The sequence below is a fragment of the Bordetella ansorpii genome (assembly GCF_900078315.1).
In the GTDB taxonomy this organism is placed as follows: Bacteria; Pseudomonadota; Gammaproteobacteria; order Burkholderiales; family Burkholderiaceae_B; genus Bordetella; species Bordetella ansorpii.
In genome coordinates this window covers 251100-364970 of record NZ_FKBS01000029.1, presented here as the reverse complement: position 1 = coordinate 364970, position 113871 = coordinate 251100, and the positions used below count along the sequence as shown (strand labels likewise).

At 66.4% G+C, this 113871-nt stretch carries 102 protein-coding genes, 1 tRNA gene and 1 pseudogene (2 of these 104 running past the window's edge); 68 read left to right on the top strand and 36 right to left on the bottom strand.

Annotated elements, in window-relative coordinates:
* The 3 genes and pseudogenes from A7W11_RS23370 to A7W11_RS29200 all read left to right on the top strand — a co-directional run.
* Positions 1 to 489, top strand: the 3' portion of a protein-coding gene (locus A7W11_RS23370) for a Dyp-type peroxidase (RefSeq protein WP_373421741.1). The gene continues 102 nt to the left of window position 1, outside the view; 489 of the gene's 591 nt are visible here — the last part of the coding sequence; its start codon lies beyond the left edge, outside the window; it ends in the stop codon at positions 487 to 489.
* Between the two features lie 180 nt (positions 490 to 669).
* Positions 670 to 972 (top strand): putative quinol monooxygenase, encoded by a 303-nt coding sequence (locus A7W11_RS23365; RefSeq protein ID WP_066419950.1) that lies wholly within the window; start codon positions 670 to 672, stop codon positions 970 to 972.
* 247 nt (positions 973 to 1219) lie between these two features.
* A pseudogene (locus A7W11_RS29200) lies at positions 1220 to 1824 on the top strand (hypothetical protein).
* Here A7W11_RS29200 and A7W11_RS23355 read toward each other — a convergent pair.
* The 3 genes from A7W11_RS23355 to A7W11_RS23345 form a co-directional block, all read right to left on the bottom strand.
* Positions 1762 to 2733, bottom strand: a complete 972-nt coding sequence (locus A7W11_RS23355) for an LLM class oxidoreductase (protein ID WP_007182536.1) — start codon at positions 2731 to 2733, stop codon at positions 1762 to 1764. The pseudogene A7W11_RS29200 and the gene A7W11_RS23355 sit on opposite strands and share 63 nt — an antisense overlap.
* A gap of 89 nt (positions 2734 to 2822) precedes the next feature.
* Positions 2823 to 3947, bottom strand: a complete 1125-nt coding sequence (locus A7W11_RS23350) for an alkene reductase (RefSeq protein WP_066419949.1) — start codon at positions 3945 to 3947, stop codon at positions 2823 to 2825.
* Positions 3948 to 4011: 64 nt separating this feature from the next.
* Positions 4012 to 5505, bottom strand: coding sequence for an aldehyde dehydrogenase family protein (locus tag A7W11_RS23345; protein WP_066419948.1), 1494 nt, complete (start codon positions 5503 to 5505; stop codon positions 4012 to 4014).
* 164 nt (positions 5506 to 5669) lie between these two features.
* Here A7W11_RS23345 and acuI point away from each other — a divergent pair, with 164 nt between their 5' ends.
* Genes acuI through A7W11_RS23330 form a run of 3 tightly spaced genes read left to right on the top strand, consistent with a single transcriptional unit; the run spans position 5670 to position 7907 of the window.
* Positions 5670 to 6656, top strand: coding sequence for an acrylyl-CoA reductase (NADPH) (gene acuI / locus A7W11_RS23340; RefSeq protein ID WP_066419943.1), 987 nt, complete (start codon positions 5670 to 5672; stop codon positions 6654 to 6656).
* Between the two features lie 37 nt (positions 6657 to 6693).
* The gene (locus A7W11_RS23335; protein WP_066419941.1) at positions 6694 to 7638 is read left to right on the top strand and encodes a LysR family transcriptional regulator; all 945 of its coding nucleotides are present in this window, start codon (positions 6694 to 6696) and stop codon (positions 7636 to 7638) included.
* A gap of 2 nt (positions 7639 to 7640) precedes the next feature.
* On the top strand, positions 7641 to 7907 hold the full coding sequence (locus tag A7W11_RS23330; RefSeq protein ID WP_173678843.1) for an EexN family lipoprotein: 267 nt from the start codon (positions 7641 to 7643) through the stop codon (positions 7905 to 7907).
* On the opposite strand, the gene A7W11_RS28170 is transcribed toward A7W11_RS23330, so the two are convergent.
* On the bottom strand, positions 7874 to 8107 hold the full coding sequence (locus A7W11_RS28170; RefSeq protein WP_156523214.1) for a hypothetical protein: 234 nt from the start codon (positions 8105 to 8107) through the stop codon (positions 7874 to 7876). The genes A7W11_RS23330 and A7W11_RS28170 overlap by 34 nt on opposite strands.
* A gap of 35 nt (positions 8108 to 8142) precedes the next feature.
* Here A7W11_RS28170 and A7W11_RS23325 point away from each other — a divergent pair, with 35 nt between their 5' ends.
* From A7W11_RS23325 to A7W11_RS23265, 13 genes are read left to right on the top strand one after another with little or no spacing between them, the layout of a single operon-like run.
* A complete protein-coding gene (locus A7W11_RS23325; protein WP_066419938.1) occupies positions 8143 to 10149 on the top strand; it encodes a conjugal transfer protein TraG in 2007 nt (668 codons plus the stop codon).
* On the top strand, positions 10146 to 10622 hold the full coding sequence (locus A7W11_RS23320) for a CopG family transcriptional regulator (RefSeq protein WP_066419937.1): 477 nt from the start codon (positions 10146 to 10148) through the stop codon (positions 10620 to 10622). The genes A7W11_RS23325 and A7W11_RS23320 overlap by 4 nt, the downstream gene beginning before the upstream one ends.
* Positions 10619 to 11668 (top strand): P-type conjugative transfer ATPase TrbB, encoded by a 1050-nt coding sequence (gene trbB / locus A7W11_RS23315; protein WP_066419936.1) that lies wholly within the window; start codon positions 10619 to 10621, stop codon positions 11666 to 11668. Before A7W11_RS23320 ends, trbB begins: the two co-directional genes overlap by 4 nt.
* Positions 11665 to 12051, top strand: a complete 387-nt coding sequence (locus tag A7W11_RS23310) for a TrbC/VirB2 family type IV secretion system protein (protein ID WP_066419935.1) — start codon at positions 11665 to 11667, stop codon at positions 12049 to 12051. Before trbB ends, A7W11_RS23310 begins: the two co-directional genes overlap by 4 nt.
* On the top strand, positions 12048 to 12317 hold the full coding sequence (locus tag A7W11_RS23305) for a VirB3 family type IV secretion system protein (RefSeq protein ID WP_066419934.1): 270 nt from the start codon (positions 12048 to 12050) through the stop codon (positions 12315 to 12317). The genes A7W11_RS23310 and A7W11_RS23305 overlap by 4 nt, the downstream gene beginning before the upstream one ends.
* A gap of 12 nt (positions 12318 to 12329) precedes the next feature.
* Positions 12330 to 14780 carry a conjugal transfer protein TrbE gene (trbE, locus tag A7W11_RS23300; protein ID WP_066419933.1) on the top strand — a complete coding sequence of 817 codons (2451 nt, stop codon included), beginning with the start codon at positions 12330 to 12332 and terminating at the stop codon, positions 14778 to 14780.
* Positions 14777 to 15520 carry a P-type conjugative transfer protein TrbJ gene (trbJ, locus tag A7W11_RS23295; RefSeq protein ID WP_066419931.1) on the top strand — a complete coding sequence of 248 codons (744 nt, stop codon included), beginning with the start codon at positions 14777 to 14779 and terminating at the stop codon, positions 15518 to 15520. The genes trbE and trbJ overlap by 4 nt, the downstream gene beginning before the upstream one ends.
* Positions 15521 to 15532: 12 nt before the next feature.
* A complete protein-coding gene (locus tag A7W11_RS23290; protein ID WP_066419930.1) occupies positions 15533 to 15847 on the top strand; it encodes a hypothetical protein in 315 nt (104 codons plus the stop codon).
* The gene (trbL, locus tag A7W11_RS23285) at positions 15844 to 17238 is read left to right on the top strand and encodes a P-type conjugative transfer protein TrbL (protein ID WP_066419928.1); all 1395 of its coding nucleotides are present in this window, start codon (positions 15844 to 15846) and stop codon (positions 17236 to 17238) included. The genes A7W11_RS23290 and trbL overlap by 4 nt, the downstream gene beginning before the upstream one ends.
* Before the next feature lie 17 nt (positions 17239 to 17255).
* Positions 17256 to 17960, top strand: a complete 705-nt coding sequence (trbF, locus tag A7W11_RS23280) for a conjugal transfer protein TrbF (RefSeq protein WP_066419918.1) — start codon at positions 17256 to 17258, stop codon at positions 17958 to 17960.
* Positions 17957 to 18961: a P-type conjugative transfer protein TrbG gene (gene trbG / locus A7W11_RS23275; RefSeq protein WP_066419912.1), complete on the top strand. Its 1005-nt coding sequence runs from the start codon at positions 17957 to 17959 to the stop codon at positions 18959 to 18961. Before trbF ends, trbG begins: the two co-directional genes overlap by 4 nt.
* A 2-nt stretch (positions 18962 to 18963) precedes the next feature.
* Entirely contained in the window at positions 18964 to 20241 is a 1278-nt protein-coding gene (locus A7W11_RS23270) for a TraB/TrbI/VirB10 family type IV secretion system protein (protein WP_066419904.1), read from the top strand.
* The gene (locus tag A7W11_RS23265) at positions 20238 to 20456 is read left to right on the top strand and encodes a DUF2274 domain-containing protein (RefSeq protein ID WP_066419903.1); all 219 of its coding nucleotides are present in this window, start codon (positions 20238 to 20240) and stop codon (positions 20454 to 20456) included. The genes A7W11_RS23270 and A7W11_RS23265 overlap by 4 nt, the downstream gene beginning before the upstream one ends.
* Positions 20457 to 20471: 15 nt before the next feature.
* On the opposite strand, the gene A7W11_RS27655 is transcribed toward A7W11_RS23265, so the two are convergent.
* From A7W11_RS27655 to A7W11_RS23220, 10 genes are all read right to left on the bottom strand, one after another.
* A complete protein-coding gene (locus tag A7W11_RS27655) occupies positions 20472 to 22187 on the bottom strand; it encodes a helicase HerA-like domain-containing protein (RefSeq protein ID WP_082887447.1) in 1716 nt (571 codons plus the stop codon).
* A complete protein-coding gene (locus A7W11_RS23260) occupies positions 22184 to 23191 on the bottom strand; it encodes an SIR2 family protein (RefSeq protein WP_235816952.1) in 1008 nt (335 codons plus the stop codon). Before A7W11_RS23260 ends, A7W11_RS27655 begins: the two co-directional genes overlap by 4 nt.
* A gap of 674 nt (positions 23192 to 23865) precedes the next feature.
* On the bottom strand, positions 23866 to 25422 hold the full coding sequence (gene murJ / locus A7W11_RS23255) for a murein biosynthesis integral membrane protein MurJ (RefSeq protein ID WP_066419901.1): 1557 nt from the start codon (positions 25420 to 25422) through the stop codon (positions 23866 to 23868).
* Positions 25423 to 25476: 54 nt separating this feature from the next.
* Positions 25477 to 26235 (bottom strand): 3-hydroxyacyl-CoA dehydrogenase, encoded by a 759-nt coding sequence (locus tag A7W11_RS23250; protein ID WP_066419898.1) that lies wholly within the window; start codon positions 26233 to 26235, stop codon positions 25477 to 25479.
* A gap of 82 nt (positions 26236 to 26317) precedes the next feature.
* Positions 26318 to 26974, bottom strand: coding sequence for an adenylate kinase (adk, locus tag A7W11_RS23245; protein WP_066419894.1), 657 nt, complete (start codon positions 26972 to 26974; stop codon positions 26318 to 26320).
* 89 nt (positions 26975 to 27063) lie between these two features.
* Positions 27064 to 27831, bottom strand: a complete 768-nt coding sequence (gene kdsB, locus A7W11_RS23240; protein ID WP_066419893.1) for a 3-deoxy-manno-octulosonate cytidylyltransferase — start codon at positions 27829 to 27831, stop codon at positions 27064 to 27066.
* Between the two features lie 3 nt (positions 27832 to 27834).
* Positions 27835 to 28020 carry a Trm112 family protein gene (locus A7W11_RS23235; protein WP_066419889.1) on the bottom strand — a complete coding sequence of 62 codons (186 nt, stop codon included), beginning with the start codon at positions 28018 to 28020 and terminating at the stop codon, positions 27835 to 27837.
* Positions 28021 to 28165: 145 nt separating this feature from the next.
* Entirely contained in the window at positions 28166 to 29221 is a 1056-nt protein-coding gene (gene lpxK / locus A7W11_RS23230) for a tetraacyldisaccharide 4'-kinase (RefSeq protein ID WP_066419882.1), read from the bottom strand.
* Positions 29218 to 29634, bottom strand: coding sequence for an ExbD/TolR family protein (locus A7W11_RS23225; RefSeq protein WP_066419881.1), 417 nt, complete (start codon positions 29632 to 29634; stop codon positions 29218 to 29220). Before A7W11_RS23225 ends, lpxK begins: the two co-directional genes overlap by 4 nt.
* Positions 29631 to 30260, bottom strand: coding sequence for a MotA/TolQ/ExbB proton channel family protein (locus A7W11_RS23220; protein ID WP_066419880.1), 630 nt, complete (start codon positions 30258 to 30260; stop codon positions 29631 to 29633). The genes A7W11_RS23225 and A7W11_RS23220 overlap by 4 nt, the downstream gene beginning before the upstream one ends.
* A 329-nt stretch (positions 30261 to 30589) precedes the next feature.
* Here A7W11_RS23220 and xseA point away from each other — a divergent pair, with 329 nt between their 5' ends.
* The 4 genes from xseA (at position 30590) to pcaF (ending at position 35589) form a co-directional block, all read left to right on the top strand.
* On the top strand, positions 30590 to 31951 hold the full coding sequence (gene xseA, locus A7W11_RS23215; protein WP_066419877.1) for an exodeoxyribonuclease VII large subunit: 1362 nt from the start codon (positions 30590 to 30592) through the stop codon (positions 31949 to 31951).
* 154 nt (positions 31952 to 32105) lie between these two features.
* The gene (gene sodB, locus A7W11_RS23210) at positions 32106 to 32684 is read left to right on the top strand and encodes a superoxide dismutase [Fe] (protein ID WP_066419871.1); all 579 of its coding nucleotides are present in this window, start codon (positions 32106 to 32108) and stop codon (positions 32682 to 32684) included.
* Between the two features lie 155 nt (positions 32685 to 32839).
* Positions 32840 to 34249, top strand: a complete 1410-nt coding sequence (locus A7W11_RS23205) for a chloride channel protein (protein WP_066419869.1) — start codon at positions 32840 to 32842, stop codon at positions 34247 to 34249.
* A gap of 134 nt (positions 34250 to 34383) precedes the next feature.
* Positions 34384 to 35589, top strand: a complete 1206-nt coding sequence (gene pcaF / locus A7W11_RS23200) for a 3-oxoadipyl-CoA thiolase (RefSeq protein WP_066133672.1) — start codon at positions 34384 to 34386, stop codon at positions 35587 to 35589.
* Between the two features lie 67 nt (positions 35590 to 35656).
* Here the strand turns inward: pcaF and A7W11_RS23195 are convergent, their stop codons facing one another.
* The 13 genes from A7W11_RS23195 to A7W11_RS23135 form a co-directional block, all read right to left on the bottom strand.
* On the bottom strand, positions 35657 to 37657 hold the full coding sequence (locus A7W11_RS23195) for a hydantoinase B/oxoprolinase family protein (protein ID WP_066419867.1): 2001 nt from the start codon (positions 37655 to 37657) through the stop codon (positions 35657 to 35659).
* A gap of 2 nt (positions 37658 to 37659) precedes the next feature.
* The gene (locus A7W11_RS23190; RefSeq protein ID WP_066419866.1) at positions 37660 to 39720 is read right to left on the bottom strand and encodes a hydantoinase/oxoprolinase family protein; all 2061 of its coding nucleotides are present in this window, start codon (positions 39718 to 39720) and stop codon (positions 37660 to 37662) included.
* A 27-nt stretch (positions 39721 to 39747) separates the two neighbouring features.
* Positions 39748 to 40776 carry an extracellular solute-binding protein gene (locus tag A7W11_RS23185; protein ID WP_066419864.1) on the bottom strand — a complete coding sequence of 343 codons (1029 nt, stop codon included), beginning with the start codon at positions 40774 to 40776 and terminating at the stop codon, positions 39748 to 39750.
* 58 nt (positions 40777 to 40834) lie between these two features.
* Complete coding sequence (locus A7W11_RS23180; protein WP_066419854.1) at positions 40835 to 41653, bottom strand: ABC transporter permease; 819 nt, start codon at positions 41651 to 41653, stop codon at positions 40835 to 40837.
* The gene (locus tag A7W11_RS23175; protein ID WP_066419851.1) at positions 41650 to 42522 is read right to left on the bottom strand and encodes an ABC transporter permease; all 873 of its coding nucleotides are present in this window, start codon (positions 42520 to 42522) and stop codon (positions 41650 to 41652) included. Before A7W11_RS23175 ends, A7W11_RS23180 begins: the two co-directional genes overlap by 4 nt.
* A 2-nt stretch (positions 42523 to 42524) precedes the next feature.
* Positions 42525 to 43751, bottom strand: a complete 1227-nt coding sequence (locus tag A7W11_RS23170) for an ABC transporter ATP-binding protein (RefSeq protein WP_082887446.1) — start codon at positions 43749 to 43751, stop codon at positions 42525 to 42527.
* A gap of 46 nt (positions 43752 to 43797) precedes the next feature.
* On the bottom strand, positions 43798 to 44427 hold the full coding sequence (locus A7W11_RS23165) for a TetR/AcrR family transcriptional regulator (RefSeq protein ID WP_066419848.1): 630 nt from the start codon (positions 44425 to 44427) through the stop codon (positions 43798 to 43800).
* A 96-nt stretch (positions 44428 to 44523) separates the two neighbouring features.
* Entirely contained in the window at positions 44524 to 46029 is a 1506-nt protein-coding gene (gene amaB, locus A7W11_RS23160; protein ID WP_066419846.1) for an L-piperidine-6-carboxylate dehydrogenase, read from the bottom strand.
* Positions 46030 to 46077: 48 nt separating this feature from the next.
* A complete protein-coding gene (locus tag A7W11_RS23155; RefSeq protein ID WP_066419845.1) occupies positions 46078 to 47001 on the bottom strand; it encodes a dihydrodipicolinate synthase family protein in 924 nt (307 codons plus the stop codon).
* 32 nt (positions 47002 to 47033) lie between these two features.
* A complete protein-coding gene (locus tag A7W11_RS23150) occupies positions 47034 to 48464 on the bottom strand; it encodes an FAD-binding oxidoreductase (protein ID WP_066419844.1) in 1431 nt (476 codons plus the stop codon).
* A gap of 13 nt (positions 48465 to 48477) precedes the next feature.
* Positions 48478 to 49635: an alpha-hydroxy acid oxidase gene (locus A7W11_RS23145; protein WP_066419842.1), complete on the bottom strand. Its 1158-nt coding sequence runs from the start codon at positions 49633 to 49635 to the stop codon at positions 48478 to 48480.
* A gap of 181 nt (positions 49636 to 49816) precedes the next feature.
* The gene (locus tag A7W11_RS23140; protein WP_066419840.1) at positions 49817 to 50299 is read right to left on the bottom strand and encodes a DUF192 domain-containing protein; all 483 of its coding nucleotides are present in this window, start codon (positions 50297 to 50299) and stop codon (positions 49817 to 49819) included.
* 202 nt (positions 50300 to 50501) lie between these two features.
* The gene (locus tag A7W11_RS23135) at positions 50502 to 50747 is read right to left on the bottom strand and encodes a cold-shock protein (protein WP_066133678.1); all 246 of its coding nucleotides are present in this window, start codon (positions 50745 to 50747) and stop codon (positions 50502 to 50504) included.
* Positions 50748 to 50967: 220 nt separating this feature from the next.
* Here A7W11_RS23135 and clpS point away from each other — a divergent pair, with 220 nt between their 5' ends.
* The 22 genes from clpS to A7W11_RS28165 all read left to right on the top strand — a co-directional run bounded on the left by clpS (position 50968) and on the right by A7W11_RS28165 (position 84238).
* A complete protein-coding gene (gene clpS / locus A7W11_RS23130) occupies positions 50968 to 51282 on the top strand; it encodes an ATP-dependent Clp protease adapter ClpS (RefSeq protein WP_066419839.1) in 315 nt (104 codons plus the stop codon).
* Positions 51283 to 51406: 124 nt separating this feature from the next.
* Positions 51407 to 56674: an alpha-2-macroglobulin family protein gene (locus tag A7W11_RS23125; protein WP_082887444.1), complete on the top strand. Its 5268-nt coding sequence runs from the start codon at positions 51407 to 51409 to the stop codon at positions 56672 to 56674.
* 77 nt (positions 56675 to 56751) lie between these two features.
* Positions 56752 to 58863: a penicillin-binding protein 1C gene (gene pbpC / locus A7W11_RS23120; RefSeq protein ID WP_066421648.1), complete on the top strand. Its 2112-nt coding sequence runs from the start codon at positions 56752 to 56754 to the stop codon at positions 58861 to 58863.
* A 55-nt stretch (positions 58864 to 58918) separates the two neighbouring features.
* Positions 58919 to 61222, top strand: a complete 2304-nt coding sequence (clpA, locus tag A7W11_RS23115) for an ATP-dependent Clp protease ATP-binding subunit ClpA (RefSeq protein ID WP_066421644.1) — start codon at positions 58919 to 58921, stop codon at positions 61220 to 61222.
* Between the two features lie 9 nt (positions 61223 to 61231).
* Positions 61232 to 62608, top strand: coding sequence for a paraquat-inducible protein A (locus A7W11_RS23110; RefSeq protein ID WP_082887443.1), 1377 nt, complete (start codon positions 61232 to 61234; stop codon positions 62606 to 62608).
* Between the two features lie 30 nt (positions 62609 to 62638).
* Positions 62639 to 64312, top strand: a complete 1674-nt coding sequence (locus tag A7W11_RS23105; protein WP_066419838.1) for a PqiB family protein — start codon at positions 62639 to 62641, stop codon at positions 64310 to 64312.
* Positions 64313 to 65014 (top strand): PqiC family protein, encoded by a 702-nt coding sequence (locus A7W11_RS23100; protein WP_066419834.1) that lies wholly within the window; start codon positions 64313 to 64315, stop codon positions 65012 to 65014.
* Positions 65015 to 65284: 270 nt separating this feature from the next.
* Entirely contained in the window at positions 65285 to 66043 is a 759-nt protein-coding gene (locus A7W11_RS23095; protein WP_082887520.1) for an ABC transporter permease, read from the top strand.
* A 5-nt stretch (positions 66044 to 66048) separates the two neighbouring features.
* On the top strand, positions 66049 to 67098 hold the full coding sequence (locus A7W11_RS23090; RefSeq protein ID WP_066419828.1) for an ABC transporter ATP-binding protein: 1050 nt from the start codon (positions 66049 to 66051) through the stop codon (positions 67096 to 67098).
* Positions 67099 to 67108: 10 nt separating this feature from the next.
* Positions 67109 to 67993, top strand: a complete 885-nt coding sequence (locus A7W11_RS23085; protein WP_066419827.1) for an ABC transporter permease — start codon at positions 67109 to 67111, stop codon at positions 67991 to 67993.
* Positions 67994 to 68563: 570 nt separating this feature from the next.
* Positions 68564 to 69811: a metal-dependent hydrolase family protein gene (locus tag A7W11_RS23080; protein WP_066419826.1), complete on the top strand. Its 1248-nt coding sequence runs from the start codon at positions 68564 to 68566 to the stop codon at positions 69809 to 69811.
* 7 nt (positions 69812 to 69818) lie between these two features.
* A complete protein-coding gene (gene putA / locus A7W11_RS23075; RefSeq protein ID WP_066419825.1) occupies positions 69819 to 73637 on the top strand; it encodes a trifunctional transcriptional regulator/proline dehydrogenase/L-glutamate gamma-semialdehyde dehydrogenase in 3819 nt (1272 codons plus the stop codon).
* 14 nt (positions 73638 to 73651) lie between these two features.
* On the top strand, positions 73652 to 75265 hold the full coding sequence (locus A7W11_RS23070; RefSeq protein ID WP_066419820.1) for an amidohydrolase family protein: 1614 nt from the start codon (positions 73652 to 73654) through the stop codon (positions 75263 to 75265).
* Entirely contained in the window at positions 75243 to 76241 is a 999-nt protein-coding gene (locus tag A7W11_RS23065; RefSeq protein WP_066419818.1) for a CobW family GTP-binding protein, read from the top strand. Before A7W11_RS23070 ends, A7W11_RS23065 begins: the two co-directional genes overlap by 23 nt.
* Before the next feature lie 165 nt (positions 76242 to 76406).
* Complete coding sequence (locus tag A7W11_RS23060; protein ID WP_412778754.1) at positions 76407 to 77456, top strand: extracellular solute-binding protein; 1050 nt, start codon at positions 76407 to 76409, stop codon at positions 77454 to 77456.
* A 780-nt stretch (positions 77457 to 78236) separates the two neighbouring features.
* Positions 78237 to 79385, top strand: coding sequence for a branched-chain amino acid ABC transporter substrate-binding protein (locus A7W11_RS23055; RefSeq protein WP_066419814.1), 1149 nt, complete (start codon positions 78237 to 78239; stop codon positions 79383 to 79385).
* A 232-nt stretch (positions 79386 to 79617) separates the two neighbouring features.
* A complete protein-coding gene (locus A7W11_RS23050; protein ID WP_066419812.1) occupies positions 79618 to 80547 on the top strand; it encodes a branched-chain amino acid ABC transporter permease in 930 nt (309 codons plus the stop codon).
* The gene (locus A7W11_RS23045; protein WP_066419811.1) at positions 80544 to 81623 is read left to right on the top strand and encodes an ABC transporter permease subunit; all 1080 of its coding nucleotides are present in this window, start codon (positions 80544 to 80546) and stop codon (positions 81621 to 81623) included. The genes A7W11_RS23050 and A7W11_RS23045 overlap by 4 nt, the downstream gene beginning before the upstream one ends.
* Positions 81624 to 81666: 43 nt before the next feature.
* Positions 81667 to 82509 (top strand): ABC transporter ATP-binding protein, encoded by an 843-nt coding sequence (locus A7W11_RS23040; protein WP_066419808.1) that lies wholly within the window; start codon positions 81667 to 81669, stop codon positions 82507 to 82509.
* An 83-nt stretch (positions 82510 to 82592) separates the two neighbouring features.
* Positions 82593 to 83297, top strand: a complete 705-nt coding sequence (locus A7W11_RS23035; protein WP_066421641.1) for an ABC transporter ATP-binding protein — start codon at positions 82593 to 82595, stop codon at positions 83295 to 83297.
* 172 nt (positions 83298 to 83469) lie between these two features.
* Positions 83470 to 83970, top strand: coding sequence for a P-loop nucleotide/nucleoside kinase family protein (locus A7W11_RS23030; protein ID WP_066419806.1), 501 nt, complete (start codon positions 83470 to 83472; stop codon positions 83968 to 83970).
* A gap of 112 nt (positions 83971 to 84082) precedes the next feature.
* Entirely contained in the window at positions 84083 to 84238 is a 156-nt protein-coding gene (locus tag A7W11_RS28165; RefSeq protein WP_156523211.1) for a hypothetical protein, read from the top strand.
* A 60-nt stretch (positions 84239 to 84298) separates the two neighbouring features.
* Here the strand turns inward: A7W11_RS28165 and A7W11_RS23025 are convergent, their stop codons facing one another.
* Both A7W11_RS23025 and A7W11_RS23020 read right to left on the bottom strand, forming a co-directional pair.
* A complete protein-coding gene (locus tag A7W11_RS23025; protein WP_066419804.1) occupies positions 84299 to 85897 on the bottom strand; it encodes a TerC family protein in 1599 nt (532 codons plus the stop codon).
* 457 nt (positions 85898 to 86354) lie between these two features.
* Positions 86355 to 87635 carry an MFS transporter gene (locus tag A7W11_RS23020; RefSeq protein ID WP_066419801.1) on the bottom strand — a complete coding sequence of 427 codons (1281 nt, stop codon included), beginning with the start codon at positions 87633 to 87635 and terminating at the stop codon, positions 86355 to 86357.
* A 159-nt stretch (positions 87636 to 87794) separates the two neighbouring features.
* On the opposite strand from A7W11_RS23020, the gene A7W11_RS23015 reads away from it, so the two are divergent.
* Both A7W11_RS23015 and A7W11_RS23010 read left to right on the top strand, forming a co-directional pair.
* The gene (locus A7W11_RS23015) at positions 87795 to 88394 is read left to right on the top strand and encodes a TetR/AcrR family transcriptional regulator (RefSeq protein ID WP_066419799.1); all 600 of its coding nucleotides are present in this window, start codon (positions 87795 to 87797) and stop codon (positions 88392 to 88394) included.
* 9 nt (positions 88395 to 88403) lie between these two features.
* Entirely contained in the window at positions 88404 to 88850 is a 447-nt protein-coding gene (locus tag A7W11_RS23010) for an acetyltransferase (protein WP_173678842.1), read from the top strand.
* Positions 88851 to 88978: 128 nt separating this feature from the next.
* Here A7W11_RS23010 and amt read toward each other — a convergent pair whose 3' ends face one another.
* Positions 88979 to 90217, bottom strand: a complete 1239-nt coding sequence (gene amt / locus A7W11_RS23005; RefSeq protein ID WP_066419794.1) for an ammonium transporter — start codon at positions 90215 to 90217, stop codon at positions 88979 to 88981.
* A gap of 36 nt (positions 90218 to 90253) precedes the next feature.
* Positions 90254 to 90592, bottom strand: coding sequence for a P-II family nitrogen regulator (locus tag A7W11_RS23000; protein ID WP_029579579.1), 339 nt, complete (start codon positions 90590 to 90592; stop codon positions 90254 to 90256).
* A gap of 647 nt (positions 90593 to 91239) precedes the next feature.
* Here A7W11_RS23000 and A7W11_RS22995 point away from each other — a divergent pair.
* On the top strand, positions 91240 to 91512 hold the full coding sequence (locus tag A7W11_RS22995) for an accessory factor UbiK family protein (RefSeq protein ID WP_066421635.1): 273 nt from the start codon (positions 91240 to 91242) through the stop codon (positions 91510 to 91512).
* A 20-nt stretch (positions 91513 to 91532) separates the two neighbouring features.
* On the opposite strand, the gene A7W11_RS22990 is transcribed toward A7W11_RS22995, so the two are convergent.
* Positions 91533 to 92723: an MFS transporter gene (locus A7W11_RS22990; RefSeq protein WP_156523210.1), complete on the bottom strand. Its 1191-nt coding sequence runs from the start codon at positions 92721 to 92723 to the stop codon at positions 91533 to 91535.
* Between the two features lie 126 nt (positions 92724 to 92849).
* Here A7W11_RS22990 and A7W11_RS22985 point away from each other — a divergent pair, with 126 nt between their 5' ends.
* On the top strand, positions 92850 to 93434 hold the full coding sequence (locus A7W11_RS22985; protein WP_066419792.1) for a TetR/AcrR family transcriptional regulator: 585 nt from the start codon (positions 92850 to 92852) through the stop codon (positions 93432 to 93434).
* Positions 93435 to 93515: 81 nt separating this feature from the next.
* Positions 93516 to 95021, top strand: coding sequence for a YifB family Mg chelatase-like AAA ATPase (locus A7W11_RS22980; protein ID WP_066419790.1), 1506 nt, complete (start codon positions 93516 to 93518; stop codon positions 95019 to 95021).
* Between the two features lie 40 nt (positions 95022 to 95061).
* Here the strand turns inward: A7W11_RS22980 and A7W11_RS22975 are convergent, their stop codons facing one another.
* Positions 95062 to 96084: a D-cysteine desulfhydrase family protein gene (locus A7W11_RS22975; protein ID WP_066419787.1), complete on the bottom strand. Its 1023-nt coding sequence runs from the start codon at positions 96082 to 96084 to the stop codon at positions 95062 to 95064.
* Positions 96085 to 96243: 159 nt separating this feature from the next.
* On the opposite strand from A7W11_RS22975, the gene A7W11_RS22970 reads away from it, so the two are divergent.
* The 4 genes from A7W11_RS22970 (at position 96244) to A7W11_RS22955 (ending at position 100152) form a co-directional block, all read left to right on the top strand.
* Positions 96244 to 96636, top strand: a complete 393-nt coding sequence (locus A7W11_RS22970) for a cupin domain-containing protein (RefSeq protein ID WP_066419780.1) — start codon at positions 96244 to 96246, stop codon at positions 96634 to 96636.
* A gap of 131 nt (positions 96637 to 96767) precedes the next feature.
* The gene (locus A7W11_RS22965) at positions 96768 to 97745 is read left to right on the top strand and encodes a Bug family tripartite tricarboxylate transporter substrate binding protein (RefSeq protein WP_066419774.1); all 978 of its coding nucleotides are present in this window, start codon (positions 96768 to 96770) and stop codon (positions 97743 to 97745) included.
* Complete coding sequence (locus A7W11_RS22960; protein WP_066419773.1) at positions 97742 to 98986, top strand: CaiB/BaiF CoA transferase family protein; 1245 nt, start codon at positions 97742 to 97744, stop codon at positions 98984 to 98986. The genes A7W11_RS22965 and A7W11_RS22960 overlap by 4 nt, the downstream gene beginning before the upstream one ends.
* Positions 98986 to 100152 (top strand): acyl-CoA dehydrogenase family protein, encoded by a 1167-nt coding sequence (locus A7W11_RS22955; RefSeq protein ID WP_066419771.1) that lies wholly within the window; start codon positions 98986 to 98988, stop codon positions 100150 to 100152. The genes A7W11_RS22960 and A7W11_RS22955 overlap by 1 nt, the downstream gene beginning before the upstream one ends.
* Before the next feature lie 144 nt (positions 100153 to 100296).
* Here the strand turns inward: A7W11_RS22955 and A7W11_RS22950 are convergent, their stop codons facing one another.
* Positions 100297 to 101037: an IclR family transcriptional regulator gene (locus A7W11_RS22950; RefSeq protein ID WP_066419769.1), complete on the bottom strand. Its 741-nt coding sequence runs from the start codon at positions 101035 to 101037 to the stop codon at positions 100297 to 100299.
* On the opposite strand from A7W11_RS22950, the gene A7W11_RS22945 reads away from it, so the two are divergent.
* The 8 genes from A7W11_RS22945 (at position 101036) to A7W11_RS22905 (ending at position 108726) form a co-directional block, all read left to right on the top strand.
* On the top strand, positions 101036 to 102277 hold the full coding sequence (locus tag A7W11_RS22945; RefSeq protein ID WP_235816985.1) for a DUF481 domain-containing protein: 1242 nt from the start codon (positions 101036 to 101038) through the stop codon (positions 102275 to 102277). The two genes, A7W11_RS22950 and A7W11_RS22945, sit on opposite strands and share 2 nt — an antisense overlap.
* A 337-nt stretch (positions 102278 to 102614) precedes the next feature.
* Positions 102615 to 102812 carry a 50S ribosomal protein L35 gene (gene rpmI / locus A7W11_RS22940; RefSeq protein ID WP_012249552.1) on the top strand — a complete coding sequence of 66 codons (198 nt, stop codon included), beginning with the start codon at positions 102615 to 102617 and terminating at the stop codon, positions 102810 to 102812.
* 13 nt (positions 102813 to 102825) lie between these two features.
* On the top strand, positions 102826 to 103185 hold the full coding sequence (gene rplT / locus A7W11_RS22935; RefSeq protein WP_066133896.1) for a 50S ribosomal protein L20: 360 nt from the start codon (positions 102826 to 102828) through the stop codon (positions 103183 to 103185).
* 77 nt (positions 103186 to 103262) lie between these two features.
* Positions 103263 to 104285, top strand: coding sequence for a phenylalanine--tRNA ligase subunit alpha (gene pheS / locus A7W11_RS22930; RefSeq protein ID WP_066419764.1), 1023 nt, complete (start codon positions 103263 to 103265; stop codon positions 104283 to 104285).
* Between the two features lie 171 nt (positions 104286 to 104456).
* Positions 104457 to 106877 (top strand): phenylalanine--tRNA ligase subunit beta, encoded by a 2421-nt coding sequence (pheT, locus tag A7W11_RS22925; RefSeq protein ID WP_066419763.1) that lies wholly within the window; start codon positions 104457 to 104459, stop codon positions 106875 to 106877.
* 2 nt (positions 106878 to 106879) lie between these two features.
* Positions 106880 to 107233, top strand: a complete 354-nt coding sequence (locus A7W11_RS22920; protein WP_066419762.1) for an integration host factor subunit alpha — start codon at positions 106880 to 106882, stop codon at positions 107231 to 107233.
* Between the two features lie 107 nt (positions 107234 to 107340).
* A complete protein-coding gene (locus tag A7W11_RS22915) occupies positions 107341 to 107757 on the top strand; it encodes a MerR family transcriptional regulator (RefSeq protein WP_066419761.1) in 417 nt (138 codons plus the stop codon).
* Positions 107758 to 108072: 315 nt separating this feature from the next.
* A complete protein-coding gene (locus A7W11_RS22905) occupies positions 108073 to 108726 on the top strand; it encodes a hypothetical protein (RefSeq protein ID WP_066419754.1) in 654 nt (217 codons plus the stop codon).
* Between the two features lie 242 nt (positions 108727 to 108968).
* On the opposite strand, the gene A7W11_RS22900 is transcribed toward A7W11_RS22905, so the two are convergent.
* A tRNA-Pro gene (locus A7W11_RS22900) sits at positions 108969 to 109045 on the bottom strand.
* Between the two features lie 426 nt (positions 109046 to 109471).
* Here A7W11_RS22900 and A7W11_RS28160 point away from each other — a divergent pair.
* From A7W11_RS28160 to A7W11_RS22875, 6 genes are all read left to right on the top strand, one after another.
* On the top strand, positions 109472 to 109711 hold the full coding sequence (locus A7W11_RS28160) for a hypothetical protein (RefSeq protein ID WP_156523209.1): 240 nt from the start codon (positions 109472 to 109474) through the stop codon (positions 109709 to 109711).
* A gap of 106 nt (positions 109712 to 109817) precedes the next feature.
* Positions 109818 to 110048, top strand: a complete 231-nt coding sequence (locus A7W11_RS22895; protein WP_066419752.1) for a hypothetical protein — start codon at positions 109818 to 109820, stop codon at positions 110046 to 110048.
* 199 nt (positions 110049 to 110247) lie between these two features.
* Entirely contained in the window at positions 110248 to 110460 is a 213-nt protein-coding gene (locus tag A7W11_RS22890; RefSeq protein ID WP_066133917.1) for a hypothetical protein, read from the top strand.
* 127 nt (positions 110461 to 110587) lie between these two features.
* Positions 110588 to 111694, top strand: coding sequence for an AGE family epimerase/isomerase (locus tag A7W11_RS22885; RefSeq protein ID WP_066419748.1), 1107 nt, complete (start codon positions 110588 to 110590; stop codon positions 111692 to 111694).
* 104 nt (positions 111695 to 111798) lie between these two features.
* Positions 111799 to 112014: a hypothetical protein gene (locus A7W11_RS22880; RefSeq protein WP_066133921.1), complete on the top strand. Its 216-nt coding sequence runs from the start codon at positions 111799 to 111801 to the stop codon at positions 112012 to 112014.
* A 116-nt stretch (positions 112015 to 112130) separates the two neighbouring features.
* On the top strand, positions 112131 to 112376 hold the full coding sequence (locus A7W11_RS22875) for a hypothetical protein (RefSeq protein ID WP_066419746.1): 246 nt from the start codon (positions 112131 to 112133) through the stop codon (positions 112374 to 112376).
* Positions 112377 to 112383: 7 nt separating this feature from the next.
* Here the strand turns inward: A7W11_RS22875 and A7W11_RS22870 are convergent, their stop codons facing one another.
* Positions 112384 to 113871, bottom strand: the 3' portion of a protein-coding gene (locus tag A7W11_RS22870) for an ABCB family ABC transporter ATP-binding protein/permease (protein ID WP_066419744.1). Its footprint extends 318 nt past the window's final position; 1488 of the gene's 1806 nt are visible here — the last part of the coding sequence; the start codon falls outside the window, past its right edge; the stop codon is at positions 112384 to 112386.

The following is a 113871-nucleotide window of genomic DNA, read 5'->3' as shown; positions in this document are numbered from 1 at the left end:
GACGGAAACGCCGGCAGGACGAATTCGGCGCTATGGGACCGTTTCCAGACCGGGAAGCGCCCGAAGGAACTACGGCCCTTCGTGCCCATCGAGGGTGCCAAGCACACCGCGCCTGCCACGCCCGGCGACCTGTTCTTTCACATCCGTGCCGAACGCGAGGACCTCTGTTTTGAATTCGAGCGCCTGCTGCTGGACCAACTGGGCAGCAGCGTGACGATGGCCGACGAGGTGGTCGGTTTTCGCTACTTCGACTCCCGCGACCTGCTTGGCTTTGTCGATGGCACGGCCAACCCGACCGGGCACGACATCGGCGCCTCGACGCTGGTCGGCAGTGAAAATCAGGCGTTCGCCGGCGGCAGCTACTTGGTGGTACTGTTGTGGCAGTCTGCACACCTGCGATCCAACTGCAAGCAACCGAAACGAACTGCTGCTGTCTCTACCAATATTTCTTGCTTGCCCTGTGAGCAACATCGCCAGGTACTATACTGAAACGCTCTTACCATCCGGTATTGGCTGCGCATTCAATCGGTATCGGTCCTTGCTAGCGAACTGCTTTCGGGCACGTGAAGAAAGCCGCTTCGCCGCAAGTGGTGGCGGTCCGGTCATCATTGCATTCGGCTCGATGGAAAATGCGTGAATTGCTGTCTGTTTAATAACAGGAGATATGTCATGGTCAAACTCGCGTTGTTCGTTCGTCTTGAAGCCAAGCCAGGTAAGGAGAAAGACGTAGAAAGCTTTCTGTTAAGTGGTCTTCCCCTCGTTCAGGCAGAGCCAGCTACTACAGCTTGGTTCGGCATCCGCCTGGGGCCGTCAACCTTTGGCATCTTTGACGCGTTTCCAGATGAGGCTGGGCGGCAAGCTCATCTTTCCGGCGAAGTCGCGGCCGCGCTCATGGAAAAAGCGGGTGAGTTATTCGCCCAGCCGCCGTCCATCGAAAAGGTTGACGTTCTTGCGGCAAAGCTGCCGGGCTGAGCAAGCCCGACAAGTCGCTCAAGTCGACGGCTCACTGGCGGCGCCAGCGAGTCGTAGCTTGGCGCGAGCGTTGAACGACCGCTTCATGGAATCGGCAAGAACTGCTTACGGGTCGATAGTGGTCGGCCGCAACACTTTTGATGAAAGGCGTCTTTGACGCGGTCATGCTCTCGAAGGAGCTGTTCAAAACGGTATCCGAGCAATCTAAGTTAAGTTTGCCAAGCCTCTTAACTTTGCAAAAGAACCGATGGGTGCCGTACCTGTTCGCCGCCTGCATGCGCAGCGCTGGCGCCCCCTCACCGCAGGCGAAATCGCCATGGCATCGCTGTTGTTCCGCGACGCCATCGATTACACGCACGTGCGCATCCACGGCCGGCGCTACCTGCCGTTCCAGCCGAAGAATTGCTGCATGACGCCGAACGGCAGCATGTATTTTCACGCTTCCTGCTTCCTCGACGACTACTCCCGGGCAAACCTCACCGGCCAGCACTGGTTCATTCATGAAATGGTGCAGAAGTATCTGCACCAAATGCAGCCGTGGGCTCGGCTCGCCAAGGACGAGCAAGAGCGGATCATCGGCCGAGAGATCGTCAGCAATGTCGAATTGCCCGACGCGACGAGCGGCCAGAAATCGCACAAGACCCTCGCCACGATCGTGGACGACGACGGCACCGAGCACGACATCTGCGCGACAACATGCCCTTCGGCCGCCCCGGCCAGGGCGAATATGGCACCTACTTCATCGGCTACTCCAGGCATCTGTGGGTGACGAGTTGGTCTCTTGCAAACTCATGGAGAGTGCGCGGTAAACCGGGGCACGATATAAGAGCCAAGTTCATCAATGACTTCTGATGCCGGACGATGGCCATACTTGAGATTGAGAATTACATGATCGACGCCAATCGACTCAAGTGACTCCAATAGCGTCAGCAGATGATTTCGCCCCAGCCGGTAGCCCAGATGGATTGGCACCGGCGGTGCGTCCGGACGCACATCCAGGTCGATGTAAAGCGACTGGAGGAAGGGTTTGTAAGTGTCCCCGGACTGGGCTCTGACGGCCTCCCGCCAGTTCGCCACCATTGTCTTCTGCAACTGCGGTGCCCGTGGATAGGTGATCCACCCGGAACTCTCCCGCGCGATCCACTCTATGGACTGGCGACTGTTGCCCGTCACGAAAAATGGAATCTCGTTCGTAGTCGGCTTCGGAATCAGGTCCGCACTCTCCAATCGGCCACTACTCCATTGCAGCGGCTCGAAGCTGGTGCGCTGAGCATTGCGGATCACTTCCAGGTGCTCCCGGAAAATGTCGCCCCGCTGATCCGGGTCGACATCAAATGCAGGGAACTCCACAGGTCTGTCACCCGAGGCGACACCCATAAGGAAGCGGCCGCCGCTCAACTGGTCCACGCTCGCAGCCGCCTTGGCCGTGTGCAGCGGATTGCGCAGCGGGATCGCTATCGACGCAGTCCCCAGTGCAATCGTCGACGTATGTGCTGCGATGAAGCCCAGATAGACCCAGGGATCAAAAACCTGGCCCACATCGCCGAAGCTGGGGTCGCGCAACGGTACGTCCCGGAACCAGAGTGCGGAGAAGCCCAGCGCTTCCGCACGACGGGCCAATTCGACCTGGTTGGACATCGTCGGCGTATCGCCCTGGAAGGCCTCGATGGGGAAAAACAGCCCCAGGCTCAGGTGGCCGGCCTTGAAGGTTCGACCGAACCCTTGGTGCTGTTGATAAGGGGTTGTACTTGGCTGATACATTGTCAGGCTCCTCTGGGTCTCAAGGTTTCCATCGCACGCGCGCAGCGCCACTGGCCGCGTCCGAAGCTGCGAACGCGGCCAGTACTGCCTTATGGCCGGTAAGAGGGGTAGTCGGTGTATCCCTTGTCAGTGCCGCCATACATCGTCGCTGGATCTACTGCGTTGAGCGGCCAGCCCTGGGCGATGCGCTCAGGCAGATCCGGGTTGGCGATGAAGGGACGGCCGAACGCGATCAGATCGCCCCAGCCCGCCTTGACCACGCGCACACCGCGCTCCACGGTGTATTTACCGGCATAAAGGATCTTGCCGCTGAAGTTGCTGCGCACATCATTTCGGAAGGTCTCGGGCAGCTCTGGCGCATTGTCCCAATCGGCCTCGGCAAGCGAGACATAGGCAATCCCGACCTGTTCGAGAACCTTGATGGCCTCGATATAGGTTTCATGGGGATCTTCCTCCACCAGCCCCAGATAGACGCGGTCTTCTTCGGTGCTGGCGAACAGCGGGGCAAATCGCACTCCGAGCCGTTCCTTGCCGACCACATCAGCAACGGCCTGTACCACCTCGCGCAGGAAGCGCAGACGGTTTTGCAGGGGGCCACCGTATTCATCGGTGCGCCGATTGGTGTGCGCGGAAATAAACTGGTTGACGAGGTAGCCGTTGGCGCAGTGGAGTTCGACACCATCGAAGCCCGCATCGAGTGCATTGCGGGCCGCCTGGGCGTAGAGCTGTACCAACTCTTTCACTTCGGCAGTTGTCAGCGCACGCGGCACCGAGGGTTCTGTGAGCGCGCCTTGGCCCGGACCGGTTTCAATGAAGACCTTGACGTTTTCAGCGGCAATCGCCGACGGCGCGACGGGTGCCTCACCACCCGGCTGCAGCGAGTGATGCGAAACCCGCCCCACGTGCCAGAGCTGCGCGAATATGATGCTGCCTTCGGCATGCACCGCTGCCGTGATCTTGCGCCAGCCTTCAACCTGTTCCGGGCTGTGCATACCGGGCGTCCAGGCATACCCCTGGCCACGCGGCTCGATCTGCGTGCCTTCGGTGACCATGAAGCCCGCCCCGGCCCGCTGACGGTAGTAGTCGGCCATCAGGTCGTTCGGAATGTTGCCCGGCTGGGAACTGCGCGAGCGGGTCAACGGCGGGAGCACGATCCGGTTTTTCAGGGTGTAAGGCCCCAGCTGCGTGCTTTCAAACAGTATCTCTCTATTCATTTAACACTCCCAAATATCCAGAAATCTCGATGTTATTTGGCAAAATTTTGGCGATGAATCGAACTCAAAACACGCCGAACGGTGCTTCGTTCAGGCTGATGTAGATGTTCTTCTTCTCGCTGTACGCGTCCAACATGGACTTGTGAGTCTCGCGGCCGAGACCGGACTTCTTGTAGCCGCCGAACGGGGCGTGGGCCGGAATGTCATGATAGGTGTTGAGCCACATACGGCCAGTTTCGATGGCCCGTGCCACACGGATTGCACGGTTGATGTCCTGAGTCCAGACAGCACCAGCCAGGCCGTAGTCGGAAGCATTGGCCAGCGCCACCACTTCGTCCTCGTCGTTGAACGGCAGCACGGTGACGACCGGCCCGAAGATCTCCTCTTGGGCGATGCGCATGTCGTTGCGCACATCGACGATGATCGTCGGCTTGATGAAGAAGCCAGCATCGTATTCACCGCCAGTCAGTCGCTCACCACCAGTGAGGATGCGAGCGCCTTCTTCTTTGGCCAGCTCGATGTAGCCCATGATGCGGTCGGTCTGGATCTGGCTGACCTGGGCACCCATCTGCGTGTTGGGGTCGAGCGGATTGCCAACGCGAACCTTTTCAAAGCGCTCCTTGAGTTCGCCGACGAAGCGCTCATAGATCGACTCGTGCACGAACAAGCGGGAACCGGACTCACATACTTCGCCCTGGTTCCACAGAATGCCAAGAGCAGCCGCCTCGACAGCCCGATCCCAATTGGCATCAGGAAAGATGATGTTGGCCGACTTGCCGCCCAGTTCCAGCGTAGCCGGAATGATCCTCTTGGCTGCCGCAGCAGCCACGACTTCACCGATACGCGTCGAGCCGGTGAAGGCGAGCTTGGCGACCTGGGGACGATCGAGAATCGCCTGGCCAACTTCCGTTCCCAGGCCAGTAACGACGTTGACCACGCCGGCTGGAAGCACCTTGGCGAAGATCTTTGCCAGTTCCAAAATCGTGACTGGCGTCATCTCTGATGGCTTGATCACCACCGTGTTGCCCATAGCAATCGCTGTGGCAATCTTCCAGGCAGCCATCAGCAGCGGGAAGTTCCAGGGGATGACTTGGCCGACCACGCCGAGTGGTTCGCTCAGCGTCAGACTCATCGTTTGGTGGTCAAGCATGGAAGCTTCATCCGAATGGCTGCGTATCGCACCGGCGAAGTAGCGGAAATGGTCGATAGCCAGCGGCACATCCACCCGGGCCTCACGGACCGGCTTGCCGACATCCATGCTCTCAAACGCCACGAAACGCTCAGCATCGGCTTCGAGCAGATCAGCAATCTTCAGCAGCGCGTTGGCACGCTCAGCCGGAGAAGTCTTGCCCCAGGACTTGAATGCGCGGGCAGCCGCCTGGACAGCACGATCTACGTCTCCAGCCGTGCCACGCGGGATCTTGGTGAGGAATGCACCGGTGGCCGGGTTGGTACTGTCGATGGTCTCGCCACTTTCACCGTCAACCCATTGGTTGTCGATGAAATGACCGTAGTGGCTGTCAGGGGCATGGTTTGAAGTGGTTTGGTTGTGTGTCAACGCGATGAACTCTTTTGACTTGGGTGGGTGACATGGCTATCATAGCTAAATATCGGGATATGTCAATATCTAAATTGATGGATTCCATGTGCCGTGCAGCGTGCACAACTGAGCTCGCAGTCTTGCCCCGCTAATCCGATTTCCCATCCGATAAGGAGCTACATATGTTCAACGCCATCCTCATTGATAAAGACGATTCCGGTTACCACGCCAACTTGAGTACGCTGGACGGGGCCGTATTGCCCTTAGGCAACGTAACGGTAGAAGTGCAATGGAGCACGCTCAACTACAAGGATGCTCTTGCCATCACCGGCCAGGGCGGAGCCGTGGTTCGTCATTTCCCGATGGTGCCAGGCATAGATCTGGCTGGTACCGTGCTGCACAGCGACGACCCCGATTTCAGTACCGGCGATGCAGTGTTACTCAATGGCTGGGGCGTGGGCGAAAAGCACTGGGGCGGCTTGGCTCAACGCGCCCGGCTGCAAGGCGAATGGTTGATCCCGCTGCCGCACGGATTGGACGCACGCCAGGCGATGGCCATCGGTACGGCCGGCTATACCGCGATGCTGTGCGTGCTTGCGCTTGAGCGTCACGGCCTGCGTCCGGAACACGGCGAGGTGCTGGTTACTGGTGCCAACGGCGGCGTCGGCAGTTTCGCCATTGCTTTGCTGGCTCGCCTTGGCTATCACGTCGTCGCCTCCACGGGGCGGCCACAGGAATCCGACTATCTGCGAGCCTTGGGCGCAGAGACCATCATCGACCGCGCCACCCTCTCGCAACCCAGCAAGCCGCTGCAGGCCGAGCGCTGGGCAGCAGCAATCGACTCAGTCGGCAGTCACACGCTGGCCAACGTCTGCGCTGGTCTGCGCGCCGATGGTGCCGTGGCTGCTTGCGGCCTGGCCCAAGGCATGGATCTGCCGGCCACAGTAGCACCCTTCATCCTACGCGGCGTCAGCCTGCTCGGGATCAACAGCGTGACGCGTCCGAAAGCCGACCGCATCCAGGCCTGGTCACGACTGGTCAAAGATCTGGATCTCGTCCAACTCGATGCGATTACTCAGGAAATTGGATTAGGCGAGGCCATCGCTGCCTCCGAGGATCTGCTCGCCGGCAAGGTGCGTGGACGTCTGGTGGTGGATGTGAATCGCTGAGCAGCGCTGCATAAACCAGCGAATAGAGAGGAACAATATGGAGTTTCGACACCTGCGCTGCTTCCTGGCGGTTGCCGAAGAACTGCACTTTGCCCGTGCTGCCGAGCGACTGCATATTGAACAGTCGCCGCTGTCGCGCACCATCAAGGAACTGGAGGAAGATCTGGGTGAGCAGTTGTTCGTCCGCACTAGCCGCAGCACGCGGCTGACTCGTGCTGGCAAACTGTTTCTGGAGCATGTGCCGCGTGTTGTCACCGCCTTGCAGCAGGCGCGAGACAGCGTGAAGGCAGCTACCAATGGTTTTCATAGCCAGCTACGCATTGCACTGTCCGACGGCATCATGCCGTCACGTCTGCCGTCCTTGCTGGCGCTGTGTCGGCAGGAGGAGCCCGAGGTCGAGATTCGGCTGTTCGAGGTGCCGCTGTCGCAGCAGATCAAGGGACTGCACGACGATCTGTACGACGTGGGCTTTGCGCAGTCCGATGACGTTGGTGATGGACTCGTGGCTGAGGCGGCGTGGAGTGATCCGTTGATGGTGGCAGTGCCTGCACGGCACCCGCTGCTGAGACACAAGCGTATCCCATTGGAAGAAGTGCTGCGCTATCCGCTGGTGCTCTGCGATCCGAATGTGTGTGAAGGACATGCCCGCCAGATTGAGCGTGTACTGCGCTGCTCAGACATGGAGCCGATGATTGCTGAGCGTGTGGCGTCTTACGACTTGATGATGGCGCTGGTATCAGCAGGCTTTGCTCTGGGAATTACTGGAGCGCCGCACATTGCGGCTCGCCGTGAATCTGGTGTGATTGCACGAGCGTTAACGGGGCGTTCTCCTTTGCTCACGACCTATGTACTACATCGAGTAGGTGAATCCTCCGATGTGCTGTTGCGCTTTATCGAACGAGTACTGGTACTCGAATCACCGGAAGGCGGCGGAGCCGTGCACCCCTTCGAACCCGACCCCCAAGAGGAAGTCGAGCCATGACCATGAAGCTGATTACCCCGTTCTTGTTGGTTACTGCACTGGCAGCCTGCGGCCCGTCGGAGCAGCCGAAGCAGGAAGCCAATGTGCCAACCGTCGAAGAACTGGCCGCCGATCCGGCACGCCTGAAGGAACTGCGCCGCCAATGCAAAACCGAGCGCCCGACGATGGGCGACGTACTCTGCAACCGGGTAGCGGAGGCGACGAACAAGCGCTTCTTCGGCGACGGCAAGGTGCCTTACACGCCATCGGAAACACCGCCGAAGTTCTGACCGTTGGCGGCTTTCCGCATATCCTGTTTTTCTTTCTCGATACGCCGCAGCGCGCTCATGCCTGCGGCGTTTTTATTGGCTTTGTCCCTGCATGAAACCATGCTTTTTGCATCACCTTGCTGCCGATAACAGTCTTTGACCGGCACTGAACCGGCACCGATCCTGACGCCTGCGGCACGCCTTTGTGCCGCGTTCTCCACGGGGAATCAGCGCAGGAGAAATCGGAGGCCAGGGTATGCAGGCTCAAGGTGTGTTGTTCGGGCAGATCGCCGCCGTCTTCGGCATCGTGATCGCTGGTGTGTGGGGTGCCACGCAATGGACAGCCGCCGCATTGGGCTATCAGCTACGCCTGGGCTCGCCCTGGTTCGACTTTCACGGTACCCCGGTCTATTACCCATGGAAGCTGTTCGAGTGGTGGTTCTTCTTCGACGCCTATGCGCCGCAGATCTTCGACACTGGCGGCATGATCGCGGCGGGCAGCGGTTTGCTGGCCGTAGCGGTCGCCATCGCCGTGTCGGTGTGGCGCTCGCGCCAGGCGCGCAAAGTGACGACCTACGGCTCTGCACGCTGGGCCGATGCTGCCGACATTCGCAAGGCCGGGCTGACGCAGCCTGCCGGCGTCTTTCTCGGTCAGCATGACGGCCACTACCTGCGGCACGAAGGGCCGGAACACGTCCTGACCTTTGCGCCCACGCGCTCGGGCAAGGGCGTGGGCCTGGTGGTGCCGACGCTGCTGTCCTGGCCGGCATCCGCCGTCATCCACGACATCAAGGGCGAGAACTGGCAGATCACCGCTGGCTGGCGCAGCCGATTCAGCCACTGCCTGCTGTTCAACCCGACCGATGCCAGTTCGGCGGCCTACAACCCGCTGCTGGAGGTAAGGCGCGGCGCGCATGAAGTGCGCGACGTGCAGAACATCGCCGACATCCTGGTCGATCCCGAAGGTGCGCTGGAGAAGCGCAACCATTGGGAGAAAACCAGTCACGCGCTGCTGGTCGGGGCAATCCTGCATGTGCTGTACGCGGGCGAAGACAAGACGCTGCGCGGCGTCGCCAACTTTCTCAGCGATCCGGCCAGCCCGTTCGAGCTGACGCTGCACCGGATGATGACTACGCGGCATCTTGGAGATGCGCAGCATCCGGTTGTCGCTTCGGCCGCGCGCGAAGTGCTCAACAAGTCGGACAACGAGCGCTCGGGCGTGCTGTCCACGGCCATGTCCTTCCTCGGCCTGTACCGCGATCCGACCGTGGCCGAAGTCACGTCGCGCTGCGACTGGCGCATCGCTGACCTGATTTCCGCCAAGCACCCGGTATCGCTCTATCTGGTGGTGCCGCCTTCCGACATTTCGCGCACCAAACCGCTCATCCGCCTGATCCTCAACCAGATCGGCCGGCGGCTCACCGAATCGCTGGATGGCAGTGATGGCATCGAACGCCGCCATAAGCTGCTGTTGATGCTCGATGAGTTCCCGGCGCTGGGCCGCCTGGACTTCTTCGAGACGGCGCTGGCGTTCATGGCGGGCTACGGCATCCGCAGCTTTCTGATCGCGCAGTCGCTCAACCAGATCGACAAAGCCTACGGCCAGAACCATTCGATTCTGGACAACTGCCATGTGCGTGTGACCTTCGCCACCAACGACGAACGCACGGCCAAACGCATTTCCGAAACCTTGGGCACGGCCACTGAGTTGCGCGCCCAGCGCAACTACGCAGGCCACCGGCTTGCACCGTGGCTCGGGCACCTTATGGTGTCGCGCCAGGAAACCGCGCGGCCACTGCTGACGCCCGGCGAAGTGATGCAGCTTCCGCCAGACGAAGCGGTGGTGATGGTGTCCAGCCTGCCGCCGATCAAGGCGAAGAAGCTGCGCTACTTCGCCGACGCCAATTTCAAGCAACGGGTGTTGCCGCCGCCTGCGGTGACGGCTGGCCGCTATGCCGATGTGCCGCCAGCACGAACTGACGACTGGAGCGGCCGGGCAATACCTGCGGTTCCTGCGGCACTGGCCACGGCATCCGCCGATGACCTGGAGGCCTTGGGTTCGACCGACGACGGCGGCCCACGCCGCCAGCCCGAACTGTCCGAAGCCATCGCCTACGCCCCCGAGATGGATGCCACGACCAGCGACCTGTCGCTGCTCGATGACGACGACATGCCCCCGGTGCTTCCCAGCCAGCTCGACCCCGCCGTGCAACGCACGGCGCGGCTGGCATCGCTGAACCCCAACGACGGAATCGACCTATGAGCCAATACCGATTGAACCTGTTCATCCAGCACGAGCACGCCAAAAGCCTGGACGAGCTGGCCGCGAAGAAAGGCGTCTCGAAGTCCAGCATCGTCGCCGCTGCTTTGGCGTCCTGGCTGTCGCCTGATGCGGGCGACCAGCGCGAGGCCGCCATCGCCAAACGACTGGATCGTCTGTCGCGGCAGGCCGAGCGCCTGGAGCGCGACCAGAACATCCTGATCGAAACGCTGGCGCTGTTCATCCGCTACTACCTGACCGTCAGCACGCCGGTGCCCGAAGCCCATCAGGATGCAGCTCGCGCCCAGGGCAAGGCGCGCTTCGAGCAGTTCGTCGAACAGTTGGGCCGCCACCTGCTGCGTGGCCGCAGCCTGGTGCGGGACGTGGTGGAAGAACTGCATCCAGACCCCATGCGGATGGACGACGCGGCGGTGCTGACCGAAGCCCATGAACGTGCTGCGGAGCGTGCCTCATGAGCGCCGTTCCGCAGATGCCGCCCGAACCGCGTTCGTCGGCCGCGACTTCGCTGGATCGCCGCATCCAGATGCTGCGCACGGCGATGGGGCCGGTGATCGCCGCAGCGCTGGAAGACCCGGACGTGGTGGAAGTGATGCTTAACCCCGACCGGACATTGTGGGTGGATCGGCTGTCTTCTGGACGTGCACCGCTCGGCGTCGAACTGCCCGAGGCCAATGGCGAACGCATCATCCGCCTGGTCGCTGCCCATGTCGGTGCGGAGGTGCATCGCGGTCAGCCGCTCTTGACTGCCGAACTGCCGGAGACCGGCGAGCGCTTCGAGGGCATCCTGCCGCCCGCCGCACCCGGCCCGGCCTTTGCGCTGCGCAAGCGGGCCGTGAGCATCATCGGTCTAGATCGCTATGTGGCCGATGGCATCCTGACCGCTGGGCAGGCCGAGTTTCTGCGTCATGCCGTGCGCGAGCGGCACAACATCCTGATCGCCGGAGGCACCAGCACCGGCAAAACCACGCTGGCCAATGCCTTGCTGGCCGAGATCGCCGCCACCGGCGACCGCGTGCTGGTGCTCGAAGACACCATCGAACTGCAATGCGCGGCCCGTGACCATGTGCCATTGCGCACCCGCGCAGGCGTGGTGTCGATGCAGGAACTGGTGCGCGCAACGATGCGGCTGCGCCCGGATCGCGTGATCGTCGGCGAAGTGCGCGGCGGCGAAGCGCTGGATCTGGTGAAGGTCTGGGGCACCGGCCACCCCGGTGGCATCGCCACCCTCCATGCCGGCTCCGCGTTGGGCGCGCTGCTGCGCCTGGAGCAACTGATCCTCGAAGTGGCGGTGAATCCGCCCCGCGCCCTGATCGCCGAGGCGGTCAACGTCGTCATCCACATCGCAGGCCGTGGCCGCAAGCGCCACGTCGAAACCATTTCCCGTGTCGTCGGTTTCGACGGCGCGGGCTACCGCCTGGCGGATGCGCTGGGAACGTCGTTTCCCGAGCTGCCGCCTGTTCCTTCCCAGTCCCTCGACCAATCCTCTGGAGAACTGCCATGACGCACGTTGATGCTTTCCATCTTTCTGTAAACCCGCTTTCTCGCCTGTCCAGCCTGGCACGGCTGCGCAGCCTGGCCCGCCCTGCGGGGCAAGGGCTGCTGCTGGCCGCGCTGCTGCCGTTCCTGGCCGGTACGGCCCAGGCCGCCGGTTCCTCAATGCCGTGGGAAGGCCCGCTGCAATCCATCCTCGAATCCATCCAGGGGCCGGTGGCGCGCATCGTCGCGGTGATCATCATTATTGCGACGGGCCTGGCGCTGGCCTTCGGTGATACCAGCGGTGGCTTCCGCAAGCTGATCCAGATCGTCTTCGGCCTGTCCATCGCCTTCGCGGCTTCGAGCTTCTTTCTGTCGTTCTTCAGCTTCTCCGGCGGAGCCGTCGTATGAGCATGGCCACTGATCTTCCGGGCTTTGAAGTGCCGCTGCATCGCTCGCTGACCGAGCCGATTCTGCTCGGCGGCGCGCCGCGCACTGTAGCGATAGCCAACGGTACGCTGGCCGCCGCCGTCGGGCTGGGCCTGCAACTGTGGATTCCCGGCGTGGTGCTGTGGATCGCCGGCCATTCGCTGGCGGTTTGGGGCGCGCGCGTCGATCCGCAGTTCATGCAGGTCTTCGCCCGGCACATCAAGCACAAGCCGCTGCTGGACGCATAGGGGGATGCCGACATGCTGAACCTTGCCGAATACCGCCAGCGGCCCGCGCTGCTGGCCGACTGGCTGCCCTGGGCCGGGCTGATCGGGCTGGGCGTGGTGCTGAACAAGGATGGCTCGTTCCAGCGCACGGCGCGCTTTCGTGGGCCGGATCTGGACAGCGCCACGCAAGGCGAGCTGATCGCCACGTCGGCACGGCTGAACAACGCGTTGCGCCGCCTGGGATCTGGCTGGGCCTTGTTCATCGAAGCCGAGCGCCGCGCAGCGGCGGGCTATCCACGTTCCGAGTTTCCCGAGCCGTTGTCCTGGCTGGTGGAGGAAGAACGCCGCGCGGCTTTCGAGGAATCCGGCCATCACTACGAGAGCGCCTATCACCTCACGCTGGCTTACTTGCCACCAGAAGAATCCCGCGCCCGCGCCGCCAAGATGCTCTATGAGAATGCGCCGGGCGACGGTGTGGACTGGCGGGGTCGGCTTGAAGCCTTCGTGGCAGAAACAGATCGCGTGTTCGACCTGCTCGACGGCGTGATGCCGGAAATTGCCTGGCTGGATGACAGCCAGACACTGACTTTCCTGCACACGACGGTGTCCACGCGGCGCTATCTCGTCGGTGTGCCCGACGTGCCGTTCCATATCGACGCACTGTTGGCCGACTCCGCCCTGGTCGGTGGTCTGGCACCCATGCTGGGCGATCAGCACCTGCGCGTGGTGTCGGTGCGGGGCTTTCCGACCTCGACCTGGCCGGGGATTCTGGACGACCTCAATCGCCTGGGCTTCGGCTACCGCTGGAGCACGCGCTTTCTGTGCATGGACAAGGCCGAGGCGGAAAAGGAACTGCGCCGCCTGCGCCGCCAGTGGTTCGCCAAGCGCAAGAACGTCGTCGCGCTACTGCGTGAAACCATATTCCAGCAGGAAAGCCCGCTGGTCGATACCGATGCCAACAACAAGGCCGCCGATGCTGATGCCGCCTTGCAGGAGCTGGGCAGCGATCAAGTTGCCTTCGGCTACCTGACAGCCACCGTGACGGTGCTTGACACCGATTCAGCCGTGGCCGACGAAAAGCTGCGCATGGTGGAGCGCGTCATTCAGGGCCGGGGCTTCGTCACCATCCCCGAGACCTTGAATGCGGTGGATGCCTGGCTGTCATCCATTCCCGGCAATGCCTACGCCAACGTGCGCCAGCCCATCGTCTCGACGCTGAACCTGGCGCACATGATGCCGCTGTCAGCGGTGTGGGCGGGGCCGGAGAGGAACGCGCATCTGGATGGCCCGCCGCTGATCGTCACGCGCACCGATGGCGCGACGCCGTTCCGGCTGGTGACGCACATTGGCGACGTGGGCCACACACTGGTCGCCGGGCCAACCGGCATGGGCAAGTCGGTCTTGCTCGCCACGCTGGCGATGCAGTTCCGCCGCTATCCCGGCTCGCGCATCTTCGCCTTCGACATGGGGTGCTCGATGCGCGCCACCATCCTGGGTCTCGGCGGCGAGCATTACGACCTGGCTAATGACGGGGCGATTGCGTTTCAGCCATTGGCCCGCATCGACCAGGAGGGCTACCGCACCTGGGCCGCCGAATGGGTGGAAGGCCGCTTGCTGCACGAAGGCGTGACCATCGGCCCGGACGAGAAGGCCGCGATCTGGTCGGCACTCGGGAGCCTCGCCGGTGCGCCTGTCGAACAGCGCACGCTGACGGGCCTGTCGGTGCTGCTGCAATCGAACGCACTGCGCCAGGCGCTCGCGCCCTATGTGCTGGGCGGTGCCCACGGCAAGCTGCTGGACGCCGATGCCGACCGCCTGGGTTCGGGCAACGTGCAAGGCTTCGAGATGGAAGAACTGATGCACAGCAAGGCGGCGGTGCTGGCCGTGCTGGGCTACCTGTTCGCCCGCTTCGATGAACGCTTCGACGGCGCGCCCACGCTGCTGATCCTTGATGAAGCCTGGCTGTTCCTTGATGACCCGGTGTTTGCCGCCCGCATCCGTCAGTGGCTCAAGACGCTCAGAAAAAAGAACGTCAGCGTCATTTTCGCCACCCAGTCGCTGGCCGACATCAAGGATTCGAGCATTGCCCCGGCGGTGATCGAAAGCTGCGCCAGTCGGGTTTTTCTCCCCAATCCGCAGGCCGCCGAGCCGCAGATTCGCACGATCTACGAGGGCTTCGGCCTCAACAGCCGGCAAATCGAAATCGTCGCCACCGCGCAGCCCAAGCGCGACTACTACTACCAATCGCGCCTCGGGAACCGCCTGTTCGACCTCGACCTGGGGCCAGCCACGCTGGCCTTCGCGGGGGCATCCACCCCGCAAGACCAGCGCGACATGGATCGGGTGCTGCTGGACGCAGGCACACCGGGCTTTGCCGGTGCCTGGCTGCGCCATCGCGGCCTCGATTGGGCCGCCGACCTGCTGCCGTCCTCACCGGCAGCAGCGTCCTTCCTCGCTTCTCAACGACCGGAGGTTTCACCGTGAAGACCCAACCCCGTTTGCTGTCCGCCTCGCTCGCCGCCGTGCTGTCGGTGTCGCTGCTGGCCGTTCAGCCCGCATCCGCGCTGACAGTGTTCGACCCGTCCAACTTCGTGCAGAACACGCTGACCGCCGTGCGCACGCTGGAGCAGATCAACAACCAGATCAACCAGCTTCAGAACGAAGCGCAGATGCTGATGAACCAGGCGCGCAATCTGGCGAATCTGGACTTCAACATCGTCAATCGCCTGCGTTCGACGCTGGCGACCACCGAGCGCCTGATCGCCGAGGCGCGCGGCCTGGCCTACGACGTGCAGAGCATGGATGCCACCTTCGCCCGCCTGTACCCGGAGCAGTACGCGGCCACCATCAGCGGCGACCAGATGCTGCGCGATGCGCAGGAACGCTGGAAGAACACCTTGAACGGCCTGCATACCGCGATGCGGATGCAGGCGCAGGTGTCGCAGAACCTGGCGCAAGACGAAAGCGCGCTGTCCGATCTGGTCAGTCAGAGTCAGTCCGCCACCGGCGCACTGCAAGCCATGCAGGCGACCAACCAGCTTCTGGCCTTGCAGGCCAAGCAGTCCATCCAGGCGCAGCAGCTCCAGATCACGCAGGAACGCGCCGCCGCGCTGGAACTGGCACGCCAGGCGGCGGCTGTCGAACGTGGCCGTGAAGTGACGCGCCGCTTTCTGGGGGATGGCACGCCGTACACGCCGCATCGCGTGGATTTCTACGGCAACTGACGGGAGACGGCCATGCGATGCGTTTACTTGCTGCTGCCCGTACTGCTGGTCGCTTGCAGCCAGCAGCCGACCGAAGACCTGGCCGCTGCTCTGGCCGTCGATCCCGTGCGGCTAAAGGCTTTGCGTGCGCAGTGTGCCGCCGACAGGACGACGGCAGGCGAAGACGCTTGCCTGGCCGCGGCCGACGCTTTCGGGCGGCGCTTCTTCGCCGGTGAAACCGGGCCTGACGAGTTCCGCACGCTGGCCGATCTGCCGCCGATCCCGCCGAGCTTCGACACACCCGCCAGGGACCAGGACGCCATGCCCTTCGAGGGGGACGTGCCATGAATGACGTGACAGTGATCGACCGCTTTCTTGCCACCTTCTCGCGCTACATCGACTCGGGCTTTGGGCTGCTGCAGGGCGAAGTCGCGTTCCTCACCGCCACGCTGATCGTCATCGACATGACGATTGCCGGGCTGTACTGGGCGATGAGCCACGCCACCGGCCAGGGCGAGGACGTGATCGCCAAGCTACTGCGCAAGGTGCTCTACGTCGGCGCCTTCGCCTACATCATCAACAACTTCAACTGGCTGGCCAGCATCGTCTTCCGCTCTTTCGCGGGCCTGGGTCTGACGGCCAGCGGCTCGACGATGAGCATGGGCGAGTTTCTGCAACCGGGCCGCCTGGCCAAGACCGGCATTGACGCGGCGGCCCCCATTCTTGAGCAGATCAGCGACATGGCGGGCTTCCCCGAGGTGTTCGTGAACCTGACGCCCATCGTGGTCATGTTCCTGGCCTGGGCGGTGGTGATCCTGTGCTTCTTCGTGCTGGCGATCCAGCTCTTCATCACGTTGATCGAGTTCAAGCTGACCACGCTGGCGGGCTTCGTGCTGGTGCCGTTCGCGCTGTGGAACAAGACCAGCTTCCTCGCCGAAAAGGTGCTGGGCAACGTGGTGTCCTCGGGCATCAAGGTGCTGGTGCTGGCCGTCATCGTCGGCATCGGCTCGGGCCTGTTCGCCGAGTTCCAGGTGCATCCGTCCGAGCCGTCCATCGACCATGCGGTGGTCATCATGCTGGCCTCGCTCACGCTGCTGGCGTTGGGAATATTCGGCCCAGGCATTGCCACCGGGCTGGTATCCGGCGCGCCGCAGTTGGGTGCCGGGGCGATGGCCGGTGCTGCGATTGGTGCCGCAGGCGCGGCGGTTGCCGTAGGTGCCGCAGCCACCGGCGTGGGCGGAGCCGTGATGGCCGGGGCGCGCATGGCACCGGCAGCCGCCAAGCTCGCCGGGGCTGGTGCGCGGGCCGCGACCTCGGCGGCGGGCAGCGCGAAGTCGGCCTTCCAGGCCGGTTCCGCCGCTGCGGGCGGCGGAGCCAAAGGCGCGATGGCTGGGCTGGGCAGTGTCGCCAAGGGCAGCGCACAGGCGGCAGGCCAACGCGCGGGTGCTGGCATCAAGGCAGCGGCAGTCAAGGCGGCCGCGCCATTCAAAGCAGGCTGGCAAGGCTCCGGCACCGATAGTGGTTCTGGCGGTGGCGCTGCCAGCTCCGGGCAGGCCACCACAGGCGATGCCGCTGGCGACACGGCCAATGCGCAAAAGCAGGAACAACCCGGCTGGGCCAAGCGCCTGCAACGCCGCCAACGACTCACCCAGGCCACCACCACGGCCGCGCACACGCTGCGCGGTGGCGACGGCGGCGGTTCGGGCCAAGGCCCGAACCTGCGCGATTCCGATAGCTGACTTTCAAGGAGAACTCCATGCGATTCAAACGACCGCAGGTGCGCTATGCCGATACGCCGCAACCTGCCACTCCCTATCAATCCGCAGCCCAGGTCTGGGACGAGCGCATCGGCTCGGCCCGCGTGCAGGCGAAGAACTGGCGGCTGATGGCCTTCGGCTGCCTGGTGCTCGCGCTGCTGATGGCCGGTGGCCTGGTGTGGCGCTCGGCCCAATCCATCGTCACGCCCTATGTCATCGAGGTCGATCAGTCCGGCCAGGTGCGCACCGTGGGCGAAGCTGCCACGCCGTACCGGCCCACCGATGCCCAGACCGCGCACCACATCGCGCGCTTCGTGACGCTGGTGCGCTCGCTGTCCATCGACCCCATCGTCGTGCGCCAGAACTGGCTCGATGCCTACGACTACACCACAGATCGGGGCGCCGCCGTGCTCAACGACTATGCACGCACCAACGACCCGTTCGCCCGCATCGGCAAGGAGTCGGTGACGGTGCAGATCACCAGTGTGGTTCGCGCCAGTGATGCGTCGTTCAACGTGCGCTGGACAGAACGCCGCTACGTCAATGGCGCGGCGGCCGGGCTGGAGCGATGGACGGCGGTGGTGTCCATCGTGCAGCAGACCCCGCGCACCGAAGAACGCCTGCGCCGCAACCCGCTGGGCATCTACGTCAATGGCTTGTCGTGGAGCCGTGAACTGGATTCTTCTGAAGGAGCCAAACCATGAATGCACATTTCCATAAAACCGCATTGCCGCCGATCCTGCTGGCATCGACTGTTCTGTTTGCGGGCTGCGCCACGCAGGGCAAACCGCCGCCGGTCATTTCGCTCGATGAGCCGGTGCAGGCGCAGCCATTGCCCGAGCCGCCCAAGCCCATCGAAGTTGTGGCTGTGCCCGAGCCGTTGGCATTGCCAGCGCAGTTGAAACCGCTGCCGGACGTCGATGCGGCCCCGGTGGCACCGGAGCCTGCCAATGAGAAGGTGCGCGTCTCGCGCGCCAACGCCGAAGCACGGATCGCGCCGACCCGTGAGGGCTACGTCAATGCGATTCAGGTTTGGCCCTTCACCGATGGCGCGCTGTACCAGGTCTATGCGTCCGTGGGGCGCGTGACGGTGATCGCGCTCCAGCCCGGCGAGGAGCTGGTGACGGTCGCTGCCGGCGACACGGTGCGCTGGATCGTGGGCGACACCTCCAGTGGCAGCGGGGCCGATCTGCGCGTCAATGTGCTGGTCAAACCAATCCGTTCCAGCTTGAAGACCAATCTGGTCATCACCACCAGTCGCCGCACCTACCTGCTGGAACTGACTTCGACCGACAAGGCATGGATGGCGTCGGTGTCCTGGGACTACCCCAAGGATCGAATGCTGGCCTTGCAGCGCCAGGCACAGGCTGCCAGCGCTGCCGCGCCGGTCGATGCAGGCTTGTCGCTGGAGAACATCCGCTTTCGCTATGCAATCAGCGGCAACAATCCGCCGTGGAAGCCGCTGCGTGCCTTCGATGATGGCGAGAAGGTTTATATCCAGTTCCCGGCAGGCATCGCCCAGGGTGAGCTGCCGCCGCTGTTCGTCATCGGCACACAGGGCGACGGGCAACTGGTGAACTATCGCTTCCGCTCGCCGTACTACATCGTAGATCGCCTGTTCGGTGCGGCAGAGCTGCGCCTGGGGGCCGACAAGGGCGATGTGGTGCGCATCGAGCGCACGGATGGCATCGCCGGGAGGAACTGAGCATGAGCCAGGACGACATTCCCGACCTTGCCACGTCGCAGGCGGACAAGGTGGCACCCGAGGCGGTGGCGCTGCGCGCCCAACCGCGCCCGGTCACGCGACTGAACCGGCGCACGCTGGCCATCCTCGCCGGCGGCCTATCGGTTGGCGTGATGGGCGCGCTGATCTGGTCGCTGCAACCGCAGCAACGCGGTGCAGGCGAATCCACCGAACTGTACAACGTGGATCGCGTGTCCAAGTCGGAAGGGCTGGATGCGCTGCCGACGGACTATTCCAAGCTGCCAGCGCTGCCGCCTGACGTGCCGGAGCTGGGGCCTCCTTTGCCCGGCGACCTGGGGCCGGCCATCGTCAATTCACAGCAGCCAGTTGCCGCCACCTATGCCGCGCCGGGCTACGATCCCAACGATGCGCTGCGCAAGGAAGCAGAAGCTGCGGCAGCCTCATCGGTGTTCTTCCGCACGGGTTCCCCGCAAGCAGCGCCCGTGGCGCAGTCGCAGGTCGCTGCCGCACCAGGCTTCGCCGCCAATGCCGCTTTCGATCCACTGGCCGCTGGCCCGGCCTCGACGGCGGCCCAGCCTGCTGATCCGACTGCCGTGCAGAACCGGCAAGACCAGAAAGAGGCGTTCCTGACAGGCGGCTCTGCGGAAACCCGTAACTCCGGCAACCTGCAAATGCCCACCTCGCCGTATCAGGTGATGGCCGGAACGGTCATTGCCGGGGCACTGGTTACGGGCATCAAGTCCGACCTGCCGGGCGACGTGATCGCCACGGTGACGGAGCCGATCTATGACACGGCCACTGGCAAGTTCCTACTCATCCCGCAGGGTTCGCGCATCCTGGGCAAGTACAACAGCCAGGTCAGCTACGGGCAGAGCCGCGTGCAGGTGGTGTGGAACCGTATCATCCTGCCGGACACGTCTTCGCTCACGCTCGATAACCTGATCGGCACCGACCCGGCGGGCTATGCCGGTCTGGAAGACGACGTGGACTGGCATTGGGATCGGATCTTTGCAGGAGCCGTGCTGACCACGCTGCTGGGTGTGGGAGCCGAACTGGCCGCGCCGGAGAACCGTCAGGATGGCGATCGCGTCATCATCGCTGGGCGCGACAGCCTGCAGGACACCGTGAACCAGGTCGGCCAGGAGGTGACCCGGCGCAACCTCAACATCCAGCCCACGCTGACCAGCCGCCCGGGCTTGCCGGTGCGCATCATCGTCAACCGCGATCTGGTGCTGCGGCCCTATCAGCCGCTGTTCTTCAACAAGGGGACTTCACGATGAGCACAACCAGGAAACTGCGGCTGGGGCCGCTGCCCAAGATCGAGAGCGTGAAGCTGACCTTCGCCTGCCCGGCCAGCTTGAAAGCCGATCTCGACCGCTACGCCGCGCTGCACGCGCAGGCGTATGGCGAGGCGGTCGATGCCACGACGCTGATCCCGCACATGCTGGAGGCGTTCATGGCGGGGGATCGGGGGTTCAAGAGAGGAAATCATTGATATGCGTCTGGCACTTCACGCTTGATCTGGCTGCGCTCCCCAGAGCCGTTCGTAATCCGCCCCCCTGGATTGCGGTGGAATTGTCGGCCGCCGGATCAAGACTGGCAAAGGCATCGGCGAATCAACACCGACAACAATGGCTTCGCCTTGCCCCAATGTCGGCAGGAAGGCAGCCGCGGGCGCATCCAAGTTGCCGCACGCTTTCTCGACCACATTTCTATCACGCTCGTTAATCAATCTATGTACGATAAACATCCCCATCTGGCTAAGAACATCATCTGGAATATCACGGGGACGTTGAGTTGCAAGGACACAGGTCAGACTGTACTTGCGACCTTCTTTAGCGATTAAGCCAAAAGCGTCCAGTGGCGTCTTTGAAAACTCGTCGCCTATGTTCTTATCCAAAAATTGATGGGCTTCATCGAGCAAAACAACCAGAGGGTTGCGACTGAAGCGGCCTTGCCTTGCCAAACGAAGTAGGTAGCGCCCAACAGCGTTAGCAACAAGTTCCCTTGTGCTGTGCTCAAACGGCAGGAACTCCATGCTTACCCGCAAAACCCGTTTGGTAGCATCTTGAAGAAACCTGTCAATCGAGGCAGTGAGCGACTCATCTAGTCGCTGGGGCTGGAAGACGCAAGCGAGGTGCGAAGAGCCCACGTCGGAAGAAATGCGTGATACCAAGGTGGTGCAGAAACCCAGTTCGTTCGCGTTCGCGCCACCCCACATACGTTGCCCTCGATTGCTTGTCGGCCAGACGCATTCCTCTTCGATTTGACGGGCAAGTAGTTGAATATCGAAGTCTGCCCCGATGTCTCCTAATGCGGCCCCATGTTGAAGCAGTGCATTCTCGAACGGCACTTTCGATTGATCCGCTTTCTTTACAAGCCCCTCAACTGAAATTCCAGGAACCAAGTGGGCCAGCTTCAAGCTGCGCATTGCCTCTCTTAGTTTTGGCACTTGAGCGCTGGCGCTCGGGCGAAACATCGCGAAAAGGTCAGTCTCCGAGAACTGACTGTATGGGAAGCTGACGAACCGACGAGGATCTCTTGCATCCTCGCGGAGTCCACCTAGATGGACATGCTCTATGCCGTCCCACTGGCCCTCATACTCACCCGTTGCATCGAAGAGTATGGCTTTCCCACCAAGGCGGGAAATCTCTTCGACTAGATGAGCCAACGTCCAACTTTTTCCACCACCAGTTGTTCCGAGCACAGCGCAGTGGCGCCCAAAGATGTGCGCAGGCGGAATCGAGATGTTCGTGTTCTGAGCATGTGGGAATACGGCGAGATGCACTTTTCTGACCTCGGCAAGGCTGGTGCCCTCAACTGCTTGCTTTACCAAAAGCGGGTGTGCTGAAAAAACGTGTTGCCCAATGCGGGGATGTGCGGGAACGCCTTTCAATGATTTTCCGGTTTCAAGATCAACCGCCGTGAGTAATTGAATCACTCCAAGAGGATGAGGGGATATGTCTTGTTCGGCGGTAGGTTCGACACTAAGGCGATCTCGCTCAGGAAGTCTGACTTCGATAATTCGGCCAAGAATGGCGTGATCTTCGCCCTCGATCACCACAAACTCGCCGACCTGACCGCCGGGAACCGGAAATCCAGCAAAATGCGAGCTGGTAGGTGCTGATGCTAAAGGCAGGTTCGCCTCTGCACTTGTGGGGCGCACATGACACACGGTTCCGACATAGCGACTTTGATCGAATGGCGCAATCGCTAGCAGACTCATAACTGCTCCGTACGGCGGAGGCGGTCAATGTGTTGTTCCATGTCGGACTCGGCCGCCAAGTCGGGGACGTAAGCGATAAAATCTTCGAAGCCACAGTTTACGAGCGCTAGCCGGGCATCTCCCGCGTTGACTAAATCTTTTATTCGCTTCAGATACTTGTTTGTCTCAGCTTCGCCAGGGCCGTTGTGTTCGCCCTGAGCCCAGGGGGCGAGCCAAGGCCCAACTGCTAAGGCCTTCAGGCTGAGGTTTGATCGCAGTGCTGACATGATCGGTTCGGCAAGATGGTTGTCGTTGAACCCAAAGCCCACTACAAGCAACCCCGTGTTTGGTTCACGAAGCGCGGCTTGAAATGCCGAAATCATTTCCAAGTATGGCTGTTCAAATGCAAGTTCATACTTTGAATTTCGTGGGTAGATAAGCAGCGGCTTATCCGTACCATGCCATTTGTATATTTCGCCGCTCGTTCCGTCGCGTACCCAGTCTATAGAGCCGTGCAGCTTGTAGAGATGAAACACGTTTGGAATGAAATCTTGCGTATCACTTTCTCTTGAGCGGCGAACGATGTCGTAAGTGAAGTGAACCGCGTCGAAAGTGGGAGGAGATGTGTGCGAAAACCCATCTATGACGACGTACCTACCTTGCCGACCAGCCTCCTCAAAGCAGCGATCGTAGTTCGTAGTAAATACTTTGGTGCGCGACTTGCGGTTGGTGCGCCGAGCCGCCCGGCGAAGAAACTCCGTATGTACGGGAAGGGCGTGGTTTGGCCAAACAAAGTTCGTGGCCTGTGCAATCTCTTGCTCGGCCAGCTTGATGAATGAACTGACCGATGTGCGCTGTGGGTCTGCCAAGAAGCTTTCGGCCAAGCGACAACGAGATAGCAACGCTTCAATGTCGTTGGGTCTGCCGGCATATCCCACAGATGCGAGCACTTGTTCAAAATTGGCCACACCCGCAATCGCTGCGCCGTTCACACGGGCAGCGACACGTTCCCAGAGATCCTTCATGGTCGGTGGTGCCCCGCCACCTGGATGCGGTGCAACACACATGGATGTGCCAAGCCCCGAGAGCACGATCAGATTGTTGCATCGGAACAAGTCCGAAACTATCCGTCGAGCTTCTTGTGTTGCTGCGTCAGGTCTTAGCCCCTCGCCTGGAACTTGCGGCAGGGGAGCTTGGGGTTCCAGCCAGTTGCCCCCGGTGTTTGCACTCAATACCTTCACGTAGCCCCCTAGGTTGACAATTTTTCAATCAATTACACCATCTAATCCATGCAGTGTGCGATGCGGCGACGCGGTTCCCGCACATGCTCGAAGCCGTCATAGCGGGGCGGGCGTTAATTGAGGAAGGGATACGCGGGCAAGGCCGCGCCGTTAAAACCAAGCTGATGATGACGGCTTCCGCAGGCGGCCATCCCTCACGCAGCCCAAGGCTGCGCGTTCTTCGTTCGGGAGGGCGGCGACCGCTTGAACTATGATGGTGAAGTTCGGCCGCGGTCTGCTGGCAATCGTCTTTGATGCAGCACGCTCCGGCTTTCAACCGCGACGCTCTTATGTGGCTCCTAGCCCACAACGCCGCAGGCCCGTAAAGCGGCCAGGAATAGAGCGAAACCCGCGCCCCGTATAGACTTCCGACCATCATGCTGATTTCAAACATCGCTTGACACCGGCCCTTTTTTGATTCAGGGCTGGGCTGCGCGCCGGCCGAAGTCGCGCGGACGGAATCCGCACACGAACAAGGCGCCGAAATAGGCGACGCCGCAGGCCGCCAATACGCCGGCCAGATAGGCGCCGCGCAACCCCGAGTGGGCTTGCATGGCGATCCAGTCGATGTGGGCGTCGGCATAGAGCAGCACCGCGGCCAGGGCGGCCAGGGCGGGCAGCAGGCGCAGCAGGAAACGGCCCCAGCCCGGCGCGGGGTGGTAGACGCCGCGGCGGCGCAGGCCCGCCAGCAGTGAACCGGCGTTGATGCAGGCGCCCAGGCCGATGGCCAGCGCCAATCCGGCATGGGCGAAGACCGGTACCAGCAATGCGTTCATCAGTTGGGTCAGCACCAGCACCATGATGGCGATCTTGACCGGGGTGCGGATATCCTGCCGGGCATAGAAGCCGGGCGCCAGGATCTTCACGGCCAGCAGGCCGATCAGGCCCACGGAATAGGCCACGACCGCCAGGCGGGTCTGCTGCACGTCGTGCGCCTGGAAAGCGCCGTAGTGGAACAGGGTGGCCACCAGCCCGTCTGACAGCAGCATCATGCCCAGGCTGGACGGCAGGCCCAGCAGAAGCACCAGGCGCAGGCCCCAGTCCAGCAGGCCGCTGTAGGCGGCCTGATCGGCGCGCGCGTGCGCCGCCGACAGGCTGGGCAGCAGCACGGTGCCCAGGGCCACGCCCAGCAAGGCCGTGGGAAATTCCATCAGGCGGTCGGCGAACGACAGCCAGGTGACACTGCCGGGCGTCAGCCAGGTCGCGATGTTGGTGTTGATCAGTAGCGAAATCTGCGCCACCGACACGCCCAGCGTGGCGGGCGCCATCTGCTTCAGGACGCGCTTGACCGTGGGATCGCTCCACGCGGTGCGCGGGCTGGCCGAGGCGCGTGGGGCCATGCCCAGGCGGATCAGGGCGATCCACTGTACTGCCAGTTGCGCCACGCCGCCGATCATGACGCCGATGGCCAGGCCGTAGACCGGGGTGTCCAGGCGCGGCGACAGCCAGAGGCAGGCGCCGATCATGCTCAGGTTCAGCAGCACCGGCGTGAAGGCGGGCACGGCGAAGCGGCGCCAAGTGTTCAGGACGCCGGATGCGAAGGCGATCAGCGACATGCAGACGATGTACGGGAACATGATCCGCGTCATCGTCACCGCGCTGTCGAACTCGCCGCCGCTGTCTTTTAGGCCGCTGGCCATCAGGGTGACGATGACCGGGGCGGCGAGGATGCCGATCACGGTCAGCAGCATCAGCACGACGGTCAGCAGGACGGCCACGCGGTCGAGCAACTGGCGGACTTCCTCTTCGCCGCGGTCGTTGCGCACGGCGCCCAGGATGGGCACGAACGCCTGCGCGAAAGCGCCCTCGGCGAACAGCCGGCGCAGCAGATTGGGAATGCGGAACGCGATCCAGAACGCGTCCGTCAGGGGACCGGCGCCGAACGCGCGCGCGACCAGGATGTCCCGGACCAGGCCGGTGATGCGCGACAGCAGCGTGAAGCCGCTGATGGTGGCGGCCGATCGGAACAATGCCATGTGGAATTCTTGGAAGACGCGGCGGCGAGCGCCGCCACGCCTGGAGCGGTGTGCTTACTTCGGCGGCATGCGGATCGCGCCGTCCAGGCGGATCGTTTCGCCGTTGAGCATCTCGTTGGTGACGATGCTGTGGACCAGCTTGGCGTAGTCCTCGGGGCGGCCCAGGCGGGCGGGGAAGGGGATGCTGGCGGCCAGCGAATCCTGCACTTCCTGCGGCATGCCGAAGATCATGGGGGTGCCGAAGATACCCGGGGCAATGGTCATGCAGCGGATGCCGACCTTGGACAGGTCGCGCGCGATGGGCAGCGTCATGCCGACCACGCCCGCCTTGGACGCCGCGTAGGCGGCCTGGCCGATCTGGCCGTCGTACGCGGCCACCGAAGCCGTGTTGATCAGCACGCCGCGCTCGCCGGTGGGCTCGGGCTCGTTGGCGCTCATGGCTTCGGCGGCCAGGCGCATCATGTTGAAGCTGCCGATCAGGTTGATCGTGACGACCTTCTGGAACAGGTCCAGCGCGTGCGCGCCGTTCTTGCCCACGATCTTGGCGGCCGGGGCGACACCGGCGCAATTCACCAGGCCGAACAGCGCGCCCAACGACTTGGCTTCAGCCACCACGCGCTGGCCGTCGGCCTCTTGCGTGACGTCGCAGTGCACGTAGCGCTGGCCGAGTTCCTTGGCCAGCGCCTGGCCGGGCTCGTCCTGCAGATCGGCGATGACAACCTTGGCGCCGTGCTCGGTCAGCATGCGCGCGGTGCCCGCGCCCAGGCCCGACGCGCCGCCGGTCACGATAAATACCTTGTTCGCGATTTCCATGTCTACTCTCCCGCTCTCGCGGCTTGGGGATTCAGGGGGTGCCCGGGCCGCGGGCGGCTGGCGCGCGCGGCCCGTGTCGTCGTCAGTTCTGCAGGGCTTGCGCCAGGCGCGACTTGATCTCTTCGACCGAGCCCACGCCCGAAATCTTGCGGTACTGGGGGGCGACGGACGGATCCTGCTGGGCCCAGCCGGCGTAGTAGTCGACCAGCGGGCGGGTCTGCTGCTGGTAGACCGACAGGCGGTGGCGCACGGTTTCCTCGCGGTCGTCGTCGCGCTGCACCAGCGGTTCGCCGGTGACGTCGTCCTGGCCTTCGACCTTGGGCGGGTTGAAGCGCACGTGGTAGGTGCGGCCGCTGGCGGGATGCACGCGGCGACCGCTCATGCGTTCGATGATGTCCGAATCGGGAACTTCGATCTCGACGACGAAGTCCAACTTCACGCCGGCGCTTTTCAGGGCGTCGGCCTGCGGGATGGTGCGGGGGAAACCGTCGAACAGATAGCCCTTGGCGCAATCGTCCTGCTTCAGGCGGTCCTGGACGAGGCCGATGATGATCTCGTCGGATACCAGACCACCCGCGTCCATGACCTTCTTGGCTTCGATGCCCAGGGGCGTGCCGGCCTTCACGGCGGCGCGCAGCATGTCGCCCGTCGAGATTTGCGGAATGCCGTAATGCTGGGTCAGGAAGGCGGCCTGGGTGCCTTTGCCGGCGCCAGGAGGTCCGAGCAGGATGAGACGCATAGATGCTCCAGAAGAGTGTTTAGTTTTTGTGGTCGGGGGCGATTATGCCGCAATGCAGCATGTCCTGCCGGGCGCGAGGAAAAGACCTCTTATAACCGATTATCTGCGAACCACGCCCGCACGCGTTCGAGGTCGGCGGGCGTGTCCACGCCGGCCGCTGGCGGCTGGCTGGCGCGATGCACGACAATGCGGTGGCCGTGCTCGAGCGCGCGCAGTTGCTCGAGCGATTCGAAGCGTTCGAGCACGCCTTGCGGCAGCGTGGGAAAACGCCGCAGGAACGACACCCGGTAGGCGTACAGGCCGATGTGGTGCCATGCGGGCAGGCCTGGGGCCAGCACGCGCTCGCCGCCGGCCAGCGCGTCGCGCGCCCAGGGAATGGGCGCACGCGAGAAATACAGGGCCCGGTCGTCGGCGGCGCAGACGACCTTGACCACATTGGGGTTGAACAGCGCGTCGGCGTCGGCCAGCGGGCAGGCGCAGGTGGCGATGTCGGCGTCGGGCGCGGCCAGCAGCTTGGCGGCCACGGCATCGATGAGCTCGGGTTCGATCAGCGGCTCGTCGCCCTGCACGTTGACCACGACGGCATCGTCGGGCAGACCGAGTTGCTGCACGGCTTCGGACAGGCGGTCGGTGCCCGTGGCGTGGTCGGCGCGCGTCAGCAGGGCGCAATAGCCGTGCGACCCGGCGGCCTGGAGCACGCGGGCGTCATCGGTGGCAACGTGCACGGCGCTGGCGCCGGACAGCCTGGCCCGTTCGGCCACGCGCACCACCATGGGCTTGCCGGCGATGTCGGCGAGCGGCTTGTCGGGCAGGCGGGTGGACGCGGCGCGCGCGGGAATCAGGACCAGAAAGCTCATGGCTCAGCTGGCGGTGGTCTGGGCGGGATCGAGGTCGCGCGCCTCGGATTCGAGCATGACGGGAATGCCGTCGCGCACGGGGAAGGCAAGGCGGTCGGCCTTGCAGATCAGTTCGGCGTGCGGGCGGTCGTAGTCGAGCCGGCCTTTGCACAGCGGGCACACGAGGATGTCGAGCAGGCGGGATTCCATGCCGCGATTCTAGAACAGAACGCGGTGCCCGGCGATGGCCCCAGTGTCGCACCCTCCTCGGGGGAACCTCCGTGGAGATGCCTGGCGCTGGCGGTCTGGTGGGGGCCACATGCGCGCCTGCGGCGGAGCGTGCCGCGCCGTGGACTCAGGACCGGGCCGGGCGCGGCACGGCGATCAGGGCGTCGGACAGCCAGCCGGCGAAGTCGCCCGAGAACTGCGCGGCGACCCGCACTTCCCACAGGCGGGGTTCGTCCAGCGCCGCGCATTTGACGGCATCCTTGGCGGTGACCAGGATGTGGTCGCCCGGCAGGTCGCCGAAGGGCGAACGGGCGTAGTCGTAGTGGTCGGGCAGGGGCAGTTCGGCGGCGGGGTCGATGCCCGCGTCGCGCAGGGTCTGGAAGAAGCGTTGCGGGTTGCCGATGCCCGCCGCCGCGGCGACGTGGCCGGCCTGCGGCGGCTGCGCGAACCACGCCAGCGGCTGCCGTTGGCCGTCGGCCAGCCGCCAGGCGCCGGCCGGGGCCAGGCGCATGTGGAAATGGCGCGGCGCGGCCGCGGCGCCGGCGGGCGCGTCACCGGCGAACGCCGCGTTGGTGATGACCGCATCGACCTCGCCCAGCCGCGAGGCGGGCTCGCGCAGGGGGCCGGCGGGCAGCAGCCGGCCGTTGCCCGTGCCGCGTTCGTCCTGCACCACGATCTCTATGTCGCGGGCCAGTTGCAGGTGCTGCAGGCCGTCGTCGGAGACGATCACGTCGACCTCGGGGTGGGCCTGCAGCAGGGCCTGCGCGGCCAGCACACGCTTGGGATGCACGGCGACAGGCGCGTTCGAGGCTCGGGCGATCAGGGCGGGTTCGTCACCGAATTCACGGGGCGACAAGGCGCCCTGGCCAACGCGCGGCGCGGCGCCCAGTTCGATGCCGTAGCCGCGGCTGACCACGCCGGGCGTCCAGCCCTGGGCGCGCAATCCCTCGACGGCGGCGATCACCACCGGCGTCTTGCCGGTGCCGCCGACGTACAGGTTGCCTACGACCACCACGGGCACCGGCGCGCGCCAGGCCCGGCGGCGGCCGTTGCGGTAATCGTCCCGCTTGCGGCGCACGGCGCGGGCCGTGAGGGCCGAAAGCGGGGTCAGCAGCGTGGACAGCCAGCCGCCGTGGCGCCACTGCCTGTGCAGGAAGGCCAGCAGGAAGGAAGAGGTGCTCACCGCGCGGTCTGGGCGGCGAAGTTGACGCGTCCGATGCCGGCCTGGCGCGCCGCTTCCATGACGTTGACCACGGATTGATGCGTGGCCTGGGCGTCGGCATTGATGACCAGAACGGCCTCGGGCTTGCCCTGCGCGGCCTGTGCCAGCGCGGCGGCGATGCCGGCCGGGGTGGACGCGTCCATCAGCACGCCGTTCAGCGCGTAATGGCCATCCTGGCTGATGGCGACCTCGAGGGCGGGGGGCGCCTCTTGGCCGGCCGCGGCCTGCGGCAGCGTGATCTTGAGCTGGGTGTAGTGCGCGAACGTGGTGGTGGCCGCCAGGAAGATCAGCATCACCAGCAGCACGTCGATGAGCGGGATCAGGTTGATGTCCAGCTCGTCACGCCCCGAATCCCGGCCGCCTCGGAAGTTCATGCGCGGGCCTCCGCGGCGCGGGCCGGCGGTTCCGTGGCGACGTGGCGCGCCAGGCGGCCGGCCATCAGTTCCATGGCGGCCAGGTAGCCGTCGACCCGGGCGCGCAGGGCGCGGTGGGCGATCATGGCCGGGATGGCGATCAGGATGCCGAAACCGGTGTTGTACAGGGCGACCGAAATGCCGTGCGCCAGTTGCGCCGGGTCGCTGCTGGTCGGCGAATAGGCGCCGAAGATCTCGATCATGCCGACGACCGTGCCGAACAGGCCCATCAGCGGCGCCACCATGGCGATGGTGCCGATGGCGGGAAGGTAGCGGTTCAGGTCGTGCGCCACGGCGCGGCCGGCGTCCTCCACCGCGGCGCGCAGTTCGGGACGCGGCAGATGACGCTGGCGCAGCACTTCCGCCAGCACGCGGCCCTGCGGCGAATTGCGCTCCAGGCGTGTCAGGGCTTCGGGCGTGTCCTGGCGAGTGCGCAGCATCTCGGCGACCTGCTCGTTCAGGCCGCGGGGCAGCACCAGGCTGCGGCGCAACGACAGCAGGCGTTCGACGATGAGGGCCAGGCCCAGGACCGACGTGGCCAGCAGGGGCCAGATCGGCCAGCCTGCGGCTTGGATGATGGCTAGCAAAAGGAGGGCTCCGGGAGGGGCGGGGCGTGTGGGCCGCCGCTTCAGGGCGAAACTGTAACGGCGCAATCCGGTCGTGACAAGCCGGCCGAGTTGTCCACAGAATCTGTGGATAATCCTGTGCAGAACATGGCGGAAACCCCGTCCTGCATTGGTTTTCCGGTTGATCGGTCAAAGAACGGTCAATTGTGTGTCTAGTGTTTGTCCATATAAATCATAGACTTATATGGAATTCATTGGTTTTGCGGGGCGCGCTTGCATGCGCTTGGCTTTGCTGTATCATTCAGCCCCGCTTCATGCGGCCTGTGGACATATATGCCTCGGAAAGCCTCATGACAACTGGAGTTTCCGTCATGAACGACGTATTCGCGCGGGATATTCTTACAGTTGCCCAGTTGAACCAGGCCGTGGGCCAGTTGCTGGAGCGCAGCGTGCCGGCCGTCTGGGTGCGCGGCGAGGTCTCCAACTTCACGCAGGCCGCTTCCGGCCACTGGTATTTCACCCTGAAGGACAGCCGCGCCGCCGTGCGCGCCGTCATGTTTCGCAGCCGCGCCAGCCTGGTCGGTTTCGTGCCCAGGCCCGGCGATCAGGTCGAGGTACGGGCGCGCGTGTCGCTGTACGAGGCCCGTGGCGACTTCCAGCTGCAGGCCGATGGCATGCGCCGCGCCGGTGTCGGCAACCTGTACGAAACCTTCCTGCGGCTGAAGGCGCAACTGGCCGAAGAGGGCTTGTTCGACGCCGAGCGCAAGCGCGAGCCCGTCCGCCTGCCGCGCGCCATCGGCGTGATCACCTCGCTGCATGCGGCCGCCCTGCGCGACGTGCTGTCCGCCCTGGCGCGCCGCGCGCCGCAAGTGCCTGTCATCATCTATCCCGCGCCGGTGCAGGGCGCCGATGCCGCGCCGCGCCTGGCCGCGCAGGTGGCCCGCGCCAATGCCCGCGCCGAGGTCGACACGCTGCTGCTGGTGCGCGGCGGAGGCAGCATCGAAGACCTCTGGAGTTTCAACGATGAAACGCTGGCCCGCCAGGTGGCCGCCAGCGGGATCCCCGTGATCAGCGGGGTGGGGCACGAGACCGACTTCACTATCGTGGATTTCGTGGCCGACGTGCGGGCGCCCACGCCCACCGCGGCGGCCGAACTGGCCTGCGTGCCGCGCGCCGACCTGCTGCGCGCCGTGCGGCAGGAGGCCCAGGCACTGGTGCGTGCGCAGCGCCGCGCCCTGGACCAGGCCGCGCAGCGGCTGGACCGCGCCGCGGCCGCCATGGTGTCGCCGGCCCAGCGCCTGGCGCACCAGCGTGAACGCCTGGCGTCGCTGCGTCACCGCCTGCTGGCCGCCTGGCGCGCGCCGCAGGCCCGGCGCAACGCGCGCCTCGAACTGCTGACACAGCGCCTGGCCCACCGGGCCCCGCGCATCGCGCCGGCGCAGCAGGGGGTACGAGCGCTGGCCGAGCAACTGCGCCGTGCCCACGCGCGCCTGCTGGCCGCCCGCCGCGCGGCGCTGCAAAGCACCGCCGCGCAGTTGCGCGCCTTCGATCCGCAGCACACCCTGGCGCGCGGCTATGCCATCGTGCGCGACGCCGACGGCGCCATCGTGCGCGACGCGGCGCAACTGGCCCCCGGCCAGCGGCTCGACCTGAGCCTCGCACAGGGCGGCGCCACGGTCGATGTCACGCAAGTTCGCAAGCAGGAAGACTGAGCGAAAACGAATGAGTCGCAACACGCCCGTGCTGGGCGTATCGTGTTGCGTCTCTTAACCCCATGTTGCCTCGGGGTTAGGCCGGTTGGCCCCCCGACAGCCGATACAATGATCGGGCTTGATCGCGTAGACCCAACCAAGAAGGAACCGACACATGGCACATACTCTTCCCCCCCTGCCTTACGAAATGGACGCCCTGGCTCCCCACATCTCGAAAGAGACGCTGGAGTTCCACTACGGCAAGCACCACCAGACGTATGTCACCAACCTGAACAACCTGATCCCGGGCACCGAGTTCGAAAACGCCTCGCTGGAAGACATCGTCAAGAAGTCCTCGGGCGGCGTGTTCAACAACGCAGCCCAGATCTGGAACCACACCTTCTACTGGAACAGCCTGTCGCCCAAGGGCGGCGGCGAGCCCACCGGCGCGCTGGCTGATGCCATCAAGGCCAAGTGGGGCGGTTTCGACGCCTTCAAGGAAGCCTTCAACAAGTCGGCCGCCGGCAACTTCGGTTCGGGCTGGACCTGGCTGGTGAAGAAGGCCGACGGCTCGGTGGACATCGTCAACACCAGCAACGCCGCCACCCCCCTGACCACCGCCGACGTGCCGCTGCTGACCTGTGATGTGTGGGAACACGCCTACTACATCGACTATCGCAACGCCCGTCCCAAGTACCTGGAAAACTTCTGGGCGCTGGTGAACTGGGAATTCGCGGCCAAGAACTTCGGCTGATCCCCCGCGGCCCCCGTGGCCCGGGATCCGATCCCGATGCTTGAAACAAACCCTCCCTCGCGGAGGGTTTGTCCGTTCTGGCGCTTGTAAGCCGTCACGGCGTATGCTGTCAGGTTTTTCCGAGCAGTCCTACCCGAGACTTCCCAACGCCGCTCATGGCCGATCTTCCGCCCACCTCTCATACCTCTACTCATTCCCCTGCATCGCGCCTGCGCCTGGCGGCGCGGCGCAAGTGGCGGCAGACGCGGCGGCTGTCGCGCAAGAGCCTGTACCTGGGACTGCCCCTGGGCGGCGCCGCGCTGGTGGCCCTGGTGTCGCTGGGGTTCGCGCGCCTGGCCGATGCGGCGCTGGAATGGAACCGGCAATGGACGGCCAGCCACGGCTGGCTGGCCTTCATCGTGTTGCCGGCCGCGATGGGGGGCCTGCGCTGGCTGACGCAGCGCGTGGCGCCCAATGCCAGCGGCAGTGGCATCCCGCAGGTCATCGGCGCGTTGTCATTGCCCGCGGGACCGGCCCAGACGAGCCTGGTGTCGATCCGGCAAACCCTCTGGAAGATTCCATTGACGTTCGCGGGCATGCTGGCCGGCGCGTCGGTCGGCCGGGAAGGGCCGTCGGTACAGGTGGGCGCGGCGGTGATGCTGGCCTGGGGCCGCCTGTGGGAGCGCCTGGGCGCGCCGATGCAGGGACTGCGGCACCGCGAACTGATCGCCGCCGGCGCCGCGGGCGGCCTGGCGGCGGCCTTCAACGCGCCCTTGGCCGGCGTGGTGTTCGCCATCGAGGAACTGGGCCGGGGCACGTCGCTGCGCTGGCAGCGGCTGGTGCTGATCGGCGTGCTGGCCTCGGGTTTCATGGTGGTGGCGCTGGCGGGCAACAATCCTTATTTCGGCCAGTTCACCGGGCAGGCCTCCGGCTCCGACATGCTGCTGTGGGTCCTGCTGTGCGGCCTGGTCAACGGCGTGCTGGGCGGCGTGTTTGCGCGCCTGCTGGGCAAAGGGCTGCCGGGCGTGGCCCCCCTTGCCTGGCGCGATCGGTTGCGGCGCCATCCCGTGCTGGCCGCGGCGGGCCTGGGCCTGTTCCTGGCCTGCCTGGGCATGCTGACGGGCGGGGCGGTGTACGGCACCGGCTACGAGACGGCCGCCGGCCTGTTGGCCGGAGACACGGCGCCCGCCACGGGTTTCGGGCTGGCCAAGCTGGCCGCCACGGTGGCGTCTTACTGGGCTGGTATCCCGGGCGGCATTTTCACCCCGGCATTGACCACCGGCGCGGGCATCGGCCATGAACTCTGGCAGTGGACGGGCGGCGCGCTCGACGAGCGCCTGATCGTGCTGCTGTCGATGGCGGCCTTCCTGGCTGCCGCCACCCAGGCTCCGTTGACCGCCAGCGTGGTGGTGATGGAAATGACGGGCAGCCAGCCGCTGCTGTTCTGGCTGCTGGCGGCATCGCTCAGCGCTTCCGTGGTGGCGCGCCAGTTCTGCCCGCAGCCGTTCTATCATCTGGCGGCGGGCCGTTTCCGGCGCCAGGCCACGCTGGATGCCGCGCGCAGTGCGCGGGCCGCCGCGGCCTGATTTCGTCCGTCTCGTGAACGCAATGACTGTCCATCTGATGGACGGCGTTGCCATGCCATCGTTGGTCCTGCCGGCCCTGCGATACCATCGATGGCTGTCAGAATTTTTCCTAAACAGACGAGACGAGACACTCCATGACCCTGCATGCCTTCATCTGCGACGCCATCCGCACGCCCTTCGGCCGCTACGGCGGCGCACTGGCCTCCGTGCGCACCGACGACCTGGCCGCCATTCCGCTCAAGGCGCTGATGGCGCGTAATCCCGGCGTGCAGTGGGACCAGCTCGACGACACGCTGTTCGGCTGCGCCAACCAGGCCGGCGAGGACAACCGCAACGTCGCGCGCATGGCCACGCTGCTGGCCGGCCTGCCGGTCGACGTGCCGGGCGCAACGCTGAACCGCCTGTGCGGTTCGGGCCTGGATGCCGTGGGCAGCGCCGCGCGCGCTATCCGCGCCGGCGAGGCGCACCTGATGCTGGCGGGCGGCGTCGAAAGCATGAGCCGCGCACCCTTCGTCATGGGCAAGGCCAACACCGCCTATGCGCGCGATGCGGCCATCTACGACACCACCATCGGCTGGCGCTTCGTCAACCGCCTGATGAAGGCCCAGTACGGCGTGGACTCCATGCCCGAGACCGCCGAGAACGTGGCCGACGACTTCGGCATCAACCGCGAAGACCAGGACAAGTTCGCGCTGGCCAGCCAGATGAAGACCGTGCGCGCGCAGCAATCGGGCTTCTTCGACGCGGAAATCACGCCGGTGTCCATCGCCCAGAAGAAGGGCGATCCGGTCATCGTGTCCAAGGATGAACACCCGCGCGAAACCAGCCTGGAATCGCTGGCCAGGCTCAAGGGCGTGGTCCGCGAGGGCGGTACCGTCACCGCCGGCAACGCCTCGGGCGTGAACGACGGCGCCGCCGCGCTGCTGTTGGCCGACGAGCAAAGCGCCGCGCGCCACGGCCTGACCCCGCGCGCCCGCGTGGTGGGCATGGCCACGGCCGGCGTTCCGCCGCGCATCATGGGCATCGGCCCGGCCCCGGCCACCCGCAAGGTGCTGGCGCAGACCGGCCTGACGCTGGCGCAGATGGACGTCATCGAACTGAACGAAGCCTTCGCCGCGCAGGGCCTGGCCGTGCTGCGTGAACTGGGCATCGCCGACGACGACGCGCGCGTCAATCCCAACGGCGGCGCCATCGCCCTGGGCCACCCGCTGGGCGCCAGCGGCGCGCGCCTGGTCACCACCGCCGTCAACCAGTTGCACCGCACTGGCGGCCGCTATGCGCTGTGCACGATGTGCATCGGGGTGGGCCAGGGCATCGCGCTGGTGATCGAGCGCGTGTAAGCCGCTCGCTGCGTCCTGCGCCAAAAAAGGAGCCTACGGGCTCCTTTTCGCATCGCAGTGGCAATTGTCATGCCGCGGACCGCACCATCGCCGGATACTTCCGGCTCAGCTCGTCCAGCAGGGCTTCCACCACGGCCGTGCCGGGCGTATGCGCATCGGCGCGCAGCGCCAGCTGATCGAAAATCTGGTGCTTTACGAAGAAGCGCCAGCCGATCGGGATACCGCGTAGATAGGTGTTAAGCACCTCGTAGCGCTCGCGCGTCCACAGCCGTTCGTGCGCCAGCCGGCTGCCGTTGAACCCGTACGCGCCGTTGTACAGCTCGTTGGGTTCCGCGGGCTTGGCCTGGCCACGCAGGCGGCGGGTGGCTTCCGCGTCCAGCTTGCCATCGACCAGGACCACGCCATAGACGTCGCGCGCCGCTTGCGGCGAGACGCAATGGCGGCGCACGTCGCTTTCCACGCATGCCGGATCGCGCAGCATGGGGTTGCCGTAGCCGCCGCCGCCGTTGCCTTCCAGGCGGATGACGTCGCCGGGGGCCAGCTTGACCAGATCGTTGTTGCCCAGCTCCTCGGTATCGGCCCGGCCGGGGTTGCGCACGAAGCGCGCCGTGCTGCCGGAATGTCCGCCCTGGAATCCCCACGAGCCGAACAGCGTGCGGTCGCGGTTGCGCGCCGTCACCAGCGAGTTGGGCGAGAACACCTGCAGCTCCATCACGATGGCCATGCCGCCGCGATACTGCCCCGCGCCGCCGCTGTCGCGCACCAGCCCGTATTCGGTGATGCGGATGGGAATCTCGGCCTCGTTGATCTCGACCGGCGAGTTGCGCAGGAAGGCCATGTTGGCGCCCGAGGCATCCGAGCCGTCGCCCAGCGCCGAGCCGCCGGCGCCGCCGCCCACCGGGCCGACCGAGGCCATGATGGTCTTGCCCTGGCTGTCCGAGGTCTTTACGTTGAGCAGGCACACGCTGGACGAGGGGCACGCGGGCATCTTGCGCGGCAGGGCCTGGGCGAAGGCGCCGAAGATCACCGCCTGCACGATCACGCACGTCAGGCTGCGCATGCCCACCGCGGCGGGCATCACGGGGTTGAGCACCGTGCCCTTGGGCGTGGTGCAGGTGGCGATGCGCAGCATGCCGGCGTTCAGCAGGATGTTCGGCTCCAGCGTGTACAGCACGTAATACAGGCCCACCATCAGCAGCGCGTGGCGCGGATGGCCGCCGGTCGGCACGTTCAGCGACGACGTCAGTTGCGGATCGCTGTCCGAGAAATCGAAGCCGAGCAGGCCGTCCTGCACCGTCAGGCGCAGCGCAATGCGCATGGGCTTGCCGCCCACGGTGTCCTCGTCGGCGAACTCTGAAAAGAAGTACTCGCCGTCCGGAATGGTGCGCGCGACGGTGCGGGCCTGCGTTTCCGCATAGTCCAGCAGCTCGCCGATGCCGGCCTTGAAGGCCTCGGCGCCGAAGCGCTGCACGATTTCCAGCACGCGGCGTTCGCCCGTCATCAGCGAGGCGATCTGCGCCTTCAGGTCGCCCAGGTTCTGGTCGGGGGCGCGCACGTTGGCCAGCATCCACGACAGCGCCAGCTCGTTCAGCACGCCGTCCTGCATGATGCGGGTGGGCGGGAAGCGGATGCCTTCCTGCTGGATCTCGGTCAGCGAGCGCGACAGCGAGGCCGGCACCGCGCCGCCCATGTCGGTGTTGTGGATGTGGCCGGCCACGAAGCACAGGATCTCGCCTTCATGGAATACGGGCTTCCACATCACCAGGTCGGGCGTGTGCGTGGCCACGTAGCCGCTGTAGGGGTCGTTCGACATGTAGATGTCGCCCGGCTGGTAGGCGGGGATGGTGCCGATCAGCGGGCCGTAGTCCAGGCCGGCGTACCACGTCGCGCCCAGCGTCTTGGGCGAGGCGAAGGTCAGTCCGTCGGCCGAGGTGATCGCGCACGAGAAATCCTCGGTCTCTTTCACGAAGGTCGAGTGCGCGGTGCGGATCAGCGTGAAGGCCATGCTTTCGGCGGCCGCCACGCAGTAGTTGGCGAAAATCTGCAGCTCGGATTTGTTCAGCTTCATGGTCAGTCCTTCGCGGCGTGCGCGACGTCCTGGTTGAGGAAAAGATTGCCGTAGGTGTCCACGGATGCCGAGAAGCCCGGCAGCACGCAGGTCGTGGTGTCGTCCTGGGCGACGATGGCGGGGCCTTCGAAGGTGTGGCCGGCGCGCAGGTCGCCGCGCAGGTACAGCGGCACTTCCAGCCAGGCGTCGTCCATCCAGACGCGGGCGGTGGCGCGCGCCTGCAGCGGTTCGGTGGCCCGCGCGATCTGGCGCAGCGCGGGTTTGGGCGTCTCCGATACGATGACCAGGCGCAGCGCGACGATCTGCACCGGCGACTGCGGATCGCTGTGGCCGTACAGGCGCGCGTGTTCGCGATGGAAGGCGTCGCGCAGCGCCTGGGCATCGCCGCGCACGATGGCATCCAGGGGCAGGGCGGTGTCGATCTCGAACGACTGGCCCTGGTAGCGCATGTCGGCCGAGGCCAGCAGCCTGGGGTCGGCGTGGGCGGCGCCCTGGTCCGCCATCCAGGCGCGGGCCTGCCGCTCCAGTTCGTCCAGGTCGTGCTTGAGCCGTCCGGCGGTCTCGTCGCTCAGGTCGTAATAGGTCGTCTTGACGAAGTCGTTCTTGGTGTCCGCGATCAGGCCGCCCAGTGCGCTCAGCACGCCCGGCGTGGTCGGCACCATCACGCCAGGCATGTTCAGCGCGCGCGCCAGGTAGCAGCCCAGCATGGGCCCCGCGCCGCCGAAGGGCATCAGCGTGAACACGCGCGGATCGATGCCGAAGCGCGAGATCAGGCGGTTGACCCCCGCGTACATGCCCGACACCGAGACGCGCACGATGGATTCGGCGGTGTGCTCGACCGATTCGCCCAGCTTCCGTGCCAGCTCGCCCACCACGCGGCGAGAGGCTTCGACGTCGACCTTGACCGAGTTGTAGCCCAGCTCGGCCTGGCCCAGCACGCCCATCACGGCGAACGCGTCGGTGATGGTGGCGGCGGTGCCGCCGCGGCCGAAGCACGCGGGGCCCGGGGTGGAGCCGGCGCTGTGCGGACCGACTTTCAGCACGCCGTAGTCGTCGACCCAGGCGATGGAGCCGCCGCCGTCGCCGATGGAGGTCACGGACACCGAAGGAATGTGGATCTGGAAGTCGCCGATGTACTCGCCGCTGGCGTACTGCGGTTGGCCGTCCACGATCAGCGCCACGTCGGCCGTGGTGCCGCCGATGTCCAGGCTCATGCAGTTGCCGATGCCGCATTGATTGGCCACGTAGGCGGCCCCGATCACGCCCGACGCCGTGCCCGACAGGATCATCTGCACGCAGTTGGTCTTGCCGTTCTCGGCGCTCATCACGCCGCCATTGGACTTGGTGACTTTCAGCTCCGACGTCACGCCGGTTTCCAGCAGGGCCTTCTGCAGGCTGGTCAGGTAGTCCGCCACCTTGGGCTGCACGTAGCCGCCGATCAGCGCGGTGGTGGTGCGTTCATATTCGCGGATGATGGGCCAGACTTCGTGCGAGCACGACACGAACATGCCGGGATGGACGCGCCGGATGATGTCGCGCACCGCGATCTCGTTGTCCGGGTTGCGGTACGAATGCAGCAGCGAGACGACGATGCCCTCGCACTGCATCGCCATGATCTGTTCCAGCGCCTGGCGCACGCTGGCCTCGTCCACCGGCGTATCGACCCGGCCGTCGGGCAGCACGCGCTCGACGATGCCGAACACGCGGTCGCGCGGCACCAGCGGTTCGGGCCGCGACGAATACAGGTGATAGGGGTCCGGTATCTTCAGCCGCGCGATCTCCAGCACGTCCTCGAAGCGGGCCGTGGTGATGAGGGCCAGCTTCAGGCCGCGGCGCTGCACGACGGCATTGACGCCGACGGTGGTGCCGTGGGTGAAGTAGCCGACGTCGGCGGGATCGATGCCATAGCGGTCGATCAGGCCCTGCATGCCGGCGATCACTTCGCTGCCCGGCTGGTCGGGCCGGGAGAAGACCTTCAGGGTGCGTATGTCGCGCGTCTCTTCGTCGAGCACCGCGAAATCGGTGTACGAGCCACCGATGTCCACGCCAATTCTCAAGCTCATGGTTGCTTCCTCAAAGGCAGCGGCGGCTCAGCGGCCGATCTGCTTGTTCCAAAGTTCCACCCAGGCCGGGGTGTGGCGCGCGATTTCCGGGAACGGCAGCCACATCGAGGTCTCGTCCGCGGCCACGCGTGCGCGCACCTTGTCCTCGTACTTCACGTTCTTGCTCGATGCCGAATAGCCCATCTTGTTGGCGAAGCAGGTCTGGCCTTCGTCCGAGGCGATCACGTTCATGAATTCGAAGCCCAGCGGCGAGCCGTTCTTGACCTTCTGCACCATCGTCGGGAACGACACCGCGCCCGGCTTGGGATCGAGATAGCCGATGTCCGGGTTGTTGGCGTCGTGCTCGGCCCACGCGCGGCCGTCGAAGTACATGGCGATGTCGATGTCGCCGGCCTTCATGGCCACCAGCGGCGAGTTCGGCTCGCTGTAGAACGTGACGTTGCCGCTGCCGGCCATGCGCTTGATCTGGTCCAGGCCGGGCTGCGCATTGTCGAGGCTGCCGCCGTACAGCTTGGCGAACAGGCCGATCAGGCCCTGCACGGTGCCCACGTAGGCGATGCCCGGCAGCGCGGCCTGCCATTCGCCCTTGTTGGTGCCGTCCACGAATTCCTGCCAGGTCTTGGGCGGGTTCTTCACGCGCGTCTTGCTGTACATCAGGCCGAAGTTGCCGTACGCGATGGGAAAGCCGTAGCCGTTGCCGTAGGCGACCATGTGCGGCTTCAGGCGCTCCAGGTTGGGAATTTCCTTGGCGGAGATCGGCTCCACCAGGCCCTTCTGGCTGAGGATGAGGCCGGTGTCGGCCAGGCCCACGATCACGTCGATGGGCGGCTTGGCGGGGTTGGCCGCGATCTGGTTCACCCATTGCATGGGACTGCCCAGGATCACGTCGACCTTCTTGCCGGTCTTGGCTTCGAAGGGTTGGATGAAGCACTGGCGATAGACCTTCTCCCACACGCCGCCGAAGGCGGTGACCGTGAGGTCGGCGGCTTGGGCGCCGGCGCTGGCGGTGGCCAGGAAAGTGGCCGCAAGAAGGGCACGGCAATTCAGGACATGCATGATCGACTCCGCTATCAAGGGCTGGGCGCGCCGCGGCCATCGCGGCCTGGCGCTGGACTTACTGCGTGGTGAGGGCTCTCAGGCCGTAGGTCTTTTCGACGATCAACAGCAGGATGATCGAAATGGCCATCTGGACCGTGCTGATCGCGGCAATGGCCGGATCGAACTGGTTCTGCATGTACGACAGCATCACGACGGGCAGGGTGGTGACGTTGGCCGTCCCGAAGAAGTAGGACAGCGCCAGGTTGTCCAGGGAGACCAGGATCGCGAACAGCGACCCCGCGAAGATGCCCGGCGCGATCAGGGGCAGCGTGACGTTTGTGAAGGTGCGCCACGGCGAGGCGCCCAGCACGGCGGCGGCCTCGCCCAGGCTGTGGCTGACGCTGCGATACACGGAAAGCGTGGTGCGTGTCACGTACGAGATCGACACGATGGTGTGCGTGATGAGCAGCGCGGTGAACGACACGCCGATACCGATGGCCGACAGGAAATACAGCAGCGACATGCCGATCACCAGCGCGGGAATCGCGATGGGCGCCAGCAGGAACGAGGCGATGGCGGTGGCCAGCGTGCCGTGCGAGCGGCCCAGGTACAGCGCGGCCGGGATGGCAACCACGATGGCCGCCAGCGCCGAGGCCAGCGCCAGATACAGGCTGGTCAGCAGCGAGTCGACGAACGGCCGGTACTGCCACAGCCGTTCGTACCACTGGAAGGAAAACCCGTCGAACGGGAACTGCACGCCTTGTTCCGCGGTGAACGAGACGGCCACCACGACGGCGATCGGCGCGAACACGAACACGAAGAACAGGAAGGTGTAGATGGCCAGCAGCGCCCAGCCCCAGCGGCCGGGATGCAGGGCAAGCGCGCGCGGGCTCATCGGGCGCCTCGCTTGCCGTCGGTCAGGCGCAGTTGCACGAACAGGCAGGCCAGCACGATCATCAGCAGCAGGTTGCCCATGGCCGATGCCAGGCCCAGGTCCTGCGTCAACGAAAACTGCTGGAAGATCAGCAGCGGCAGCGTGACCACCGAGCCATTGCCCAGCAGCAGTTGCGTGATGAAACTGCCGGTGCTCAGCATGAAGACCAGGATCACGCCGGTGACGATGCCGTCCTTGGACAGGGGCAGCGTCACGGTCAGGAAGGTCCGCAGCGCGCCGGCGCCCAGCACGCGCGCCGATTCCTCCAGTCGCGTATCGACCGCGCGCAGCACCGGAATGATGGACAGCACCATGAAGGGCACCAGCACGTGCACCTGGCCCACGTAGACCGAGAACGGCCCGTTCAGCAGGTTCAGCGGCTTGTCGATCAAGCCGGTGGACAGCAGGGCGTCGTTGACGATGCCGCGGCGGGCGAACAGCACGCGCCAGCCGAACGTGCGCATGATGATGGACGTCAGCAGCGGCGCCACCAGCAGGAACAGCAGGGGCAGGGCCATGCGGCCGGCACGGCGCACCATGTAGTAGGCGATGGGATAGCCCACCACCAGGGCCAGTACGGTGGTGTTGAAGCTGACCACCAGGGTTTCCTTCACCACGCCCAGGTAATAGCTGTCGGTCAGCAGCTTGGCGTAGTTGGCGAACATGCCGCCGGATTGCGGTTCGAGGCTGCGCTGCGCGTTCTGCAGCAGCGGCAGCGCGAAGAACAGGGCCAGGAAAGCCAGCGCGGGCAGGATCAGCAGCCAGCGGCGGCTGCGTGGCGGGCGGGCGGGACGCGCGGCCATGATGTCGGAGGCGAGGGCGGAGGACATGCTCAGGCCGCCTTGCGTTCGGGATGGGCGATATCCGCGCACTCGGCCTGGGCCTGCGCGGCCACGTCCTCGGGATGCAGCAGGATCGCGGCGTCCTCGTCGAACGACAGGGGGATCGTATCGCCGGGCGCATGGGCCGCACCCCGGCGCGTGTCGGCGGCCTGGTTGACGGTCAGCGTGGCGCCTATCGCGGATACCTCGACCTTGTACGAATGCTGCGCGCCGCGGAACACGTGCTGCAGCACCGTGCCGGTCAGCGACGGGCCGTTGCCCGCGCCGATGCGCAGCTTCTCGGGGCGGATCGCGATCTCCGCGATGGCGCCGGCACGCAGCCAGGCGGGCAGGGCCTCGCCGTTCAGGCAAATGCGATGCGCGGTCTGCTGGGTGCGCGCGCCGCTGGGCGCGGCATCCTGGCGCAGCACGGAGAACTCCAGCCGGTTGCCGGTGGCGTTCTCCAGGCGGCAGGCCAGGATATTCGCGGTGCCCAGGAACTCGGCGACGAAGCGCGTGCGGGGCTGGTCGTACACCTCGTCCGGCTTGCCGATCTGCAGGATGCGGCCCTGGCTCATCACCACGATGCGGTCGCTCATGGTCATGGCCTCTTCCTGGTCGTGCGTGACCATCACGCTGGTGATGCCCAGGTCCTGCTGCAGCTTGCGGATCTCGAACTGCATGTCCTCGCGCAGGTTCTTGTCCAGCGCGCCCAGCGGCTCGTCCAGCAGCAGCACCGAAGGATTGGTGACGATGGCGCGCGCCAGGGCCACGCGCTGCTGCTGGCCGCCGGACAACTGCGTGATGGCGCGGTCGCCGTAGTCGCCCAGCCGCACCGTGTCCAGCATGCGCCGCACCTCGCTGGCGATGCGCTCGCGCGGCGCGCCGGCCATCTTCAGGCCGAAGCCGATGTTCTGCGCCACGGTCAGGTGCGGGAACAGGCTGTAGTTCTGGAATACCATGCCCAGGCCGCGCTTGTTGGGCGGCAGGTGCGAGATGTCCTCGCCGTCGATGCGCACGGCGCCCTCGTCGGGAAACTCGAAGCCGGCGACCAGCCGCAGCGTGGTCGTCTTGCCGCAGCCCGAGGGCCCCAGCAGGGAAATCAGCTCGCCGGGCTGCACCGCCAACGAGATCTGTTGCAGGGCGACGGTACCCTTGAAACGCTTGCTGATGCCGTCCAACGTCAACTGCCTGGATACAACTGGCCCCGCTGCCGGGGCAAGGTGGTTCGCTTGCATGCCGATTCCCTTGTGATGTTTTGCGCGCGGCTTCGCGCCGCGTCTGCTACTGCTTTTCCTGCGCTTTGGACAACTCCCAGGCCAGCTCCTGCTTGAGTACGTTCAGTTGCTGGTCGAGCCTGCGGTTCTCGTGGCCCGCGAAGAAGGTGTCCAGGAAGATGCCGCGCATGGCCGACAGGATGAAGTTCATGCGCGCGAACAGGGCCTTGCGGGTCGTCTCGCGCAGTTGCGGATTCGACTGGATGGCCTGTTCCATCGCCGTACGGGTGTTCTGGCGGTGCTCGACGATGACGGCGTGCATGGCGCCGTCGTGGCGAAAGCCCATGTTGATCTCCCACACCGCCCAATACCGCTTGCTGCCGTACAGATTCCACAAGGTGTCGACCAGCAGGGCGGCGGCGGCCTTGGGCTGCCGGTTCTTGTCCGTCAGCATGGAGAACAGCTCCAGCGCCTCGACAGTCAACTGGTCGAGCACGGCGACGAACAGGCTTTCCTTGGTGGGGAAATGGTGGTGCAGCGCGCCGGTCGTGACGTTGGCGCGCTTGGCGATCGCAGCCGTGGTGGTGCGGGCGAAACCTTCTTCGCTCAACAACACCACGGTGGCCTCCACCAGCGACGCGCGGGCCGCATTGCTGCGGTCCGCCTGGGTCCTGCGCGTCTTCACTTGGGGTTCCATGGGCATCTCCTGGCTTTATCGTGATGTTTTAAAAATACTAATTAGTCAGTATGTAAATGATAAAGCCAGGGTTTATCCGGGCAGGGTTGGTGTCGATCAGACGTCGAAGCGCACGCCCTGGGCCAGCGGCAGCTCGGTCGAGTAGTTGATGGTGCTGGTGGCGCGGCGCATGTAGTTGCGCCAGGCATCCGAGCCCGATTCGCGGCCGCCGCCGGTTTCCTTCTCGCCGCCGAATGCGCCGCCGATCTCGGCGCCGGAGGTGCCCAGGTTGACGTTGCTGATGCCGCAATCCGAACCCGATCCGGACAGGAAGCGTTCGGCCTCGCGCAGATCATTGGTGAAGACGGCCGAGGACAGCCCCTGCGGCACGCCGTTGTGCATGGCCAGCGCATCGTCGAATTGTTCGTAGCTCATCACGTACAGGATGGGCGCGAAGGTCTCGCGGCGAACGGCATCGGTCTGGGCGGGCATTTCGACGATGGCCGGTTTCACGTAGTACGCCCCTTCGGCGCCGCCCACCATGACGCGTTCGCCGCCGTGCACCGCGCCGCCCTGTTCGCGGGCATCGGCCAGGGCCTGCTGCATGGCCTCGTAGGCCTGCTGGTCGATCAGCGGTCCCACCAGCGTGCCCGAAGCCATGGGGTGGCCGATGGGCAGCGAGCCGTAGGCTTTCTTCAGCTTTTGCAGCAACGTGTCGCGCACGCTGGCGTGCACGATCAGGCGGCGCGTGGTGGTGCAGCGTTGGCCGGCCGTGCCGACCGCCGCGAACAGGATGCCGCGCAGGGCCAGGTCCAGATCGGCGGAAGGGCAGACGATCACGGCGTTGTTGCCGCCCAGTTCCAGCAGGCTGCGGCCGAAGCGCGCGGCGACGCGCGGGCCGACCTCGCGGCCCATGCGCGTGCTGCCCGTGGCCGAGACCAGCGCCACGCGAGGGTGATCCACCAGCGCCTCGCCCACGCCGCGCTCGCCCTGCACGAGCTGCGACAGGCCGTCGGGCGCGTCGCCGAAGCGTTTGGCCGCGCGTTCGAACAGGCGCTGGCAGGCGATGGCGGTCAGCGGGGTCTTCTCGGAAGGTTTCCACACCATGGCGTTGCCGCACACGATGGCCAGCGCGAAGTTCCACGACCACACGGCCACCGGGAAGTTGAAGGCGCTGATGACGCCGACCACGCCCAGTGGATGCCACGTCTCCATCATGCGGTGGCCAGGGCGCTCCGAGGCGATGGTCAGGCCGTACAACTGGCGCGACAGGCCGACGGCGAAGTCGCAGATGTCGATCATCTCCTGCACTTCGCCCTGGCCTTCCGTCAGGATCTTGCCGGCTTCCAGCGACACCAGGCTGCCCAGCTCGGCCTTGTTGGCGCGCAGTTCCTCGCCGAGCAGGCGTATCAGTTCGCCGCGGCGCGGCGCCGGCACGTTGCGCCAGGCTTCATGGGCGCGCTGGGCGTTCAGGACGATGCCATCGACGTCGCCCACGGGGGTGGATGCCACGCTGGCGATCAGTGCGCCGTCGATGGGCGAATGGGACTCGATGTCGTGGCCGTGGGCGGCGTCGATGCCGAAGTGGTTCAGGATCGAGGCGGATGTCGGGATCTGGGTCATCGTGATGGGCTCGCGGGTTTATCTATCGGAAGCGCGTGGCGCGGATGGTCAGTGGGTCATGCCGGCAAGGTCGTCCACGCCCGCCGAGGCCAGTTCCAGCATCAGCGATTGCAGGCGGCGGACCGCGATGTCGTCGGGCGGGGCCAGCGGCAGCACCACGTCCCCGAACTCCATGCCGTTCAGGCGCAGGGCGGCCTTCAACGGTCCGGGATTGGTCTGGGCGAACAGGGCGTCGAGCAGCGGCAGGATCCTGGCCCGGCCGCGCTGCGCGCCGGCATGGTCGCCGTCGCGCGCCAGGCGGGCGATCTGGTCCCAGTAGCGGGGCAGCAGCACCGACGAGGCCAGGATGCCGCCGTGCGCGCCCAGTTGCGCATGCGCGGGGTACAGGTAGTCGTCGCCCGACAGCAGGGCGATGCGCCGGCCGGTCAGCCGGACGATGCGCTCGAAGTGATTCAGGTCGGTGTTGCAGGCTTTCATGCCGATGATGCTGCCGTCGTCCGCCAGGTCCGCGACCATTTCGGGCGTCACGCTCACGCCGGTGCGGGCGCCGATGTCGTACAGCAGCAGGGGCGCCCCGGACTCGGCGGCGTATTTCCTGAAGTACGCGCGCAGCGTGGCGGCAGTGGGCCGCGCATAGAACGGCGTGATCAGCAGCAGGCCGTCCGCACCCGCCTGCATGAAGGCCTGTCCGGCCGACAGGGCCTCGGCATAACCGGGCGACAGGACCCCGGCCACGACGGGGACGCGCCCGCGCGCGGCGCGCACGGTGGCGGCGACGGCCTGGGTGCGGGCATCGGGCGACATCGCGGTGTACTCGCCGGTGCCGCCGATCGGCACCAGGCCGGATGCGCCAGCGCCGATCAGGCGGTCAGCCAGGCGCTCCAGCCTGGGTTCGTCCACGCCGCCGTCCGGCCGGAACGGCGTGGGCAGCGCGGGGTACATGCCGGTGAGTTGCGAGGCGTCCAGTGTCATGGCTTGGTCCAGGAAAAGGGGGCGTTGCCGGCTTACAGCAGCTTGCCGGGGTTCATGAGGCCTTGCGGGTCGAGGGCGCGCTTCACCGCGCGCATCATGGCCAGTTCGGCCGCCGGCTTGGCATGGCGCAGTTCCTCGCGGTGCGCGACGCCGATGCCGTGCTCGGCGCTGATGCTGCCGCCCAGCGACAGCGCGGTGCGCTGCACGATGGCCGTGATGGCCGCGGCGCGGTCTGCCCGCTGTCCGGCCGGCAAGGCTTCCCAGACCGCATGCGGAAACAGCAGGATGTAGTGCAGGTTGCCGTCGCCGACGTGGCCGACGACCAGCCGGCTGCCGCCTTCCCGCAGCGGCGCCAGCGCCTCGTCGGCCTGCCGGGTGAAGTCGCCGATGGCGGACAAGGGCACCGAGATGTCGTGCGACACGCTGTGGCCTTCGCGCACGTTGGCCTCGGACACCGAGTGCCGGATGCGCCAGATGGCGTCGGACTGGGCCTGGCTGGCGGCGATGGCCACGTCGTCGGCGATGCCGTCCTCCAGGGCCTGCCCCATGGCGGCTTCCAGCAGTTCCTGCAATGCTTGCGCATCCCGCATGTCCGCCAGTTCGATCATGGCGACCCATTCGCCCTGGCCGTTCAAGGGATCGCGGGTATCGGCGACGTGCCGGTAGACCAGGTCCAGTTGCGAGCGGGAGCACACCTCGAAACTGGTGATGCGTTCGCCGCATACCGAGCGGGCCAGCGCCAGCAGCCGCGGCGCCTGGTCCAGCGTCTTCAGCGCGGCCCAGGCCGTGGCGTGCGCGGCGGGCCGGGGGAACAGCTTGAGCACGGCGCCCGTCACGATGCCCAGCGTGCCTTCCGCGCCGATGAACAGTTGCTTCAGGTCGTAGCCGGTGTTGTCCTTGCGCAGGCCGCGCAGGCCGTTCCAGATCGTGCCGTCGGGCAGCACGGCCTCGATGCCCAGCACCAGGTCGCGCATGTTGCCGTAGCGCAGCACGGCGGTGCCGCCGGCATTGGTGGAGACGTTGCCGCCGATCTGGCAGGTGCCTTCGCTGCCCAGGCTCAGGGGAAACAGGCGGTCCGCGTTGGCCGCTGCGTCCTGCACGGCGGCCAGCGTGCAGCCGGCGTCCACCGTGATGGTCTGGTTGTAGGGATCCAGGCCGCGCACCCGGTTCATGCGGGACAGGGCCATCACCACGCAGGGCGCATCGCCGCCGGGCGGGGTGGCGCCACCGCACAGCCCGGTGTTGCCGCCTTGCGGCACGATGGCCACGCCAGCGCGGGCGCAGAGCTGCACGACGGCAGCGACCTGTCCGGTATCGGCCGGCCGCACGATCGCCAGCGCGTGGCCCTTGCTCTTGCCCCACCAGTCGTTCAGATACGGCTGTGCATCCTGGGCATTGGTCACCACGCCCGCCGGGCCAAGCAGGGTGTTCAGTTCAGCCAATAGGGAGGAAGGCGCTTGCATCGGGGTTTCCGGTTCAGTGGGGCAGGGCGGACAGGGGAAGCTGCCGTACGTGTTCGGCGGTGATGTCGTCCAGCGTGTTGCAGCCCAGCAGGCGCAGGCAGATGGCGGCCTCTTCCAACAGCAGCGCCAGCACGTCGTCCGCGCCCTGGCGGCCCTGGCAGGCCAATCCATACAACGGGGCCCGGCCCAGCAGCACGCCATCCGCGCCGCAGCCGAGCGCCTTGATCGCATCCGCGCCGCGCCGCACGCCGCCATCCACGAGGATGCCGAACGCCTTGCCGACCGCCTGTCGCACGGCAGGCGCCAGGTCCAGCGGCGGTATCGCGCTGCCCAGTTGACGGCCGCCGTGGTTGGACAGCACGACGCCGTCCGCGCCGTGCCGCTGCGCCAGGCGCGCGTCCTCGGCGGTCTGGACGCCCTTGACCAGCACCGGGCCGTTCCAGTGGCGGCGGATCCAGGCGATGTCCTGCCACTGCAGGTTCAGGTCCATCGCGCGGCTGAGCGTGGCGGCCTGGCGCGACAGTTCGGGCGCCTGGCCCAGGCTGCGCGCGATGTTCACCGGTTGCGGGCCGCCGTGCCGCAGGATCTGCCAGGCCCAGGCCGGATGGCGCAATACGTCGCGGACCAGCTTCGGGCTCAGCCGCACCGGCAGCCTGAAACCGTTGCGCAGGTCGTGATCCCGCTTGCCGTGCACCGGCACGTCCACGGTCAGCAGCAGGCAGCGGTAGCCCGCCTGGGCCGCTCGGCGCATGACGTCCTCGGCGATTCCGCGCTCCTGTTGCACGTATAGCTGCAGCCACAGGTCGGCGGTGGGCGCCGCCGCGCGCACATCTTCCAGCAGCGAGGTCGAGGCCGTCGACAGGATGAAGGGCAGGCCGTGCCGCGCGGCGGCCGCCGCCAGCAGTTCGTCGGCCTTGTGCCAGAACAGGCCATTCAGTCCGGTGGGCCCGACCGCCATGGGCGCGGCCTGCGCGCATCCGAACCAGTTGGCATCCAGCTCGCACCGGGTCAGGTCACGCAGCACGCGCGGTTGCAGCAGCACGCGGCGATAGCTGTCGATGTTGCGCCGCAAGGCGTCGCCATCCTCGGCGCCGCCTTCGAGATAGTCGAAAGCGAAGCGGGGCAGGCGCCGGAACGCCGCATCTCGATAGTCGGCAACGCTGGGGAACATGGGGGATAAGCCGCCTGTGCAACATCGGTGGAACTGCCGTTGGAATAAAGATACCAACTAATCAGTATGTAAATTAGCAGGACTTACCCTAAGACCGAGATTTTGGGAGGCGGAAAGCAAAACAGCCCTGGAGGTGCGATCCAGGGCTGCCGAAGAAAGGGGCGGGCGTCAGGCGAGGGGGTCAGGGCAGTCCGTCGACCTTGACGTTGGCCTTCAGGCCACGCTCGGCGAACCAGCCCTGGGCCATTTCCAGCACGTAGCGCACCGGCTTGCGGCTGCAATGGGGCGTGTCGGTCTGCGGCGCCATGTCTTCGATGTTGACGATGGTGCCGTCATCCGAGATGAAGGCGGTCGATAGCGGTACCCGCGTGTTGCGCATCCAGAAGCACTGGACGTCGGGGGCGTTGAAGACGAACAGCATGCCTTCGTTGCCGGGCAGGGTTTCCCGGAACATCAGGCCGATGCGGCGTTCTTCCTCGGTGTCGGCGACTTCGGCCTGGATGGCATGGATGCCGATCGACAGGGGCGTGACCGCCAGTTTTTCCTGGGGAGCGGTGGGAGCGGGGCCTTGCGCCGAGACGGCAACCGGCAGGACCAGGGTTAGCAGGGCGGCCAGGCGAAGGGCGATGAGGCGGGGCGACAGGCGCGCGCGGAGGTTCGACATAGGGAAGGGAACGGCGGAAAATAAACTGGCGACGGACAACGAAGACGAGCCGGCACGCTGCGCCTTCGGCGTGTCGCCACACCAGAGAGGCTTGTGCCTCGGGGCGGCCCGGCGACAAAAAAGGCGGGTTTCAACCCGCCTTGCATGATACCCGGCGCATCGCGCCAGCGTGTAGGTTTTGCTGAATCCGAACGGTGGACGATCAGGCTGACGTAATATTCAGCGCCTGCTTGCCCTTGGGACCCTGGATGATCTCGAACGAGACCTTCTGGCCTTCCTTGAGCGTTTTGAAGCCGTTCATTTGAATGGACGAGAAATGTGCGAACAGATCTTCTCCGCCATCGTCAGGGGTGATGAACCCAAAACCTTTGGCGTCGTTGAACCATTTGACGGTACCCGTCGATTTAGGATTGTCCCCTTGGACAGCGGTAGCGGTCATATCAGACATGCGGACTGCCTCATTGAATCGTATGTTGATAGAAGAGCCGATATAGCCCCTTCCCTCCCAGGCGTCCGGTGCGGCCAACAGCGTTTTGTAAGCCTCCCGAATGCGCTGATAATGCGCTGCTTTTCTTTGTCACGTCAAGTATGGAAACTACGCATGTCTGCATGTAATTTTGCGTAATTGCAGCGAACGCGATGCGCCGTTTAACTAGAATAGCCGCCCTATGAGTTCTACCTTGGATACCCAGCACGATCAGGTCGTGGAGAAGGCCTCTGCAAAGGCAGCGCCGCCTCCCATGTATCAGGTTTTGCTGCTGAATGACGACTACACGCCGATGGAGTTCGTGGTCAAGGTCCTGCAGAAATTCTTCGGCAAGAGCCATGAAGAAGCCACCCGGATCATGCTGCAGGTCCACCACGAAGGCCGGGGCGTGTGCGGTGTCTATCCGCGCGACGTCGCGGCGACCCGGATTGCCCAGGTCGCGCAGTACGCCCGCGCGCGGCAACATCCGCTGCAGTGCGTGATGGAGCCTGTGTAGTTTTTCGGGTCTTTCTGCGTTTCGGCCCAAATAGCGTTGCCTTTCCAGTTGTATTTAAGCGGCGCGCAGCCTCGAGCAAGCCGGCTGACGCGAGAATCAGAATCCGAGTCGCGTGAGGTGAGCTGTGTCGGGAAAGAGGAATGGGGCCGCTTTGGCCTTAGGCGCTGCCGTGGTCGTCGTGGCCGCGGCGGCAGCGGGATGGTTCGTCGGTCGAAACAGCGGTTCACCGTCGGCGCCGCCGGCCAAGCCAGCGGCCGCGCAACCCTCCTCGGGCACGCCCGCCCCGGTCAAGGCTCCCCCTCCCGTCGCGCAACCGGCGCCCCTGCCGGCCAGCGCCATGGTCGGCCAGGCCGATCCGTTCTCCGCGCTCGGTTGCCAGGAACGCGAATACGGCGACGCTCCCGCGCTGGCCGTGACCTTCACGCAGCCGGTCGACCGCCGCGCCAACCTGGATTCCTTCCTCGAAGTCATCGAGACCGGCACCGCGAATAACGAGGTCCAGGCCGAGGCTGCGGCGCAGGCGGCCGATGCCGCCGCCGCGGGCTCGAACGCCTCGGCCGAGCCAGGCGCCGTGAAGTCGGGCGACCCCGGCGTCAAGGGCAAGACCGCCCAGGGCCGCTGGGTGGTCGGCGACAACCCGCGCGTGGTGTTCTTCCCCTACGTGCAGCCGCAGAAGTCGTACACCGTGCGCCTGCGCGCCGGCCTGCCGGCCGAGACGGCCAAGACCGAACTGCCCGCCGCCGGTTATTGCCAGGTCAGCACGCAGGCCATGCCGCCGTCTTACTACTTCGCCAGCCGCGGCGTGGTGCTGCCCGCCGGCCAGAATGGCGGATTGCCGGTGGTCACGGTCAACCAGCCCGAGGTCGACGTGCAGTTCCTGCGCGTGCCGCCCGAGCGCATGCCCGAATTCTTCGGCAACGTGCTGCGCATCGGTCCGCCCACGGCCAAGAACGACGCCTCCGACGATGATTCGGAAGAAGAGGGCCAGGACGACGACTGGCGCTATTCGGACAACCGCAGCCTGAAGGGTTCCATCGGCAACTACGAGCTGGACCGCCTGCACGCGCTGACGGAAAGCGTCTACCAGGGCCGTTTCGTCACCGATCCCACGCCGAACCGCCGCCACGTCACCTTTCTGCCGGTGGAAAGCATCGCCGAGCTGAAGCAGCCCGGCATCTATGTCGCGGTGATGAGCCAGCCCGGCCGTTTCCGCTACGAATCGCAGGTCACGTATTTCTACGTCAGCGACATGGGCCTGATGGTGCGCCGTTATCCGGATCGCATCGAGGGCTACACGGTGTCGCTGAAGACCGGCCAGCCGGTGTCCGGCGCGCAGGTCGAACTGGTCGACCAGGCCGGCAAGGTACTGGCCAAGGCGGCCGCCGATGGCGACGGCCACGTGCGCTTCGACGGCAACCATCTGTCGGCGCGCCTGATCCGTGCCTCGCGCGGTCAGGAGATGACCGTGCTGGCGCTGGGCGAGCCCTCGCTGGACCTGTCCGAGTTCGACATCGGCGGCCATCCGTCGCGCAACAACAATCTGTTCGTCTATGCCGGCCGCGACCTGTACCGTCCGGGCGAAAGCTTCACCGTGTCGGTGCTGCCGCGGGATCCGGGCGGCAAGCCGCTGCCCGCCGCGCCGCTGACGGCTACCCTGAAGCGTCCCGATGGCCGCGTGGCCCGCACGGCGCTGTGGCATCCCAACGCCAACGTGCCGAACTACCTGGAACAGAGCATCGACATTCCCGTCGACGCGCAGACCGGCGCCTGGTCGCTGGAACTGCGGGTCGATCCCGCCAGCCGCGCCGCCGACGAAACCTGGTGGTTCAACGTCGAGGAGTTCCTGCCCGAGCGCATGAAGCTGGCGCTGACCGCGCCCGACGCCGCGCTCAAGCCCGGCCAGGATTTCTCGGTGGACGTGCAGGGCGACTACCTGTACGGGGCGCCGGCCGCCGGCAACCGCCTGCTGTCCAACGTGGTGGCGCGCCGCGAGCGCGTGGCCCTGCCGCAGCAGTGGCCGGGCTTCATCTTCGGCGACTTCGCGGACGACGTTACGTTGAAGCGCGTGAACCTGCCCGATGCCGAAATGGACGAGCAGGGCCACGCCTCGCTGGATGTCGACCTGGCCGAACTGACCGGCGGCGCCAAGTCGCCGATGCGGGTCAGCGTGGTCGCCAGCCTGCTGGAGTCGGGCGGCCGCCCGGTCGTGCGCTCGCTGCAGCGCACGCTGTGGCCCGCCGACAAGATGATCGGCCTGCGTCCGCTGTTCGACGGCGAGGTCGCGCGCGAAGGCGCGCCCGCGGGCTTCGAGATCATCCGCGTCGATGCCCAGGGCAAGGACATGCCGGTCAAGCAGGCCAAGATGCGCCTGTTCCGCGAAGACCGCCGCTATTACTGGCGCTACGACGACCAGCGCGGCTGGAACAGCGGCTACGTCGTCAACGACGAACTGACCGATTCGCGCAGCTTCGACATCGGCGGCCGCACCGCGCTGACGCTGGCGGTGGGTTACGGCACATACCGCCTGGAAATCACCGACCCCGAAACCGGCATGATGTCCCGCTACCGCTTCTACGCGGGCTGGGGTGCGCAGGACGCCGAGACCGCCGGCAACCGTCCCGACCGCGTGCAGATGAAGCTGTCGGGCGTGCCCGCCAAGCTGGGCGACAAGGTCAAGGTGACGCTGGTGCCGCCGCACGACGGCCAGGCGCTGGTCACGGTGGAAGGCGACCGCATGCTGTGGTCCAAGTGGGTGTCCGCCAGCACGGCCGGCACCGAGGTCGAGATTCCGCTCGATCCGTCGTGGAAGCGCAACGATCTGTACGTCTCGGCCACCGTGCTGCGGCCGGGCAGCCAGGGCGACCGCGTCACGCCGGCGCGCGCCGTGGGCCTGGTGTACCTGCCGCTGAACAACGACGACCGCAAGCTGTCGGTGCAACTGACCGCGCCCGCCAAGATCAAGCCCGAGACTCGCACCACCGTGCGCGTCAAGGTGGATGGCGCCAAGGGCAGCCAGGCGATGGTGACGCTGTCGGCGGTCGACGTCGGCATCCTCAACATCACCAGCTACAAGACGCCCGACCCGTTCGATTTCTTCTTCGGCAAGCACCGCTACGCGCCCGATCTGCTGGACATGTACGGCAAGCTGATCGAGAAGATGGACGGCACGGCCGGCCGCCTGAAGTGGGGCGGCGACGCCGCCGGACGCGGCAATACCAACAGCCTGCCCAAGAAGGTGAAGCTGGTCGACCTCTACTCCGGCCCGGTCAAGCTCAACGACCGCGGCGAGGCGGACATCCCGCTGGACGTGCCCGACTTCAACGGCACGCTGCGCCTGATGGCCGTGGCTTTCGACGACGAACGCTACGGCAGCGCCGACGCGCAGATGGTCGTGGCCGCGCCCATCGTGGCCGAGCTGAACACGCCGCGCTTCATCACGCCGGGAGACCAGGCCGCCATCGCGCTGGACCTGACCAACCTGAGCGGCGCGCAGCAGAAGGTCACGGTGACCTTGCAGGCGCTGGATCCGCTGGCCATTGCCGACAGCACCCGCACCGTCACGCTGCGCGACAAGCAGCGCACCACCGTGCGCTTCACCGCCACCACCACGGGCTCGTACGGCCTGGGGATGATGCGCCTGTCGGTCAATGCCGACGGCGGCCCCGAGCCGATCCGCATCGTGCGCGAGTCGGTGCTGCAGGTGCAGCCCGCGCATTCGCCCGAACGCAACGTGCGGCGCCTGCGCCTGGCGCCGGGCGAGACGCTGGCGGGCCAGGCCGACTGGATCCGCGGCTACTACCCGGATTCGGCGACGGTCAGCCTGACGTTGTCGAACCGCCCGCCGTTCAACGTGAACCGGCTGGTCGAGGGGCTGCTGAATTACCCGTATGGCTGCACCGAGCAGACCATCAGCGCCACGCTGCCGTGGGTGCTGATCGACGAAGCCACGGCCAAGCGTTTCGGCTTGAAGGCGCTCACCCTGCAGGCGCGCCAGAAGAAAGTGTCCGGCGCGCTGCAGCGCCTGGCCGGCATGCGCGGTTCGACGGGCGCCTACTCGCTGTGGGGCGACACCTCGTCGCGCGACGTGTGGCTGACCGCCTATGCGGTGGGCTTCATGCAGGATGCGCGCGACCAGGGATTCGAAGTGCCGCAGGCCACGTTCGAGGGCTCGCGCAACTGGCTGCTGACTCAGGTGCAGCAGGCCTCGGGCAACTTCGGCACGTGGTCGGCCAACCTCAAGCAGAACGTGTCCACGGGCCGTTTCGACCGCAACGACGCCGAGATCCTGCGCCGCGACCATCAGCGCTTCGCCGGCCTGGCCACGGCCTCGCTGGTGCTGGCGCGCGACGGCAAGGTGCCGCTGTCCGCCTTGCGCCTGCTGTACGACAACTATGGCGAGCGCGCCCGTTCGCCGCTGCCGCTGGTGCAATTGGCGGCCGCCTTCAAGCTGATGGGCGACGAGGGCCGCATGAAGTCGGCGCTGGATGCGGCGATGACGCGTCCTTACGGCCTGGGCCAGCAGAACGCGTACTACGACGACTGGCTGGGCGACTACGGCAGCGGCGTGCGCGACTATGCGCTGGCCTATGCCATCGCCATGCAGTATGGCCTGCGCGACACGCGTTCGGAGAATCTGCTGGATCAGGTCTCGGCGCGCCTGGGCAAGCGTTCGTACCTGTCCACGCAAGAGCAGATGGCGTTGCTGATGGCCGCGCGTTCCGCGGGCGACGGCAGTCCGTGGCAGGCGGCGCTGAGCCGTGCCGCCGGCGCGGGCGAGCAGGCCCTGACGGGCAAGGCCGACCAGACCGTGCCGGTCACGCCGGCCGAACTGGCCACTCTGCAGGTGCGCAACACCGGCAGCCAGCCGCTGTACGCCGAGCTCGACATCCAGGGCACGACGTTGCAGCCGCCCGCGCCGCGCAACGACGTGATCCGCCTCAAGCGCAGCTGGTACACGCCGGAGGGCAAGCTGTGGAACGGCGGCACGCTGCGCACCGGCGACATGATGGTGGTGCGCATCGAGGCCGACAGCCGCCAGCTGGTGCCCGATGGCCTGATCGTCGACCGCGTGCCGGCCGGCTTCGAGGTCGAGAACCTGAACCTGTCGCAGGCCCAGGATACGGAAGACTGGACCATCGGCGGGCGCCGCGTCACCGATGCGCTGTCCGATCCCAACATCAAGCATCGCGAGTTCCGTGACGACCGTTACGTGGCCGCGGTGTCGCTGGGACGCGGCAAGGTCGACGTGTTCTACCTGGTGCGCGTGGTGACCCCGGGCCGCTATCGCGTGCCCTCCACCGTGGCCGAGGACATGTACCGCCCCGAGGTGCGCGGCGTGGATACGCCGTGGAGCGACATCCAGATCCAGGATCGGGGAACGCCGGGATCGTGAGGCAGCCGTCGGGCCGTTGCGCCCCCTGGCGCCGCCGCGCCAGGCGTGCGGCCATCGCGGCGGGCGGCACGCTGCTGATGCTGGTGTTGGCGGTGCTGGTGCTGGACCGCCTGATGCCGCTGCCGCGCATCGGCGCGGTGGGGGCGGCGGTGGTGGTGGCCGAGGACGGCACGCCGCTGCGCACCTATCCCAGCCGGGACGGCGCCTGGCGTTACCCGGTTCAGCCCTCGCAGGTCTCCCCGCTGTACCTGCAGGCGCTGCTGACCTATGAAGACCGCTGGTTCTACTGGCATCCGGGCTTCAATCCGCTGTCGCTGGCACGCGCCGGCTGGCAGTGGGCCACCACCGGCCGCATCGTGTCCGGCGGCTCGACCCTGACCATGCAGGTGGCGCGGCTGGCCGATCCGGCGCTGGCCGGGCAGCCGTCGCGCGTCCTGTCCGCCAAACTGCGTCAGATCTGGCGCGCGGTGCAGCTGGAGCTGCACTTCAGCAAGGACGAGATCCTGTCCATGTACCTGACGCACGCGCCCATGGGCGGCATCGTGGAGGGCGCCGAGATGGGCTCGCGCCTGTGGCTGGGCAAGCCCGCCACCCAGTTGAGCCGCGCCGAGGCCGCGCTGCTGGTGTCCTTGCCGCAGGCGCCGTCGCGGCTGCGGCCCGACCGCCATCCCGAGGCCGCGCAGGCGGCGCGCGACAAGGTGCTGGACCGCATGGCCGAACTGGGCGTCTGGACGCCCGAGATCGTGGCCGACGCCAAGATCGAGAACGTGATGGCGCCGCCCCTGCGCGCCCGCTGGCTGGCGCCGCTGGCCGCGCAACGCCTGATGGCCTCGCGGCGCCGCGCCGCCGACACCACCTTGGTGCGCTCGACCCTGGACGCCGAGATGCAGAGCGTGGTCGAGCAGATGCTGCTGGACCGCGTGGACGCGCTGCCGCCCAAGGTGTCGATGGCGGCGCTGGTAATGGACAACGACAGCCTGGCCGTGAAGGTCTACGCCGGTTCGGCGGATTTCTCCGACGATTCCCGATATGCCCATGTGGATATGGTGCGCGGGGTGCGGTCGCCGGGGTCGACGCTCAAGCCGTTCCTGTACGGGTTGGCGCTGGACGACGGCCTGGTCCATTCCGAAAGCCTGCTGATGGACGCGCCCATGTCGTTCGGCGGCTATGCGCCGGGCAATTTCCAGGCGAGTTTCTCCGGCCCTGTCAGCGTGGCGCAAGCTTTGCAGCGCTCGCTGAACGTGCCGGCGGTCGACCTGCTGGATCGCGTCGGACCGGCAAGGTTCGCATCGGTTATGCTGGGAGGCGGCGTCTTCCTGCGCATGCCGGCGGGCGCCCAGCCGAACCTGAGCTTGATTTTGGGCGGGGGCGGCACCACATTGGAAGAACTGGTGGGCGCCTACCGCGCGCTGGCCCGTGGCGGATTGGCCGGCAAGCCCCGGCTGGATCCCGCGGATCCGCGTGTCGAGTCCCGTATGATGAGTGCCGGCGCGGCATGGATCATCCGGGACATCCTCGAAGCGGGGGGCGATCCCGACAGGCCTTTTTTCCAGGGCGGCGCGCCGGGACGGCGGCTGGCATGGAAAACCGGCACGAGCTTCGGTTTCCGCGATGCGTGGGCCGTCGGCGTCACCGACCACTGGACCATCGGGGTCTGGGTCGGACGCCCCGACGGCACGCCCAACCCCGGGTTCTTCGGCGCCAACGTGGCCGCGCCGCTGTTGCACGACATCGTGCAGGCGCTGCCCGCGGGATCCCCGATGGCGCGTCCGCAGCCGGCCTCGGTCAAGGCGGTGGTCACGTGTTGGCCGCTGGGGTGGCGGCAGGGCAGTTCGCCCGATGGACGTTGTCCCGAAACGCGGCGCGCCTGGGCGCTGGACGATACCGTCCCGCCTTCGTTTCCCGGCTACGCCGACGTGGCGCAAGGGCCGTTGCGGATCGAGGGCGTGGCCGAGGGATCGGTCCTGCGGCCGGTGCCGGGGCAGCACAGCGTCACGCTGGACGTCAGCGTGTCGGGTGCGCGGGGCGAGGTGTGGTGGATGTTGGACGGCCGGGTGCACCGACAGGGCGCAGCCGGCCAGCAGCAAAGTTTGTCCCTGTCGCGTAATGGACGGTACGCATTGACCGTCATGGACGAGCAGGGCCGGTATGCCGGTCTTGAATTTGAAATCTCTGGCGTTACGCCATGATCGGCATAGAATATGAAACGTGTACGTGACCGCTTCGATGCGTTACGGAGGAAGCGTGATTTCCCAAGAGCTTGAAGTCAGCCTGCATATGGCATTTGTCGAGGCTCGCTCTGCCCGGCATGAATTCATTACCGTGGAGCACCTGCTGCTGTCGTTGCTGGACAATGCATCGGCCGTGGAAGTGCTGCGCGCGTGCGCTGCAAATCTCGACGACCTGCGCCGCAACCTGCGCCAGTTCGTTACTGAAAACACTCCCGTCATTCCCAGCGGCGCCGAGGTCGACACGCAGCCCACCCTGGGCTTCCAGCGCGTCATCCAGCGCGCCATCATGCATGTCTCCGCGGGCGGCACCGGCAAGAAGCCGGTCACCGGCGCCAACGTGCTGGTGGCCATTTTCGGCGAGAAGGATTCGCACGCCGTCTACTACCTGCAGCAGCAGGGCGTCACCCGGCTCGACGTGGTCAATTTCCTGTCCCACGGAATTACCAAGCAGCCGCAGGAGGAGACCTCCGCCGTGCAGAAAGAGCAGCAAACCAACGGGGAAGAGCAGAGCGAAAGCCGCCAATCTCCGCTCGATCAGTACGCCACCGATCTCAACGCCGCCGCGCTGGCGGGCCGCATCGATCCGCTGATCGGCCGCGAGCACGAAGTCGAACGCGTCATCCAGGTGCTGTGCCGCCGCCGCAAGAACAACCCGCTGCTGGTCGGCGAGGCCGGCGTGGGCAAGACGGCCATCGCCGAAGGGCTGGCCTGGCGCATCACGCGCGGCGAGGTTCCCGAGGTGCTGCAGGCCGCGCAGGTCTACGCGCTGGACATGGGCGCGCTGCTGGCCGGCACCAAGTATCGAGGCGATTTCGAGCAACGCCTGAAGGGTGTGCTCAAGCAGGTGCGCAGCAACCCCGATTCCATCCTGTTCATCGACGAGATCCACACGCTGATCGGCGCGGGCTCGGCCTCGGGCGGCACGCTCGATGCGTCCAACCTGCTCAAGCCCGCGTTGTCGTCGGGCCAGCTCAAGTGCATCGGCGCCACCACCTACACCGAATACCGCGGCGTGTTCGAGAAAGACCACGCCCTGTCGCGCCGCTTCCAGAAGATCGACGTGCCCGAACCCAGCGTCGAGCAGACCGTGCAGATCCTGCGCGGCCTGAAGAGCCGCTTCGAAGAGCACCATAACGTGCGCTACTCGGCCGCCGCGCTCAGCGCCGCCGCCGAGCTGTCCGCGCGCTACATCAACGACCGCCACCTGCCCGACAAGGCCATCGACGTCATCGACGAGGCCGGCGCCGCGCAACGGCTGTTGCCGCGCTCGAAGCAGAAGAAGGTCATCGGCAAGGGCGACATCGAAAACATCGTCTCGAAGATCGCGCGCATTCCGCCGCAGTCGGTCTCCAACGACGACCGCAGCAAGCTGGCCACGCTCGAACGTGACCTGAAGACCGTGGTGTTCGGTCAGGACCAGGCCATCGAGGCCCTGGCGGCCGCCATCAAGATGGCGCGTTCCGGCCTGGGCAAGCCCGACAAGCCCATCGGCGCCTTCCTGTTCTCGGGCCCCACCGGCGTGGGCAAGACCGAAGTGGCGCGCCAGTTGGCCTTCACGCTGGGCGTCGAGCTGCTGCGCTTCGACATGTCCGAATACATGGAACGCCATGCGGTGTCGCGCCTGATCGGCGCGCCGCCGGGGTACGTCGGCTTCGACCAGGGCGGCCTGCTGACCGAGGCCATCGCCAAGCAGCCGCACTGCGTGCTGCTGCTGGATGAAATCGAGAAGGCGCATCCGGACATCTTCAACATCCTGCTGCAGGTCATGGACCACGGCACGCTGACGGACAACAATGGCCGCAAGGCGGACTTCCGCAACGTCATCATCGTCATGACGACCAACGCGGGCGCCGAGACGCTGAACCGTCCCTCCATCGGCTTCGCCAACAGCCGGGTGGCGGGCGACGAAATGGCGGAAATCCGCCGCATGTTCACGCCCGAGTTCCGCAACCGCCTCGACGCCATCATCCCGTTCGGGGCGCTCACGCGCGACATCATCCTGCGCGTGGTGGACAAGTTCCTCATGCAGCTCGAAGATCAGTTGCACGAGCGCCGCGTGGCGGCTGTCTTCACCGACGCCCTGCGCGAGCACCTGGCAAAGGCCGGCTTCGACCCCGTCATGGGCGCGCGGCCGATGCAGCGCCTCATCCAGGACACCATCCGCCGGGCGCTGGCCGACGAACTGCTGTTCGGCAAGCTGGTCGATGGCGGCAACGTCACGGTCGACGTGGAAGACGACAAGGTCGTCCTGCGCTTCGACCAGGACAAGCCCGACGGCGACTCCGCGCCCAGGCAGGAAGTCGCGCTGGCCGAGTAAACACACGCCTTGGATCGCGAGCCGCTCATCGCCTGCGAGCACTGCGCCAGCGTTTATCGCCGGCGCGCCTTGCAACGCGACGAGGCCGCGGTTTGCGGGCGGTGCGGCACCCTGCTGTGGCGGTTCAGCCGCCTGACGCCAGCCGATTGGCTGGCGTTGGTCATTGCGGCGCTGGTCGTGTTCGTGGTGGCCAATGCCTACCCCGTGGCCAGCCTCAGCGTGCAGGGCGTGGTGCAGCGCGCCACGCTGCTGGACGCCGTCTCCATCACCTGGCGGCAGGGCCATCAGGTGGTCGCCATCATGACGGGTCTGGCCGGCTTCGTGCTGCCTCTGCTCCAATTGCTGCTGCTGGGCTGGGTGCTGGCGCCGTTGTCGCGTGGCCGGGCCGCGATCGGCCGGGCCGCGACCGGCATGGCCACGGCCATCCGCTTGCTGTCGTGGCTGCGGCCCTGGAGCATGGTGCCGGTGTTCCTGCTGGGCGTGCTGGTGTCGGTGGTCAAGCTGGCCGGCATGGCCGCCGTGCATCCCGAGATCGGGCTGGGCGGCTTCTTCATCCTGACGATGCTGCTGACCATGCTGGGCCGTCTTTCGCCACATGCGCTGTGGCGGCTGGCCGAGACGCATGGGGTGGCGCCCGTGCACATTCCGCATGCCCAGCCCGGCCAGGTGCTGGCGGGCTGCCACGTCTGCGGCCAGGTCCAGGCGCTGCCCGGCGATGCCGACCACGCCGGCGATCCGCATCGCTGCGTGCGCTGCGACGCCGTGGTGCACGTGCGCAAGCCCGATCACCTGGCGCGCACCTGGGCGCTGATGATCGCCGCATCGATTCTCTACATTCCCGCCAACGTGTTGCCCGTGATGAACATCAGTTCGCTGCTGGGCGACAGCGAGCACACCATCCTTGGCGGCGTGGTCGAACTGTGGGAGGGCGGGTCTTACGACATCGCCATCATCGTATTCGTGGCCAGCGTGATGGTGCCGCTGACCAAGCTGCTGGCGCTGGCCATCCTGGCCTGGTCCACGCAGCGGCGCCGCACCGGCAACCTGCGTCCGCGCACCCGCATGTACGAGATGGTCGAGTTCATCGGGCAGTGGTCGATGCTGGACGTTTTCGTGGTCATCGTGCTGGCCGCGCTGGCCGATTTCCAGGGATTGATGGCCATCAGCGCGGGGCCGGGCGCGGCGGCCTTCGGCATGGTGGTCATCCTGACCATGCTGGCCGCCATGAGTTTCGATCCCCGCCGGGGCTGGGATCATGCAGGGGCCGACGACGAGCCCGATCCCGACGATGCCGCCGTGGCGCCTCACGCGCTATATCCGGTACAACCCGTGGCAGCTGTAACGGCGCCCGCAGGGCGGGGCGGGCCGGGCTCCGGTAGTATGTAACTCCATTCAAGAGCAAGAGTTTCTCCAGCTATGGCTGATCCGACGCCTGACCAGACGACCGAGCCCATGCGGCAGCCCCCTGTAGGCGTGCCCGACGTCGTCCGGAAGAAGAAGCGCCGCCTGTCCTGGATCTGGCTGGTGCCCATCGTGGCCGCCATCGCGGGCCTGTCGCTGGTGGTGCGCACCTGGATGCAGGCGGGGCCCGAGATTTCCATTCAATTCGAGACGGCCGAGGGCCTCGAGGTCGGCAAGACCCAGGTCCGTTACAAGGACGTCGTCATCGGCGTGGTCAAGGGGATCCGCTTCAACGAAGACCGCAGCAAGGTCGTGGTCGATGCTGCCTTGTCCAAGGAAGTGGCCGATCTGGCGCGCGAGGGCACCAATTTCTGGGTGGTGCGCCCGCGCTTGGGCTTCACGGGCGTATCGGGCCTGGGCACGCTGCTGTCGGGCGCCTATATCGGCGTGGATGCTTCCGAAGGAGTGGCCGCAAAGAAGGGCAAGCCCGAAAAACTCAGCTTCGTGGGGCTCGAGACGCCGCCCGCGGTCACGCACGACCGTACCGGCAAGCGTTTCGTGCTCAAGGCCAGCAACCTGGGGTCGCTGGACATCGGGTCGCCGGTCTATTACCGCCGCATCAACGTCGGCCGGGTGGTGGGCTACGCGTTGGACAAGACGGGCCAGGCGGTCAACATCGAGATTTTCGTCGACGCGCCCAACGACCGCTTCGTCACAGAAGGCACGCGTTTCTGGAATGCCAGCGGCATCGACGTCTCGGTCAACGCCGAAGGCCTGAAGATGCGCACGCAATCGCTGGTGTCGATGGCCATCGGCGGCATCGCGTTCGAGCATCTGTCGACGCGCCAGGCCGAACCCGCCAAGGCCGATGCACAGTTCGATCTGTACGCGGGCGAGGCCGACGCCAAGGCCAATCCCGACGGCACGCCGTTCCGCATCCGCATGCGCTTCGACCAGTCGGTGCGCGGGCTGGCGGTGGGGGCGCCGGTCGACTTCCAGGGCATCACGCTGGGCGACGTCACCGCCGTCACCATCGATTTCGACACCGAGAAGAAGCGCTTCTACGCGCTGGCCGACGCCACGCTGTACCCCGAGCGCCTGGGCCGCGTCTACGACAAGCTGAACGCCGAGTTCGGCGGCAGCCAGGAGGCCGGCCAGCGGCTGCTGGGTACGATGGTCAAGTACGGCCTGCGCGCGCAACTGCGCTCGGCCAACCTGCTGACGGGCCAGCTGTACGTGGTGCTGGATTCCTTCCCCAAGGCCAAGCCTGTCGAGTTCGTGCCCAGCGATCCGGCCATGATTCCCACCATGCCGGGGCAGCTCGACCAACTGCAGGAGCAGATCGGCAGCATCGTCAGCAAGATCGAGAAGATCCCGTTCGAGCAGATCGGCCGCGACTTGCACAAGACGCTGGAAAGCACCTCGCGCGTGGTCAACCAGATCGACAAGCAACTGGCGCCGGACGCGCGCAAGGTGCTGCAGCAGGCCCAGCAGTCGCTGCAGCGCGTCGACCGCATGCTGGCGCCCGATGCCTCGCTGCCCGTCAACGCAGAACGGGCCATGCAGGAGCTGTCGCGCGCCGCGCGTTCGCTGCGGGCATTGTCGGAATTCCTGCAGACCAACCCCGAATCGCTGCTGCGCGGCCGCGGCGACGATCCCATCCCGGGCGCCGGCCCCGTGAGGAACTAGATGAAAACATGCTTCCCTTCCTCGCTGCCGGGCGCGTCGCGCCTGGCCGGCGTCGCCGCCCTGGCCGCCGCTGTCCTGGCGGGCTGCGCCGGCTCGCCGCCAGTGCGCTACTACACGCTGGTGGCGCCGCCTTCGGCCAGCGCCGCGCCGCAGGCCACCGCGCCTGCCGGCTACATGATCGAAGTGTTGCCGGTCAGCGTACCCCCGCAGGTCGACCAGCCGCAGCTCATGCTGCGCAGCGGCGCCGGCCAATTGACGGCCCAGTATTCCGACCGCTGGAGCTCGCCGCTGTCCGATGAGTTTCGCGATGCTTTGTCCGATACCCTGACGCGCCGCCTGGGTGTGCCCGACGTGCGCGTGGTCAAGCCCCTGGGTGATACCCCGATCTGGCGCGTGCTGGTGGACGTGCAGCGATTCGAATCCACGCCGGGCGCCTCGTCGGTGATCGAGGCCACCTGGCGCGTGCGCCGCGATGCGCGGGACAAGTCCTCGGGCCTGCTGTGCCGCAGCCGGATCGACGTGCCCATCGCGGGCGGCGGCGCGCCGGATGCCGCGGGCCGTGTCGAGGCCGCGCTGGTGCAGGCGCACCAGCAGGCGGTGGCCCTGCTGGGCGATACCATCGCCTCGGCCATCCGCGCGCAGGGCAAGTCGGCCACGCCGGCCTCCGAGCGCGTGCAGGTGCTGGGCTGCGTGAATGATTGAGGCTTGAAGGGTTCACGCCTTAAGCATATTGGCAAGGGTAAACCCCTAAAGGTTAACCAGTATTTCAAAGTGGTTGCAACTTCCTTAGTATCCCGGTTTACCGATAGATACGTCGCGTTCCTTTGCACGGGCTTCCGTGGCGCGGCGTCTTACTGAGGAAGTGTCTTGGCAATCACCGCTACGCCCGTTCCGGGCGCCGATGCGCCGGCTCCCGTCCGGCGAGGCCGCTTTCCCCTGGCGCGCATCCTGCATCGCGCCTTCGTCGTCCTGATGTACTTCTTCATGCTCTGCCCGCTGATCTTCGTGGTGTGGCTGAGCTTCTTCAAGGACGCCATCCTCTTCTTCCCCCCGTCCGGCTACACCACGCAGTGGTACCTGAAGGCCTGGGACAACGACGCCTTCGCCAACGGGTTCCTGTTCAGCCTGCAGGTGGCCGTGCTGGCCGCCGTGGCCGGCGTGGTCATGGGCGTGCTGGCCGCGCTGGGCATCGTCCGCTACAAGTTCGCGGGCGGCCGCACCGTCAATACGCTGCTGCTGTCGCCGCTGCTGATTCCCGGCATCGTGGCCGGCATCGCCATCTACCTGTTCTACCTGGCGGCCGAGAACTTCCTGGACATGGACATCGTCGGCACCTACGGCGGGCTGGTCATCGCCCACGTGTGCCTGACCATTCCCTGGACCGTGCGCCTGGTGTCGGCCAGCATGGCCGGCCTGGATCCTTCCATCGAAGAGGCGGCGCGCAACCTGGGCGCCAGCGGCCGCGTGGCTTTCCTGCGCGTCACGCTGCCCATGCTGCGGCCGGGCATCGTGGCGGCGGCGCTGTTCAGCTTCGTCGTCTCGTTCGAGAACCTCGAACTGTCGCTTTCCCTGGTGGGCCCGGGCCATACGACCCTGCCCATCGCGATCATGCAATACCTCGAATTCAATCTGGATCCCACCATCGCGGCGGTGGCGTCGGTCCAGATCCTGCTGTTGGGCATCGTCATGCTGGTGACCGACCGCTTCGTGAAACTCAGCCAGGTGGTTTAAGAAAAATGGCCAAGGTCAGCATCGAACGACTCAAGAAGCAATTCGGCAACTCGGTTGCCGTCTCGGATTTCACCCTGGACATCGCAGACGGCGAACTGGTGGCTTTCCTGGGCCCCAGCGGCTGCGGCAAGACCACCACGCTGCGCATGATCGCGGGCTTCATCGAACCCACGGCGGGCACGATCCGCATCGGCGAGACCGACGTCACGCCCTTGCCCGTGCACAAGCGCAATACCGGCATGGTGTTCCAGCGCTATGCGCTGTTCCCCCACATGACTGTGGCGCAGAACGTGTCCTTCGGCCTGGAAATGCACAAAGTGCCGGCGGCCGAGCGCGATACGCGCATCCGCACGGTGCTGGACATGGTGCGCATGACCGAGCTGCGCGACCGCTACCCGCGCCAGCTGTCCGGCGGCCAGCAGCAGCGTGTGGCCATCGCCCGCGCGCTGGCCATCCAGCCCAAGGTGTTCCTGCTGGACGAACCGCTGTCCAACCTGGACGCCAAGCTGCGCGTCGAAGTGCGCGAAGAGATCCGCTCGCTGCAGCAGCGCCTGGGCCTGACCACCATCTTCGTCACGCACGACCAGGAAGAAGCCCTGGCCATCGCCGACCGCATGGCCATCATGCACGACGGCAAGGTGCAGCAGGTCGGCGGCCCGCAAGAGTTGTACGAGCGTCCCGCCAACCTGTTCGTGGCCGATTTCCTGGGCAAGATGAACTTCTTCCGTGGCGGCCTGGACGGCACGGCCTTCACGACCGAGAAGGGCACGCGCATCGATGCGCAGGGCGGCGTGGCCAATGCGCGCCACCTGGGCGTGCGTCCCGAACGCGTCTACCTGACGGTGCAGCCGGGGCAGGGCAACACCCTGGCCGGCGTGGTCGAGTCGGCCGTGTACCTGGGCTCGCTGCTCGAAGTGCGGGTGAAGCTCGACAGCGGCGAGACCATCGCCAGCCAGGTGCCCAACGGCGCCTCGCGCCACGATCTGCCCATCGCCACCGGCACACGGGTGTACGCCAGCTTCCAGCCCGCCGACTGCGTGCTGTTTTCGGAATGACGGGGCCGCGATGACGACGACCGCTATCGCCCGGCCCAGCCGCGACTCGCTGCTCGGCCCCAGCATGGCCTTTCCGGCCTCGCTGGTGGTGCTGCTCATCATCATGGTGCCGATCCTGCTGCTGTTCCGCTACAGCTTCAACAGGTTCGACCCGCAGGAGATGATGCAGGAGGCGTTCACGTTCGAGAACTACGTGCGCTTCTTTTCCGATCCGTACTACCACGACGTGTTCTTCAACACGGTGTGGGTGGCCGGCTTGTGCACGGTGCTGGCCCTGGTGCTGGGCTTTCCCGTGGCGTACTTCCTGGCCAAGACGCAAAGCCGCTTCAAGAGCCTGTTCATCATCCTGCTGGTGTTTCCGCTGATGGTGGGCAACGTGGTGCGCGCGGCCGGCTGGATGGTGATCCTGGGCAACGCGGGCGCGCTGAACGCGCTGCTGATGGGTATCGGCCTGACCAGCGAGCCGATGAAGTTCATGTACACGCCTACGGCCGTGGTCATCGGCACCACGGCGGTGGTCATGCCGTACCTGATCCTGACGCTGCAGAGCGTGCTGGAAGGCATCGACTTCTCGGTGGAAGAGGCGGCGCAGAACCTGGGCGCGGGCTTCTTCACTACCTTCCGCCGTGTGATCCTGCCCATCGCCGCGCCCGGCGTGGCGGCCGGCACCATGCTGGTGTTCATCCTGTGCATGAACGCCTACGCCACGCCCGTGCTGTTGGGCGGCACCGGCCTGACCATGATGGCCCCGGCGCTGTACGACCAGATCACGCGCGCCTCGAACTGGCCGTTCGGCTCGGCGCTGGCGCTGGTGCTGGTGTGCGCCACGCTGCTGATCGCCACTTTTTCCAACTGGCTGATTCATCGCCGCTACGTCAAGACGATGGGGGGGTGATGTTGTGTCTGATTCCTTTGGAGAGGCCTTTGTGGAGCGCTCCTGGTCAGGGGAGGGGGATCTTCGTGGGACGTCCTCGGCGAGGCTGGGGCGCGCGTCCCGGCCAAGTCGTCGGGCTCGGGCGCGCCATCAGGCGCCCTCGGTCCCGCTGCGCGGGACTGCCCCTCCTCCAATTGGCCGGGCCGCGCGCCCCAGCCTCACCGAGGACTCACGCCAGCAACATGCCGCTGCCCCGCGGCACAGCCGCCGATGGACGGCTTTGCAGCAACTCTGTTTGCGGCCTGCACCGGCCGCTATCGCTTGCCATTACCGGATGCAGGCCGGGAAACCTTCGGAACTGGAGACGTTGCGAGCCCGTGTCTGCCGGAGGGCGCGCGTCGGCCAATTGGAGGAGGGGAAGCCGCGTAGCGGCCGAGGGCGCCTGCTGGCGCGCCCGAGCCCGACGACTTGGCCGACGCGCGCCCTCCGGCAGGCACGGGCGTCTCAAGAACCCAACTCTGCCAAAAGAAAACCTCAACCGGCAATTCTCCCCACATTCACGATACTAACGACACGCACGGAGCAATCCCGATGACCGCTGTACTGTTCAAGAACGCCGCCTTGCTCGACCCCACGCAGCCCGAATTGCAAGAGGGCTTCCATGTGCTGGTGGAGGACGGGAAGATCAAGGAAGTGTCCGACAAGCCGATCACGGCATCGTCGGCCCAGGTCATCGACGTGGCCGGCAAGACGCTGATGCCCGGCCTGATCGACCTGCACGCCCACGTGATGGCCACGCAGCTGAACCTCAGCTCGCAGGGCGTGCTGCCCGACGCGCTGGTGATGATGCGCGCCGTGCCCATCATGTCGGCCATGCTGCGCCGCGGCTTCACCACCGTGCGCGATGCCGGCGGCGCGGGCTGGGGCCTGAAGTGCGCCGTGGAAGAGGGCGTCGTGGCGGGCCCGCGCCTGTTCATCTCGGGCCGTGCGATCAGCCAGACGGGCGGCCACGGCGATCCGCGTCCGCGCTCCGACCACCTGCGCCCCATGAGCTTCTGCGGCTGCTGCTTCCGCGCGGGCGACATCGGCCGCGTGGCCGACGGCATCGAGGACGTGCGCAAGGCCGTGCGCCAGGAATTGCAGATGGGCGCCGACCAGATCAAGATGATGGCCTCGGGCGGCGTGGCGTCGCCCACCGATCCCATCGCCTCGTTCGGCTACTCCGAGGACGAGATCCGCGTCATCGTGGAAGAGGCCGCCGGCCGCCAGACCTACGTGATGGCGCACTCGTACACCGCCGAAGCCATCGAGCGCGCCGTGCGCCTGGGCGTGCGCACCATCGAGCACGGCAACCTGGTCGACGAGCGCGTGGCGAAGATCATGGCCGAGAAGGGCGCCTACGTGGTGCCCACGCTGGTCACGTACGAAGCCCTGGCCAACGAAGGCGCCGACTACGGCCTGCCGCCCGACAGCGTCGCCAAGATCGCCACGGTGCGCACCGCCGGCCTGCAGTCGCTGGACATCTACAAGAAGGCGGGCGTGAAGATCGGCTTCGGTTCCGACCTGCTGGGCCCATCGCAGCGCCTGCAGAGCGATGAATTCCGCATCCGCGCCGAAGTGCTGTCGAACTGGGAAGTGATCCAGAGCGCCACCACCACGGCCGCCGAAGTGCTGCGCATGGAAGACCGCCTGGGCCGCCTGGTGCCGGGCGCGACCGCCGACGTGCTGGTGGTCGACGGCAATCCGTACCGCGACGTGTCGTGCCTGCTGGGCCAGGGCGATCACATTCCCCTGGTGATGAAAGACGGCGCGATCCATCACAACGAACTCAAGGCCTGAATCCGTCATGGTCAGTACAACTCTGGGTGTCAAGGTGGACGACGCCCTGCGTGACCGCCTGAAAGCGGCCGCGCAGAAGCTCAATTGCACGCCGCACTGGCTGCACAAGCAGGCGTTGCTGTCTTACCTCGACAAGATCGAGCGTGGGCAGTTGCCTGCCGAGATGGCGCACCTGGCGGCCGACGAGGCCGAGGGCGAGGACACCGATCACGCGGCTTCGGCCGCCACCCCGCCTTTCTTCGAGTTCGGCCAGGACGTGCAGCCGCAATCCGTGCTGCGCGCGGCCATCACGGCCGCCTACCGGCGTCCCGAACCCGAATGCGTGCCGCTGCTGCTGGGCCAGGCGCGCATGCCCAATCTGGAAAAGATCCACGCCATGGCCGCCGGCCTGGTGCAGGCCCTGCGCGGCAAGCGCACGGGCGGCGGCGTGGAAGGCCTGATCCAGGAATTCTCGCTGTCCAGCCAGGAAGGCGTGGCGCTGATGTGCCTGGCCGAAGCCCTGCTGCGCATTCCCGACCGCGCCACGCGCGACGCGCTGATCCGCGACAAGGTGGCCCGCGGCGACTGGAAGTCGCACATCGGCGGGCGGCAGTCGCTGTTCGTCAATGCGGCCACCTGGGGGCTGATGCTGACGGGCAAGCTGGTCGCCGTGAACAGCGAGCAGAACCTGTCGCGCGCGCTGACGCGCCTGATCGGCAAGGGCGGCGAGCCGCTGATCCGCAAGGGCGTGAACCTGGCGATGCGGATGATGGGCGAGCAGTTCGTGTCGGGTCAGACCATCTCCGAGGCGCTGGCCAACAACCGCAAGATGGAAGCCCGCGGCTTCCGCTATTCGTACGACATGCTGGGCGAGGCCGCCACCACGGCCGACGACGCCGAACGCTACTACGCCTCGTACGAGCAGGCCATCCATTCCATCGGCAAGGCCGGCGCGGGCCGCGGCATCTACGAAGGCCCGGGCATCTCGATCAAGCTGTCGGCGCTGCATCCGCGCTATGCGCGCGCGCAGCGCGACCGCGTCATGACCGAGCTGCTGCCGCGCGTGCGCGAGCTGGCGATCCTGGCGCGCGGCTACGACGTGGGCCTGAACATCGATGCCGAAGAGGCCGACCGCCTGGAAATCTCGCTGGACCTGCTGGAGGCGCTCTGCCACACGCCCGAGCTGGAAGGCTGGAACGGCATCGGCTTCGTCATCCAGGCCTACCAGAAGCGCGCGCCGTTCGTCATCGATTTCGTGATCGACCTGGCGCGCCGCAGCCGCCACCGCATCATGGTGCGGCTGGTGAAGGGCGCCTACTGGGACACCGAGATCAAGCGCGCCCAGGTCGATGGCCTGGAAGGCTATCCCGTCTACACCCGCAAGATCTACACCGACGTGGCGTACCTGGCCTGCGCGCGCAAGCTGCTGGGCGCGCCCGAGGCGGTCTATCCGCAGTTCGCCACGCACAACGCCTACACGCTGGCGGCCATCTATCAGTTGGCGGGCCAGAACTACTATCCCGGCCAGTACGAGTTCCAGTGCCTGCACGGCATGGGCGAGCCGCTGTACGAAGAGGTGGTGGGCGCGGTGGCGCAGGGCAAGCTGAACCGCCCGTGCCGCATCTACGCGCCGGTGGGCACGCATGAAACGCTGCTGGCGTACCTGGTGCGCCGCCTGCTGGAAAACGGCGCCAACACCTCGTTCGTGAATCTGATCGGCGACGAGAGCATTCCGGTCGATCAACTGGTGGCCGATCCGGTCGAGGCCGCCGCGCGCGTGGTGCCGTTGGGCGCCCCGCACGAGAAGATCCCGCTGCCGCGCGAACTGTACGGACAGGCCTCCAAGGGCGAACGCATCAACTCGGCCGGTCTGGACCTGAGCAACGAGCACCGTCTCAGTTCGCTGTCGGCCGCGCTGCTGGCCAGTGCCGCCACCGCCTGGCGCGCCGGCCCGATGCTGGGCGACGCTGCCGCGTGGAACGACGAGCGCGCCGCCGACGTGCGCAACCCGGCGGATCACCGCGACGTGGTGGGCCGCGTCATCGAGGCCGATTCCGCCGAGGTGAAGGCCGCCTTGCGCGAGGCCGCCAACGCCGCGCCGATCTGGCAGTCCACGCCCGTCGAGGCGCGCGCGCAGTGCCTGCGACGCGCCGCGCAGTTGCTGGAAGAACGCATGCAGGGCCTTTTGGGCCTGATCGTGCGCGAGGCCGGCAAGTCGCTGCCCAATGCCATCGCCGAGGTACGCGAAGCCGTCGATTTCCTGCGCTACTACGCGGAGCAGATCGAACGCGAGTTCGGCAACGATACGCACCGTCCGCTGGGCACCGTGCTGTGCATCAGCCCGTGGAACTTCCCGCTGGCCATCTTCACCGGCCAGGTGGCTGCCGCGCTGGCGGCGGGTAATACCGTCATCGCCAAGCCTGCGGAGCAGACGCCGCTGATCGCCGCGCAGGCGGTCGAGATCCTGCGACAGGCCGGTGTGCCCGCGGGCGCGGTGCAATTGTTGCCGGGCCGGGGCGAGACCGTCGGCGCCGAACTGGTGGCCAGCCCGGGCGTGCATGGCGTGATGTTCACCGGCTCGACCGAGGTGGCGCGCCTGATCGCGCGCGCCTTGTCCGAACGCCTGGACGACGCCGGCCGCACCATTCCGCTGATCGCCGAGACTGGCGGCCAGAACGCCATGATCGTGGACTCCTCGGCCCTGGCCGAGCAGGTCGTGGCCGACGTGCTGAACTCGGCCTACGATTCGGCGGGCCAGCGCTGCTCCGCGCTGCGCGTGCTGTGCGTGCAGGAAGACAGCGCCGATCACGTGCTGACCATGCTGCGCGGCGCCATGCGCGAACTGCGCGTGGGCAACCCCGACCAGCTGTCCACCGACGTGGGCCCGGTGATCGACGCGGAGGCCCGCACCGGCATCCAGCGCCACATCGAAGCCATGCGCACCGCGGGCCGCCGCGTGGACCAGATCGAGATGGATCCGCGCGCACGTTACGGCACCTTCGTGCCGCCCACGCTGATCGAACTGAACGACCTGAGCGAGCTGACGCGCGAAGTGTTCGGCCCGGTGCTGCACGTGCTGCGCTATTCGCGCGATGACCTGGACGGCGTGCTGGACCAGATCAACGGCACCGGCTATGGCCTGACGTTCGGCGTGCACACGCGCATCGACGAGACCATCGCCAAGGTCACCGGCAAGGTCCACGCGGGCAATATGTACGTGAACCGGAACATCGTGGGCGCGGTGGTGGGCGTGCAGCCGTTCGGCGGCGAAGGCCTGTCGGGCACCGGTCCCAAGGCCGGCGGTCCGCTGTACCTGTACCGTCTGCTGGCCGTGCGTCCCACGGGCCTGCCGGCCTGGGCGGAAGCCTCGCACGACCAGCCGCTGGCCATCGCGCTGCCGGGGCCCACCGGCGAGCAGAATACCTACCGCCTGCTGCCGCGCGGCCGCGTGCTGGGCGTGGCCGCGACCGAAGCCGGCGCGCAGGCCCAGTGGGCCGCCGCGCAGCTTACCGGCAACGCCTTGCTGCTGCTGGATACGCCGCAAGCGCGCCAATGGCGCGACAAGCAGGATGCCGCGGCGCGCGAGCGTATCGAACTGGTGCAGGATGGCGGCATCGACAGCGCCGAGTACGACGCGGTGCTGTTCGAAGGCGACAGCGACGCACTGCGTGAACTGAACCGCCGCGTGGCGGCGCGCCCCGGCCCGATCCTGTCGGTGCAGGGGCTGACGCCGGATGCGCTGGCGGCGGGAGCCGCATACGTGCCCGACCGGCTGCTGACGGAGTGTTCGTTGAGTGTCAATACCGCCGCCGCTGGCGGCAACGCCAGCCTGATGACCATCGGCTGATCGAGGAGAGATCGATGTCCACTGATAATCCCCATGCCAATGCCGAGGTCGGCGAAGAGTCGCGCGACCTGAACGCCGCCAAGGGCTGGCATCCGCCGCACGCGGCCAGCGCGCGCGACCGCGGCGACGGCCCGTACAAGCGCCTCGTGCTGCGCGGCGCCACCATCATCGACGGCACCGGCGCGCCGCCGTGGGGGCCGGTGGACATCGTGGTCGAGCGCGACCGCATCGTCGCCATCGTCAACGTGGGCACGCCGCACAAGGCCATCAACCCCGCGCGCCGTCCGGCCGTGGGCGAGCACGAGATCGATTGCCACGGCAAGTACGTCACCCCGGGTTTCATCGATTCGCACGCGCACATCGGCACGCCGTACCACGCGATGAGCGGCGAGGTGCCGCCCGCCGACTACATCTACAAGCTGTGGCTGGCGCACGGCGTGACCACCATCCGCGAGATGGGGTCGATGAACGGCCTGGGCTGGAACCTGGAGCAGAAGCAACTGGCCGCCAGCAACCAGATCGCCGCGCCCCATATCGTGGCGCACGTGGTGTTTCCGGCGGTCAACGACCGCGTCAAGACCATCCACACGCCCGAGCAGGGCCGCGAGTGGGTGCGCAAGCTGCATGCGCGCGGCGCCGACGGCATCAAGTTCTTCGGCGCGCCGCCGGCCATCATGCAGGCCGCGCTGGACGAGGCCCGCAAGCTGGGCCTGCGCTCGGGCTGCCACCATGCGCAGATGGCGGTGACGCGCGTGAACGCGCTGAAGTCGGCCGAATGGGGCCTGACCAGCTCCGAGCATTACTACGGCCTGCCCGAGGCGCTGTTCGAGACGCGCGTGGTGCAGGACTTTCCCACCGACTACAACTACAGCGACGAGTACTACCGCTTTTCGCTGGCCGGCCAGACCTTCATGCAGGCCGCGCAGCCGGGCAGCGCCAAGTGGCGCGAGGTGATGGATCGCTTCCTGGAGGCGGGCCATACCTTCGTGCCCACCTTCAACATCTACGACGCCAACCGCGACCTGATGCGCGCGCGCCGCGCCGACTGGCACGACGATTACACCTGGAAGGCCGTCTGGAAGTACTTCCAGCCGCAGCGCGGCGGCCACGGCGCCTACTGGTACCGCTGGAGCACCACCAACGAGATCGAGTGGAAGCAGAACTACCGCCTGTGGATGCAGTTCATCAACGAGTACAAGAACCTTGGCGGCCGCGTCTGCGCGGGCAGCGACTCGGGTTTCATCTTCCAGATCTACGGCTTCGGCTTCGTGCGCGAACTGGAACTGCTGCAGGAAGCCGGTTTCCATCCGCTGGAAGTGCTGCGCGCGGCGACCTCGCTGGGCGCCGAGCTGCTGGGCATCGACAACGACACCGGCTCGGTGGACGTGGGCAAGCGCGCCGACCTGCTGATCCTGGACCAGAACCCGCTGCAGGACTTCAAGCTGCTGTTCGGCACGGGCGCCATGCGCCTGAACGACGACACCGGCGAAGTCGAATGGAAGCGCGCGCTGCGCTACACCATCAAGAGCGGCGTGGTGTACGACACCGAGCAACTGCTGGCCGACGTGCGCGAACTGGTGCGCGGCAGCTGGGATGGAGATCCGGATGGTCCTCCCCACACCCGTTGATCTGGTCATCCTGTCGGGCTTCCTGGGCAGCGGCAAGACCAGCCTGCTGGTCGATTTCCTGCAAGGGGAAGACGCCGCCGACACGGGCGTGATCGTCAACGAGGCCGGCGAGATCGGCATCGACGGCGCCATCGTCGCGGACAGCAAGGACGACGTGCTGATGACGCTGCTGGCCAACGGCTGCGTGTGCTGCTCGTTGCGCAGCAGTCTGGTGCACACGGTCAACGCGTTGCTGGACGCGCCGCGTCCGCAAGGGCATGGGCCGATCAGGCGCATCATCCTGGAGACCAGCGGCCTGTCCAAGCCGGGCCCCATCATCGCGTCGCTGGCCGATCCCGAGCTGGCCTCGCGCGGCCTGCGCCTGACGGTGGTCACCACCTACGATTGTTCGGCCGGCGCGCTGGGCGACCCGCAGTTCGAAGAGGCGGCTGCGCAATTCGCGGCCGCGCAGCGCATCGTGCTGACCAAGACCGACCTGGTGCCCGAGGGCGAGCTCGACGCGCATCGCGCGCGGGCGCAGGCCCTGAATCCGCTGGCGCGCATCGTGGCCGAGACCGACCGCGCCACCGCGGTGCGCGAGGCCTTTGCCGCGCTGCCGGGCGCGCAGGCCGTCGATCTGGCCCTGCAGGCGCTGCGCGAGGCGGGCACGGCGGGATCGCTGCGCCATCCGCGCATCCGCGTCTGGACAGGCAGCGCCACCGGCGACATCAGTTGGACCGACTTCTCGATGTGGCTGGACGACCTGGCCGGCTTCTGCGGCGACCGCCTGCTGCGCGTGAAGGCGCTGCTGCGCGTCACCGATTGCGCGGAACCGATTCTGATCCAGGGGGTCGGCACCACCTTCGGCATGCCGCGCCGCATGGCCTCGGCGCCCGCCGACCGGGATGTGCTGGTGGTGATCACGCGCGACCTGGAGCTGGCCGACCTGCAGGCCATGGCGCCCGACGCGCCGGTGCAATTGCGCGCGCTGCAGTAGGGCGCGGCACGTATCACCAGTAGGGGTTATCGGTAGTACCCGCGGGGTTTCACCGCAGGCAGAATACGGTTGCACAGGTCGTCGAAACCCTAAGCAGCAGTACGCAGTTCAATCACTTCTTCAGTACCCACGCACGTAAAGAGGACAATCATGAATTCACGGGGAATGCACCGCCGCAGCTTTTTGAAAACCGCATCCGGCCTGGTGCTGGCGCCCGCGCTGCCGATGATCCCGGGCCTGGCTCACGCCGCCGGCGGCAACGTGGTCGTGGGTACCTGGGGCGGCGACTACCAGAACCTGCTGCAGCAGCACATCGGGCCCATCGTCGAGAAGGCGGGCATCGACGTCACGTTCGACACGGGCAATGCCGTGGCCCGCGTGACCAAGCTGCGCGCCGAGCGCAATGCCCGCCGTGGCAGCATGGACGTGGCGCTGCTGGGCGAGGTCGACATGTACGACGCCTTCTCGTCGGGCGCCATCGCCTCGGTCAAGGACAACGCCAAGTACGTACCCAACCTGGGCAACGTGATCGAGCAGTTCCGCACGCCGTACTCCATCCCGCACATCTTCAGCGCGATGGTCCTGGTGTACAACACCGAGAAGTTCCCCACGGCGCCGGACTCGACCGACATCATGCTCGACCCGAAGCTCAAGGGCCGCGTCGGTTTCTCGGACATCCTGTACCAGTATAACGGCCTGTTCGTGGGCGCCGGCGGCGCGGGCGACAAGTTCGACAGCTACGAGCCGGGCAAGAAGTTCCTGGCCGAACTGAAGAAGAATTCGCCGCGCGTCTACCCGTCCAACGAAGCCGTGGCCGCCGCCTTCAAGTCGGGCGAGATCTGGGTCGCCGCCATGTGGAAGGCCCGCGCGCTGCAGTGGCGCGACGCCGGCCTGCCGCTGGATTTCGTGATCCCCAAGGAAGGCAGCATCCCGGTAGTGTTCGAAGGCACGGTGGCCAAGAACTCGCGCAACGTCGAGCCGGCCTGGGGCTACCTGAACGCCATGCTGGACCCGGCTGGCCAGGTCAACTTCGCGCGCGCCATGGGTTATGCCCCGACGGTGCGCAACGCCGACCTGCCCGAAGACTTGCGCAAGCGCGTGAGCTTCACGGAGGACGAACTCAAGCGCATTCGCCAGTACGATCTGCCGAAGCTGACCGAGGCGAAGGCTTCTTTCCTCGAATATTGGACGAAGTCGTTCAAGGCTGATCTGTAAAGCGGTCTCTGCTTTGCGATGAAGGCGGTGGGATGAATCGTCCCGCCGCCTTTTTATTGCGTTCGTGGTTCTTGGTTCCATTGGCGCCCCGGTCCTCTCTGTTGGGCTCGGCCCGGCCAAGTCACTCGGCTCGGGCGCGCCACCAGGCGCCCTCGGCCCCGCTGCGCGGGGCTTCCCTCGCTCCAATTGGCCGGGCCGAGCCCAACAGAGAGGACCGGGGCTCGCGATGGATTCATGCATCGGATGCTTTGATGCCGATGCTGTTTCAGTCTCGTCGCGTATCACTGCATGTGGCAGCCCTCGCAGCAGAAATCATGTTGTCCGATCCCCCGGCATCAATGTGAGCCGCTGCATTCCGCTAGCTGTCCATCGGAATGAAACCGTTGCACTCAGCACTCGATGCCTGCCGCTGATGTGAGTCCCTGCGCCGTTTCCGAGAGGCCGTGACGGCCAATTGGAGGAGGGGAAGCCGCGTAGCGGCCGAGGGCGCCTGGTGGCGCGCCCGAGCCCGACGACTTGGCCGGCGCGGCCTCTCGGAAACGGTGCAGGGACGCCTACAACGAGAGAGTCCTCATCCTGATAAAAACCAGAGTCCCCCAAACGAGCACCATTTCAGGGCACACATCGATCCCCCTTGTCTGCACGGGTTATCGCCAATATCGACCCGGTTTTACCCAGGCGCAAAATTCCGGTGCAACTGGCCGCCGTGGTCAGCCTGGCGGCCGCACCACAAGTGGCGGGACGACCTGTACCCTCCCTCAGACCCCTGGAGGCTCTTCGATGTTTGCTTTTCCTCGACAAATCCTGGCTGCCGGCATCGCCGCGGCCTGCCTGGCTGGCGGTGCGGCGCACGCGGCCGATATCAAGTTCGGCTTTGCCGGTCCTTTGACCGGCCCGCAGGCGCATTACGGCGAAGACATGCAGAACGGCCTGACGCTGGCCATCGAAGAGGCCAACAAGCAGGGCATCAATGTGGGCGGCTCGGCCGCGCGCTTCGTGTTGGTGTCGCGCGATGACCAGGCCGATCCGCGCGTGGGCGTGCAGGTGGCGCAGCAATTGGTGGACGAGGACGTCAACGGCATCCTGGGCCATTTCAATTCGGGCACCACGATTCCGGCCTCGCGTGTCTACCACGATGCCGGCCTGCCGCAGATCGCCATGGCGACCTCGCCCGAGTACACCAAGCAGGGCTACGACAATACGTTCCGCATGATGACCAGCGACACCCAGCAGGGCGCCGCGGTCGGCAAGTTCATGGTCGAGAACCTGAAGGCGAAGAAGATCGCCCTGATCGACGACCGCACGGCCTATGGCCAGGGCCTGGCGGACGAAGTGGAGAAGGCCGTGAAGGCCGCCGGCGGCACGATCGCGCGCCGTGAGTACACCACCGACAAGGCCACGGATTTCAATGCGATCCTGACCAACATCAAGGCCGCGGCGCCGGACGCCATTTTCTACGGCGGCCTGGATGCGCAGTCGGGTCCGATGAAGCGCCAGTTGGCGGCGCTGGGCATCAAGGCGCCGCTGGTGTCGGGCGAGATGACGCGCAGCGATACTTTCCTGAAGCTGGCGGGCGATGCGTCCGACGGCACCTATGCGTCGCTGGCCGGCGTGCCGCTGGAGCAGATGAGCGCGGGCAAGGCGTTCGCGCAACGCTATGAGGCGCGCTTCAAGAAGGCGCCGGGCGTGTATGCGCCGTATGCCTATGACGGCGCGTGGACCATGATCGACGCCATCCAGAAGGCGGGGTCGGCCGATCCGGCCAAGTACCTGCCAGTGCTGGCCAAGATCGAGCGCAAGGGCGCCACCAGCGAACATATCGCCTACGACAAGAACGGCGACCTGAAGGAAATCTCGGTCACCATCTACCAGGTGCGCGACGGCAAGTGGCAGATGGTCCAGACCATGGTCAGCCAGGCCAACCAATAACGGCTCGCAGCCTTCGCGCATCGCCGGCGCACGGGTGCGCCGGCGGTTTACACTGCCGCCAGATCGGCGCGGTACGGCTGGCGGGCCGGTGTGTCGGGCACGCCCCGCGCGGCGCGGCCATCTGCCCGCGCGGCTCGGCCAGCGCAGGGCGATCGTCCTCCCGCCGTGGCCCGCACAGTGTGGCCGGCATGCCCTGGCCGGTGCTGCCGGCGCCGTTCTTTCCAAAGGCCCCATGGACATCTTCACGCAGCAACTCATCAACGGCCTGACCCTGGGCAGCGTGTACGCGCTGGTCGCCCTGGGCTACACGATGGTCTACGGCATCATCGGGCTGATCAATTTCGCGCACGGCGACGTGGTCATGCTGGGGGCCATGACGGCCACCATGATCGCCGCCTCCATGATCGGCGCGGATCCTTCCGTATCGGCCTTTGCCGTGATCGGCCTGGGACTGGCGGCCGCCATTGCGCTGTGCATGGCGGTGGGCTGGACCGCCGAGCGCGTGGCCTACCGGCCCCTGCGGCGCGCGCCGCGGCTGGCGGCGCTGATCACCGCCATCGGGGTGTCCATCATCCTGCAGAACGTGGCCATGATGGTCTGGGGCCGCAATTACCTGAGCTTTCCGCAGGTGCTGTCGCCGCGCGTGTTCGAGCTGGGGGGCGCGCGCATCAGCACGCTGCAGATCGCCATCATGCTGATCGCCGGCGCCATCATGGCGGGGCTGCTGGCCGTGGTGCACCGCACCCGGCTGGGCACGGCCATGCGCGCCACCGCGCAGAACCGCGAGGTGGCGGGGCTGATGGGCGTGAACATCAACACGGTGATCTCGGCGGCGTTCCTGATCGGATCGGCGCTGGCCGCCGTGGCGGGCGTCATGGTCACCACCTACTACGGCGTGTCGCAATACACCATGGGCTTCATGCTGGGCCTGAAGGCGTTCACGGCGGCGGTGCTGGGCGGCATCGGCAACCTGGGCGGGGCGATGGTCGGCGGGCTGCTGCTGGGCGTGATCGAGGCCATGGGATCGGGCTACATCGGGGACCTGACCGGCGGCTTCCTGGGCAGCCATTACCAGGACGTGTTCGCCTTCGTGGTGCTGGTGATGGTGCTGATCTTCCGCCCGTCCGGGCTGCTGGGCGAGCGCGTGGGGGATCGCGCATGACCGCCGGCCAGACACGCTGGGCGCCGCGCCAGATCGCCGCCATCGTCCTGATCGGCGCGGTGCTGGCCGTGCTGCCGTTCGTGCTGGGCCTGGCGGGGCAGGGCTGGGTGCGCATCCTGAACTTCGCGCTGCTGTACGTAATGCTGGCCGTGGGCCTGAACATCGTGGTGGGCTTCGCCGGCCTGCTCGACCTGGGCTACATCGCGTTCTACGCGGTGGGCGCCTACACCTGGGCGCTGTTGGCGTCGCCGCACTTCGGCCTGCACCTGCCGTTCTGGGCCATCCTGCCCATCGGCCTGGCGGTGGCCGCGCTGTTCGGCGTGATGCTGGGCGCGCCCACATTGAAATTGCGCGGCGACTACCTGGCCATCGTCACGCTGGGGTTCGGCGAGATCATCCGCATCTTCCTGAACAACCTGAACGCGCCGGTCAACATCACGAACGGCCCGCAGGGCATCAACCGCATCGATCCCTTCATGATCGGCGAGTTCACGTTCAGCCGCGCGCAGACCATCCTGGGCATCCGCTTCACGGGCCCCGAGAAGTACTACTACCTGCTGCTGGCCATGGTGCTGCTGATCCTGCTGGTGTGCGTGCGCCTGCAGAATTCGCGCATCGGCCGTGCCTGGGAGGCGATCCGCGAAGACGAGATCGCCGCCAAGGCCATGGGCATCAACACCCGCAACGTGAAGCTGCTGGCCTTCGCGATGGGCGCGTCGTTCGGCGGCGTGGCGGGCTCGATGTTCGCGGCCATGCAGGGATTTGTCAGTCCCGAAAGCTTCAGCCTGACCGAATCCATCTCCATCCTGTGCATGGTGGTGCTGGGCGGCATGGGCAACATCCCCGGGGTGATCCTGGGCGCCTTGATCCTGGCCGCCTTGCCCGAGTTCCTGCGCGCCGTGGTCGAACCTGCGCAGCGCATGCTGTTCGGCGACGTGGTGCTGGATCCCGAAGGCATCCGCATGCTGCTGTTCGGCCTGGCGATGGTGTTGGTGATGCTGTTCCGGCCCGCCGGGCTGTGGCCATCGGCCGTGCGCCGGCGCGAGCTGGCCAGCCGGGATGGAGGTGCCGCATGAACGGGATGACTGTTTTCGTGGCGCTGGCGCGGGAGGTGCGCGTATGACCGCCTTGCTTCGCGCCCAGAACCTGAGCAAGCGTTTCGGCGGCCTGCAGGCGCTGTCCGAGGTCAGCTTCGATATCCAGGCGGGGGAAATCTACGGCCTGATCGGCCCCAACGGTGCGGGCAAGACCACGCTGTTCAACGTGTTGACCGGCCTGTACGTGCCCGAGTCCGGGCGCTGCGTGTTCGACGGCGAGATCCTGCTGGGCCGCAAGCCGCACGAGGTGGCGCATGCCGGGCTGGCGCGCACCTTCCAGAACATCCGCCTGTTCGCCAATCTCAGCGCGATCGAGAACGTGATGATCGGCCGCCACGTGCGCACGCAGGCGGGCGTGCTGGGCGCCGTGTTCCGCACCCGCGCGCAGCGCGAGGAAGAGGCGGCCATCGAGGCGCATGCGCACAGGCTGCTGGATTACGTGGGTATCGGCGCGCGGGCCAATGACGTGGCGCGTTCGCTGTCCTATGGCGACCAGCGCCGCCTGGAGATCGCGCGCGCGCTGGCCACCGATCCCAAGCTGCTGGCGCTGGACGAGCCGGCCGCCGGCATGAATGCCTCCGAGACGCGTGTGCTGCGCGGGCTGATCGAGAAGATCCGCGACGATGGCGTCACGGTGCTGCTGATCGAACACGATATGAAACTCGTGATGGGCCTGTGCGACCGCGTGCTGGTGCTGGAATACGGCAAGGTGCTGGCGATGGGCCGGCCCGCCGACGTTCAGAAGGACCCACGAGTGATCGAGGCATACCTGGGAGCGGGTGCAACTGCGGGCGCCGCCGCGGGGGCGACGGTCGGCGCGGCGGCCGCCGCTGACGTGGCGTCGCAAGAGGAGGGCGCCCGATGACCCGGATATCCAAAACGGTGAACACAGCCGCTCATGCCGGCACGGAGCTGGCCGCTCAGGAGGCTTCCAGCGCCGCCAACGCCATGCTGGCCCTGGACGACGTCCAGGTGGCCTACGGCGGCATCCGCGCCGTGCGCGGCGCATCGCTGCACGTGAACCCTGGCGAACGTGTCTGCCTGATCGGCGCCAACGGCGCGGGCAAGAGCACCACGCTGCGCGCCATCTGCGGCCTGGTGCCGCTGGCCGGCGGCGCGGTGCGCTACGACGGCCAGTCCATCGGTGGCCGCCCGCCGTTCGAACTGGTGCGCCAGGGGCTGGTGATGGTGCCCGAGGGCCGTGGCATCTTCGGCCAGCTCACCATCGAGGAAAACCTGTCGATGGGCGCCTACGTGCGCCGCGACGCCGAGCAGATCAAGCGCGACGTCGAGCGGGTGTTCGAGCTGTTCCCGCGCCTGGCCGAACGCCGCCGCCAGCCGGCCGGCACGTTGTCGGGCGGCGAGCAGCAGATGGTGGCCATGGGCCGCGCAATGCTGGCGCGGCCGCGCCTTTTGCTGCTCGACGAGCCCTCGATGGGCCTGGCGCCGCTGATGGTGGAGAAGGTCTTCGAGGCGGTGCGCATGATCGCCGCCGAGGGCGTCACCATCCTGCTGATCGAGCAGAACGCGCGGCTGGCGCTGGAGCACAGCGACCGGGGCTACGTGATGGAGTCGGGCGAGCTGACGCTGTCCGGTCCCGCCGCGCAATTGCTGGACGATCCGAAGGTGCGGGCCGCCTACCTGGGCGAATAGCGCCACGCGCGTGGTATCTTGTGCCTCATGGCCTACGTACGCACCGCCCGAATTATTCGCACCCAACCATCGCTGGTGGGTTAGCGCGCGTTCGTATCGCCGACACAGACCCGCCCAACGAGGCGGGTTTTTCATCTCCGAGGGCGTTTTTCCCATTTCTCCGGAGATCACCATGACATCCTCAACCTCGCTGCCCACACCCATGCTGCACCTGCTGTGCGGCAAGATCGGCTCGGGCAAGTCTACGCTGGCCGCGCAACTGGCCGGACAACCGCACACGCTGCTGATCAGCGAGGATGCCTGGCTGGCAGCGCTCTATCCCGGCGAGATCAGCGCCTTGCCGGACTATGTGCGTTGCGCGGGCCGGTTGCGGCAGGCGATGGCGGACCACGTGCGGGCGCTGCTGGCGGCAGGCCTGTCGGTGGTGCTCGATTTCCCCGCCAATACGCTGGCCCAGCGCGCGTGGGCGCGCGGCCTCATCGATCGCGCCGGCGTGCCGCATCGGCTGCATTTCCTGGACGTGCCCGACGCCGTGTGCAAAGACCGGCTGCGTGCCCGCAATGCATTGGCCGAGCATCCGTTCCACACCTCCGATGAGCAGTTCGACCTGATCTCCAGCTACTTTGTCGCGCCCCGGGACAGCGAAGGATTCGACGTCGTGCGTCATGCATGACTATCGAGGGGGCGTTTGGTTCGGGCCTGGGAACCGTGCCGTCCCGATGCAGTCGATTCCGTTCGAGCGGCGCCGATTTCCCGCGCGTCGCCGTTACTGGAAATCATCGATCATGAGCGGATTCGGTATTGGACTGGCGCTGTTCGCGCTGGCCAGTTTCTATGCGGCCTGGTCCTCGCGCCGTGAAGGCTGCGAGAAGCGCGACAGCGTCGCGCTGGCCAGCGTGGGCGTGATGTCGACGGGAGGCTGCCTGGCGACGTGGCTGTAGTCGTCGGCCCTGTGCCGGCCTCGTAAGGAAAAAAGGCGGGTATCCGGAGCCGCCTTTTGCTTAGTGGTGCTCAGCCGCCGCGTGCTCGTTTGGCGGCATGCGCCTTTCGGCGCGCACCTGCCCGATGCGCAGGCCATCGCGCTGCGTGATCTCGAAGCGCCATTCGCCCCATTCGATCGATTCGCCGACCTCGGGCAGGCGGCCGCACACCCGCAGCAGCGCGCCAGCCAGCGTGGCGTCCTGCACCGAGCTTGGCAGGGCATCATCCTGCAGCAGCATGCGGGCTTCCTCGACCGGCATGTCGGCGTCCAGCAGCCAGACGCCCTCGGACAGCAGCGTGGCGGGCGGGGCTTCGTCGGGATGCTCGGGCAGGTCGCCGCCCACCGCCGTCAGTACGTCCAGCGGCGTGACCAGGCCTTCGCAGCTGCCGTGCTCGTCGACCACGATCAGCATGTGGTCGCGCGACTGGCGCAGTTCTTCCAGCACCTTCAGCACCGGCACGCTCTCGATGATGTAGTGCGGCTTGCGGGCCAGCTCGATCAGGTCGACGGCGCCGGGCACCTGCAGCCTGGGCATCACGTCCTTGAAGTGCAGCACGCCGATGACGTTCGAGGCGTCGCCTTCGCACAGCGGCAGGCGGGCGTGGCCCGAGGCGAATTTCTGCACCACGGTGTCGGTGTCGTCCTTCACGTCCAGCCAGACCATGTCGCCGCGCGGCACCATGATCGAGCGCACGTCGCGCGCGCCCAGCGACAGAGTGCGTTCGATCAGGCTGCTTTCCTCGGGCGCGAAGCCGTCGCCGTCGCCCACGCCGTCCACCAGCGCCGCCACGTCCTCGGCGGGATTCTGGGCATGTGCCTGCGAGCGGTCATGCTTGCTCGCGCGCAAGAGGCGCAGCACGGCCCGCGCGGTGCGCTGGCGGCCGGTCAGGCCCTGGCTGCGGCGGCTGCGGTTGCGGCGCGCCAACTGGTTGCAGGCCTCGATCACGATCGAGAAGCCGATGGCGGCATACAGGTAACCCTTGGGCACGTGGAAGCCCAGGCCTTCGGCCACCAGGCTGAAGCCGATCATCAGCAACAGGCCCAGGCACAGGATCACCACGGTGGGGTGGCGGCCGACGAAGGCCATCAGCGGGCGGCTGGCCAGCATCATCACGGCCATGGCGATCACCACGGCGATCATCATGATGCTCAGGTCCTGCACCATGCCCACGGCGGTGATGACCGAGTCCAGCGAGAACACGGCGTCCAGCACGATGATCTGCAGGATGACCTGCCAGAACACCGCGTGCTGCACCTTCTGGCTGGTGCTGTGGGTGCTGCCCTCCACACGTTCATGCAGTTCCATCGTGCCTTTGAACAGCAGGAACACGCCGCCGAAAATGAGGATCAGGTCACGGCCCGATATCTCGGCGCCGAACACGGTGAACAGCGGGGTGGTCAGGGTGACGACCCACGCAATGCTGGCCAGGAGACCCAGGCGCATGACCATGGCCAGCGACAGGCCGATGATACGCGCGCGGTTGCGCTGCTCGGGCGGCAGCTTGTCGGCCAGGATTGCGATGAACACCAGGTTGTCGATGCCCAGGACGATCTCGAGAACGATCAGCGTCGCCAGGCCGAGCCAGGCAGTGGGATCGGACATCCAGTCGAAAATCATTTGTGGATCCAATAGGGACGAATACGGGCGGCGCGGCGCGAATCGGTCGCGGCGGCGGGCCAGCCGGAAACGGGGAGGGCGATGTGCGCGGATGCGCGGATGGCTCGATGCATGCGGCGCCGCGAAGGCGGGTGACGCATGGCGATGAACAGGACGGAAGCGTCGGGGATGACGTTCGGTCTGACGGCGAAGACGGCTCGGCGGCGGTCTTCCGGGAAGACGCGCCACGGCTGGGGCAGTCGGGGCGCGGTACTACTGGGAGGTTCGCTTGTCATAGGCAAGGACGGTGCCGCGGCGTTGCCGGCTTGCGCCTGGCTGCGGGGCCATCCTTTTTCTTACGGAAAGCTGAATAATACAGGAGCGTCGGCGTTTTACCAGCGGCGCCAGCGGTTTGCGAAGGCGGCACGGCGCGATTGCCTGAGCGGGCCGTCGCGCTGGCCGCCTTTTCTGCCCGCCGTCAGGCCGGTTGCGCCTGTTCCACGCGCGGCTTGCGGTGGATCATCAGCGCGATCACCGCCGCCACCAGGCCCGTGGCGCCCGACAGCACGAAGGCCATCAGGTAGCTGCCGGTGCTTTCGCGCACGAAGCCGCCCATCCAGGCCGCGCTCGCCGCGCCCAGTTGATGCCCGGCCACGATCCAGCCGAACACCACCGGCGCGTCACGTTCGCCGAAGGCCTCGGTGGTCAGCCGCAGCGTGGGCGGCACGGTGGCAATCCAGTCCAGGCCGTAGAAGATGGCGAAGATCGACAGGCTGTAGAACGAAAAATCGGAGTAGGGCAGATACATCAGCGACAGGCCGCGCAGCGCGTAGTACGTGAACAGCAGCTTGCGCGGATCGTAGCGGTCGGTCAGCCAACCCGAGGCCGTGGTGCCCACCAGGTCGAACACGCCCATCAGCGCCAGCAGGCCGGCGGCCTGCACCTCGGCGATGCCGTGGTCGCCGCACAGCGCGATCAGGTGGGTGCCGATCAGGCCGTTGGTGGTGAAGCCGCATACGAAGAACGTGGCGAACAGATACCAGAACACGCGCTTGCCAGCGGCCTGGCGCAGCACGCCGAAGGTGGCGGCCACCATGCCGGTGCGCGGCGCGGGGGCCGAGGGCAGGGTGCCGGGCTCGCTGCCATAGGGCACCAGGTTCACGTCGGCGGGGCGGTCGGGCACCAGCAGCCAGGCCAGCGGCGCCATGACCAGCGCGCCGGCGGCCACCGCCCAGACCACGAGGGTCCAGTCGCCGGACGAGGCCAGCTTGGCCAGGATCGGCAGGAACACCAGGTTGCCCGTGGCCGTGCTGGCGGTCAGCAGGCCCATCATCAATCCGCGGCGGCGGACGAACCAGCGGTTGACGACCGTGGCGCCCAGCACCACGGCCACCGCGCCCGAGGCCATGCCCGAGAAGACGCCCCAGGTGGCCAGCAGATGCCAGGTCTCGGTCATGTAGGCGCTGGCGGCGCTGGAGGCGGACATCACCAGCAAGGCAGTGATCAGCACGCGGCGCAGGCCGAAACGCTCCATGGCCGCCGCGGCGAACGGACCCATCAGGCCGTAGAAGAAGATGCCGATGGCCGCCGCCAATGAAATCGAGGAACGGCTCCAGCCGAAGGATTCTTCCAGCGGCACCAGCAGCACGCTGGGTGTGGAGCGCAGGCCGGCCGAGACCAGCAGGGCGAAGAAGATGACGGCGACCACGACGAAGGCGTAGCGCTGGCCGAAGCGGGGAACGGCGCGGTGGAAGATCATGTTACTGACCGGTACGTATCAAGGAAGGCGTATAATACGTACCGGTCAGTAACGTCGTCAACCGCATTTTTCGATTCCCGTGGCCGCGCGCGCAGGCGTTTGCAGAGCGCCATGTCGTTATGATCGGGCGATCCGCGCGCCGTTTTTTCAGGGCCTTCCATGACGAACAAAACCTCTGTTCCCGATGCCCCGCCGCGTCCCGCGCCGGCGGCCGAACGCATCCGCAAGAGCGCGCGCCAGCTTTTCTACCACCAGGGCATACGTGCCGTGGGGGTGGATGCCATCGTGGCCGAGGCCGGCGTCACCAAGCCCAGCCTGTACCGCAGCTTCTCGTCCAAGGACGAGCTGGCGGCGTCCTATCTGCGTGACTACGAGGGCGAGTTCTGGGCCCGGCTGGATGCCGCGGCCGCCGCGCATCCCGGCGATCCGCGCGCGCAGATCCTGGCGTATTTCGAGGGCTTGACGTCTCGCGCCACCGCACCCGGCTGCTATCGCGGCTGCGGCCTGAGCAATGCGGTGGTGGAGTATCCCGAGGCCGATCATCCCGCACGGCAGGTGGCCGTCGCGCACAAGCGCGAACTGCGCCGACGCCTGGTGGACATGGCGCGCGACATGGGCGCGCGGGATCCGCAGGCGCTGGGCGACGGCCTGCTGTTGCTGCTCGAAGGCACGTTCGTGTCGGGGCAGATCTTCGGCGCGGACGGTCCGGCCAGGCATCTGCGCGAGATCGCGGACCGGCTGATCGAGGCCAGTCTGTAGCGCATGCCAGTGATCACCTTACGCAAGTCCACCCCAGCGGATGGCCCGCGCGCACTCGACATCTGGAAGCGGGCGGTGGACGCCACCCATCATTTCCTGACCCCTGAAGACCGCCGGGCCATCGAGGCCGAGGTCGCGGCCTTCCTGCCGCAGGCGCCGCTGGACCTGGCGGTCGACGCGGCGGACCGGGCCATCGCCTTCATGCTGCTGGACGGCAACCGCATGGAGGCCCTGTTCGTCGATCCCGCGTATCGCGGGTCCGGCGTGGGCCGTCTGCTCGTGCAACACGCGCTGTCCCGGCATCCCGGCCTGTGCACCGACGTCAATGCGCAGAATGGCCAGGCCATCGGGTTCTACGAGCGGCTGGGCTTCCAGGCCATCGGCCGGTCCGGACAGGACGGGCAGGGCAGGCCCTATCCGCTGATCCATCTTCGCCATCCGCCCGGCCGGGACTGAGCCCGCGTTTTCTTCCGGCCAAAAAAGAACGGCGCCTTGCGGCGCCATCCTGTACTGCTCAGCCTTTTCGGCTTTTTCCCCTGGGGTCTGCAGGGCGGGCGTATGTTGCCCGCCTCTGGTGTTCCTGCTTAGCTGTGGTACGCGGACTCGCCGTGGCTGGTCACGTCCAGGCCTTCGCGTTCCTGGTCTTCCGGCACACGCAGGCCGCACAGCATGTCGGCGATCTTGTAGGCGATCCAGGCCACGATGCCCGACCAGACGATGGTCAGCAGCACGCCTTCGAGCTGCACCCAAACCTGGCCGGCGATGGCGCCGACGCTGTCCAGGCCCGGGCCGCCCAGGGCCTTGGCGTTGAACACACCGGTCAGCAGGGCGCCGACGATGCCGCCCACGCCGTGCACGCCGAACACGTCCAGCGCGTCATCGGCACGCAGCATGCGCTTCAGGCCGTTGACACCCCACACGCAGATCACGCCTGCCACCACGCCGATCACCAGCGCGCCCACCGGACCCACCAGGCCGGCGGCCGGGGTGATGCCGACCAGGCCGGCGATCGCGCCGGAAGCGGCGCCCAGCATCGAGGGCTTGCCCTTCAGGCTCCATTCGGTCAGCGTCCAGGCCAGCACCGCGCCCGCCGTGGCGACCATCGTGTTGAAGAAGGCCAGCGTGGCGCCTTCGTTGGCGGCCAGCGACGAACCGGCGTTGAAACCGAACCAGCCCACCCACAGCAGCATGGCGCCGATGTAGGTCATGGGCAGGTTGTGCGGCTGCATCGCTTCACGGCCGTAGCCGACGCGCTTGCCGATCACGTAGGCGCCCACCAGGCCGGCCACGCCAGCGTTGATGTGCACCACCGTGCCGCCGGCGAAATCCAGCGCGCCCTTGGCGTTCATCAGGCCCGGCGCGGTTTCCGAGACGAACCACACCATGTGGGCGATGGGCACGTAGGCGAACGTGAACCAGATCACCGTGAAGACCAGCACGGCGGAGAAGCGGACGCGCTCGGCGAAGCTGCCCACGATCAGCGCGCAGGTGATGCCGGCGAACGTGGCCTGGAACGACGCGAACAGGATCTCGGTCAGCGAGGCCGACATGGCGTAGGAACCATCCGCCGGCGTGAACATGCCGGAGAAGAACACCCGCGAGAAGCCGCCGAAGAAGGCGTTGCCTTCGGTGAAGGCCAACGAGTAGCCGTAGATGAACCACAGCACGACGCCCAGGGCGAACGTGCACAGCACCTGCATCAGCACCGACAGCACGTTCTTGCTGCGCACCAGGCCGCCGTAGAACAGCGCCAGGCCGGGGACCGCCATCATCAACACCAGCAGTGTCGAGACGAGCAACCAGGAGATATCCGCTTTATCCATTTCTAATAGGCTCCAATGAGTCTTTCTCTGTGTGCGTTACAGCGCAGCTTCCCCGGATTCGCCGGTTCGGATACGAATGACCTGCTCCAGCGGGGCAGTGAAGATCTTGCCGTCACCGATCTTGCCGGTGCGGGCAGCCTGCTCGATGGCTTCGATGACCTGATCGACCAAATGGTCGGGCACAGCAGCTTCCACCCGAAGCTTGGGCAGAAAATCGACGGCGTATTCCGCGCCGCGGTACAACTCGGTATGGCCCTTCTGGCGTCCGAAACCTTTCACTTCGGTGACGGTCAGTCCCTGGACGCCGATGCCGGACAGAGCCACCCGCACTTCGTCGAGCTTGAATGGCTTGATGATGGCGATGACGAGTTTCATGGCTTTTCCTCTCATGGTTGCGCGTAGGCATCAGCAATTAAGCAAAACGCGTGCCAACTTCATGGCGCCGGGGCTCGGCGCGCCGCTGGCCCGTGCCATCGCGCGGGGCCGGATTGCGGTGCGTCGCATCTGTGCATGCATGCATCAACATGGGGCATTCGCGCACGCCGTGATGCACCATTCTGGATCGTCATTCCAGATGGTGGGGCAGGGTGCAACCAAGTATGTATTGGCGGGGGAATTTGTAGCCAATTGCAGGGGCGGCTACGGCGGTGGACTGCCGCCGCTGATACGGCGCATTACAGCTGCCGCTTGTCTGTGGTCCGGCACTCATGAAGAATCGTTTGCACGCGATGACCGAAAGGTTCTCGAGTACGGTCCGGGCAACCGGGCCAACCAGGGGTGTGCCTGATGGCAGCTTCTAGGAATCGCTGCGGCGATTCGGTTTTTCTCCTGTGCTTTTGAAAGGCGGCGGCGCTTCGGCGGGCCGCTTTCTTTTTGTCCGCCGTTTGCGACGGAGGACGACAGGTCCCTCGGCACCTTCTTGGGGCCCGCGGCGACACAGAAGATCACCGCTGGCGCCTGCACAGCCACGCGTCAGGCTCTACACTGGTGTCTGTTCGCCAGTATCCGAAGGAAAAGCCATGATGAATAACCGCACGCAGTGGATGGAAGACCTGCAGAAGAATCTGTCCGATCTGATCGCCCGCAGCCCCGCCGCCGACCTGGAGCGCAATGCGCGCGCCATGATGACGCAGACTTTCACCCGGCTTGACCTGGTCACCCGCGAAGAGTTCGAGGTGCAGACCGACCTGCTGGCGCGCGCCCGCATGCGTGTCGATCAACTGGGCGAGCAGGTGCAGCAGTTGCAGGCTCGCCTGGACGCGTTGGAAGCAAAGGGCGGCAGTTCACCGTCCTGAGCGCAGGAGGCGCCGCGGCCTCAGCCCGCGGCGCTCGCGCGCTTGCCCAGGCCGCTGGCCGCTACCGTCGATACCGCCAGCACGATCAGCGTGGCGCCATAGAGGTCCGTGGTCAGGTGCAAGCCCAGCTCATGGACCATCACGCCCGCCAGCAGCGCGGGCAGGCTGAAGGCCAGGTAGCTCAGCACGAAGAAGGCCGCCATCAGTCCCGCGCGTTCGGCCGGCTGCGCCAGCGGCACGACCGAGCGCAATGCGCCCTGGAAGGCCGCGCCGAACCCGGTGCCCGCCAGGCAGGTGCCGGCGAAGAACAGCATGGCACTGTCGCGGTGCACACCGGTCAGCGTGACCACCAGGCCAGCCGCCAGCGCGATCGACCCTGTCATCAGCAGGCGCGGGGTGGGCAATCGGCGAAGCAGGGCGATGGCGCCGAAGCCGCTCATCGTCAGTGCGAACACCACCCAGCCGCCTACCACGATATTGTCGGATTGGGTGACGCTGCGCGCCAGGGTCGGCCCCAGCGATAAATAAAATCCGCCCAACGCCCACAGGGCAATATTGACCGGTAGGATACGCAGCAACGCCGCGCGGGCCGCGGGCGGCACCCGCACGCGCGGGCGCATCGAGGCCAACAGGCCCGGCATGCGGCTTGCGGACTCCGGTAGCCGTAGCACCAGCAGTGCTTCGACGGCCAGCAGCGCGATCAGCAGCAGGTAGACCAGCCGCATCGGCGCGGGCGCGTATTGCACCAGCAGGCTGGTGCCCAGGGCGCCGATTCCCATGCCGAACAACGGCGACAGGGAATTGAGCAGCGGGCCGCGTTCGCGGCTGGCATCCAGCAGGCCGGCGCCCAACGCGCTGATCGCCATGCCGGTGGACAGCCCTTGCAGCGCACGCGCCACCAGGAGCATTGCCGCGCCATCCGCGGCAGCGAAGAGTGACAAGGCAAGCATGTCGAGCAGGATGCTGCCCACGATCACGGGCCGCCGGCCCAGGTGATCGGACAGCGGGCCAGTGGTCAGCAGCGCAGCAAGCAGGCTGAAGGCGTAGATGGCGAACACCAGCGTCAACGTGCCGGACGAGAAGTGCCAGGCGTCCTGGTACACCCGGTACAGCGGCGTCGGGGCGCTGGACGCGCCCAGGAATGTCGCGGCGGTCAACGAGTAAACGGCGAGTGCGCGTGCAGAGGCAGCGGGGGTGGAGATGGCGTTCATTGACACTCCGGCGGTCAAACGCTAGATAATTGCTTTAGTGCAGCATAGATCATCAAGAATACTAAAGCAATTTAATAGCTTTAGCATGACGAAAAGCGTTCAGTTTCCACGCAGGGAGTTTCCATCATGGCGATACGAGAAGGTGTGCGGCCAGGCGGGCGCAGTGCACGCGTGCAGGCGTCGGTGCATCAGGCGGTAAAGAGCCTGCTGGATGAAATGTCCAGCGAGGAGGTGACGGTGGCGTTGGTGGCGGCGGAAGCCGGGGTCACGCCTTCCACCATCTATCGACGGTGGGGCGACCTGCAGACCTTGCTGGCCGACGTGGCGGTCGACCGGTTCCATCCCGATGGCGATCCGGGCGATACGGGGGCCTTCCGCAGCGATCTGCAGGCCTGGGCGCAAGGATACGTCGAGGAAATGACCTCGGCGCCGGGCCGCCAGTTGCTGCGCGACGTGATGGCCGGCATGAGCGCCACCGACAGCGGCCCCGCCTGCCAATGCGCGGCCATTGTGCGGGGCCATCTGCAGATGTTCGTGGATCGGGCGCGCGAACGTGGCGAGGCCGATGTGCCGGACATGGACGACGTGCTGGATTTCGTCGTGGCGCCGATCACGTACCGGCTGCTGTTCGACACGGTGCCGGTGGATCCGGAGTTCGCGAAACTGTGTGTCGCCAGGCTGCTGGACGCGCGGATGGGCGAGCCTGCGTGACGTTTTTGTCCCTACGCACGCGGCGCGGCGCGCCGTAAATGCCCATACTGGCCCGCTCGTCGTCCATCGAGCAGGCCATCCATGACCCTAGCCGTATTCGCCAGCCGCGCCTTGTCCGGCCTGGAAGCGCCCGCCGTGCGGGTGGAAACCCATCTGGGCACGGGGCTGCCGTCGTTCAGTGTCGTGGGCCTGCCGGATACGGAGGTGCGTGAAAGCCGCGAACGGGTGCGCGCGGCGCTGGCCAACAGCGGCTTCGAGTTTCCACCCGGGCGCATCACCGTCAATCTGTCGCCCGCCGACCTGCCCAAAGCCTCGGCGCGTTTCGACCTGCCCATCGCGTTGGGGCTGCTGCTGGCATCCGGGCAGTTGACGCTGCCGGCAAACATGCCGGCGCATGCGCTGGCGGACGTCGTGCTGGCGGGCGAACTTTCGCTGACCGGCGCGCTGGTGCCGGTGGCGTCCCCTTTGCCGTTGGCATTGGCCGTGGCGCGCGAGCGGCCCGGCGCCGTGCTGGTGCTGCCCAAGGGCAGCGCGGAGATCGCGGCCTGGGTGCCGGGCGTGCGCGTGCTGTCCGCGCAGACGCTGGCCGAGGTGGCGGCGCATCTGGCGGGCGTCTCGGCATTGCCGGCTGCGCAACCGGCGGCCTGGCCCGCCGCGCCGGACCTGCCTTGCCTGTCGGATGTGCGCGGCCAGCCTGCGGCGCGGCGCGCGCTGGAGGTCTGCGCGGCGGGCGCGCACAGCCTGTTGATGGTCGGGCCGCCGGGGGCGGGCAAGAGCATGCTGGCGCAACGCCTGCCGGGATTGTTGCCGCCGCTGTCCGTGACGCATGCGCTGGAAGCCGCGGCGCTGGCCGCGCTGGCGGGCAGTGTGCTGCCATTGGGACAGCCGCCGCTGCGCGCACCGCACCACACCGTCTCGGCGACGGCATTGGTGGGCGGCGGCAGCAAACCGAGGCCGGGAGAGATCAGCCTGGCCCACCGAGGGGTGCTCTTCCTCGACGAACTCCCGGAATTCGGCAGAAAAGCACTGGAGTCCTTGCGCGAGCCCCTGGAGACGGGCAGGGTGGCCATCTCGCGCGCCTTGCATCAGGTCGAGTACCCCGCGCGGTTCCAGTTGGTGGCGGCCATGAATCCCTGTCCATGCGGCTGGCGTGGCCACCCCACGCGCCCGTGCCGTTGCAGTCCGGATCAGGTGGAGCGTTATGCGGGCAAGATCTCCGGCCCCTTGCTGGACCGCATCGACCTGCATCTGGCCATTCCGCCCGCGGACCTGCACTGGCTGGACGAGCCGCCGGGCGAGCCTTCATCGGTGGTTCGGGCGCGTGTGGGGCGTTGCCGGGATCGCCAACTGGCCCGGCAGGGCAAGCCCAATGCCGCGTTGCGGGGCGCCGAGCTGGAAAAGCATTGTCCGATGCCGCAGGCGGCGCGCACCCTGCTGCAGCAGGCCATTCGTAAATTGGATGGTTCGGCGCGCGCCATGCATCGCGCCCTGCGGGTGGCGCGCACGCTGGCGGATCTGGAGGGCGCCGGCGAGATCGATACGCGGCATGTCGCCGAGGCCGTGCAGTATCGGCGGACGTCGGTGTGATCGGGCGGGCGGCCGGTCGGATGTGATTGCGCTCGATGATTCAGCGTGGGTTCTCCAGCGTGTTCCGATACGCGTACACCCCCGGGGATCCGCCCGTCATGATGAACAGCACCGAATCGCCCGCCTCGAACTCACCCGCGCGAATCGACGCGATCAGACCCGCGAACGCCTTGCCGCTGTACACCGGATCCAGCACCAGGCCTTCCGTGCGGGCGAGCAGGCGCACGGCATTGGCCATGGCCTGTGTCGGCAATCCATAGCCTGGTCCCAGTTGCGAATCCGTGACGTGGATCGCGTCGGCATCGAGCGCTCCCGGACGTTGCAACTGCGAGAAGATCGCCTCCACCAGGCTGGCCGTGCGCTGCCTGGCCACTTCCTGTTGCGCCAGGACGGTGTACCCCTGCGCGCGCCGCGCATCGCCATCCAGTAACTGCAGTCCGGCAAGCAGGCCCGCATGCGTGCCGAAGCTGCCCGTGGGAATCACGATGCGCGCAAAGCGCGTGTCCATGGCCCGTTCCTGTTGCAGCAGTTCCGCCGCGCAGGCCACGTAGCCCAGCGCGCCCAACGGAGACGATCCGCCCAGGCCCACCACATAGGCCTTGCGGCCCTGGCGCTGCAATTCGCCCGCGCGTTGCTGGGCCGCGAGCAGCGGATCGGCACCGTGCGCCACCCGGTGCACCGTGGCGCCGAACAGTTGGTCCAGCAAGACGTTGCCGTTGTTGGCATAGGCCTCGTCTTCGTACGCCACCATGTCGGCCAGCATCAGTTCGCAGGCCAGGCCCGCCCGCGCCGAGGCGGCCGCCGTCAGCCGCGCATGGTTGGACTGCAGGCCGCCGGTGGTGATGAACGTGTCGCAACCCTGGGCGAGCGCTTCCCCGACCAGGAACTCCAGCTTGCGCAGCTTGTTGCCGCCCAGTCCGACGCCCATCAGGTCGTCGCGCTTGACGTAGATCCGGACCGGGCTGTCCAGGCGGGTTTCCAGCCGCGGCAAGCGCTGGATGGGTGTGGGTCCGTCCAGCAGAGGAAACCGCTCGAATCGGGCCAGTGTGTCGTTCAGGTCCATCGTGTCTCCGTGATTCGTCTTTTCTACCGGGATGACTATTAGGCCACAGGGAAGCGCCTCTGCCCGCGCGGTTCATTCTCGGCTACGGGACGCTGCGCATTGCATTTTTATTTTCCGTATACGAAAATGTTTTTCATACATACGAAAAATGGAGACAGCATGACCACGACTCCCCAGTGGCTGGTGCGCGAGGCCGAGGTGCCCGGCTACCATCCCGCCAACCACACCGGCACGCTCAACCGCCGTCTCATCGGCCCCGCCAACGTCGGCTCCAGGCATGTCGAGGTGCTGCTGGGCGTGATCGAGAAGGGCAACGGCGCATTGCCCCACGCGCATCCCGGCATCGAACAGGTCTGTTATCTGCTGGCCGGCACGGCGCGCGCGCAGGTGGGCGACGAATCGGCCGACATGCAGCCGGGCGACTGCTGTTATTTCCCGCCCGACATTCCGCACGTGTTCACGGTGACCAGCGACACTCCGGCGCGCCTGCTGGTGATCTACACGCCGCCGTATGAAGAATCGCCCGACCGGGTGATCCGCAGCGCTGCCTGAGCGGCGCTGATGTGCCGCTGCATCGGGGCGCCGGCTCGTGCCGGCGTGCCCTTGGGCGGCATGCATGCCTGCCCGCGCCGGCGTCCTGATCGGCATGGGCCCATACCTATATAACGACAGGAGACAAGACCATGCAGCAATTCCGATCCTTCCTGGGGGCGGCCACCGTGGCCATCGCCGGGCTGTGCGCCGCCGCGCCTGCCGTGGCCGCCGACAACTACCCCTCGCGTCCCGTCACGCTGGTCGTGCCGTTTCCGGCGGGCGCGGGCACCGACGCCGTGGGCCGCATTTTCGCGGGCGAACTGGGCGCCATCCTGGGCCAGCCCGTCGTGGTGGAGAACCGGCCGGGCGCCAACTCCACCATCGCGGGCAACCTGGTGGCGCGCGCCAAGCCGGACGGCTATACCCTGTTCGTCACCACGAACACCTCGCATTCGGCCGCGCCGTGGCTGATGAAGAGCATTCCCTACGATCCCATCAAGGATTTCACGCCCATCGCGCGCGGCGGCAACCTGCCGTTCATGCTGGTGGTCAATCCCAAGCGGCCGTACAAGAATGTGCAGGAACTGGTCGACTATGCGCGCAAGAATCCCGGCAAGGTCACCTATGCCAGCGGCAACAGCACGGGCATCGTGGCCGGCGCCACGCTGGCGCGCCAGACGAAGACCGACATGCTGCACATCCCCTACAAGGGCACGCCGCAGGCGCTGACCGACGTGGTGGGCGGGCAGGTCGACTTCATGTTCACCGACCTCACGTCCGGCATGCCGTTCGTGCAGTCGGGCCAACTGCGCGCCCTGGCCGTGTCCACCGCCGAGCGCAGCAAGATCGTGCCCGACCTGCCGTCGATGCGCGAAGCCGGCGTGGCCAATTTCGACCTGAATTCCTGGAACGGCTACTTCGGCCCGGCGGGCATGCCCCCGGAAGTCGTGGCCAAACTCAACCAGGCCATCAACCAGATCGTCGCCAAGCCCGAGGTGCGCAAGCGCCTGGCCGACCTGGGTTTCGACGCCTTCAGCAGCACGCCGCAGGAGTTCGGCGCCTTCGTCGGCCAGCAGCTCGACCTGTGGGGCAAACTGGTGCGCGACGCCGGCATCCAACCCGAATGACGCAAGCTTCCGATTCCCGCTTCACCCCGGCCGCGCCGGCCGCAGGTCCCTTGGCCGGCCTGCGCGTGCTGGACCTCAGTACGGTGGTCATGGGCCCGTACGCCACGCAGATGCTGGGCGACCTGGGCGCCGACGTCATCAAGGTCGAGCCGCCCGCCGGCGACAACCTGCGCGCCGTCGGTCCCATGCGCAATCCCGGCATGGGCCATCTGCACCTGCACCTGAACCGCAACAAGCGTTCGCTGGTGCTCGACCTGAAGACGCCCGCGGGCCGTGACGCCTGCCTGCGGCTGGCCGCGGACTGCGATGCGCTGCTGTACAACATCCGGCCGCAGGCCATGGCGCGCCTGGGCCTGTCGTACGAAGCGGTGGCGGCCGTCAATCCGCGCATCGTGTACGTGGGCGCCTATGGCTTCAGCGAAGCCGGCCCTTACGCAGGCCGGCCCGCCTACGACGATCTCATCCAGGGCCTGGCCGGCCTGGGCGACCTGTCGGTGCGGCAGGGCTCGGACGTGCCGCGCTATGCGCCGCTGACGCTGGCCGACCGCAGCGTCGGGCTGAACGTGGCCATCGCGCTGCTGGCCGGCGTGCTGCATGCGCGCGGGCATGGCCGCGGCCAGGCGATCGAGATACCCATGTTCGAGGGCATGGCCCACATGGTGCTGGGCGACCACCTGGGCGGGGCCACCTTCGATCCCCCGATGGGGCCCACCGGCTATGCGCGCCTGCTGGCCGAGCATCGCCGGCCCTACGCCACGTCCGACGGCTACCTGTCGCTGCTGATCTACAACGACAAGCATTGGCGCGCTTTCTTCACGCTGATCGGCCAGCCCGAACTGCTGCAGGATCCGCGTTTCTGCACCCACACCGCGCGCGCCGCGCACATCGGCGAGGTCTACGCCTACGTGGCCGAGGTCATCCGCGCGCGCTCCACCGGGCAGTGGCTCGAGGAGCTGGCGCGCGCCGACATCCCGGCCGCGCCGCTGTATTCGGTCGAAGACCTGATGGCCGACGAGCACATGCGCGCCACCGATTTCGTGCGCAGCGTCGACCATCCCACCGAGGGCAAGCTGCGCACCACGGCGCCCCTGGGGCGCTACGCCGACACACCGACCGCGCTGCGCCGCCCCGCGCCGCGCCTGGGCGAGCATGGCCGCGAGATCCTGCGCGAAGCGGGTTTCGACGACGCGGCCATCGACCGCCTGGTTGCCGAACACGTCACCATCTCTGGGGAGACCTGATGGATTTCGAGCTTTCCGCGGACCAGTCCGCGCTGTGCGATGCGATCGGGCGCGTGTGCGCCCGCTACCCCGACGAATACTGGCTGGCGCGCGACCGCGATGGCGCCTTCCCGCACGACTTCCACGCCGACCTGGCGCGCGATGGCTGGCTGGGCATCGCCATGCCGCAGGAATACGGCGGCGCCGGCATGGGCATGACCGAGGCCGCGCTGATGATGCAGTCGATCGCGGCCTCGGGGGCGGGCTTCACCGGCGCGTCCGCCGTGCACATGAACATCTTCGGCCTGAACCCCGTGGTGGTGTTCGGCACGGACGAGCAGCGCGGCCGTTGGCTGCCGCCGCTGATCGAGGGCCGTCACAAGGCCTGTTTCGCCGTCACCGAACCGGATGCCGGCCTGGACACCACCCGACTGTCCACCCGCGCCGAACGGGTCGACGGCGGCTACGTGGTGCATGGCCGCAAGATCTGGATTTCCACCGCGCAGGTGGCCGACAAGATGCTGCTGCTGGCGCGCACCACGCCGCTGGCCGACGTGTCCAAGCCCACGCAGGGGTTGTCGCTGTTCTATACCGACCTGGACCGCTCGCGCGTGGAAGTGCGCGAGATCGAGAAGATGGGCCGCAAGGCCGTGGACTCGAACATGCTGTTCATCGACGGCCTGCGCATTCCCGACTCGGACCGCATCGGCGAAGAGGGCAAGGGCTTCGAGTACATCCTGCATGGCCTGAATCCGGAGCGCATCCTGATCGGCGCGGAGGCCGTCGGCCTGGGCCGCGCCGCGCTGGACCGCGCGGTGCGCTATGCCGGCGAACGCGTGGTGTTCGGCCGGCCCATCGGCCAGAACCAGGGCATCCAGCATCCCCTGGCCCAGGTCTGGATGCAACTGGAGGCCGCCAACCTGATGGTGATGCGCGCCGCCAGCCAGTACGACGCCGGCCTGTCTTGCGCGCCCAGCGCCAACGCGGGCAAGTACCTGGCCGCGGAAGCCGGCCACAACGCCTGCCAGACCGCCATCCTGACGCTGGGCGGCATGGGCTATGCCAAGGAATACCACGTCGAGCGCCTGCTGCGCGAAAGCTATATCCCGCGCATCGCGCCAGTCAGCCCGCAACTGATCATGTGCTTCATCGCCGAGAAGGTGCTGGGGCTGCCGCGCTCTTACTGAGCGGTTCCCGGGCCGGGGATCCGGTGTCCTGCGTTACGCGGGCGCCCAAGGGTCGAGGGGCGGCCGTTTCATGCCTGACGGCAGAAGCAGGCGGCACGCGCGGCGCTCGTTCGTGAGGGCGTGCGGGGCCGTTGAGGCGTCCTGTCAGCCTGCCGGATGCTCGAGCATCGCGCCGGCCTGCCGCAGCAGTCCGGCGTATTCCTGCTGGCGCGGCTCGATGCGCTGCACGGGCCCGCCGATGGACATGGCATAGTGCTCGCCCGACAGGTTCACCGGCCAGGCCACCGCGCCCACGTCGTGGATGGATTCGCCGATGTTGGCGAACCAGCCCCGTTCGAGGGAATGCGCCAGTTCGGCCTCGATCGCTTCCACCGTCACCAGCGTGCGCGCGTTGTAGCGGGTCATGGGCCGGCGCGCCAGCAGCGCCCGGCGGGCCTCGGGCGTCAGGGTCGACAGAAGGGCCTTGCCCAGCGAATTGGCGTGCGCCTCGCGGAATTCCCCGGCCATCGCCACGTAGCGGATGGTGTGCGGCGAATCCAGCACGTCCAGATAGACCACCCGCCCTTCGCCGTCCAGCTTGGCGAACACCACGGTTTCCTGGGTGGCCTCGCGCAGCGCCGACAGGCGCGGATAGACGCGGTCGAGCACCGGATCGGCACGGGCGATGGATTGCGCCATGGCCAGCAGGCGCGACGTGGGGTAGTAGCCCTGGCGCCGCCCGGTTTCATAGAGATAGCCCAGGTCGGTCAGGGTGCGGATCAGCGCCAGGCAACTGGACACCGGCACGTCGGACAGGCGCGCCAGCTCGGAGAGCGACAGCGGCCGTTTCTCGCGCGCGTAGATTTCGATGATTTCTATGACTCGCAGCGCGGTCTTGACGCTCATGGGCGGGGGCGGAAAACAGGCGTGTTCTAAGGGGGCCGCGGCGGGCAGGGCGGATGTGCGGGTATGGTACCCGACACCGGCACGGCCAGGGCCCTTGCAGAACGTCCTGACACAAGGGGCAACACTGCGTGCGTTGTTTGCGTTGCAGCAATTCTCTAGGATGGTCCGTTTCGCCGTCAGACCAGGGACTTTCATGCCGTATCGGAACTTCAATGCCGCCAGATTGCCGGCTTCTGCCTTGTTGTGTCTGCTGGCCAGTGCCGCGCACGCCGATACGGTGTGGTTGAAGAACGGCGACCGCATTTCCGGCACGGTGCGCTCGCTGGATGCCGGCAAGTTGCTCATCAGCACCGAATACGGCGGCGACGTCCGCATCGCGGCGGACAAGATCAAGACCTTGCAGACGGACGGTGATCTGGTGCTGCGCGACCAGACCTTCGGCCGCGAATACCGCGCCAGCCTGGCGCCGGCCAATCCGGGCGCGGTCGCGGTGCGGGGCGTGGTCACGGAAGACGGCGCGTCCGAACCGGTCGACAGCCAACTGCCGCTGTCGTCGCTGGATGGGCTGGTGCGGCCGCGCCCCTTCCTGACCGACGCCATGTGGACGGGGCGCGCGGACATCTCCGCGAACCGCAAGACGGCCTCGACCGAAACGCAGGACTACGCGGTTGCGTTGCAGGCGGGATTGCGCCACGGCCTATGGCGGCACACCCTGAAAGCCAATTACGCGCGCAGCAAGGAAGAGGACAGCGTCAATACCAACAACTACGGCGTCGACTACACGTTGGACCGTTTCCTGTCCAAACAGGCGTTCTGGCAGGGGCGCGTGTTGCATCGGCGCGACTGGGTGGAGGAGCTGAATCGCCAGACGGGCTATGGCACAGGTCCCGGCTATCAGTTCTGGGACGACGAGCGGGGCGCCTTTTCGATGTCGGCACTGTTTGGCCGTATTCACTATGGCTACGACGACGGCAGCAGCGACAACAGCTATGCCGCCAGCCTGCGCTGGGACTACCTGAAGTATTTCAGCGGCAAACAGTACGAGATCTATGCTCGGGGCGAATTGACGCGGCCATTCGGCGGCGCTGCCGAGGTGTCGGTATCGGGTGAAATGGGGGCCAGATACAACCTGAACAACTGGCTGTCACTCTATGCGAAATATGCCCGCAACCAGGTGAGCAGCTCCCGGGAATCCATCAATGAATCCATCTTCGGCACCGGCCTTGGCGTGAGGTGGTAGGACGCAGGAGCAGGGCGGCCCGATGGCCTATCCGCTTTTTTCGCTCAGGCGGTCGACACGCGGGACAAAAATGCCATATAATCAAGGGCTTTTCCGGATTCGTCCGGGGAAACCCAGCACGTCCGGGGAAACCCAGCAGTACCGTAGTTTGCAAAACCCAGAGGTTTTGCAAAACCCACAGAAGTGGCGCGGGTCTACAAGTTTTGCGTTCAGGTATCGGAAGATACGGGCGGGGTTCATCTCCTGCTTGGCACTACCCAGGGCAATCCGGGGTTCGGGCACGATCGCAAGCACCTGTTTGCCATGCAACATCAACACGTCCAAGAATGGAATCATCATGCCCAAGATGAAAACCAAGAAAAGCGCTTCCAAGCGCTTTCAGGTTCGCGGCAGCGGATCGATCAAGCGCGGTCAGGCGTTCAAGCGTCACATCCTGACCAAGAAGACCACCAAGAACAAGCGCCAACTGCGCGGTTCCGCTGCGGTCCACGAAACCAACGTCGCCTCCGTCAAGGCGATGATGCCGTTCGCTTGATAGGAGATCATATATGCCTCGCGTCAAACGCGGCGTAACTGCCCGCGCACGTCACAAGAAAGTCATCAAGGCCGCCAAGGGTTACCGTGGCCGCCGTGGTAACGTTTTCCGTATCGCCAAGCAAGCGGTCATGCGCGCTGGCCAATACGCCTACCGCGATCGCCGCAACAAGAAGCGCACCTTCCGCGCTCTGTGGATCACCCGTATCAACGCCGCCGTGCGTGAACAGGGCCTGAGCTACAGCGTGTTCATCGCCGGTCTGAAGAAGGCCGCGATCGAACTCGACCGCAAGGTCCTGGCCGACCTGGCCGTCCGTGACAAGGCCGGCTTCGCCGCCATTGTCCAGCAAGCCAAGGCCGCTCTGGCCGCCTGATCGCGTATCTATCGCGCATCGCGCTTGCAAACGGGGCTGTCATGGCCCCGTTTGCGTTTTGAAGGCTGTTATACGCCATGACTCAAGAGCTCGACGACCTGGTTTCCCAGGCAGACGAACGTTTCGCCGCTTCGGCCGATGCCGCCTCGCTCGAGAACGCCAAGGCGCGTTTCCTCGGCAAGGAAGGCGCCCTGACGGTGCTTCTGAAAGGCCTGGGCAAGCTCGATCCCGACGCCAAGCGCGAGATGGGCGCTCAAATCAACCAGGCCAAGCAGCGCATCGAAGGGTTGCTCACCGCCCGGCGCGCCGCGCTGGCGCAGGCCGAGCTCGATGCCCGGCTGGCATCCGAGACCATCGACGTCACGCTGCCGGGCCGCGGCAAGGCCGTGGGCGGCATCCACCCGGTCATCCGCACCTGGGAACGCGTCGAAGAGATCTTCCGCTCCATCGGTTTCGACGTGGCCGACGGCCCCGAAGTCGAGAACGACTGGACCAATTTCACGGCGTTGAACAACCCCCTGGACCACCCCGCGCGGTCCATGCAGGACACGTTCTACGTCGACATGCAGGACGCCGACGGCCTGCCGCTGCTGCTGCGCACGCACACCAGCCCCATGCAGGTGCGTTACGCCCGCATGCACGAGCCGCCCATCAAGGTCATCGCCCCGGGCCGCACCTATCGCGTGGACAGCGACGCCACGCACTCGCCGATGTTCCACCAGGTCGAAGGCCTGTGGATCGCCGAGGACATCTCCTTCGCCGACCTGAAGGGCGTGTACACCGACTTCCTGCGCTGCTTCTTCGAAAGCGACGACCTGGTGGTGCGGTTCCGCCCGTCGTTCTTCCCGTTCACCGAGCCCTCGGCCGAGATCGACATGATGTTCACGTCCGGTCCCAACCGTGGCCGCTGGCTGGAAATCTCGGGGTCGGGCCAGGTGCATCCGCAGGTGGTGCGCAACTTCGGGCTGGATCCCGAGCGCTACATCGGCTTTGCATTCGGTTCGGGCCTCGAACGGCTGACCATGCTGCGCTACGGCGTGAACGACCTGCGCCAGTTCTACGAAGGCGACCTGCGCTTCCTGCGCCAATTTAACGAATAGGCCCCCCCCTACGCGCTGCGCGCGCCCCCCAGGGGGCGACACCTACGGACCGGCAGAGCACGGATCCGTGGTGTCCCGGGTTCCTGAGGCTCTTGAGTTGCGTTGGTTGTGGTGCTGACGTTGTTGACTTGAATTTGTCTGGATGGCGCGAAAGCGCCCTGGAAAACTGACATGCAAATCCCCGAATCCTGGCTGCGTTCGCTGGTCAATCCTCCGGTCTCCTCCGATGAGCTGGCGCACCAGCTCACCATGGCCGGCCTCGAAGTCGAAGACGCCGCGCCCGCCGCGCCGCCGTTTTCCGGCGTGGTGGTGGCCCGCATCGCCGAGATCGCCCCGCATCCCGATGCCGACAAGCTGCGCGTCTGTCAGGTCGACGATGGTTCGGGCCAGTTGCTGCAGATCGTCTGCGGCGCGCCCAATGCCGCGGCCGGCATCACCGTGCCGTTGGCGCGCGTGGGCGCCGAATTGCCCGGCGGCATGAAGATCGGCGTGGCGAAGATGCGCGGCGTGCAATCGTCGGGCATGCTGTGCTCGGCCCGCGAACTGGGCCTGTCGCAGGACCACGCCGGCCTGATGCTGCTGCCCGACACACTGACGCCGGGCCAGGACATCCGCCAGGCGCTCGACCTGGACGACACCGTCTTCACGCTCAAGCTCACGCCCAACCGCGCCGACTGTCTGTCCATGATGGGCGTGGCGCGCGAAGTGTCCGCGCTGTCGGGCCTGCCGCTGGCGCTGCCGGCCGTCGAGCCCGTGGCGCCGTCCATCGACGACCGCCTGAAGGTCGACGTGCAGGCGCCGGACCTGTGCGGCCGTTTCGCCGGGCGGGTCATCCGCGGCGTCAACGCCCGCGCGGCCACGCCCGACTGGATGCGCGGCCGCCTCGAGCGCGCCGGCCAGCGTTCCATCTCGGCGCTGGTCGACATCTCGAACTACGTCATGCTCGAGCTGGGCCGTCCCTCGCACGTGTTCGACCTGGACAAGGTGTCCGGCGAACTGACCGTGCGCTGGGGCCGCACCGGCGAATCGCTGGAACTGCTCAACGGCCAGACCATCGCGCTGGACGAGCGCGTCGGCGTCATCACCGCCGGCGACCAGGTCGAAAGCCTGGCGGGCATCATGGGTGGCGAGTCCACGTCCGTCACGCTCGACACCCGGAACATTTACCTCGAGGCCGCCTTCTGGTGGCCCGAGGCCATCGCCGGCCGCGCGCGCCGCTACAAGTTCAGCACCGACGCCAGCCACCGTTTCGAGCGCGGCGTCGATTACGACAGCATTCCCGACCACATCGAGCGCATCACGCGCCTGATCGTCGACATCTGCGGCGGCCAGGCCGGCCCCCTGGACGACCAGATCGTCAACCTGCCCACGCGAGAACCCGTGCGCATGCGCCTGGCGCGCTGCCACCGTGTGCTGGGCGTGGCCGTGGCCGCCGAGGAAGTGGCGCAGATCTTCACGCGCCTGGGCCTGCCGTTCACCCGCGAGGGCGACGACTTCGTGGTGCAGCCGCCCACGTACCGCTTCGACCTGGTCATCGAGGAAGACCTGATCGAGGAAGTGGCACGCATCTACGGTTTCGAGCGCATCCCCAGCGTGCCGCCGATGGCGCGCGCCAAAATGCACGCGCAGCCGGAGACCCGTCCCAGCCTGCACGGCCTGCGCCGCCAGGTGGCCGCGCGCGATTACCAGGAAGTGGTCAACTACAGCTTCGTCGAAGCCGCCTGGGAACAAGACTACGCCGGCAACGAGAATCCCGTGCGCCTGGTCAATCCCATCGCCAGCCACCTGTCGGTGATGCGTTCCAGCCTGATCGCCGGCCTGGTGGCCATCGTCCGCCACAACGCCAACCGCAAGCAGTCGCGCGTACGTCTGTTCGAGCTGGGCCGCGTGTTTCTGCGCGATGCCGCCGCCGCCGATGGCGAGCTGGCCGTCGCCGGCCTCACCCAGCCCCTGAAGCTGGCGGGCGCCGCCTGGGGCCCGGCCGTGGCCGAGCAGTGGGCCGAGCCGGTGCGCCAGGTCGATTTCTACGACGTCAAGATGGACGTCGAGGCGCTGTTCGGCGCGCGCGCCGCTGGCCTGCGTTTCATTGCCGACAGTCATTCCGCGCTGCATCCTGGCCGTGGCGCCCGCATCGAACTCGATGGCCGCGCCATCGGCTGGCTGGGCGAGCTGCATCCGCGCCTGGTGCAGCAGGCCGAACTGGCGCATGCGCCGGTGGTGTTCGAACTGGACGTCGACGCGCTGCAGGCCGGCCGCCTGCCGCAGGTGCGCGAACTGTCGCGCCAGCCCGTGGTGGTGCGCGACCTGGCGCTGTGGGTGGCCGCCGCCACGCCGGCCCAGACGCTGCTCGACACCGTCCTGGCCACCGTGCGCGCCGACGCCCAACTGGCCGTGGTGCAGGACGTACGCCTGTTCGACGTGTGGCGCGAGAAGACGCAGGCCGGCCAGCCCGCGCCGGCCGAGAAAAGCCTTGCCTTCCGTTTCTGGCTACAGGACACTGAGGTCACGCTGGACGAGGCTCGCGTCTCCGACTGCCTGGCACGTATCCGCGATGCGCTGGCCGCCGCTCACGGCGCGCGCCTGCGCGATTGATCATGGGGACCGCTTTGATTGCCGAACCGCGCACACTGACCAAGGCCGAGCTGGCCGAACTGCTCTTCGAGCGGGTCGGCCTGAACAAGCGCGAGGCCAAGGACATCGTCGATACGTTCTTCGAAGAAATCCGTGAGGCGCTGGCGCGCGGCGATGCCGTCAAGCTGTCGGGTTTCGGCAATTTCCAGGTGCGCGACAAACCGCCGCGCCCTGGCCGCAACCCCAAGACGGGCGAAACCATCCCCATCGCGGCGCGCCGCGTGGTCACGTTCCATGCCAGCCAGAAATTGAAGGGCGTGGTCGAGCAAGCCCCGCCCGTGGCCGAATCCGATTCGGATCCGGACGCCTCGGCTTGATGCCTTTCCCCGCTTGCGGCAGTGCCCGGCGCTTTTCTGGCCGTAGTGATACGCTTTGTCGGCAATTGTCATCGATCCCCAAGGAATCAGCGGCATAAAATCCCTCTATGACACGTCCCGAAACCACCGCCGTCGTCCTTCCCCCCATTCCCGCCAAGCGTTACTTCACCATCGGTGAGGTCAGCGACCTGTGCGGCGTCAAGCCGCACGTGCTGCGCTATTGGGAGCAGGAATTCACGCAGCTCAAGCCGGTCAAGCGGCGCGGCAACCGCCGTTACTACCAGCACCATGAAGTGCTGCTTATCCGCAAGATCCGTTCGCTGCTGTACGAGCAGGGCTTCACCATCAGTGGCGCCCGCAACCGCCTGGGCGACGTGCGCGATGCCGCCGTCCACGATCCCGAAGCCGCCGTGCGCCTGAGCGCCGCCGAGATGCAATCGCTGCGCGCTGAACTGGGCGGCATTTCGATGATGCTGGGCGAGGCGCTGGCGCTGGCGGAAAGCCAGCAGACGCCTCGGGGCTGATCGGCGTCATCCGGGCAAGGGCGGTCGTCTACAGACTGCCTGATGTCGCATTCTCGACTTCCCGGCAAAGAGCGGCCATTGACCGTACTGAGTTGCGGGCAATGACGCTACGCATTCAGAAGACATGGAAATCAACGCAGACCCGGCGCTGGTCGCCGCATCATTCGACTTCACCCAGCCCATTGCCCAGCGGTGGGTTGGCCTCAAGGCACGGGCGGGTGATCGTGTCGCTCTCCTGGTCAGATGCGCAAGCGAGGCCATTGTTCAGCGCGATAGCACGGTAGGCGCGCAGCCCTTGGCCTTGGGGCGCATGTGATGTACACCCCGGTCATTGATGTGGCGGCTTTTTTGGGGCTGGTTGCCATCGCGTTGGCCGCTATTGTTACGCTGACAAGGTCGATGTGGCCCCGACGCAGGTTGGTACCTCCCCGGGGGCAGTTCGTGATGGCGATCTCGGATCAGCCGAACGCGATGTCGGCATGGTGCGCAACTTATACACAGGCATCCTTGGTGGAGTTGGAGGCGGCCAAGGTCATCATGGTGATCATGGGGGCCATGTTGGTTGTGTCTACCACCGTTGCATCTGTTTGGCCGGGGGCAACGCTACCAGCGGCGACGATTGTCGTGCTGGCAGTTGGTCAACTGATCGGTGCGTTGCCGCTCGTCGCTCTCACAGAGGCGCACCAGGATCGTTTGGATGGTCTTGCGGCCTCGATGGCATTTCCGCTTGGCGATCAATCTCATCTTCGGTCCATCGCGTTGCCTGCCGTCTCACAAGGAAAAATCGCCCGTGCATGTGTCAACTTGGCTCTTGCGGTGATCTGCTTGTCTGCGGCAGTTCTGGCCATCCAGATTGGCATTGCCACTTCAACGCCTGAGTGTGTCTCTGGCGAAGGGGTAGTGATCTGGCAGGAGATCACTGTCTGCGCAGTGGATCACGAAAAGATCAATGCGCGCGCCAATCGCTGACCCCGTCCATCTGAAGAGGAAAGAAAGCCCTGGGTGGAGCGCGCTAAAGGCGCTGAGAGTTACAACTCACCGTGCGACCGCGGGACTAGCCAGGCTGCTCGAAGATGCGAGCCGGATATCGGCGGCGGATAGAGGGGGCCGGCTCTGAGGAGTCTTCGTCGAAGGTCCGCGGGAGGCGCGCAAAGGCCCGGAAAAAGAACAAGGCCGTTAGTGATTACTATCACTAACGGCCTCGGTATTGCTGGTCGGGACGGCGGGATTCGAACTCGCGACCCCTTGCACCCCATGCAAGTGCGCTACCAGGCTGCGCTACGCCCCGAAAGAAAAAGAGTATAGCGGAAGAAAAAGCCGCTTGTCAAATTGAACCGGCACTTTTTTCTAAAAATCTCAAAAATTCCGGCTTCCGGACTGCGAATCCCGCTGGGCTCGCCGATGCGGCCCTGTTTCCGCCTCAGCAGGATGGAAACACGCGTGGGGCAATTCTTTGCCCGCTGTATCCCACATGTATCAGCCTGGGACGTTGCGTTCATGCACGTCCGCCGCCCCCGCACACCCCGAAAACCCTTGCAGCACAAGGCTTGCGGCCGATCCCCAGTTCTGGGCGACCGTCAATGCGCAGCTCCGCTCAACCGTCTTTCTCTCAGGGGAATCCCTCTCGCGTCATGAATCCGTCAAAAAAATGGTTCTTGTAACCGAGTCCCGAAAAGCCATTCCCGCCACCCGGGGCCGCACGTAGGATGCAGCCATGTCCCCGAAGACGCGCATTCCGGTGCAAGGGGCTCCCCAGCAACCACACGACGAGACGGTGATGACTATGGATCCCTTGTTCATGACGTTCATTCAGTTCCTGGGCTTGTGGCTGGTCTTGATGGCCGGCGTGACGATCCTGGGACCGCGCATCGCGCAACTGATGCGCCAGCGCATGCTGCGTCCGGTGCCGATCCCGATCCGCCAGGGACGTCCGAGCGACCGTTCAATGTCCTGACCCTCGAGCCCGTGGCGCCGTGTTGGCCGCGGGCTTGTCTTTCAAGGCCGGGCCGGGGCGTGCGTGCTATCGTCGGGCTTTCCGTATCCCGCTTTTGGCAACGCACATGACCACCGCCCGCATCCAGCAAGGTGAATTGGCTTACTGGCTCGGCGCCATCTCCACGGCGGAAACCGCCGAGACCCGCGCCGCCGTGGCGCAAGATATCCCGCGGCATGTCGCCGACGCCTTGCAGATCCTGCGTTGCATCGAGCCGGTCGAAGGCGGCTATACCCTGACGGACAAAGGCCGCCTGTCGCTGCGCATGGCGGACCCTGCCGCCATCCATCTGCGGTAAGCGCAAGGCACGGCGCGCACGCCATCGCGAATTGTCGCGCGTAATCCACTGAAATGGGCGTGTAGCCATTTTGTCATCGCGCGATGAACTCCAAGACATCAGCTTTGTCTTATCCTGACAAAAGCGGGGTGTACGCTGCCCGCCAACGTCGCGTGGAACGAGTCACGCGTCTCTATAAGCAACCGACTGGGAGGGCGCCATGCAGCATCATGACCAGGAAGTTCTGATCGACGTTTCCACCGCCGCCATGGACACTGGCGGCTACGGCGTACTGTTGACCGTTACGGCCGAGGGCGGCACCGAAGTCGACGCCGCATTTTCCTACCTCGGGGCCTGCGCATCCCTGGACGAGGCGCGAGAGCGCGCCGAATCCTTCGCGATGGATTGGCTGCAGGAAAACGTCTATCGATGACACTGCGCCGCTAGCCGCGCGCCGCTGGCTGCGGCGTTTCGGGTTATCGTTGCGCCAGCCGCTCGCCGGCCGGGCCCACATGCGGTCAGGCAGGCGGCGTGCTGGTTCTCCGTATCCCGACGATTTCATGCTTCACGCCTTGGCCGACACCGTACGCGCACTGCGCCGACATCTCGATGATGTGATCCTGCCGCAATGGCGGCAGGCGGGCTTCAACGCTGCGCTGGGATTGCCGCACGAGGCGATCTCCCAGGACGGCGTGCCGTTGCCGGATCAGCGTTATCGCGCGATGGCGTGCGCGCGCCAGATCTACGTGCATGCTCGCGCGCCGGGCGACGAGGCCGCTGCCCATGCCGCCGTGCTGTTCGACGGCCTGCTGCGCCACTTCCACGATGCCGCCACGGGCAACTGGCATTTCAGCGTGGATGCCGACGCGCGTCCGCTGGACCGCACCCAGGATCTCTATACCTACGCATTCGTGATCTTCGCCAGCGCGGTGGTTTTCGAGCGCACCCGCGATCCGCGTGCGCGCAGGACCATGCTGGCCACGACGCAGGCGGTGGAGGCGCGCTTTCGCCGTTCCGACGGCGGCTACGATGCCGCGCTGGACGCAACTGGCGTGGCCCTGCGCGGTCCGGAACAGAATCCCGTGATGCATCTGACCGAGGCCTATCAGGCCGCGGCACGCGTGGCCGAGCCGGCCTGGTTTGCCCAGAAGCTGCGCGACATCGCCGACGACGTCGCGGGCCGGCATCTGGATGCGCGCACCCAGTGCATCGCCGAGCTGCCGCTGGGCACGGCAGGCAACCGCGTCGAGCCCGGCCATCAGTTCGAGTGGGTGGCCCTGCTGCATTGCGCGCCGCAGGTCTATGAGGGGCTGAGCCTGACGCTGGCCGTGCCACGGGGCAGCCTGTGGGCGCGCGGACAGGGCGTCGATGCGGCGACCGCCGGGGTATGCGCCGCGCTGGATCCGGCGGGCCCGGTCAGTGACGCCATGCAGCGCATCTGGGCCCAGACCGAATATGCGCGCTATCTGGCGCTGACGGGGGACTACCCGGCGCTCGCTCACCAACTGGAGCAGTTCCGCACGCGTTTCCTGCATGAAACCGGCTGGCGCGAAGTGCTGCACCCCAATGGGGAATTGGCGCGCGCCGACATGCCCGCGACCACCCCTTATCATCTTGCGACGTGTTACGAGGCACTGGAAAACGTGGTCGAAAACCTTGCGAAATAAATCACTTCTCATAGGAGAGTGACGCATTCGTACCACGGCAGGGCGTCCGAATTTGACGAAACCCCTTACAATTCGTTGGTTACACGGAATTGTCGGGGAAAGTCATGAGTGTCATGTGTCCAGCGTGCCGGTCCATTACCGCCGGTCTGTCCGGCGTGTCGCCGCATGGCGAACTGGGTTATCAGGGCTTCACCAGCCCCACGCAGCAAGGCCGCGAGAACAACCGCGTGGAGCACTTCCGTTGCGTACGTTGCGAATCCAAGTGGCTGCGTGAAACCGATCGGTGGGGCTTCGACATGGGTTTTCGCCTGGCCCCCTGATTTCCCCTGGCCGATGGCGCCGGCAAGGAAGCGCATTAACCCTCTTAAGCTTGTGGGTTTTCCCGCCGTTATCGGCTGGTAGCGCCCTTGCATGGCGCGCAAGAAGGGATACCAGCATGTCATCGAAAGTGCTTGATGGTTTCAACGTGGTGGCCTACGCCACGCATCCTCAGGGCGGCATTCCCGCCCGGGCGTTCATCGAAACCAAGGCCGTGGCGGGCGAGGCCGACGCCCAGGTGTTCGAGATTTTCACCTCGCGCCGTTTCCGCAACACGATCGAAGCGATGTCCGCCGCGCGCAATGCGCTGGCGGCCGTGCGGTCGGTCGACCCCGACGGCCTGCCCGACCCCCTGCCGCAGTAGGTCCGCTTCAGGCGCCGTCCGTCGCGCGCGACGATTCCTGCTGGCGTGCCCACAATCCCGCATAGACGCCACCCTGCGCCAGCAGGTCGTGGTGCCGTCCGCGTTCGACGATGCGTCCGTCGCCCATGACCAGGATCTCGTCGGCATCGGCGATGGTGGACAGGCGGTGGGCGATGATCAGCGTGGTGCGGCCGCGGCTGACTTCGCGCAGGTTGGCCTGGATCTCGCGCTCGGTGTGCGTGTCCAGGGCGCTGGTGGCCTCGTCGAACAGGAAGATCGCCGGGTTCTTCAGGATGGTGCGGGCGATGGCCACACGCTGCTTTTCGCCGCCCGACAGCTTCAGGCCGCGTTCACCCACCACGGTCCGGTAGCCGTCGGGCATGGACAGGATGTGCGCGTGGATGTGGGCCAGGCGCGCGGCCTCCTCGATCTCCGCCTCGGTGGCGCCGGGGCGGCCGTAGCCGATGTTGTAGTGGATGGTGTCGTTGAACAGCACGGTGTCCTGCGGCACCACGCCGATGGCCGCCCGCACGCTGGACTGCGTGACCAGGCGGATGTCCTGGCCGTCGATCAGGATGGCGCCCGCATCCACGTCGTAGAAACGGAACACCAGGCGCGCCAGCGTGGATTTGCCCGCGCCCGATGCGCCCACCACGGCCACGGTCTTGCCGGCCGGCACGCTGAAGCTGACGCCTTTCAGGATGGGGCGGCGCGGGTCGTAGCCGAAATGCACGTCGCGGAACTCCAGCGCGGCGCCGTCCACCTTCAGGGGCCGAGCGCCGGGCGCATCGGCCACTTCACGCTGTTGGCCCAGCAGCGTGAACATGCTTTCCATGTCGACCAGCGCCTGCTTGATCTCGCGGTAGATGAAACCGAAGAAATTCAGTGGCTGGTACAGCTGCAGCAGGTAGGTATTGACCAGCACGAAGTCGCCCAGCGTGTGCCGGCCATCGGCGATGCCCTGGGCGGCCATCGCCATCACCACGGTCAGGCCGATCGAGATGATGAGCGCCTGGCCGACGTTCAGGATGGACAGGCTGACCTGGCTGCGCACGGCGGCGCGCTCGTAGCGCTGCAGCGAGGCGTCGAAGCGGGCGGCTTCGTGGGCCTCGTTGCCGAAGTACTTCACGGTCTCGTAGTTCAGCAGGCTCTCGATGGCCTTGGTGTTGGCCTCGGAGTCGGTGTCGTTCATCTGGCGGCGGAACTTGGTGCGCCATTCGGTGACCGCCAGCGTGTAAGCCAGGTACAGCGTGACCGTGCCGGCGGTGGCCAGGGCCAGCCAGATGTCGAACATCCGCCACAGGATCACGCAGACCAGCGCGATCTGGAAGAAGGTGGGCAGGATGCTGAACAAAAGGTAGGACAGCAGTGTCTGGATGCCCTTGGTGCCGCGCTCGATGGCGCGCGTCAGGCCGCCCGTCTGGCGCGCCAGGTGAAAGCGCAGCGCCAGCGCGTGCAGATGCTGGAAGACCTGCAGCGCGACCGCGCGGATGGC

What these genes read in the sequence shown, in the direction of transcription:
- A7W11_RS23050 (WP_066419812.1), top strand. Translation starts at nt 79,618, where the DNA reads ATGGACATCTTCACGCAGCAACTCATCAACGGCCTGACCCTGGGCAGC.
- amaB (WP_066419846.1), bottom strand. Translation starts at nt 46,029, where the DNA reads ATGACCCAGATCCCGACATCCGCCTCGATCCTGAACCACTTCGGCATC.
- A7W11_RS22980 (WP_066419790.1), top strand. Translation starts at nt 93,516, where the DNA reads ATGACCCTAGCCGTATTCGCCAGCCGCGCCTTGTCCGGCCTGGAAGCG.
- A7W11_RS23335 (WP_066419941.1), top strand. Translation starts at nt 6,694, where the DNA reads ATGGAGTTTCGACACCTGCGCTGCTTCCTGGCGGTTGCCGAAGAACTG.
- kdsB (WP_066419893.1), bottom strand. Translation starts at nt 27,831, where the DNA reads ATGAGCTTTCTGGTCCTGATTCCCGCGCGCGCCGCGTCCACCCGCCTG.
- A7W11_RS23320 (WP_066419937.1), top strand. Translation starts at nt 10,146, where the DNA reads ATGAGCCAATACCGATTGAACCTGTTCATCCAGCACGAGCACGCCAAA.
- murJ (WP_066419901.1), bottom strand. Translation starts at nt 25,422, where the DNA reads ATGGCATTGTTCCGATCGGCCGCCACCATCAGCGGCTTCACGCTGCTG.
- A7W11_RS23205 (WP_066419869.1), top strand. Translation starts at nt 32,840, where the DNA reads ATGGCCGATCTTCCGCCCACCTCTCATACCTCTACTCATTCCCCTGCA.
- A7W11_RS23060 (WP_412778754.1), top strand. Translation starts at nt 76,407, where the DNA reads ATGCACCGCCGCAGCTTTTTGAAAACCGCATCCGGCCTGGTGCTGGCG.
- A7W11_RS22960 (WP_066419773.1), top strand. Translation starts at nt 97,742, where the DNA reads ATGACGCAAGCTTCCGATTCCCGCTTCACCCCGGCCGCGCCGGCCGCA.
- A7W11_RS23195 (WP_066419867.1), bottom strand. Translation starts at nt 37,657, where the DNA reads ATGAAGCTGAACAAATCCGAGCTGCAGATTTTCGCCAACTACTGCGTG.
- trbB (WP_066419936.1), top strand. Translation starts at nt 10,619, where the DNA reads ATGAGCGCCGTTCCGCAGATGCCGCCCGAACCGCGTTCGTCGGCCGCG.
- adk (WP_066419894.1), bottom strand. Translation starts at nt 26,974, where the DNA reads ATGCGTCTCATCCTGCTCGGACCTCCTGGCGCCGGCAAAGGCACCCAG.
- A7W11_RS23135 (WP_066133678.1), bottom strand. Translation starts at nt 50,747, where the DNA reads ATGTCTGATATGACCGCTACCGCTGTCCAAGGGGACAATCCTAAATCG.
- rplT (WP_066133896.1), top strand. Translation starts at nt 102,826, where the DNA reads ATGCCTCGCGTCAAACGCGGCGTAACTGCCCGCGCACGTCACAAGAAA.
- A7W11_RS23180 (WP_066419854.1), bottom strand. Translation starts at nt 41,653, where the DNA reads ATGAGCCCGCGCGCGCTTGCCCTGCATCCCGGCCGCTGGGGCTGGGCG.
- trbE (WP_066419933.1), top strand. Translation starts at nt 12,330, where the DNA reads ATGCTGAACCTTGCCGAATACCGCCAGCGGCCCGCGCTGCTGGCCGAC.
- A7W11_RS23070 (WP_066419820.1), top strand. Translation starts at nt 73,652, where the DNA reads ATGTCCACTGATAATCCCCATGCCAATGCCGAGGTCGGCGAAGAGTCG.
- A7W11_RS23225 (WP_066419881.1), bottom strand. Translation starts at nt 29,634, where the DNA reads ATGAACTTCCGAGGCGGCCGGGATTCGGGGCGTGACGAGCTGGACATC.
- A7W11_RS23100 (WP_066419834.1), top strand. Translation starts at nt 64,313, where the DNA reads ATGAAAACATGCTTCCCTTCCTCGCTGCCGGGCGCGTCGCGCCTGGCC.
- A7W11_RS23155 (WP_066419845.1), bottom strand. Translation starts at nt 47,001, where the DNA reads ATGACACTGGACGCCTCGCAACTCACCGGCATGTACCCCGCGCTGCCC.
- A7W11_RS23185 (WP_066419864.1), bottom strand. Translation starts at nt 40,776, where the DNA reads ATGCATGTCCTGAATTGCCGTGCCCTTCTTGCGGCCACTTTCCTGGCC.
- A7W11_RS23090 (WP_066419828.1), top strand. Translation starts at nt 66,049, where the DNA reads ATGGCCAAGGTCAGCATCGAACGACTCAAGAAGCAATTCGGCAACTCG.
- A7W11_RS22920 (WP_066419762.1), top strand. Translation starts at nt 106,880, where the DNA reads ATGGGGACCGCTTTGATTGCCGAACCGCGCACACTGACCAAGGCCGAG.
- A7W11_RS23055 (WP_066419814.1), top strand. Translation starts at nt 78,237, where the DNA reads ATGTTTGCTTTTCCTCGACAAATCCTGGCTGCCGGCATCGCCGCGGCC.
- A7W11_RS23250 (WP_066419898.1), bottom strand. Translation starts at nt 26,235, where the DNA reads ATGGAAATCGCGAACAAGGTATTTATCGTGACCGGCGGCGCGTCGGGC.
- A7W11_RS23170 (WP_082887446.1), bottom strand. Translation starts at nt 43,751, where the DNA reads ATGCAAGCGAACCACCTTGCCCCGGCAGCGGGGCCAGTTGTATCCAGG.
- A7W11_RS23265 (WP_066419903.1), top strand. Translation starts at nt 20,238, where the DNA reads ATGAGCACAACCAGGAAACTGCGGCTGGGGCCGCTGCCCAAGATCGAG.
- A7W11_RS23365 (WP_066419950.1), top strand. Translation starts at nt 670, where the DNA reads ATGGTCAAACTCGCGTTGTTCGTTCGTCTTGAAGCCAAGCCAGGTAAG.
- A7W11_RS22945 (WP_235816985.1), top strand. Translation starts at nt 101,036, where the DNA reads ATGGGCGGGGGCGGAAAACAGGCGTGTTCTAAGGGGGCCGCGGCGGGC.
- clpS (WP_066419839.1), top strand. Translation starts at nt 50,968, where the DNA reads ATGAGTTCTACCTTGGATACCCAGCACGATCAGGTCGTGGAGAAGGCC.
- A7W11_RS23305 (WP_066419934.1), top strand. Translation starts at nt 12,048, where the DNA reads ATGAGCATGGCCACTGATCTTCCGGGCTTTGAAGTGCCGCTGCATCGC.
- putA (WP_066419825.1), top strand. Translation starts at nt 69,819, where the DNA reads ATGGTCAGTACAACTCTGGGTGTCAAGGTGGACGACGCCCTGCGTGAC.
- A7W11_RS23085 (WP_066419827.1), top strand. Translation starts at nt 67,109, where the DNA reads ATGACGACGACCGCTATCGCCCGGCCCAGCCGCGACTCGCTGCTCGGC.
- A7W11_RS22955 (WP_066419771.1), top strand. Translation starts at nt 98,986, where the DNA reads ATGGATTTCGAGCTTTCCGCGGACCAGTCCGCGCTGTGCGATGCGATC.
- A7W11_RS22890 (WP_066133917.1), top strand. Translation starts at nt 110,248, where the DNA reads ATGCAGCATCATGACCAGGAAGTTCTGATCGACGTTTCCACCGCCGCC.
- A7W11_RS22975 (WP_066419787.1), bottom strand. Translation starts at nt 96,084, where the DNA reads ATGGACCTGAACGACACACTGGCCCGATTCGAGCGGTTTCCTCTGCTG.
- pheT (WP_066419763.1), top strand. Translation starts at nt 104,457, where the DNA reads ATGCAAATCCCCGAATCCTGGCTGCGTTCGCTGGTCAATCCTCCGGTC.
- A7W11_RS23065 (WP_066419818.1), top strand. Translation starts at nt 75,243, where the DNA reads ATGGTCCTCCCCACACCCGTTGATCTGGTCATCCTGTCGGGCTTCCTG.
- trbL (WP_066419928.1), top strand. Translation starts at nt 15,844, where the DNA reads ATGAATGACGTGACAGTGATCGACCGCTTTCTTGCCACCTTCTCGCGC.
- A7W11_RS23045 (WP_066419811.1), top strand. Translation starts at nt 80,544, where the DNA reads ATGACCGCCGGCCAGACACGCTGGGCGCCGCGCCAGATCGCCGCCATC.
- A7W11_RS22875 (WP_066419746.1), top strand. Translation starts at nt 112,131, where the DNA reads ATGTCATCGAAAGTGCTTGATGGTTTCAACGTGGTGGCCTACGCCACG.
- A7W11_RS23330 (WP_173678843.1), top strand. Translation starts at nt 7,641, where the DNA reads ATGAAGCTGATTACCCCGTTCTTGTTGGTTACTGCACTGGCAGCCTGC.
- A7W11_RS23355 (WP_007182536.1), bottom strand. Translation starts at nt 2,733, where the DNA reads ATGTATCAGCCAAGTACAACCCCTTATCAACAGCACCAAGGGTTCGGT.
- A7W11_RS23000 (WP_029579579.1), bottom strand. Translation starts at nt 90,592, where the DNA reads ATGAAACTCGTCATCGCCATCATCAAGCCATTCAAGCTCGACGAAGTG.
- A7W11_RS22905 (WP_066419754.1), top strand. Translation starts at nt 108,073, where the DNA reads ATGTACACCCCGGTCATTGATGTGGCGGCTTTTTTGGGGCTGGTTGCC.
- A7W11_RS23080 (WP_066419826.1), top strand. Translation starts at nt 68,564, where the DNA reads ATGACCGCTGTACTGTTCAAGAACGCCGCCTTGCTCGACCCCACGCAG.
- A7W11_RS23260 (WP_235816952.1), bottom strand. Translation starts at nt 23,191, where the DNA reads ATGAAGGATCTCTGGGAACGTGTCGCTGCCCGTGTGAACGGCGCAGCG.
- pheS (WP_066419764.1), top strand. Translation starts at nt 103,263, where the DNA reads ATGACTCAAGAGCTCGACGACCTGGTTTCCCAGGCAGACGAACGTTTC.
- A7W11_RS22880 (WP_066133921.1), top strand. Translation starts at nt 111,799, where the DNA reads ATGAGTGTCATGTGTCCAGCGTGCCGGTCCATTACCGCCGGTCTGTCC.
- A7W11_RS23040 (WP_066419808.1), top strand. Translation starts at nt 81,667, where the DNA reads ATGACCGCCTTGCTTCGCGCCCAGAACCTGAGCAAGCGTTTCGGCGGC.
- A7W11_RS23290 (WP_066419930.1), top strand. Translation starts at nt 15,533, where the DNA reads ATGCGATGCGTTTACTTGCTGCTGCCCGTACTGCTGGTCGCTTGCAGC.
- A7W11_RS22895 (WP_066419752.1), top strand. Translation starts at nt 109,818, where the DNA reads ATGACCACCGCCCGCATCCAGCAAGGTGAATTGGCTTACTGGCTCGGC.
- A7W11_RS23175 (WP_066419851.1), bottom strand. Translation starts at nt 42,522, where the DNA reads ATGTCCTCCGCCCTCGCCTCCGACATCATGGCCGCGCGTCCCGCCCGC.
- A7W11_RS23150 (WP_066419844.1), bottom strand. Translation starts at nt 48,464, where the DNA reads ATGCAAGCGCCTTCCTCCCTATTGGCTGAACTGAACACCCTGCTTGGC.
- A7W11_RS23165 (WP_066419848.1), bottom strand. Translation starts at nt 44,427, where the DNA reads ATGGAACCCCAAGTGAAGACGCGCAGGACCCAGGCGGACCGCAGCAAT.
- A7W11_RS23140 (WP_066419840.1), bottom strand. Translation starts at nt 50,299, where the DNA reads ATGTCGAACCTCCGCGCGCGCCTGTCGCCCCGCCTCATCGCCCTTCGC.
- amt (WP_066419794.1), bottom strand. Translation starts at nt 90,217, where the DNA reads ATGGATAAAGCGGATATCTCCTGGTTGCTCGTCTCGACACTGCTGGTG.
- A7W11_RS22965 (WP_066419774.1), top strand. Translation starts at nt 96,768, where the DNA reads ATGCAGCAATTCCGATCCTTCCTGGGGGCGGCCACCGTGGCCATCGCC.
- A7W11_RS23095 (WP_082887520.1), top strand. Translation starts at nt 65,285, where the DNA reads ATGTACTTCTTCATGCTCTGCCCGCTGATCTTCGTGGTGTGGCTGAGC.
- A7W11_RS23350 (WP_066419949.1), bottom strand. Translation starts at nt 3,947, where the DNA reads ATGAATAGAGAGATACTGTTTGAAAGCACGCAGCTGGGGCCTTACACC.
- A7W11_RS23310 (WP_066419935.1), top strand. Translation starts at nt 11,665, where the DNA reads ATGACGCACGTTGATGCTTTCCATCTTTCTGTAAACCCGCTTTCTCGC.
- A7W11_RS27655 (WP_082887447.1), bottom strand. Translation starts at nt 22,187, where the DNA reads ATGAGTCTGCTAGCGATTGCGCCATTCGATCAAAGTCGCTATGTCGGA.
- acuI (WP_066419943.1), top strand. Translation starts at nt 5,670, where the DNA reads ATGTTCAACGCCATCCTCATTGATAAAGACGATTCCGGTTACCACGCC.
- A7W11_RS22985 (WP_066419792.1), top strand. Translation starts at nt 92,850, where the DNA reads ATGGCGATACGAGAAGGTGTGCGGCCAGGCGGGCGCAGTGCACGCGTG.
- A7W11_RS28165 (WP_156523211.1), top strand. Translation starts at nt 84,083, where the DNA reads ATGAGCGGATTCGGTATTGGACTGGCGCTGTTCGCGCTGGCCAGTTTC.
- A7W11_RS23030 (WP_066419806.1), top strand. Translation starts at nt 83,470, where the DNA reads ATGACATCCTCAACCTCGCTGCCCACACCCATGCTGCACCTGCTGTGC.
- A7W11_RS28160 (WP_156523209.1), top strand. Translation starts at nt 109,472, where the DNA reads ATGTCCCCGAAGACGCGCATTCCGGTGCAAGGGGCTCCCCAGCAACCA.
- A7W11_RS23015 (WP_066419799.1), top strand. Translation starts at nt 87,795, where the DNA reads ATGACGAACAAAACCTCTGTTCCCGATGCCCCGCCGCGTCCCGCGCCG.
- A7W11_RS22970 (WP_066419780.1), top strand. Translation starts at nt 96,244, where the DNA reads ATGACCACGACTCCCCAGTGGCTGGTGCGCGAGGCCGAGGTGCCCGGC.
- A7W11_RS23020 (WP_066419801.1), bottom strand. Translation starts at nt 87,635, where the DNA reads ATGATCTTCCACCGCGCCGTTCCCCGCTTCGGCCAGCGCTACGCCTTC.
- A7W11_RS23105 (WP_066419838.1), top strand. Translation starts at nt 62,639, where the DNA reads ATGGCTGATCCGACGCCTGACCAGACGACCGAGCCCATGCGGCAGCCC.
- A7W11_RS23025 (WP_066419804.1), bottom strand. Translation starts at nt 85,897, where the DNA reads ATGATTTTCGACTGGATGTCCGATCCCACTGCCTGGCTCGGCCTGGCG.
- A7W11_RS22950 (WP_066419769.1), bottom strand. Translation starts at nt 101,037, where the DNA reads ATGAGCGTCAAGACCGCGCTGCGAGTCATAGAAATCATCGAAATCTAC.
- A7W11_RS23325 (WP_066419938.1), top strand. Translation starts at nt 8,143, where the DNA reads ATGCAGGCTCAAGGTGTGTTGTTCGGGCAGATCGCCGCCGTCTTCGGC.
- A7W11_RS22995 (WP_066421635.1), top strand. Translation starts at nt 91,240, where the DNA reads ATGAATAACCGCACGCAGTGGATGGAAGACCTGCAGAAGAATCTGTCC.
- A7W11_RS23035 (WP_066421641.1), top strand. Translation starts at nt 82,593, where the DNA reads ATGCTGGCCCTGGACGACGTCCAGGTGGCCTACGGCGGCATCCGCGCC.
- A7W11_RS22990 (WP_156523210.1), bottom strand. Translation starts at nt 92,723, where the DNA reads ATGAACGCCATCTCCACCCCCGCTGCCTCTGCACGCGCACTCGCCGTT.
- trbF (WP_066419918.1), top strand. Translation starts at nt 17,256, where the DNA reads ATGCGATTCAAACGACCGCAGGTGCGCTATGCCGATACGCCGCAACCT.
- A7W11_RS22885 (WP_066419748.1), top strand. Translation starts at nt 110,588, where the DNA reads ATGCTTCACGCCTTGGCCGACACCGTACGCGCACTGCGCCGACATCTC.
- trbG (WP_066419912.1), top strand. Translation starts at nt 17,957, where the DNA reads ATGAATGCACATTTCCATAAAACCGCATTGCCGCCGATCCTGCTGGCA.
- xseA (WP_066419877.1), top strand. Translation starts at nt 30,590, where the DNA reads ATGACAACTGGAGTTTCCGTCATGAACGACGTATTCGCGCGGGATATT.
- A7W11_RS23270 (WP_066419904.1), top strand. Translation starts at nt 18,964, where the DNA reads ATGAGCCAGGACGACATTCCCGACCTTGCCACGTCGCAGGCGGACAAG.
- A7W11_RS23190 (WP_066419866.1), bottom strand. Translation starts at nt 39,720, where the DNA reads ATGAGCTTGAGAATTGGCGTGGACATCGGTGGCTCGTACACCGATTTC.
- sodB (WP_066419871.1), top strand. Translation starts at nt 32,106, where the DNA reads ATGGCACATACTCTTCCCCCCCTGCCTTACGAAATGGACGCCCTGGCT.
- rpmI (WP_012249552.1), top strand. Translation starts at nt 102,615, where the DNA reads ATGCCCAAGATGAAAACCAAGAAAAGCGCTTCCAAGCGCTTTCAGGTT.
- pcaF (WP_066133672.1), top strand. Translation starts at nt 34,384, where the DNA reads ATGACCCTGCATGCCTTCATCTGCGACGCCATCCGCACGCCCTTCGGC.
- A7W11_RS22915 (WP_066419761.1), top strand. Translation starts at nt 107,341, where the DNA reads ATGACACGTCCCGAAACCACCGCCGTCGTCCTTCCCCCCATTCCCGCC.
- A7W11_RS23145 (WP_066419842.1), bottom strand. Translation starts at nt 49,635, where the DNA reads ATGTTCCCCAGCGTTGCCGACTATCGAGATGCGGCGTTCCGGCGCCTG.
- pbpC (WP_066421648.1), top strand. Translation starts at nt 56,752, where the DNA reads ATGCTGGTGTTGGCGGTGCTGGTGCTGGACCGCCTGATGCCGCTGCCG.
- A7W11_RS23235 (WP_066419889.1), bottom strand. Translation starts at nt 28,020, where the DNA reads ATGGAATCCCGCCTGCTCGACATCCTCGTGTGCCCGCTGTGCAAAGGC.